Here is a 113,781-nt window from a genome sequence, read left to right on the forward strand (position 1 = left end):
CCATCGCGACACCGGCGCAGGTGATGACGATGGTGGTGACGAGCACTCGAACTGCTTCGGCGATCATCCTGCCCAGCAGACCGGCGGCACGATGCGTCGGTGTCGTCCAGAACCGGGACAACAGACCAGACTTACGTTCGCCCTTGAGGCCGACCGCACTGACGATCGATCCGAACATCGCTCCGACGAGAGCGATCATCGGCACCTGGCCGTAGATCGCCGGCGCTCCGGTGGCCGCGGAGATCGAGTTTCCGAGCACGACACGGAACATGACCAGCATCAAGGCGGGGTACAGCAACGCCTGAATCATCGTCGACGGATCGCGCATCCATCGCATCAACAGTCGCTTGGCCTGGATCAGACTGTGGGTCCAGAGGGCACGGACAGACCTTTCGCCCAGGACCATGTTGGGTTCGGGGAAGGTCAAGCTGGACACGCGGGTCGTGTTCACCGACGCTTCGGACATCGTCATGTCGGACTCTTCACTCTGGCCTGGAGCTCGCCCAGATGGCGAGCGGTACGAAGAACAGGATCAAGCCGGTCACCCACGCGAGCGACGGCCACAACACCTGGAAGGTGACTCCGCCTTCGGCCATATCGCGCATTGCGAAGGAGAACTGCGAGATCGGCTGGTTGCGTACGAACGGTCGGATGAGTTCCGGGAAACCACTTTCCGGAACGAACCCGCACGACGCCATACCGAGAATGAGCTGGGGGAGGGTCAATACCTGGCTGGTTGCTTCGGGACTCTTCGACAGAGTGCCGATCGCATCGGCCCCGATCGACAACGTGGTGCTGATCAGCATGGCGAGTGCGCAGAACAGCAGGGCCTGACCGAACCCTGCCGTGAAGCGAAAGCCGATGACATAACCGAAACCGAGGGCGGATACGAGCGAGACCAACGAGCGGACGACACCGCTCGAGATTCGTGCCACGAGGGGCACACCCCGCACGACGGGCATGGTCTTCAACCGCGAGTTGAGGCCGCTCATCGCCTCGGCCGAGGCGCGCTGTGCCGCCGAGATCGCGGTGAACGCCATGGCCTGCAACACGATGATCGGCATCAGGAACTGGGCGTAGTCGATGCCCTGCAAACCCATGACGAACTTGAGAGGGAGGTAGAAGCCGACGGTGAAGATGAGCGGGGCGATGACCGCGACCAACAACTCACCCTTGGTCAACATCGTCCACAGTGCACGCCCGGTGAGTGCCTGCCACTGCACGAATCCCGACGGTTTCGTCCTCGACCGCCGCTTCGGCTGCCGCGCCGTCGAACCGACATCGGTCCGTTGCACGGTCCTGGCCTGCGAATCGGCTACGCCTCGCGTCGTGGCCGTCATGGCGTGGTGCTCGTCTGCGAGTGCCCGGTGAGAGTGAGGAACACGTCGTCGAGCGACGGACGGCGGAGCGCGATGTCGGCGAGCACGATTCCCACCGCATCGATGCGGCGCAGAATCTCCGACAGAGTGGCTGCGCCGTCGGGTGCGGGAACGGAGAGCCGGTCCGAGGCAGCAGTGATCTCGGCGTGGACCGCAGCGGGGACCATGTCGCCCAGGGCCTCGGCGGCTGCACGGAGCTGGCCGGGATCGAGTGGAACGACCTCGCAGTAACTGCCGCCGGTCATGGCCTTGAGATGGTCCGAGGTGCCCTCTGCGATGACCGTGCCCTTGTCGATGACGATGATGTTGTCGCTCAGAACGTCTGCTTCTTCGAGATACTGCGTCGTCAACAGCACGGTGATGCCCTGCGCCTTGAGTGCTTCGACCAACGACCAGACGCCCTGCCTGCTGCGTGGGTCGAGTCCGGTTGTCGGCTCGTCCAGGAACACGACCTCCGGTCGCACGACGAGGCCGCAGGCGATGTCGATGCGGCGGCGCATACCGCCCGAGTAGCCACGCACGGGGCGCTTGCCGGTGTCGGAGAGGTCGAACTCGTCGAGCAGCGCCTTGGCTCGGGCCTTCGCGGCCTTCTTGTCCAGACCCATCAGACGACCGAAGAGCTCGATGTTCTCGCGGCCGGACAGGGTGTCGTCGAGGGCCGCGTACTGCCCGGTCATCATGATCGAGCGACGTACTGCCGGCGCGTCGGCCGCGACATCGTGACCCGCGACGAACGCTCTGCCACTGTCGGGTGCGATCAGGGTGGAGAGCACTTTCACGGTCGTCGTCTTGCCTGCGCCGTTCGGGCCGAGGATGCCCAGTACGGTTCCCCGCTCTGCGGAGAAGCTGATGCCGCGCAACGCCTGCACATCGCCGAAGGACTTGTGTACGTCCTCCACGTGTACGGCTGCGTGTTGTGCTGACGACATCGAATCTCCGAGCTGTCGGGGGGAGTGGTGGGACCGGACCCCGTGGAGTCGAGGGCCACTACTTGATAGCGAAATTCGCCGTGGATGTTACTTGTGGGTCGTCGCTGCGGGACCTTCGCAGTCAGTCCCAGTCGATATCGATACTGTTCTCGACGTCGAGTTTTCGGCACAGAGACCGCAACCCGCTGTAGTCCTGAACCAATGCGCGTCGGCTCTTGTCCTGCTCGACGTCGGCGAGCATCGCGTCGCCGCCGCGGACGCCCTCGAGTTCGAGAATGCGTGCCCAGGTGGAGAAATCGCTGCTCGAGAACGCGTCCATACCGTCGACCAGGCCGTCCAGGAACTTCTGCCGGTCGCCGGTAGCGAGTCGGTCGAAGACGATCGCAGCCATGTCGTCGGCGATCGATGCATGGCAGTACTCGTCGCGGTTGTGCAGTTTGACGGTTGCCCGGTTGATGGGCTGAATCACGTCGTCGTCCTCGATCAGGTCCAGGTACGAGGTGATGGAGATCTCCGCAACCGTCATGAACGCGAGCGAGCTGATCGCGGCAGACCAGGGGTCGTCACTGGTCGCCTGCGCCGCCCGCTGCCGGCGCACGGTGGAGCTGAACGGCAGTGAGCGTTCCGACAGAGCCCAGCCGCGTCCGCGCCTGGTGGCTGCGCTCGCGTTGAGGTGCATCAGGGTGTGGTACTGCTCGTCCACCATGGCCTGGGTCACCGCCACCGCGAGGGTGTCACCCATTCCGGTCTCGAAGACGTCTTGCGCCAACAGGGCGAAACCGGGATGAACGACATGCTGCTCGACGTCCATCACGTTCTTGTTGAACGCGATCCAGCCCCACGCCCGAAGTCGATCCTGCTGCTCGGGAGTGGCACCGGTGAAGGTGTCGTGCTCACCGAAGGGGATCAGAGCGTCGGGGAAATCCTGCTTGGACGCGTCGAACAGGTCGTCCAGCTCGGGTTCGGGCTTCTTGACCGTCGCGCGTTGCGACCAGTTCTTCGCCAACCGTGCGACGACTGCGCTCTCGACGACATCGTCGGAGTCGAATTCCGGCAACGACGGTTGCTCCAACATCGCGTGCCTCTGCTTCCGCACTCGTCCTACCGCGGCTATCGGCGATCACCGCTACCTCGAACGATACCGAACATCTCCGCACACAGAGCTCGATAGCGATCTCCGTTCCCGCCCAGAGCGGCCTCGGCCTGCACCAACAGGCGAGCGAAGTCGGCCTCGGAACCGGAATCGACGGTCTCGCTCACCGTCTGCGTGGCTCGGCGCAGCGCAGCCCTGGCATCGGCGGCGTGCGGATTGCCTGCCTGGACGTCCCAGTAGACCTCGGGCTCACCGCCGGTGATCCGAGCCAGCACCGCGAGCATCGTTGCGTTCGGGGGAGGCGCAACGGCGTCGATGTCGACGAACGGAAGGTCCAGTTCGGCCAGAGCCAGGCCGAACGCCAGCACACTGGCGTGCGTGAGCGCCTGCGTCGCCGCGGCGAGGCGATCGTGGCGTGCTGCGTCGAGCAGGACCACTCGACCGCCCCACCGCGCGATGCTCTCCAGGAAGGCATCCACCGGCGGACCTGGTCGGTGCACGACGGCGGCGACGGGGCGTCCGGTCATTCCGAGCGACGGGGCGAACATGGGATTGATTCCCACCGCGGCTCCGATCGGACGTGCGTCCTGCACACGGTCGGAGAAGCCGGACTTCACCGACAGAGTTTCCACCAGCAGCGCGTCGGGGTGCACCGCGGACAGGTCGGCCCGCAGTGCCACGGATTCGGGCACCGCCAGAATCACGGTGGCAGCCTTTTCCAGCACCGATTCGACCCGGCCGTCGGGGGCGGTGACATCGCCGGCGATCACCGCCGAACTACCGGGTACCGAGCCGCCGTGCACGTCCACGATGGTCACCGGCACGCCGTCCGCGATCAGGAGGCCGACCATCAAGCGGCCGACCGCTCCCGAGCCTCCGACCACGATCACGGAGTCGTCGGGCTTCGACCGTGTCCTCGAATTCATCGTTCGAGTATGTCAACGCGATGCGGCGGAGACCCAGATCGTGATGTCCGCGTGCACGACCTCGATGCCCGCGGTGTCTCGGATCGCCACGGGCACGACGATGTCGATGCCGTCGGTGATGGTCCCGAAGTCGGGGACCTCGTCCAGTTCGGCGACCGCGCGCAGTGATGTGGTGGCCTTCGTCAGGTACTGCACGGTCATGGATTTTGGAATCCACCGGTGCGAGGTGGGGACGGTCGCCTCGGCGAGCATGCCCATGGCGACCTCGGCGAGATTGCAGGCGGCGATGGCGTGGAACGTGCCCAGGTGGTTACGAATGCCGAACCACTTGGGTGCAGTCACCTCGCAGCGTCCCGGCTCGAGCGCGACGACACGGGGCAGTACGGATGCGAAGTACGGAACCCGCAGGCACATGCCGACGGAGAAGAGAGTGGAGCCGATAGTGTTGTTCGGTAGCTTCGACCAGGCGCGATAGGTCGCGCCGGTAGTGTTCTCGACGGTGGTCATGGCGCTACCTTACTGCTCGGTAAGGTAACGCGGCGGCAATCGATCGGGCCCGAGTTGATCTGGTGCCCGGTCTGCGGCATACTGGTCGGGTTGCCTGGACACGGGACGTGCATGCGTGCGGCCTGAAACAGGTGAGTCGGCCGAAAAGCCGACTGAGCAAGAACATGAGACCAGCGCTCCACGTGAGCGCGTCCGGAACACCAGCTCGATCGGTGCGGATTTCGTTCGATTCGGATGGTTGAGGCGAAAGTTTCAGCGCAGAAGAATGAGCGGAATCGCGACACGCCCGACCGCGTGGACCGGAGAACCATGACAGATGAAGAGCGGCAACGGAATCAGGTCACGCCTGGTCGTCAACGTTTTTCACTGTCGTGTGTGCACGAAGGCAGTTCGAGTCGGTGGGTTTCCCACGGCTCGGGGACTGTGCAGACGAGGTGGAGCAGGCCGAACGGCCCGTTCTACGACCAAGCGGCAAGAAAAGGACACTAAGCGTGGCGGGACAAAAGATCCGCATCAGGCTCAAGGCCTACGACCATGAGGCGATCGACGCGTCAGCGCGCAAGATCGTCGAAACGGTCACCCGTACGGGTGCCCGCGTCGTCGGACCGGTGCCGTTGCCGACAGAAAAGAACGTGTACTGCGTCATCCGTTCGCCGCACAAGTACAAGGACTCGCGCGAACACTTCGAGATGCGTACTCACAAGCGGCTCATTGACATCCTCGACCCGACACCGAAGACGGTGGACGCGCTCATGCGCATCGACCTCCCGGCCAGTGTCGACGTCAACATCCAGTGAGCGCGGAGACAACGATGACTGATAACAAGAACCGGCCTGCAACAGGAATTCTGGGCACCAAGCTCGGAATGACCCAGGTCTTCGACGAGAACAACCGCGTCGTTCCGGTGACCGTGATCAAGGCAGGCCCCAACGTGGTCACCCAGATCCGCACCCAGGAACGTGACGGCTACAGCGCCGTCCAGGTCGCATTCGGTGCGATCGACCCGCGCAAGGTGAACAAGCCCACCACCGGCCAGTTCGAGAAGGCAGGTGTCACGCCGCGTCGCCACATCGTGGAGATTCGCGTAGCCGACGCCTCGCAGTTCGAGGTCGGCCAGGAGCTCACCGCTGCAGTGTTCGAGGACGGCGCATACGTCGACGTCACCGGCACCAGCAAGGGCAAGGGCTTCGCCGGAACCATGAAGCGTCACGGCTTCAAGGGTCAGGGCGCGAGCCACGGCGCACAGGCCGTGCACCGTCGCCCCGGATCCATCGGTGGCTGCGCAACACCCGGTCGCGTCTTCAAGGGAATGCGCATGTCCGGACGTATGGGTGGCGACCGCGTCACGACGCAGAACCTCTCGGTCCACAAGGTGGACAGCGAGAACGGTCTTCTGCTGATCAAGGGAGCGATCCCGGGCCGTCGCGGCAACGTCGTGATCGTCAAGTCTGCATTGAAGGGTGGTGCACGGGCATGACCAGCCTCGAGAAGAACATCGAGACCAAGCTGACGCTCGATGTCAAGGAAGCCGGCGGCAAGACCAACGGCACCGTCGATCTCCCCGCGGAGATCTTCGACGCTCCGGCGAACATCGCGCTGCTGCACCAGGTCGTCATCGCACAGCTGGCAGCTGCTCGTCAGGGAACCCACTCCACGAAGACTCGTGGCGAGGTTCGCGGCGGTGGCAAGAAGCCGTACCGGCAGAAGGGCACCGGCCGCGCCCGTCAGGGCTCGACCCGCGCTCCTCAGTTCGTCGGCGGTGGCACGGTCCACGGACCGCAGCCGCGCGACTACAGCCAGCGGACCCCCAAGAAGATGAAGGCCGCCGCATTGCGCGGAGCCCTCTCCGATCGGGCCCGCAGCGAGCGTCTGCACGTCATCACCGAACTGGTTGCCGGACAGGTTCCGTCCACCAAGGGTGCGAAGACGTTCCTCGCCGAGATCTCGGACCGCAAGAAGGTCCTGCTCGTCGTCGGCCGCGAGGACATCGCAGCCTGGAAGAGCGTTCAGAACCTGGACGGCGTGCACCCCATTGCACCCGACCAGCTCAACACCTACGACGTGCTCAACGCCGATGATGTCGTTTTCAGCGTGGAAGCGCTGAACACCTTCATCGCTGGGCCTGCAAAGAACGAGGAGGCAAGCAAGTGACCACGATCGCCGATCCCCGCGACATCTTGCTGGCACCGGTCATCTCCGAGAAGTCCTACGGACTGATCGAAGAGGGCACCTACACGTTCCTGGTGCACCCGGACTCGAACAAGACGCAGATCAAGATTGCCGTCGAGAAGATCTTCGACGTCACCGTGACCAGCGTCAACACGATGAACCGTCAGGGCAAGCGTAAGCGGACCCGGTTCGGTTACGGCAAGCGCAAGGACACCAAGCGCGCGCTCGTAACGCTCTCCGCCGACAGCAAGCCCATCGAGATCTTCGGAGGTCCGGTCGCGTAAGCGACTGGGACTCTTCGGATATAGAGGACGAGAAGACTCATGGCAATCCGTAAATACAAGCCGACAACCCCGGGCCGTCGTGGCTCCAGCGTTTCCGATTTCGCTGAGATCACGCGTTCGACCCCCGAGAAGTCGCTGATCCGCCCGCTGCACGGTCGCGGTGGACGTAACGCACACGGTCGTATCACCACCCGGCACAAGGGTGGCGGTCACAAGCGTGCGTACCGTCTCATCGATTTCCGTCGTAACGACAAGGACGGCGTGCCGGCCAAGGTCGCTCACATCGAGTACGACCCCAACCGCACCGCGAACATCGCACTGCTGCACTTCGCAGACGGCGAGAAGCGCTACATCGTCGCACCCAAGGGCATCGCCCAGGGCTCGCCGATCGAGCAGGGTGCCAACGCCGACATCAAGCCCGGCAACAACCTGCCCCTGCGCAACATCCCGACGGGTACGACCATCCACGCGGTCGAACTCCGTCCGGGTGGTGGCGCGAAGATGGCCCGCTCCGCCGGAGCGAGCATTCAGCTCCTCGGTAAGGAAGGCCCCTACGCCACGCTGCGTATGCCGTCCGGTGAAATCCGTCGCGTCGACGTGCGCTGCCGCGCAACCGTCGGCGAGGTCGGCAACGCCGAGCAGTCGAACATCAACTGGGGCAAGGCTGGCCGCATGCGCTGGAAGGGCAAGCGCCCGACAGTTCGTGGTGTCGTGATGAACCCGGTCGACCACCCGCACGGTGGCGGCGAGGGCAAGACCTCCGGTGGACGCCACCCGGTCAGCCCCTGGGGACAGCCGGAAGGCCGTACCCGCAAGAACAAGGCGAGCGACAAGCTGATTGTCCGTCGTCGTCGTACCGGCAAGAACAAGCGCTAGGAGGGAGTTCAGAATGCCACGCAGCCTGAAGAAAGGCCCGTTCGTAGACGATCACCTCCTCGCGAAGGTTGACGTCCAGAACGACAAGGGAACCAAGCAGGTCATCAAGACCTGGTCCCGTCGATCGACAATTTTGCCCGACTTCATCGGTCACACTTTCGCCGTCCACGACGGTCGCAAGCACGTACCGGTGTTCGTGTCCGACTCCATGGTCGGCCACAAGCTCGGGGAATTCGCACCGACCCGCACGTTCAAGGGTCACATCAAGGACGACCGGAAGGCGAAGAGGCGATGACCAACTTCACCCCCACCGCCAATCCGACTGCCAAGGCCGTAGCGAAGCACGTTCGCGTCACGCCGATGAAGGCACGTCGCGTCGTGGATCTGGTTCGCGGGCGCTCCGTCGAGGACGCGCTCAACATCCTCAAGTTCGCGCCGCAGGCAGCGAGCGAGCCGGTCGCCAAGGTGATCGCCTCCGCAGCGGCCAACGCCGAGAACAACCTGGATCTCGATCCCAGCACGCTGATCGTCGCCACTGCATTCGTCGACGAGGGTGCAACCCTCAAGCGATTCCAGCCGCGCGCTCAGGGCCGGGCATTCCGGATCCGCAAGCGCACCAGCCACATCACGGTGATCGTCGAAAGCCTGCCCAAGACCGGCGGAACGTCTCGCAACCGTCGTAAGGGCCAGGCGTCCAAGGAAGGGGCTCAGTAGTGGGTCAGAAAATCAACCCGCACGGCTTCCGCTTGGGTATCACCACTGACTGGAAGTCGCGCTGGTACGCAGACAAGCAGTACTCGGAGTACGTCAAGGAAGACGTCGAGATCCGCAAGCTTCTTGCCACCGGCATGGAGCGCGCAGGAATCGCGAAGGTCGAGATCGAACGCACCCGTGACCGTGTTCGCGTGGACATCCACACGGCACGTCCGGGCATCGTCATCGGTCGTCGTGGCGCCGAGGCCGACCGCATCCGCGGAGCTCTCGAGAAGCTGACCGGCAAGCAGGTTCAGCTCAACATCCTCGAGGTCAAGAACGCCGAGTCCGAGGCTCAGCTCGTGGCCCAGGGTGTTGCCGAGCAGCTCAGCAACCGCGTCGCATTCCGTCGCGCGATGCGTAAGGCCATCCAGTCGGCCATGCGTCAGCCGAACGTCAAGGGCATTCGTGTTCAGTGCTCCGGCCGTCTCGGTGGTGCCGAAATGTCTCGCTCGGAGTTCTACCGCGAGGGACGCGTTCCCCTGCACACGCTCCGTGCCGACATCGACTACGGGCTGTACGAGGCCAAGACCACCTTCGGCCGCATCGGCGTGAAGGTCTGGATCTACAAGGGCGACATCGTCGGTGGACGGCGTGAACTCGCTGCCGCTGCGGCTCCGGCCGCCGGTGCAGACCGTCCCCGTCGTGAGCGTCCCACTCGTCCGCGTCGCAGCGGTGCCTCGGGCACCACGGCGACCAGCACCGAGGCCGGCCGCGCGGCATCCGCAACCGAGGCTCCGGCCTCGACCGAACCCACTCAGGAGGGCTGACGCATGTTGATCCCCCGCCGGGTCAAGCACCGCAAGCAGCACCACCCGAAGCGTTCGGGTGCCGCCAAGGGCGGAACTCAGGTGACATTCGGTGACTACGGCATCCAGGCTCTCGAGCCCGCCTACATCACCAACCGTCAGATCGAGTCCGCTCGTATCGCGATCACTCGCCACATCAAGCGTGGCGGCAAGGTCTGGATCAACATCTTCCCGGACCGCCCGCTCACCAAGAAGCCTGCCGAGACCCGCATGGGTTCCGGTAAGGGTTCGCCCGAGTGGTGGATCGCCAACGTCAAGCCGGGTCGCGTGCTCTTCGAGCTGTCGTACCCCGACGAGACCATCGCGCGTGAGGCACTGACTCGCGCCATCCACAAGCTGCCCATCAAGGCACGCATCATCACCAGGGAGGAGCAGTTCTGATGGCTACCGGAACCCCAGCCGCAGAGCTCCGCGAGCTCACCGGTGAAGAGCTGGTCACCAAGCTGCGTGAGTCGAAGGAAGAGCTGTTCAACCTTCGTTTCCAGATGGCTACCGGCCAGCTGGACAACAACCGTCGACTGCGCACCGTCCGTCACGAGATCGCGCGCATCTACACCGTCCTGCGCGAGCGTGAGCTCGGCTTGGCATCTGGTCCTTCCGAGGACACTGCAGGTGACGCGGCATGAGCGAGGAAAAGACTGTGACTGAAGAGCGCAACAACCGTAAGGTTCGGATCGGCTACGTCGTATCCGACAAGATGGAGAAGACGATCGTGGTCGAGCTCGAGGACAGGGTCAAGCACCCCCTCTACAGCAAGATCATCCGTCGCACCACCAAGGTCAAGGCACATGACGAGAAGGGCGACGCCGGCGTAGGCGATCGCGTTCAGCTCATGGAGACCCGCCCGCTGTCCGCCACGAAGCACTGGCGACTGGTCGAGGTTCTCGAAAAGGCCAAGTAGTACCTGCACCACAAATGCCCGCTCCCTTCCTGGGAGCGGGCATTTTGTGTTTCGGCCGCGCGGCCTATCTGCCCAGCAAGCCGCCGAGCGCCCCGCCGACACCTGCCTGTTCACCGCTACCGCTGCCGCCGACCAGTCCGCCCGGCGGTTGCTCCGACGGCTGAACCACGACGAATCCCTGACCCGCGAACTCGAGGGTGAATCTTTCTCCTGTGGTGCGCCCGATGAGTGTGCCGAGGCCGAACGAATCGTTCTTCTTGACTCTCGTCTGCAAGGAAGACGACCATGCGACCGCAGCCTGCGGATCGGCGAAGGTGGGCTGGTCGACGTTCAGCACCACCGGAATCCCGTCGGTCGTGATGGCGATCCGACCGCGCCCGGAGAAGACACAGTTGAAGAAGCCCGCGTTACCGCCCGCTGCAGCTCCCTGTACACGTTTGATGTCGTAACTCAGTGAACTCTCGAAGGCGAGAACGTTGGCACCGTTGATGGTCAACCCGTCGGTACCGTCCAGATCGATGAGGTGCACGTCCTGTGCGGCATTGGCGAGGAAGAGGTCGCCCTGACCCGTGACTTTCATCAGAGGGACACCCTCGCCCGAGAGCGCCTGCTTGAGCGCCCGGCCGATGCCACCGGAGCCCTTGGCCTCGAACTGCAGATTGCCCTGATACGCGACCATCGAACCGGCCCGGGCCATCACGTCGCCGTTCATCCCGATGCGGCACATCTTGCTGCCCTGCTTCTGAATACCCGAACCGGGAACCTCGGCGTGGGCGGGCGTGAACAGTTCGCTTCTCATGGCCAGAACTCCTGGATGGACGGGTGAATGCACGGGTGGCGAGGTGGTGGTCGGTGATGGCTCGTGCGGGGTGTCGGGCGTCGGCTCGTCGTGCTCGACACTGATACCGAACGCCGTGGCCAACCCCGCGAGTCCATCGGCGTATCCCTGGCCGACGGCGCGGATCTTCCACTGCTCGCCGCGCCGGTAGAACTCGAGACACACCAGCGCGCTCTCGTCTCCGAGCGCATCGGCGGTGAATCCGATCAGCGCGGTGCCCGACGCATCGGACACCGTCACCGCCGTCGGGCCTGCAGCGGCGAACGTCGCGGGTCCGGTTCCGTCGAGGGACGCCGCCACGGCGACGGTATCGACGCCGGCCGGGACGGCGGTGGCGTCGAACATCAGTTGGTGCCCGGTCGGTACGCGGCGGTACTCGACGCCGGGGGCGGTGGGCTGGTTGTAGAACACCAGGTCCGCGTCAGAACGCACCCGGCCGTCCGGCCCCAGCAGCAGCGCGGAGACGTCGACCGAGGTCGACGCCGCGAGCGTCACCGTCAGGGGGCCGGCCGGAGCGGGGCAGTTCTCCCCGCGAGCGAGGGTCTTCATCGAACCCAGTGTGCCACTGTCACGGCGTCAGGACTGCCGAGCCAACTCGATGACTTCTTCTTCGGTCGGCGGGCTCTTCGGGTGGTAGGACAGGCACAGGGGAGTGGCCGTGCGTCGGAATTCCGCGCCCTCCACCGCCGCGTAGAACTGGCCGGCGGGCAGGCGTCCGACGTCGGGAACCGAGCCACCTTTCACCCGCGCCATCTCTTTGGCTGCCTCGACCTGCGATGGGCTGTTGAGCAGGCCGTAGAACTGAGTGGACGCATTGCCCGCGATGCGGTTGTGCAGGCCCTTCGGGGATTGCGTGGCGAACACCAGGCCCAGTCCGTACTTGCGTGCCTGTGACGCCAGGGCCAGGGTGCTGTGGGTGGCCGCGGTGCTCCGGTCGGACGGCGCGAAGTTCTGCGCCTCGTCCATGACGAACAGTCCACCGAGGGGCCGGTCGCCGGCGGGGTTCTTCTTGATCCAGGCGAACAGCCCCATCTGGAGTTGGTTGACGAAGCTCTGCTTCTGCTCGTCGGTGGTCAGGCCCGCGAGGTTGATCACCGATACCCGGGCTTTCTTACCCTCGGCCGGAGTCAGCAGAACAGCAGGATCGACCGGCGTGCCCGCGCCGGCGAACATCGGATCGTTCGCGGCGGCGGCCTTGAGGTTCTCGGCCAGACCGGCAGCGATGCGGACCGCGTCGCGCATCTCGCTCGCGTCCTCGGGGAACTCTTCCAACAGGTCGATGAAGTCGGACAGATCCCCGCCCTGCGGACGACGACCGAACTGATCGAGGGCCGACTTCAGTACTGCTCGACCATGTTTGGCCTTCTGCGACGTGCCGAGTACACCTGCGGCCGGTTCGAGCGAGGCCAAGGCGGACTCGACCGAGGCCTCGAACTCGTCCGCGTCACCCACGACACTGGCGAAGTCGGGAAGGGGCTGGAAGCTGAGCGGACGACCGGCGGACTTGCGCGGCGTCCACACCACGACGTCGGTGTCGCGCAGGTACGCCGTTGCCTTGGCCTCGTCACCCGGTGGCCAGGTCCTCTCGTCCTCGGGCCATGCGGTGCCGAGCCGAGCGAGGTCGTTGTTGACGTCCAGCACGATCGCCGAAACACCCTGCAGGGCGCACTCTTCCACCAATCGGCGGATCAGAACCGTCTTGCCCGAGCCGGACCCCGCGAAGATCGCCGTGTGCTTGCGCAGCGCTTCGAGTGGAATGGCGACGTCCGCGCCGGTGCTCAGTTCGGCACCGACCACGATGGACGGTCGCCGCGCCGCGGCGGGCTGCGCGGCAACGCTCGGAATCTCGGGTTCGATGAGGGCGGTGTCGTCGTCGACGACACTCACAGCGGGAAGAACAGCCCCGAAGAGTTCGACATCGTGTGCCGGCTTACGTGCAAGCAGCCAGGACGTGAGCGCGGGGGAGTTCTCGGCCAACAGGATCGACAACGCCGCCAGCGCCCTGCGGTCCTCGTCGCCGAAGGGCACCACGATGCCTCCGGCGCGGCGCAAGGCCGCGATCGTCTGCTCGGTCTTCGCGCCGTTCGGCCACGGCTCGTTTCTGATCAGGATCAACCGTCGCCTCGGCATGTCGATGCGTAGGCCCGCCGTTGTCACTGCTCGCTCGACTCGTGCCAGCGCGGCGCGGGCGTTGCCGGACGTGACCGCGCGGAAGCACCAGTGCTCCTCGTCGTCGGTATCGGTGTCGACTGTGTGGCGCAGGCGGGCGTGCAGCGCGGGCTTGCCGCTCGGCGGTGGGTCCTGGGCCAGGCTGTCGTCGGACGACTGATGCTCGTGAATCCACGCGGTCAATCCCGCCGACAGTAGTGCCGGAACGATCGAGTCCTCGCTGTCGGGTCGCAGTGGAACCGAGACGTCGACCTGCTCGCGCAGTTGCTTGTAGCGATCGTCGAGGATGTCGAGTTCGTCGACCCGTGCCTGGGGTAGGTCCGGCGCATCGGTCGGACCCGACCTGTCGGTGAAGCTCTCCAACTCCGACGCGACGCCGGTGTCGAGGCAGTGCCTGATGTGCCGGTCGACGGCGATGAGAAGCTGGCGCGGAGTGAAGTCCGGAGCCTGCTCGAACGCGTCGGGCGCGACCGGCCACGTGGGGTGAGGAGGGACGAACCCGGCTTCGAGGAAGCATGCTGCCAGACGTCGTCCGAGAAGCAGGCGTCCGATGTCCGACGAGGGAATCGGCTTGAGCGACTGAGTGACTCGGAAACGGTCACGCATCGGCGCGACTCCGCGCGCGGCGATCAGTTCCCAGGCGCTCGACAGCGCGGAGAGCACCGAGGCTGTGCGAGGGAGGGTCTCGCGCAGCGACATCAAACCGTGCGCGAGCTGTTCGACGACCTTGTCTTCCTGCGCGTCGGCGAACTCCTGATCCGATCCGGTACGAGACTGCGCCACGAGCGTGTCGATCTGGTCGATCGCGAGAATCGTCGGACCGGTGATGGCGAGCAGGCGCGAGATGTTCTCGGCGATGCCCTGATGGCCGAGCTCGGCCCGGCGAATGCCCCAGGCCGAGAACTCGTCGGGATCGACGTCGTCGATCGACTGCAGGTACGCGTCACCGAGATCCTGAACGGCCGAGTCGGGGGCGATGGACAGCACGAGCGCGCGCAACGTGTGCTGCGACGTCCGTCGATGGCGGGGGTGGACCTTGTAGACCGCAGTGACGAAGTCGTTCAACGTGTCCGCGTCGATCATGTTCTCGCCCATGATCTTTGCGCGCTGATCGTCGGGGATCTCGCCGATCTCGCACAGGCGTCGGAGGAGTAGTGCGAGCTGGCTGTCCGATCCGCGGCCGGACGGACGCATCAGGTCGTCGAGCATCCCCATCAGCGTCGAGCGCCAGAATCCAGCGGCGTCGAGCAACCTGATCAGGAAGAAGTAGCCGCCCTTGAGCTGCACTTCTTCTCGTACCTGGCCGAGCAGGTGCGTCTTGCCCGAACCGGCCGGGCCGCGCACGACGACGCCCAGCGGACTGGCGTCGTCGGAGGCGTCCGCGTCGTCGTAGGCATTCATCACCTCGAGGAACACACGTTCGTGCATTCCCGGCACGTGCACGTTCGACTGCGAACGCCACACGTCGTCGGGTGTCGGTGCCCAGCTCAACCGCACCGATTCGAGAGCTCGGATCTGCTCGTTGTCCGTCATCGTCGACTCAACGCCCATCATGGTTCGATCGAGAGAAGGTGGTTCTGCTGGTTACCGACGACGACGGCCGCAGCGCGCTCTTCGTCGGTCAGAGTCTTCTGATTCTCTTCGGGAATCAACGCCACGTCCGCAGCGCGGCGCAGGCGCGCCAGTGCGTCGTCCAGATCGGTTCTGGGTATGTCCCGCAACTCGTTTCGCAGCCTGGAGAGTCGGACAGTGCTGCCGGGTTCGCGCGCGAGCCGTGCGTAGGCCGCGCGAATCGAGGCTTCGATGTCGACGGTCTCGTCGGACTTCTCGGATGTGTCGGCGGGTGCGGGCGCGTCCTCGCGGGGCGAGAACACATCCGCCGGACGGCTGTCGGTGCGATCGAGCCATCGACGCAGCCCGGCCAATACGGTGAACATCGCCTTGCCTGCGCCGGTCGATCGAGCCGGAGGTTCACCGCCGATGAGGTCGCCGCAGGTGCGCCACCCCTTGTCGGTGAGTTCGAGTGTCATCGGGCGCACAGATGAATTCACTTCGATCAGACCGGCGTTCTTCAGCTTGTCGCGGGACGGCTTCGCGAGCTCGGGGCCCATCGCTCTGAGTTCGGAATTCTTGACCGGACTTGCCTCGGCCATCAGGACGAGCAGCACAGCCGCTTCGGTCCCGTTCAGGTCTTCGGTACTCATCGAGGATCCCCCTTCGATCGTCTTCTCGATACTGCCTCGCGGATGGTAGCGACTGCACGTTGCGGATCGTCGATCACCTGAGCGTTGGTGAAGCGCAGCACCATGTAGCCGTGTGTCTGCAGCTCGTTGTCACGGACGCGGTCCTCGGCGAAACGTTCGGGTGCGCGGTGTTCGCTGCCGTCGATTTCCACGACGATCTTCTCGGTGCGCCACAGTACGTCGACGGTGAACGGTCTGCTGAGCTCGCCGAGCCGAATCGAGCGATTGTGCTCCCTTCCGGTGGCCCACTCGTGCACGTCCAGCGCTCGGTACAAGCGCTTCTCCGGATCACTGGCCGGGTGCGGATGTCCGGCGATCGGTGGATAGCTCAGTGGGCGAAAGCGATCGAGAACCGTGCTGACGCCGGTGGGCACTGCGGGTGCACGCACCGACACCGACGGGAACCGATCCATGCCCGACGCTCCGTCTCCGATGACCCACACCGCCATCTCGGCGTGCGTGCACAACCATTCCGCTGCTGCGGCGACGACTCCGGCGTCCGTTCCGAAGGGCACGACCGACACGAGGGCAGCAGTGCTTCGCTGCTGAGCGGAGGCGAGTACTCGAGCCGACCCTGCGGCTCTGGTCTCGACGGTGAATGCGGTTCGACGCGGCGACCGCCCCGCGACTGCGGCGTCGGCGAGGGCCCCGACGTACGGACCGAAGTGCGCTGTGCCGCCGGCGAACCGTACGGCAGCGACGCGTGCAGCGCGCCGATCCAACGTCGACGAGCCTTCGTGGTGGTCGAATTCCGTGAGCAACAGCGGAACCGAGTCGACTGCCGCCTTCTCGAGTTCTGCGACCACCACGTCGACGAGATCGACGGCACGGTTCGCCGTCGCGGGATCGACCGCGAAGAACACGATCGAGGGCGCGTCCGACGGCAGAGGGTTCACGGACTCGGCGAGTTCCCGCTCGGTGGCACCGTGCAGTCGGACGACCCGATCCAGTGGCAGACTCGACCACCAACCGTTGTCGCCCGTCGACGTCATCGCCGCGCCCCGCTGATCCGAAGATGTCCCATCTCCGAAACCGTACCGAGAGTTCTGTGTTCGCAGGCGACGGCCGGTGCTCGAACGATGGCGATTTGGATCCTGAAGGCCTGTTCCCCTACACTTGACCGGTTGCCTGTGGCAGCGGTGTGCCTTCGTGCGCTCGCTCCCGGCAGCCGACCGCGCGTGTCGGGACGGAAATCCGGCACGTACGTACATCCAGGTCAAGGAGAAGTTAGTGATTCAGCAGGAGTCGCGAGTACGCGTCGCTGATAACACGGGCGCGAAGGAAATCCTTTGCATCCGCGTTCTCGGTGGTTCGTCACGTCGCTACGCCGGAATCGGCGACATCATCGTAGCTACGGTGAAGGACGCCATTCCCGGTGGAAACATCAAGAAGGGTGAGGTCGTCAAGGCCGTCATCGTCCGCACCATCAAGGAGCGTCGCCGTCCGGATGGCTCGTACATCCGTTTCGACGAGAACGCTGCGGTGCTGATCAAGCCCGACAACGATCCCCGTGGAACTCGTATCTTCGGCCCGGTCGGCCGTGAGCTGCGTGAGAAGAAGTTCATGAAGATCGTCTCGCTCGCCCCGGAGGTGCTGTAAATGAAGGTGCACAAGGGCGACACCGTTCTCGTGATCGCAGGCAAGGACAAGGGTGCCAAGGGCAAGGTCATTCAGGCCTACCCCGCTGACTCCAAGGTTCTGGTCGAGGGTGTGAACCGCATCAAGAAGCACACCGCGGTCTCCGCCAACCAGCGCGGCGCATCCTCGGGTGGCATCGTCACTCAGGAAGCCCCGATCCACGTATCGAACGTCGCAGTGGTCGACTCGGACGGAAACCCCACTCGCGTGGGCTACCGGACCGATGAGGAATCCGGCAAGCGCGTTCGTGTTTCCCGCAAGAACGGGAAGGACATCTGAGATGACTACCACCGAAAACATCGCGGGCGAACAGCCCCGCCTCAAGGCGCGCTACCGCGCCGAGATCAAAGACGCCCTGAACACCGAATTTGCATACGAGAACGTCATGCAGATCCCCGGCATCGTCAAGGTCGTCGTCAACATGGGTGTCGGCGACGCCGCCCGTGACGCCAAGCTGATCAACGGTGCAGTTGCCGACCTCGCTGCCATCACCGGCCAGAAGCCGGAGATCCGCAAGGCTCGCAAGTCCATCGCACAGTTCAAGCTGCGCGAAGGAATGCCCATCGGCGCACGCGTCACCCTCCGTGGCGACCGCATGTGGGAGTTCCTCGACCGTCTGGTCTCCATTGCCCTTCCCCGAATCAGGGACTTCCGCGGCCTCTCGGGCACGCAGTTCGACGGCAACGGAAACTACACGTTCGGCCTCAACGAGCAGTCGATGTTCCACGAGATCGACGTGGACAAGATCGACCGTCCGCGCGGCATGGACATCACCGTAGTAACCACCGCAACCAACAACGAAGAAGGCCGCGCGCTGCTCAAGCACCTCGGCTTCCCGTTCAAGGAGAACTGAGTCCATGGCGAAGAAGGCATTGGTCAACAAGGCCAACAAGAAGCCGAAGTTCGCGGTGCGTGCATACACTCGCTGCAACCGCTGCGGCCGTCCCCATTCCGTGTTCCGCAAGTTCGGCCTCTGCCGTATCTGCGTGCGCGAGATGGCACACGCCGGAGAGCTTCCCGGAGTTCGCAAGAGCTCCTGGTGATCTGAGGCCTCCGGGCTTCACCACACCACGCTGATGGGCGTGGGTTCCGACAGGAACCCACGCCCATTTCGTGTTTCTCAGGGCTCCCGACTCATACCGACCACAGGTCGTGTCGTAGCTCCAGCGAGCGGACCAGACCTACCGCCGCATGATGAACCTCGTTGTCGACGATCAGCAGCAGACCACGCTCGGACATCGCCGACGCGAAGGCGTCGGCGGAGACGGTCCTACATCCGGGCGGCATATCCGAGTCGCCGAGTTCCCGATAGGTGTCGGCAATCGCTACTACGTCCGCGACCGGATCGAAGCCCCAGACGGTCACGAAATGTCCTACGCTCCAATCGAATTCGGTCAGTTCGGCGGTGTGTACATTCGCCACCAGGCCGAATCGGAAGGGCGCGTCGGCAAGGCGAGCAAGTAACAGGCGCAATCCCTCGGCACCGGGCCCCATGATCGGAACGACAGCAACGCGGTGATCGGTCGCCGTCTCGATGCCCGCCGCGAGACCTGCCGCTGTGGTTCCGGCCGTATCGGTCGATACGGCCCTCGGCAACACATCCCACCCATCGGTGAGCCGGGGCGTTCCGGGAGGACGGGCCGACTCGATCTCGCCCGGCCAGATCGCGGATCCCGATGCGATCGCAAGTGCGGTGACGTCCGGTGCGTCGTCGCCGATGACGGCTGTCAGCGCTACCGATGCCGAGAACGGTCCGCAGAGTTGATCCGGTTGCGGCAGAACACGATCGAGTGCAGAGACGATCGCACCTGCGCCGGGGAACCGTCGCAGCATGTCAGTAGATCCAGCGCAACGATTCGAGCAGTTCGTCCTCCGTGTGACTGTCCGCCCACGCTGCATCGGCGTCCCGGCACGCAACGAACGCGCCCAGAAGATCCTCGCCCAACACGTTCGCGATCAGTTCGGACGACAGCAGGTTCTCCCGCTGCTGAGCATGGGTCGTCGCGAGTGGGGAGATGCCAGCGGCGTCGCGTCGGGGATCATCCCAGCTGCCCACATCTTCCTGAACCGGTGGCGGCAACTGCGCGCCATCTGCCACACCCGACAGGCCGGCCGCGATCGTGACGGCCAGCGCCAGATACGGATTGGCGGACGCGTCGCACGCCTTCAACTCGACGTTGGTGTGTTCCGGGCCGAGAAGGGGAGTGGCAGGCACGAGTCGCACTGCAGCCTCCCGGTTTTCGACGCCCCAGAATCCGAAGGCACCGGCCCAATAGCCGGGTCGACGGCGCAGCAAGGACCCCGAACTCGGTGCCGTGATGGCCGTGAGTCCCGAGAGTTCTCGAACCAGGCCAGCGATGTACGACCGCCCGGTCTCGGACAATCCGTGCTCTCCGTCCCCGGTCAACGCGTTGTGACCGTTGCGGACCAGCGACGTGTGCAGATGCCAACCATTCCCTGCACTGCTCGACGACGGCAGGGGAGCGAAGCCTGCCCGCAGGCCCTGAGCTTTCGCCGCTGAGTGGATGGTCTGCCGCGCGAGTACTTGCGCGTCGGCCGCAGCAAGTGGGTCGAGTGGACTCAATGCGATCTCCAGCTGCGAGCCGCCGTACTCGGCATGAATCTGACCGATGTCGAGGCCATTCGCAGACAGCGCCTGGAGCAACAGAACGACGAATTCGTCGACATCGCGTACTGCGTTCGCCGAGTAGGCAGGTCCCCGATGAGCGGACAGGCCGTCCGATTCGCGAGTCAGCGCGAACTCGATCTCGAATCCGGCCCGCACCTCGAAACCGGCATCGGCCGCCAGTTGCACCTGCCGCTCGAGAACAGCGCGTTGATCGTAGGGCCAGGGAGTGCCGTCCGCCGAGAGCTGCCGGCCGTGCACCCAGGCCAAGCCTGGTTGGCCGGCCAGTGCGACCACGCTCGACGCGTTGTCGATCACCGGAATCAACCGCACATCGCCGGACGGCGTCGACAGTCCATCGTGGGCGAACGTGATCCCGTCGTGCGAATCGAACACCGCGAACACCGCGGTGACTCCTACTCCGCGTCGCGCGACTGCCGTCAATTCTGCGGTGGGCACGGTGCGTGATCGGACGATGCCGTTGTTGTCGACCCAGCCGATGGTGACCCCGACGATGTTGCGGTCGCGCAGAGTGTGGGTGAGGTGGTCGATGTCGACAGCCTTCGAGTCCGTCATGGTCCGACGTTAGCGAAGAAGTGCTCGTCGGGGTGTCCAACTGGGCCTGCGGGTTGCGAAAAGGCTTGGCTACGCGGAAACTGAGCGGTTGCCCGCGCTTCATCGTCTCTGCGGTTGAGCCCAGGGCGGCGTCGACGCGGCGGTGAGTCTCACGGACGACATTGGAAGAGGTTGAAGCGTGCCCGAGGCCTGCATCTGAACCTCCGGACCGTGTCAGGGCGCGTTGTGATGTCAGGTGCCGAATGACAGTTACTGGTTGTCGACAGTCATGCTCCCGAGCACGTGAATTTCGGGCCGGTTTTCAGTCGCGTTACAGCTGGCCTCCAGGTGCCAGACTGCCCTTCCTCAGTCGGTGAACAGGCCGATGAAGTACTCATTATCGGAGCTGATCCTGAAATCGCCCTCGATGTACTTGGCGAACTTCGGCACGTCGGCCAATGGGACTGGGTACGGTCCCATTTCTAGTGGAAGTTCACTTTCATCGACGTCAATCAGTTCTCTGATTTCGTCTCCGGTGATAGCAGTCAGGGGATAGCTGTCCGCGATCAAATCGGTTTGGTTATCGTATGATTCCAAGTACCACATTGTCCTCTCCTTGTTGGTAGTAGTCAGACCGTGCTGCCTTATTCTCGAGCGGTCGTGAACCGGCGTCGTCTCCGGTTCGAGTTACCAAGATGTCGGGCCTCGGTTGGTCATCGACCAGGCTTTCTAGTGGAATCTGGGGGCTTGGTTTGTGCTCCGGTATTCGGATCGAATTCGCCTAAGTGCTTGCCGTTCTTGCTGTATTTCTCGACTGCGCCGTGTTGGCTATCCCATTCGTAGATGTTCCCTTTGTCGTCAGTCCACCGCGTTCTGCGGTTGAGCGGTTTTCCTCGTGTGGCGTTTGGAAAGCCTGGCAGACCGCCCCGGGGCGCGGGATGGTAGTGCCAATTTCCCCCACCAGTGTTTGCGTTGAAGGTCGTCGGACTTGCTTGTAGGAGCGGTTGCACGTCCATCGCAATTCCGATGGCCGCCGCCCCGGTTGCCACGGTGACACCGACGGCAATTGCGGACGCCGCTTCCACTCCGGTGAGGACGGCGATGACACTTCCGGCGATTACGCTGCCCGTCGCGCCGGTAACGGCGACCGTTCCCACACCGAGGGTGAAGAAGCCGGCAACTGCACCGGCGATCGTGCCGGCAACGATGGCTGTTCCCACGATATCGATGACGCTCTGGTGAGCGTCCTGAATGGTCGAGGCCCATTCGCCGCAAGCGCTCGCGAGAGTGTCGAACTGGTCGGCGACGTTGTGCGCAGCGCTGTAGACACCGTCCATTTGGGCGAGGGCCTGCGGCACTTCGTCGGAGGCAAGTTCCTCCATGTCGGTCCACGCGGAGTTCGTGGCGTCGCTCGCTCGTCTCAGCTCTTCGGCGGCGGTGCGCCACGCGCTTCCGAGACCCCGCAACTTCTCCGGATCACCGTTGGGCCACATGTGGCCCTGAAGCCATCGCGTGATCAGCCCCCACCCCATCGGGGCGTCGGTGTCGCCGCCGTAGGAACCGTTGAACCGCGGTGTACTCGTATGAGGAAGTTGTGGGGGAGCGGGCAGCGGCGGGGTCGGCGGAACAGTGTTCGCATTCTCTGCGTTGGCGTGGTTGACGCCGGTTGTTGCAAGCAGGTCGTGGAGCTTGCCGAACGCATTCGCGATGTCGGTCCCCGCGGTGACTGCGTCGAATGCCGCGGAGTCGTAGCTGTCTGCCCAAGACTTTCCGGCGTTGTCGGTGCCTGCGCAGCCCCAGTTCCGGTGGAGTTCCGCGGCGAGTTCCGCTATCGCGCCGCTCGAGATGGTCTTGGCGCTGCTGTACTGGGAGGCCGCATCGGCAAGGATGTGCGGGTCGACGCTGATCGGGGCCATCAGGGCCACATTCGCTTGTTGTGGTCGACGGCTGCGCGGTAGCGATCATGGGCGCCTCGCGCCAGCGTGCCGAGTTGCGCCAGCGCGGTTCGCATATCGTTCAATTCCTGCCGGAGCAGCTCGTGCTTCGAGCGGTGAGCCTCAGCCGCTTCGCCCTCCCATTCGATGCCGAGATCGTTCACCTCGCGCTCCACATCGGCGATAGCCGATTCGATCGTGGCTCCAACTATGTGTGCGCGATCGACAAGAGCGAGAATCTGCTCGACGTCGGCGACGTAGCGCGCCGTCAACGGTCCAACCGAAGGCCGGAATCCACCACGTGTTCATCGATCACGTTGTCCGATGCGGCATATTCGGTCGCAATGCCATCGAGCAGCCACGCGTCCTCGGTGAGCGCGCCGCATATCTTCCGAGCCGAATCGACCCACTCCGCCCACAGAACTGCATGGGAATCGGCCGCAGCGCCTGTCCAGGAGGTCTCCAGCAATTCCTCTGCGGCGAGACGGACGATATCGATGTCATCCCACAACACGTCGGCGAGGCCGGACATCCGAGCAGAGGCACGGCGGATCCGATCGGGATCGGCTTTCACAGGGTCGTGCGGGACGAACCCGGCCATGGTGGGACGTCGACCGTCCTGGCAACAGAATCGGTTGTGCGCATCGAACCCCCCGGAGCGATGAAATGATGTCGGAAGACTACTGCACCGAACCGACTGGCTCGGCCGTACCCGCCCCGTCCTTCCGGCATGGTGTTCGTCGAGCGCTACCACGCCCGATTTTGAGAACGGCACCCGGTTCCCTACACTAGAGCGGTTGCCCGGGCTTCGTCGTGCCTGCACGCGAGTCCTTGCAATAGAAACGCAACCTCGAGTTCTCCGTACGTCAGCATCGAAATGCGGAAGCTCGAAACACCTGGCAGTGCAGCGATGCATTGCTTGGAGCGCAACCCCTGACCGGCAACAGTCGGTCAGGACATGTTCACTTCGTTGTAGGCCCACGATGTGACGAGCCAGGCCCGCCGGGTTCTCGAGAATCCAGGGGCACCAGCTCGCGCATGCTGCATGGGAACCGCTGCGAGAAAGGTGCACAGGTCACACCATGACGATGACCGATCCAATTGCAGACTTCTTGACCCGTCTGCGTAACGCCAATTCGGCGTACCACGACGAGGTGAAGCTTCCCCACTCGAAGCTCAAGGCGAACATCGCCGAGATCCTCAAGCGCGAGGGCTACATCTCCGACTACCGCACGGAAGACGCCGAGGTGGGCAAGACCCTCATCGTCGATCTGAAGTACGGCCCGAGCCGTGAGCGCAGCCTCGCCGGCGTGCGACGCGTCTCCAAGCCCGGTCTCCGGGTGTACGCAAAATCCACCAATCTGCCCAAGGTTCTCGGCGGCCTGGGCGTGGCGATCATCTCCACGTCCACAGGTCTGCTCACGGAGCGTCAGGCGGCCAAGCAGGGTGTGGGCGGAGAAGTCCTCGCCTACGTCTGGTAGGGGAGGCCACCACCATGTCACGTATTGGAAAATTGCCGGTACCGGTCCCCGCTGGAGTCGATATCACCATCGACGGCCAGAACGTTGCGGTCAAGGGCCCCAAGGGTGCCCTGAGCCTGACGGTCGCCGAGCCCATCCAGATCGCTCGCGCCGACGACGGCACCATCGCCGTCACCCGGCCCGATGACGAGCGCAAGAGCCGTGCACTGCACGGACTTTCGCGCACTCTCGTCGCGAACCTCATCACCGGTGTCACCAACGGTTACACCAACAAGATGGAGATTCACGGCGTCGGTTACCGCGTCGTACTCAAGGGCAAGGACCTCGAGTTCGCACTCGGTTACAGCCATCCCGTGCTGATCGAAGCACCCGAGGGCATCACGTTCACGGTCGAGTCGCCCACGCGATTCACCGTTGTCGGCATCGACAAGCAGAAGGTCGGTCAGATCTCTGCCAACATTCGTCGTCTGCGGCGTCCGGACCCGTACAAGGGCAAGGGCATCCGCTACGAGGGTGAAGTGATCCGCCGCAAGGTCGGAAAGACGGGTAAGTGATATGAGCCAGCAAACAGCAGACAAGGCGAACGTCGTCAAGCGCACTCCGCGTGGCACCGACGTCTCGACGAAGCGTCGCCTGTCGAAGGCACGTCGTCACTTCCGCCTTCGCAAGAAGATCTCCGGCACGCCCGAGCGTCCCCGCTTGGTCGTCAACCGGTCCTCGCGTCACATCCACGTGCAGTTGATCGACGACCTCGCCGGCCACACGCTGGCCAGCGCGTCGAGCATCGAAGCCGATGTGCGCGCCCTCGAGGGCGACAAGAAGGCCGTCAGCGCGAAGGTCGGCGAGCTCATCGCCAGCCGCGCGAAGGCAGCCGGCGTCGAGGCAGTCGTGTTCGACCGCGGCGGCAACAACTACAGCGGCCGCATCGCGGCACTCGCAGACGCAGCCCGTGAAGGCGGGTTGACGTTCTGATGATGACAATGACTGACAACGGAAGGACAGCCTGATGCCGGGACGTCAACGGCGTGACGGCGGAAGCGGCCCCGCCGGACAGAACAGTGGCCCCAACGCAGGTGGCGACAACAACCAGCGCGGCGACAACCGCGGTGGCGGTCGTGACCGTCGTGACAACGGCCGTGGCGGCAACGCTGCGGACAAGTCGAACTTCATCGAGAAGGTCGTCACGATCAACCGCGTCTCCAAGGTGGTCAAGGGTGGTCGACGCTTCAGCTTCACCGCCCTGGTCATCGTCGGTGACGGCAACGGACTGGTCGGCGTCGGCTACGGCAAGGCCAAGGAAGTTCCCGCGGCCATCCAGAAGGGTGTCGAGGAGGCTCGCAAGAGCTTCTTCCGCGTCCCGATGATCGCCGGCACCATCACGCACCCCATTCAGGGCGAAGCCGCAGCCGGCGTCGTCATGTTGCGTCCGGCCAGCGCCGGTACCGGCGTCATCGCCGGTGGCGCTGTGCGTGCCGTGCTGGAGTGCGCCGGTGTCCACGACGTGCTGTCGAAGTCGCTCGGTAGCGACAACGCCATCAACGTCGTGCACGCGACCGTCGCAGCCCTCAAGGGTCTGCAGCGTCCCGAGGAAGTTGCGGCTCGCCGCGGCCTGACCCTCGAAGAGGTTGCACCCGCCGGAATGCTGCGCGCACGCGCACAGGCAGGAGCGGTGAAGTAATGGCTCAGCTGAAGGTCACCCAGATCAAGAGCACCATCGGCCAGAAGGCGAACCAGCGTGACAGCCTGCGTACTCTCGGGCTCAAGGGCATCCGCCAGACGGTCGTCCGCGAGGACAACCCGCAGAACCGCGGACTGGTCAACACGGTGCGCCACCTCGTAACTGTTGAGGAGGTCTAACCATGACCATCAAACTGCACCACCTGCGCCCCGCAGCCGGATCCAAGTCGACGAAGATTCGCGTCGGCCGTGGTGAAGGTGGCAAGCGCGGCAAGACCGCAGGTCGCGGTACCAAGGGAACCGGCGCACGCAAGAACGTGCCGGCACGCTTCGAGGGTGGCCAGATGCCCCTCCACATGCGGCTCCCGAAGCTCAAGGGCTTCACCAACCGCAACCGTGTCGTGTTCCAGGTCGTGAACCTGCGCGACATCGAGCGTTTGTTCCCCGAGGGCGGTCAGATCGGTATCCCCGAGCTCATCGCCAAGGGCGCCGTTCGCAAGAACGAGCCCGTCAAGGTTCTCGGCGACGGAAACCTGACCGTGAAGGTCGAGATCTCGGCCAACAAGTTCACGGGCTCCGCCAAGGAAAAGATCGCCGCTGCCGGCGGTTCTGCAACCGAGGTATGAGCATCGGTTCGATGTGCTGAGTAGTAGCGCATCGACCAGCAGTTCGTGACGATGGCCGCAGCCACAGCTCTCGCAGCTGAGCTGCGGCCATCGTTGCCTCGGCACCACGTGCCGAGGTCGACCGAACGGACAGGGTCCAACACTGACCGTCGGGCGGTTCGATACGCACTGTTAGAGTTCTAGAGTTCACAGAAGTTCGTTTCGATGCGGGCGACGCATGTCGCTTGCAGTCCATGCTCGTGAGGCTCACGGGAGCAGCAGTTGCGCTCCCGACGATGCACTCGCAGCGTCAATGCAGTCGTGCCAGGAGGATCTTTGCTTTCCGCCTTCGTGTCGGCCCTCAGGACTCCTGACCTGAGACGGAAGATCCTCTTCACGCTCGGTCTGGTCGCCCTGTATCGCTTCGGTGCAACACTGCCGTCGCCGGGTGTCGACTACGCCAATGTCCGAGCATGCATCGACCAGGTCTCCGGTGGAGACTCGGCGGGCATCTACTCGTTGATCAACTTGTTCTCCGGTGGAGCGCTCCTACAGCTCTCGGTGTTCGCGATCGGCATCATGCCGTACATCACCGCCAGCATCATCGTGCAGCTGCTCACCGTCGTCATCCCGAAGTTCGAGGAACTCCGCAAGGAGGGGCAGTCGGGGCAGGCCAAGATGACGCAGTACACGCGTTATCTGTCGATCGCGCTGGCCATCCTGCAGGCGACCGGCCTGGTGGCCCTCGCTTCGCGTGGGCAGCTCCTTCAGGGATGCCAGCAGGACATCATCGCCGACCAGTCCATCTTCGGCCTCGTCATCATCGTGCTCGTCATGACCGCAGGTGCAGCCGTCGTCATGTGGTTCGGTGAGGTCATCACCGAGCGCGGCGTCGGTAACGGCATGTCGCTGCTCATCTTCGCCGGAATCGCCTCGCGTATCCCGTCCGAGGGCAACTCGATCCTCGAGAGCCGCGGCGGGTTGGTGTTCGGATTCGTCTGTTTCGCAGCGTTCCTGATCATCACCGGCGTGGTCTTCGTGGAGCAGGGTCAGCGTCGAATTCCCGTCCAGTACGCCAAGCGCATGGTCGGTCGAAAGATGTACGGCGGCTCGTCCACGTACCTTCCGCTCAAGGTCAACCAGGCCGGCGTCATCCCGGTGATCTTCGCGTCCTCGCTGCTGTACCTGCCGAACCTCATCGCCCAGCTCACCTCGGCGAGCACCGCGGTCGATCCGAGTTGGTGGCAGCGCATCATCAACGAGTACCTGGTGAACCCCGCGAACCCGGTCTACATCGCGATCTTCTTCGGTCTGATCGTCTTCTTCACGTACTTCTACGTGGCGATCACGTTCAACCCCGAAGAGCGCGCCGACGAAATGAAGAAGTTCGGCGGCTTCATCCCGGGCATCCGTCCGGGCAAGCCGACCGCCGACTATCTGAACTACGTCCTCAGTCGCATCACGTTGCCGGGCGCGGTCTACCTGGGCACCATTGCCGTGCTCCCGAACCTGTTCCTCGACATCGGTAGTTCGGGTGGAGGACAGAACCTCCCCTTCGGTGGCACCGCCGTGCTGATCATGGTCAGCGTCGGCCTGGACACCGTGAAGCAAATCGAAAGCCAGCTGATGCAGCGTAACTACGAAGGGTTCCTCAAGTGAGACTTGTTCTGCTCGGTCCCCCCGGTGCCGGCAAAGGCACCCAAGCCGTTCTCCTGTCCGAGAAGCTGGGCGTTCCGCACATCTCCACCGGCGACCTGTTTCGCGCGAACATCGGTGAGAAGACGGCCCTCGGACTCGAAGCGAAGAAGTACCTCGATGCCGGCGATCTGGTTCCCAGTGAGCTGACCATCGACATGGTCCGCAGCCGCCTCTCCGAGCCGGACGCCGTCAACGGCTTCCTGCTCGACGGCTTCCCTCGTTCGGTGGGTCAGGCCGAGGCACTGGTCGGCATCCTGGCGGATCTGAACGCGAGGCTCGACGCCGTACTGTCCTTCGTCGTCGACGAGGACGTCGTCGTCGAACGCATGCTCTCGCGTGGACGCGAGGACGACAAGGAAGACGTCATCCGGAACCGGCTCAAGGTGTACCGGGACGAGACCGCGCCGCTGCTCGACTACTACGAGGGTCAACTCGTCACGGTCGACGCGATCGGTGAGGTGGACGAGGTCAACGCTCGCGCGCTGAAGTCCATCGAGGACCACGGCAAGTAATGGCGTTCGGCCGTAAACGCAAGGTCGTGCCGTTCCGCAGTGCCGGCGAACTCGACGCCATGGCTGCGGCCGGCGCGGTCGTCGGCGCTGCTCTGGTTGCCGTCCGGGCAGCGGCGGTACCCGGTGTCTCGACACTCGAGCTCGACCGAGTGGCCGAGGCGGTCATTCGTGACGCCGGTGCCGTGCCGTCGTTCCTCGGTTACCACGGCTTCACCGGCAGTATCTGCTCGTCGGTGAACGACCGTGTGGTGCACGGCATTCCGTCGGCAGACGAGCTCTTGGTCGCGGGCGATCTGGTGTCCATCGACTGTGGGGCGGTTCTCGACGGTTGGCACGGAGACTCTGCATGGACATTCGGTGTCGGCGACATCATCGAGGCCGACGCCATGCTCAGTGAGGCGACGAGGCTGTCGATGGAAGCCGGCATCGCCGCGATGCTTCCCGGCAACCGGCTCACCGACGTCTCGCACGCCATCGAATCCGGAACCCATGCGGCCGAGCAGGCGCACGGACGCAAGTACGGAATCGTCGACGGATACGGCGGTCATGGAATCGGCCGTGAAATGCACATGGACCCGTTCCTCGCGAACGAGGGTGCCCCCGGCAAGGGACCGGAGCTGGTCGTCGGATCCACCCTCGCGATCGAGCCCATGTTGACTCTCGGTACGTACGACACCGACATCCTCGACGACGGGTGGACGGTCGTGACGACCGACGGATCCCGGTCCGCGCACTGGGAACACACCGTTGCCGTCACCGAGGACGGGCCCCGCATTCTGACCCTGCGACCCAGCTAGGTCCGACCCGGCCAGGTCACCAGGCCAACGATCCGTAGCGTCGACCGCCGCGGACCAGGCCGAGGTGCGCAGCCACCAGACGGAGCCAGAGCCGAGTGGGCATCTTGGTCACCGCAGTCGGAAGCAGTGGGTTCCGTACGCCGAGCATCAGCAGGGCGACGGAGATCGATCGGGCCCGGAAGGGCGGGCAGCCCTGTGCTCGGTAGAGGCCGCGCACGTGAGCCGATCCGTACCCCAGAGCGCCTGCTTGTTTCCAGTTCTCCCGGTGGCCGGTGCGCAGTCGGTACGAGACCAGCGGTTCGGCGATGAAGTGCAATCGACAGCCGGCGTGCTGTGCGCGCCACGAGAACTCCATGTCCTCGCTCGCGTGTACGTGCTCGAGCATGCCGCCGAGCTCACGGTAGGTCGATCTGCGGCACGCCATGCTGGCACCGATGGCGAACGGGAGGAACGTCGACTTGCCTTGGTCCGACGGCGGTGCGAAGGGGGTCGATGCTCGCGTGGCAACGGAGTTCAGTGTCTCCGTCTCCAAACCGGTACCCACCAGGCCGTACTCGTCGAGGCCTGCAACGATGCGTCGGAGCCAGGTCGGATGCACCGCGTCGTCCGCGTCGCAGAATGCGAGCAGTTCGGTGCGGGCGGCGTCTGCGCCCCTGTTACGAGCGAACGATGCGCCCGGTTTTCCTTCGGCATCGACGTACTTCAGGTCCAGGGCACCACGGAGGCAATGGTTCTCGATGTGTTCGCGAAGGCCGTCGGTCGACCCGTTGTCGCTGATGATCACCGTGAACGGATGCTCGTAGTCCTGTCGAGCGAGAGCTCGTAGTTGATCGTCGAGAACATCCTTGGCGTTGTGGACTGGGATGATGACGGATACGACCGGGTTTCCGGCGCGCGTGTCTGATTTCAAGAGGGGTGCCTTGTAGTCGTCGTCGCGGAGACGGCCGCCGCTGCGAGCGCAGGCGGGACGGCCCGAAGTTGTGCGGCTGTGATGCAGCCCGGCAGAACGGTAGTCCAGGAAATCGACGAGGGGCAAACGATGACCTGGAGCATGGACGCGGGACGCATTTGGCCAGACGTGCTTTACCCGGTAACATGGATCGACGGTGCGCCCTGCGTACCGGATGTTCGCGTGCCCTGGTGGGCTGCGAACCGTTCCGGTGACACATCGTCCCGTTCATTCGGGTCGGTCAGTGGGCATCACGGTAACGGAAACAGATGCAATCAACCAGGTGTGAGAGCCAGGATCGCGGAGGATATGGCCAAGAAAGACGGTGCTATCGAGGTAGAGGGCCGAGTTGTCGAACCGCTGCCCAATGCGATGTTTCGCATTGAGCTCGAAAACGGCCACAAGGTACTCGCTCACATCAGCGGAAAGATGCGTCAGCACTACATTCGCATCCTTCCCGAGGATCGCGTCGTTGTGGAGCTTTCGCCCTACGACCTCACGCGTGGACGCATCGTTTACCGCTACAAGTAACAGCTTCCCCGGCCACGTCCGGTCGGGGAGAACCATGCTCGGGGCCACTGCATGCAGCGGGGCCGAGCTACACACAGGAGATCAACGACGTGAAGGTTCAGCCGAGCGTCAAGAAGATCTGCGAAAAGTGCAAGGTGATTCGTCGTAACGGACGCGTCATGGTGATCTGCGACAACCTGCGTCACAAGCAGCGTCAGGGATAACCACCGAGCATTTCGCACGTCGGCTTGGCAACAGCTAGAAGATGACCTCCCAGCACCAACCGCGACACACGCGTCGCGGCATACCCCCGGCACGGAGGCCGGGGCCCCACTGAGTTTGTTGAAAGACGCTTCACACCCCAGCGGTGAGAAGGACACAGGGGACGGACTGGGAGCAGACCTCCGGACAAGAAAAGGAAATGCCACATGGCACGTCTCGCAGGTGTGGATCTGCCGCGCGAAAAGCGCATGGAGATCGCACTGACTTACATCTACGGCGTCGGCCGTACCCGCTCCAAGGAAATCCTCACAGCGACGGGCGTCAGCCCCGACCTGCGAAGCAAGGATCTCGGCGACGACGATCTGCGCAAGCTCAGCGATTACATCAACGAGTCCCTCAAGGTCGAGGGCGACCTGCGCCGCGAGGTGCAGGCCGACATCCGTCGCAAGATCGAAATCGGCTGCTACCAGGGTCTTCGCCACCGTCGTGGTCTGCCCGTCCGTGGACAGCGCACCAAGACCAATGCGCGTACCCGTAAGGGACCCAAGCGCACCATTGCCGGCAAGAAGAAGGCGAAGTAATGCCCCCCAAAGCACGCGGTACCGGTCCGAAGAAGGCGCAGAAGACGCGTCGCAGGGACAAGAAGAACGTCCCGCACGGATCTGCGCACATCAAGAGCACGTTCAACAACACGATCGTGTCGATCACCGACCCCGCCGGAAACGTCATCTCGTGGGCGTCCTCGGGACACGTGGGCTTCAAGGGCTCGCGCAAGTCGACTCCGTTCGCCGCACAGCTCGCAGCCGAGAACGCTGCGCGCAAGGCACAGGAGCACGGCGTCAAGAAGGTCGACGTCTTCGTCAAGGGTCCCGGCTCCGGCCGTGAGACCGCGATCCGCTCGCTTCAGGCCGCTGGCCTCGAGGTCGGCACCATCTCCGATGTCACCCCTCAGCCGCACAACGGCTGCCGTCCGCCCAAGCGGCGTCGGGTCTAGCGGGAAGGAAAGGTTTAGAAAATGGCACGTTATACCGGTCCTATCACCCGCAAGTCGCGTCGTCTGCGCGTCGACCTCGTCGGAGGCGACCAAGCGTTCGAGCGTCGTCCCTACCCGCCCGGCCAGCACGGCCGCGCGCGGATCAAGGAGAGCGAGTACCTGCTCCAGCTGCAGGAGAAGCAGAAGGCTCGCTTCACCTACGGCGTCATGGAGAAGCAGTTCCGTCTGTACTACAAGGAAGCCAACAGGACCGTCGGCAAGACCGGCGAGAACCTGCTGACCATCCTCGAGAGTCGTCTCGACAACGTCGTCTACCGTGCCGGACTGGCACGTACGCGTCGTCAGGCCCGTCAGCTGGTCACGCACGGTCACTTCCTGGTGAACAACAAGCGCGTCGACATCCCCAGCTACCGCGTCTCGCAGTACGACATCATCGATGTCCGTGAGAAGTCAGCACAGACGCTGCCGATCCAGATCGCCCGCGAAAGCTACGGCGACCGTCCCGTCGCCCCGTGGCTGCAGGTCGTTCCCAACCGTCTTCGCATCCTGGTGCACAGGTTGCCGGAGCGCGCACAGATCGATGTGCCGCTCCAGGAGCAGCTCATCGTCGAGTACTACTCGAAGTAAGGCGCAGCACGCATGTGAGTCTCCCCGCGAGGCTCACATGCGTCTTCGCCTCCACACGTGGGCGTCAAATAGCGGACGCCCGTACAGGAGGAACACACAATGCTCATTTCACAGCGCCCGACGCTGACCGAAGAGGTCATCGCCGACAACCGCTCGAAATTCGTCATCGAGCCGCTCGAGCCCGGCTTCGGTTACACACTCGGCAACTCGCTCCGCCGCACCCTGCTGTCGTCGATCCCCGGCGCTGCTGTCACCAGCATCCGTATCGACGGCGTCCTCCACGAATTCACCACCGTCCCCGGAGTCAAGGAAGATGTCACCGACATCATCCTGAACCTCAAGGGCCTCGTGGTGAGCTCCGAAGAAGACGAACCGGTCACCATGTACGTCCGCAAGCAGGGCCCCGGCGCTGTGACCGCAGGCGACATCGTGCCTCCGGCCGGCGTCACGGTGAACAACCCCGATCTGCACATCGCGACCCTGAACGACAAGGGCAAGTTGGAGATCGAGCTCGTCGTCGAGCGCGGTCGCGGCTACGTCCCCGCCGTTCAGAACAAGGCATCGGGTGCCGAGATCGGCCGTATTCCGGTCGACTCGATCTACTCACCCGTGCTCAAGGTCACCTACAAGGTGGAGGCCACCCGCGTCGAACAGCGCACCGACTTCGATCGGCTCGTTCTCGACGTGGAGACCAAGAATTCCATCACCGCGCGGGACGCGCTCGCTTCGGCGGGCAAGACCCTGGTTGAGCTCTTCGGCCTCGCCCGTGAGCTGAACGTCGAAGCAGAAGGCATCGAGATCGGACCCTCGCCCGCCGAGGCCGATCACATTGCTTCCTTCGGACTCCCCATCGAGGATCTGGACCTCACCGTCCGGTCCTACAACTGCCTCAAGCGCGAGGGTGTTCACACCGTCGGCGAGTTGGTTGGTCGTACCGAGTCCGATCTGCTCGACATCCGTAACTTCGGGCAGAAGTCCATCGACGAGGTGAAGGTCAAGCTGCATTCGCTCGGCCTCTCCCTCAAGGACAGCCCCGCGTCGTTCGATCCGAGCACCGTGCCTGGCTACGACGCCACCACGGGCACGTGGAGTGACACCGACGCCGGCTCCTTCAGCGACACCGAAGGTGCCGAGCAGGACTACGCCGAGACAGAACAGCTGTAATCAGCTCGCTGGAGCTCTTACTAGGAGATTCATCATGCCCAAGCCCACCAAGGGCCGCCGTCTCGGCGGGTCGGCGTCGCACCAGAAGGCCATCCTGGCCAACCTGGCGACGTCACTCTTCGAGCACGGCCGCATCACCACCACCGAGTCGAAGGCCAAGCGCCTTCGTCCCCACGCCGAGAAGCTCGTCACCCATGCGAAAAAGGGTGATCTGGCGCATCGTCGTGAGGTTCTCAAGACGATCAACAACAAAGATGTCGTGCACAAGCTGTTCGCCGAGATCGGGCCTTTCTTCGCCGATCGCGACGGTGGCTACACGCGCATCATCAAGACCGTCCCCCGCAAGGGTGACAACTCGCCGATGGCCATCATCGAGCTCGTCAACGAGCAGACGGTGTCCAACGAAGCCGATCGCGCTCGCCGCGTGAAGGCTTCGCAGGCTGCTCCCGCCGCAACCGAGGCTCCGGCCGAGGACGCGACCGACGAGAACGTCGTCGAGGTTGTCGAAGCCGACGCGACCGACGCCGAGGTTGCCAACGCCGACGCAGTCATCGACGGCATCGAGGACAACGACGCACACGCGTCGGACGCCCCCGAGGCCGAGGAAGCAAAGAAGGACTAGTCCTTTTGAGCTCCGAGCACGATCGAAGCGGGCCCGCCATTCCCTCCGGGGAGGGCGGGCCCGCTTTTTCGGTACCCACCAGATTTCGGCTCGACATCTCGTACGACGGCACGAGCTTCTCCGGGTGGGCGCGCCAACCGGGCATTCGCACCGTGTGCGGAGTGCTCGAAGAAGCTTTCTCCACGGTGCTGCGGCAACCGATAGAGCTGACCGTGGCGGGGCGAACCGACGCGGGAGTCCACGCAGCGGGACAGGTGGCGCACTTCGACGCCGTCGACGTTCCGGACGATCTCGACCGACTGGTCCGCCGAATGGCACGGTTTCTGCCCACCGACGTTCGCGTGCGTGCCATCAGCGCCGTCTCCGGTGATTTCGACGCGCGATTCTCGGCGTACCGCAGGCATTACGAATATCGTTTCGGCACTGCGCTCTACGGCGTCGACCCCCTCGATGTCGCCGGTGTCGTCTCCTGGCCCAGGCCTATCGATCTGGACGCGATGCGCGAGGCATCCGCGGGATTGATCGGCCTGCACGATTTCGCCGCGTTCTGCAAGCGACGTGACGGTGCCACCACCGTTCGGGAACTGCAGCGCTTCGACTGGGAGCGCGACGGCGACCGTCTCACCGCGTACGTCAGCGCCGACGCGTTCTGCTGGTCGATGGTCCGTAGCCTCGTCGGTGCCATGCAGGCCGTGGGGGAAGGGCGCCGAACTCCCGACTGGGCGCGGTCGCTGTTGACTCGCCGGGAGAGGGCGAGCGAGGTGGCGGTGGCTCCGGCGCACGGCCTGTCCTTGGTTCGAGTCGACTACCCGCCGGCCGACGAGCTGGCTGCCAGGAACGCGTCCACCCGAGAAGTGCGCACGGCGATCCCCGATGACAGTTGCTGTGGGGGAGAGGGCTGACCGAGCGTCACCGGGTCTAGTGTCGGAGCGATGCAGCCGATACAGCTCGCCGTCGTCGTCGGTAGTGTGCGTGCCGGTCGAGTGGGACCGACCGTCGCGGCCTGGGTTCGAGGTGTTGCAGCCGAACGCACCACCGTCGAGGTGGTCGACGTCGACTTGGCCGATTTCGAGTTGCCCAACTCCCTGGCTCCGTGCGAGGACTCCGAACGCTTCACCGGAATCATCGGTGCCGCCGACGCCTTCGTGTTCGTCACCCCCGAGTACAACCACGGCGTACCCGGTGCGTTGAAGACTGCGCTCGACACGGTGAAGTACGAGTGGCGCGGCAAGCCGGTGGGGTTCGTCTCGTACGGCGGGCTCGGCGGGGGAGTTCGAGCCACCGAACAGTTGCGGCAGATCACCGCCGAACTGCACATGGTCTCCGTTCGAGACGCGGTGTCGCTGCATCGGGTGCGCAAGCGGTTCGACGAATCGGGAGGCATCGACGATGCAGCCGCCGTCGACGCTCTCGGGCGTCTTCTCGACCAACTGGAGTGGTGGGCCGACGCGGTGGCCGGCGCTCGTGGGCGTGCCGACTACCCCGGCTGAGAATCGGTCATGCTCGAACCGCGGGGCGCAGACTTCTGGGCCGTCCGATGAAGGCCGTTTCCTGCGGAATGGTGACCAGAGTCAACTCGACGTCGAGTGGACCGGACCGGACTCGAATTCGATCACCCGACGCGTGGGGTTGGACGATCGTCAGATCCGCCTCCGAGCGCTGCATGCTTCGCTCCTGTTCGGGGCGGCCGGTCCGCGGTAGGTGCTCGGACAACGAGATCACGGTGACGCCCGACGGTCCCTGTTGCGCAGGCGGTGCCGAACCGTCGGCGAAGTCGATGAGGATCACGTCGTACGAGGGACGGGATCGGGATGTGGTGCCGTCGACCAGTAGTCGATCGGGATCCCCGATGGCGTCGAGGAGTGCGCGCCAGGCGTGGGGGCGATCGGTGCGGACGAGGACCCTGGCACCGGTGGCGATGGCGCGGAACAGCAGTTGCTGAGCGAGGTAGAGCTCTCCGACGATGCGCACTCGCGTCAGTCCAGGCCCGAACAGCCGCACCGCGACACCGTGTCCGCGGGCGTCGGATCCCAGCAGCTGGCCGCAGCCACTCACCGGGAGCATCAACTCGTTCACCGTCGAGACATCGAGGATTCGGCTGGGAGACAACGATTTCGGTGCAGGTACGGCCAGTGGAAGCTGGGCGAGAATACCGTCGCGTTGACTTCCGCTCATCGAGGTCAACGCGCGTACGCGAGGCTTCGTGATCGGTGTCCGGGCGGCGAATCTGCACGACGCACGGACGCGCACCTTTCCTGGGTCGCGGGTGGGCTGCAGGTGGAAGGACATCGTCGTTCCGAGGGACGGTGTTGCCCACAGGGTGGCGATGTCCTCGGCAGTGATTGCGCTGCAATCGATTCCGAACCCCGTACTCGACGCACCCGGCATGGGTGCCGTCGACCATGTCTGAGTCAGGTCGTCGGTGCTCACTCCCCGGCAGAGCTGCGACACGGCCGACCGAAGTTCGGAGCTCGTCAACAGTCGCGAGGACAGACCGTGCGCGTGCAGAGCGCGGAGGACACGCGTGGTCGCGACGACAGCGGTGCGGGCTGCGCCGGCTCTGCCTCCGCCTCTGACCTCGATCGCCCGAGCATTCGCGCGCAGGTCGAGAGTGACTGCCACCCAGACGGTTCGCACCGCTACGGCCGGTAGCGGACCGATGAGTCCCTCGTACACCTCGGTGGCGACAGAACCTGCCGAGCTGCGGAAACCGAGGGCGACGACGTCGATCGAGCAGACCTCGATGTCGTGCTGGGTCAGACACGACGCCAACGCGTCGACAGGAAGCGCGTACTGCGTCTCGGCGCTCGCCCTGCCGAGGACCGTGGTGGCGTGCTCGGGCGGGACGATCTCGATGGTGCAGGTGACGGTGTCGCGCTGCCAGTGGACCCCGACCGGGCCGCCTGCGGTGTCGGTGTATTCCGTGGTCACGCCTACATCGGGGGCGCGATCGGCGAGAAACCTCCAGATGGCCCGGACCCAGTCGACGACCGGTCTACGCCGAACGGCCACGAACGGAACGAGCGCTACTGCCACAGCGGCGAGCAGAGCCCATCCGGTCCGCACCTGTGCCGCATACAAAGCCAGACTGATCGCCACGGCTGCGGTCTCGGCCACGATCACCCGCCGGACCGTGGGCGCGACGAAGGGGACGGCGGCGCGCCCACGCTCTGCCCAACCGATACGCGTCATCGAAACCCTCCCCCCGAAGGTCGCAGTGCCCCATCGATGACCGCCAACGCGGTCGCCGAGGTGTGCGGAGGAACTGTACTGTGACGCGTGACCCGAATGGGGATCGGGTCGTCTGCACAATCCTGGGGAGGAATCATGGCGTCGACGCCGACAACCAAGTGGCAGGTCGGCGGTTACCGCTTTCTCGTCCGCAGAATGGAACACGCACTGATCAGACGCGACGTTCGGATGCTGCACGATCCGATGAAGTCGCAGTCGCGGGCACTGCTGGTGGGTGTCGTCATCGCCTGCATCGGTTTGGCGGGATGCGCTGCGCTGGCACTGTTTCGGCCACAGGACAAGATCGGCGACGCGTCGATCGTGGTCGGTAAGGACTCGGCCGCGATGTTCGTGAAAGTGGACGACGTGTTTCATCCGGTGCTCAATCTCGCGTCGGCTCGCTTGATCGTCGGCAAGCCCGACAACCCGCTGACGGTCAAGGAATCCGAATTGTCGTCGCGACCCCGCGGCGCGCTGGTGGGTATTCCCGGTGCTCCGTCTGCGCTGCCGTACGACGGTGACGGCAGCGCGGAAACGTGGACCGTCTGCGACACCGTCGACCCGATCGCAGGAGTGACCTCGACAACGGTTGTGGTGGGCGATCCTCGATACGGTGAAAGCACGGCTGCGCTCGCCGACTCCGAGGCGTTCCTCTGGACATCCGACGGCACTGCGTATCTCGTGCACAACGGCACCAAATCGCCGGTCGATCTGAACAACAGGGCAGTGGTCCGCGCACTCGGACTCGAGGATGCGACACCGTCCCCGGTCAGTGCGGGTCTGCTCAATTCCGTGCCCGAATCGCCGCCGGTCGCAGCACCGTTCGTTCCCCGAGCGGGTGAGGCTCCTGCGTTCCCGTTCGACGGCCGGACGATCGGTTCGGTCGTGCAGGTCGCCGGTCGCGACGTTCGGTACTACGTGGTTCTCGAGGACGGAATCCAGGCGATCAACGAAACTGCGGCACTGCTGATCAAATTCACCGATTCGCAGGGCAGTCCGGATATTGCCGCCGTCAATCCCGACCTGCTCGCGAACGCTCCCAAAACCTCTTCAGGACTGGAGGTTTCGACGTTTCCGGCGACCACTCCTGCGATCGTCGATACCGGTGAGCGCCCTGTCGGGTGCTTGACGTGGGAGCCACTCGGAGCTGCCGACGGCGGACCGTCGGCTCGACTGATCGAGTCCGCCGGTCGCGGATTGCCGCTCGAGACCGGTTCCCAACCGGTTGCGTTGGCTCAGGCAGATGGCGGCGGCGACGCCGTCGACCAGGTCTATCTGGCACCCGGTAGCGGCGGGTTCGTGCGCAGTACCGGAATCTCCACGTCGAGTACACGTCAGGGCAGTGTCTTCTTCGTGGCCGACACCGGAGTGCGCTACGGCGTCGACGGTGCCGAGGCCGCGTCGGCGCTGGGGTTCGGACCGCCGGCACCCGCGCCCTGGCAGATACTCCAATTGCTCGGCAGTGGGCCCACTCTGGGGCGCGGCCAGGCCCTGACGATGCACGACGGTGTCGCTCCCGACCCGCAGGCCGCGGCACTTCCGACGAAGTAGCGTCCGGCTCAGTCGAGTCTGCCGCGTCGGCGCAGAGGCACCGACAGTGCCAGCCCGAGTGCCAGGATCACCGCCACCAGCACCGAACCGGTGACCGCTGTGGTCCGCGGGCGATGATCCGGAGTGGGCGGCGGCAACGGCGCACTCATCGCAACACTGTCCGCAGGGACCGGGAGGGGAGCAGGCGTCACCGAATCGGTCACCGCTGCAAGCGGATCGACGATGCCGTGGCCGACGAGGGGATTCCACCCTTCGGCCGGCGCATGCGCCGTTCGTTCGATCCGGTCCACCACCTCCAGCGCCGACAGCTCGGGCCGGTGAGCGCGCACCAGCGCCGCCACCGCCGCAACCAGCGGTGCCGCAAAACTCGTTCCCGTCATGGGAAGCACGCCATCGGTGCCGAGGGTGCCGTTCGCCAGTCCGCTGCCAGTCGGCGACAGCGAGGTCATATTCGAGCCCGGAGCGGCGACGTCGACCCACGGACCGGCCAGGCCGAACGGAGACGGTGTGCCATCCGACTCGACCGAACCGACAGTCAATACGTCGTCGAACCACGCCGGAGTGGCGATGGTCGCGAAGGATGCCCACGGGTCGGCACCGGGCCGAAGCGGGTCGGTCATCGGGTTCTGTGCCTGGCAGGCAGCGCTGCCGAGATTGCCGGCTGCTGCGACGACGACGACATTTCTTTCTCGGACGGCGTAGTGCACGGCCGCACCGAGCGGACCGTCGGCCACACCGCCTCCCGCAGGCACACAGGCGACCTCGGAGATGTTGATGACCGAGGCACCGGAGTCCACCGCGGTGCGGATGGCCATCGCCATCGTGCGTACGTTGCCGTAGCCCGCGGCATTCTCCGGTTCGGCCCCCTGCTCCTCCTCCGGCCTGTTGTCGACGATCTGAAAGACATTGCTGGACTGACGAATCGACAGTATGCGTGCGTCGGGTGCGCCCCCGGCGAATCCGCTGCCCGGCGCGGTCTGCGCGGCGATCAGGCCGGCGACCATCGTTCCGTGCGCGTCGCAGTCGAACAACCCGTCGCCTGCGCTGACGTAGTCACCGCCGGCGATCAAGCCCGGTAGGCGCGGATGAGCGGTGACTCCGGTGTCGATGACGGCAACCACTTGACCTGCCCCACGGGTGATGGGCCAGACCGATGCGAAGTCGAGTGCCTTCTGCGCGGTCGGGACGTCCTGGGCATCGGCGGTCGAGGACGGAAGGGCGCAGGCATTCTTCTGTTCGGTGGGTTCGAGTGGGCCGGGAGGACTCGGTGCAGGCAGCTGGAACGGGTCGATCAGCGGACGTTCGGCGAGTGCCGGATACACGCCGATGACGGCGTTCGACGACAGGGCAAGAGCAGTGAACGCCGCGATGACGATCGTTCGCTGTTTGCGCGGCGTCACAGCCCGCGGACGACGCTGTACAGACCGCACACCCACACTGCGATCGGAATGACCAGGGCGATGGTGGCATATTCGAGCAGCTCGGCCGATCGCCGCATCACCGGCGAGTACGTGCGGGTGGGCACGAAGGCCCCGAAGGTCGATGCCGTCACCGCGCCTGCCAGTGCCACACCGAACAAGGCGAGAGCGTATTCGGGTGATGCAACGACCGCACCGGCGAATAGCGCCAGCAGAATCGCCGTTCCGCCTGCGACCAGCGGAACTGCGTGCGTCACAACGGCATACGTGCGTCCGCGCAGCAGCAGGACAAGCGCACACAGCGCTGCGAGCGCGACCGCAGGCCACCGGACACCACCGTCGGAATCGGCTGCCGCCGAGACGAGCACGCCCGCCACCACCGCGACGGTGAACGCCGACAGCAGACCGGTCAGGTAGCTACGCGCTCCGGCCGCGGCGATCTGCAGATCGGCAAACGAGATCGCGTCGAGTTCGGCTTCCTCCACAGTGTCCAACGGTGCGCCTGCAGTGGGAACCGGGGGAAGCGGCAACTTGGCCTGCATCATCGACACTCTGGCAGAGAGCGCAATTCCGGCCAGGCCGGTGAGCGCAGCGGCAGTGCCGATCGCCGGTTGCGGGATGGTGGTGAACAGTGCGCACACCGCGGCACCGAACGTCAGAAGTGACAGCACTATCGCAGCGGTGAACAGTGCGAACCCGGTCCCGCCGATACGAAGGGACAGGAGGGCGATCGCGCCTGCCATGGCCGAACCCAGCATCAGCTGAGCCGCACCGAACTGCCCTGGTACCAGCACAGTTCCGCCGGTGAACATCAGCGCGACGGCACACCCACCGAAGAGGACAGCGACGGAGTGCTGGCGATAGACCCGCCCCAGAATCACCCCCGCGATCGCGAAGAGAATCGACGCGGTGACCGCAGCGAGTCCCTCGACAAGACTGCCGACGTACTCGGCTCCCGCCCGGATCGGCCCGCGCAACACGACCGCGCAAGCCGACAACACCAGGACTCCGGTGACGACCGAACCCACCGTGCGCGCCGTACGCGCAGTCCAGTGCGCAACATCGTCACTACCCGATCGCGCAACGGAATACATGAGGTCGTCGAACAGCGGAACCGGCGCGGGCCGCTCGGCCACACCCAACACGAGCAACTCCCCGTCGCGCACCGACAACTCGGCCAACGTCGCAGTCTGCGACAACGGTGGACACCCGATCCGCGCAAGCGTCCATGCCACGGGCAACCCGTCCGACGAGGGATCCTCGTCGCCGGGATCTCCCGCTCTCCCAGGTCGTTCCGCAGGCTCCACTCCCGCCGCAATCATGTCGACGATCCCCGGAACGAGAAGCGAAACCGGAACGTCGACCGGCAGCGCCATGTCCACCTGTGTGGACCTGGCCAACACCGTCACCCGGCAGACTTCCTGGGCAAAGACGGACTGCGCGCCCGATGCTCGCCTACTCGCGTCCGCTGCACTCGGTGACTGTGTCGGATCGGCAGGTGCCGTGCGTGACGGCACAATGCCGGCCGATGGACGGCTGTCGGCGCGTGTCATGAAGATCCCCCCGGATACGTTCGATTCGCGTTCCGATGCCCGCCCCAGTGGGCATCGGTGTCCAAACCTTACGACATCGCGGCGACAAGCCATTGCTCGTCGGGATCTGCCGGCGGAGTGCGCAGCTCTCAGGCAGGAACCAGGTCACTCACCTGTGCGAGCAACTCGAACGAGCGAAGCCACGATGCGCGGTCGGACACACCGGACGCGACGATCAGCTCGTCCGCCCCGGTGCGTTCGGCGAATCGATCCAGGTAGTCCTTCACCATGTCCGGCGTACCGACGGCCGAGTACTTGGTCATCTTCGCGATCTGTTGGCCCGCAGGCGCTTCGAGGACCATGTCGGCTTCCTCGTCGGTGAAGGTCCGGCCGCGGCCGAGCAGTAGGCTGACGCGACTGCGCTTGGTGCGGAGGAACTGCGCCTGTGCATCGGCGAGCGAATCGGCCGCGATCACGTTGACACCCACGATCAGGTGCGGCTCCGACAATTGCGCTGACGGTCGGAAGTCACGCCGATAGATCTCGACGGCCTGCTCGAGGGCGTCGGGTGCGAAGTGCGAGGCGAAAGCATAGGGCAGGCCGAGTGCAGCGGCGAGCTGCGCGCCGAAGAGCGACGACCCCAAGATGTACAGCGGTACTTCGGTACCTGCGCCGGGAGTCGCGCTCACTCCGGGGACCAGGGACTCCGTCGACAGGTAGCCCTGCAGTTCCTGGACATCCTGGGGAAAGCGATCGGCCGACGCGGGATCGCGCCGCATCGCCCGCATCGTGACCTGGTCGCTGCCGGGGGCGCGGCCAAGACCCAGATCGATTCGTCCCGGGTGCAGCGTCGCCAAGGTGCCGAACTGCTCGGCGATGGTCAACGGCGCGTGATTGGGAAGCATGATCCCGCCGGATCCGAGCCGGATTCGCTCGGTGTTGGCGGCGACGTGGCCGATGAGAACCGATGTGGCCGACGACGCGATCGTCTTCATGTTGTGGTGCTCGGCGTACCAAATGCGTCGGTATCCCCAGTTCTCGGCATGCTGAGCGAGTGTGACGCTTGCATCGAAGCTGTCGCGGACTGTTTCGCCCTCGCCCACATGAGCGAGATCGAGGATGGACAAGGGTACGGACACGGTGGGGCCAGCCTTTCGTTCGTCGAGCGCGCGGCGAGGAGCCGCATTCAGGTGCAACGGCGTCGGGCAGCGTTCTATTTCTCGTCGGACGGACCGGTGGTCCCGTCGGTCCGTCCTACGAGACGGCAGCTGTGGACCGCCCGGTCTTCGATGCGTTAGCCTGTCGACCTGCGGCCTCGGGGGGAGGCTGCCGCGATGCAGTTCTGGGGGCGTTGCCGTGGGGGCGGATCGATGAGTACCGTGCGCTTCGTTCGCGGTGCCCGACGCGAAGTACCTCGATCTCCGGGCGGTGAAGTCACGCTGCAGCCGCCGCCCGAAATTCCGCGCGCGGTGCCGGGCAATCTACTGATGAAGCTGATGCCGCTGGTGATGGTCGCCGCGATGGTCGGGATGGTCGCGCTGATGTTCACCTCCGGGGCAGCTGCGAACCCGATGATGCTGATGTTCCCGGCCATGATGTTGATGTCCATGGTGGGGATGTTGGCCGGCGGCGGGAAGTCCGGCGGAGCGCGCACGGCCGAGGCGAACGAGGACCGCAAGGATTACCTCCGCTATCTGGATCAGCTCCGCCGCGACGTCGCCGAGACCGAGCGAGCGCAACGCCGAGCCCTCGAATGGAGTCACCCGGCCCCCGACACGTTGTGGTCGATCGCCGGAACCGAGCGCATGTGGGAACGGCGACTGTCGGATCCGGATTTCGCACACGTACGAGTCGGCCGTGGGGATCAGCGGCTTGCCACTCGACTGGTTCCGCCGGAAACGGGGCCGGTGGAAGAACTCGAACCCGTCTCGGCCGTGTCTCTACGTCGATTCGTGCGGGCGCATTCGGTGGTGGCCGCGCTGCCGACTGCGGTGTCGCTGAGGGGATTTGCGGCGTTGTCCGTAGCGGGCGGCCGCGACGAAGCCCGCGCGATGGTGCGCGCGATGTTGGCCTCGTTGTGCAGCTTTCACGGACCCGATCACGTCGCTGTCGCGATCGTCTGCGGTCCGGACACCGTGCAGCAGTGGGAGTGGGCCAAGTGGCTGCCGCACACTCAGCACGACGCTCTGCGCGACGGGGCCGGGTCCGCTCGGATGATCTTCGGCAGCTTTCTCGAACTCGAAAGCGCGCTGGGCGACGTGCTGTCGATGCGAAATCGCTTCGCGCGCGGAGCTGTGCCGGTTGCAGGCGTCGTGCAGTTGGTGATCGTGGTGGACGGCGGGCTTCTCGACAACCGATCGACCGACCTCACCGACACGGGCCTCGATTCCGTCACGATCATCGATCTGTCCGGCATGTGCCCAGGACTCGCCGCGTCGCGTGGACTCCGATTGTTCGCCGAGAACGGATCGATAGGCGCGGTCAGCGGAACCACGGTCGAGGTGTTCGCCGTCGCGGATTCGATGAGCACCACCCAAGCGCACGCCGTCGCTCGACGCCTGTCGCCGTATCGTGTGCCGTCGTCCTCGTCGGTCGTCGATGTGGTCGACGACGACGGAGTCCGGATCTCGGGATGGAACAGCCTGGTCGGTATCGCCGATGTCGGCGCACTCGACACGGATCGAGCGTGGACGATGCGGCGCGGACGCGAGAGGCTGCGGGTACCGATCGGTGTCGCCCCCGACGGCAGCGCCGTCGAGATCGACCTGAAGGAATCCGCCGAGAACGGCATGGGACCTCACGGATTGTGTATCGGAGCAACAGGTTCCGGAAAATCGGAGTTCCTCCGCACACTCGTGCTCGGCTTGGTGTCGACTCACTCGCCGGAACAGCTGAACCTGGTGCTCGTCGACTTCAAGGGCGGCGCGACGTTCGCGGGCCTGGAATCGGCACCGCACGTGGCCGCGGTCATCACCAACCTGTCCGAGGACTTGGCCTTGGTGGATCGAATGCGCGATGCGTTGGCCGGTGAAATGAACCGACGGCAGGAGTCGCTGCGCTCGGCCGGCAACTTCGCGAACGTCTCCGACTACGAGAGGGCGCGAGCCGCGGGAGCGGATCTGGCACCGATGCCCGCGCTGTTCGTGGTGGTCGACGAGTTCTCGGAATTGCTCAGCCAGCAACCGGAATTCGCCGAGCTGTTCGTCGCGATCGGCAGGCTCGGACGTTCGCTGCACATGCACCTGCTGCTCGCCAGCCAGCGCCTCGAAGAAGGGAAATTGCGCGGTCTCGACAGTCACCTGTCGTACCGCATAGGCCTGAAAACGTTCTCCGCGAACGAGTCTCGATCGGTGCTCGGAGTTCCCGACGCCTATCACCTTCCCGCGCAGCCGGGTGCGGGCTACCTCAAGTGCGATTCGGCCGAGATCGTCAGGTTCGCTGCGGCATACGTCTCCGGTCCGTACTCGCCGCCGCGGTCCGGTCCCGGCGCTCGGCCCTCGCTCGGGGGCGACATCAGGCCGAAACCCTTCACCGCGTACACGGTACCGCTCGACTCCATCGATCTCGGCCGCATCGAGGCTGCCGGTGCGCCGGAGGCCGAACCGGATCCGGTCGACTCCGACAGCACCGGTGCGACGGTGCTCGACGTGGTCGTCGGACGAATTCGGGGTCGCGGAATGCCGGCCCACGAGGTGTGGCTGCCACCGTTGGACACCTCACCCACGTTGAACCGGTTGCTGCCCGGGTCGGTTCCGACCGAGCGCATCGGTCCGCTCAGCACACTGCGGGCCCCGATCGGCATCATCGACCGGCCTTTCGATCAGCGCCGCGATCTGCTGACCGTCGATCTGTCCGGTGCTGCGGGCCACGTCGCCATCGTCGGAGCCCCACAATCGGGTAAGTCGACGGCGCTTCGGTCGTTGATCCTGGCTCTCGCGATGACGCATTCGCCGGCACAGGTCCAGTTCTACTGCTTGGATTTCGGCGGCGGAACGTTGGCCGGGCTGGCCGATCTGCCACATGTCGGATCGGTGGCCAACCGCCTCGATGTCGATCGGGTTCGGCGGACCGTGGCCGAGGTCGCCGGTGTCGTTCGGCAGCGAGAGAGGACATTTCGTGATCGCGGGATCGACTCGATGGCCGAGTTCCGACGGCGACGTGCAACGCAACCCGTCGACCCCGAGGATCGGTTCGGCGACGTCTTTCTCGTCATCGACGGTTGGCCGTCCATCAGGTCCGATTTCGAGAGTCTCGAACAGCAGATCGCCACCTTGACGACTCAGGGCCTCGCTTTCGGTCTGCATCTGATCCTCACCGCGTCGCGGTGGGCGGAAGTTCGGCCTGCGACCAAGGACCTGATCGGTACCCGATTGGAACTGCGGCTCGGCGACCCGTCGGATTCGGACATGGGGCGCGCCAAAGCGGCGAGCGTTCCCGAGGGCCGGCCGGGCCGGGGCATGACCAGGGACGGTCTGCATCTGTTGATCGCACTTCCACGGGTGGACGACGTCTGCTCCGTCGACGATCTGTCTCGCGCAGTCGGTCGGTCGGTCGCCGCGATCGCGGCGGCATCTGCGGGAACCCAAGCGCCGCCGGTGCGGATGCTGCCGGAGCTGCTCGAGAGATCCGCGGTACTCGATCAGCTCGGTGATGCGTGGCCACGAACCCGTGGCGATATCCCTGAGCTCGGAGTTCCCATCGGCATCGACGAGGCCGAGTTGGCGCCCGTGGTGGTCGACTTCGCGGAGAATCCACACTTCGTCGTGTTCGGCGACAGCGAGTGCGGCAAGACTTCTCTGTTGCGCGGAATCTGTCGATCGCTCGTCGAGGCGAACTCGTCCGACAGCGTCAAACTCATCGTCGCGGACTACCGCCGAACTCTCCTGGGCGCAGTCGATTCCGAGCATCTGGCCGGGTATGCGGCTTCGCAGGCGACGCTGACGGCCATGCTCGTCGACCTCGCCGGCCGCATGGCCGATCGCATGCCGGGTGCAGACGTGACCCAGCAGCAGCTTCGTGAGCGGTCGTGGTGGAACGGCCCCGAGGTGTTCGTCGTCGTCGACGATTACGACCTGGTCGCCACGTCGTCGGGAAATCCGTTGGCCCCGTTGGTGGAACACCTTCCCCATGCCCGGGACATCGGGCTGCACGTCATCGTGGCGCGTCGTTCGGGCGGGGCAGGTCGGGCGCTGTTCGACCCGGTGATCGGGCGGTTGCGTGATCTGGTGACTCCGGGACTGGTCATGAGCGGAAGCCGCGACGAGGGGAACCTGCTCGGGACGGTACGTCCGAGTGCCATGCCGCCCGGACGTGGAGTGTTCGTCGACCGCTCCGGCCAGTCACTCGTTCAGCTCGGACATTCGAGTTGACGGGCACCTCGTGGCGTTATGCCGCAGTGCATCTGGGCTACACGGAGATTTCCGTCGTTGCCACGGGCGGAGTATTCGAGGGCCCGAGAGAGAGCGTCGGATCGGCGTTCGCCACGGTGGAGGGTGGCCGTCTGGTGTTCGGCCGGGGCCCGGCCGAAGACGAGATTCCGCCCCTGCTCTGTATCGACGATGCGTCGATCCCGGTGGGGGCCACGGTGTGGGACCGGGAGGCGGTACTCCACGGAATCGTGTGGTCGGCCCTGCAGAGCGCCGGAGTGCACGACCGACTCGACGTGCTCGAGATCGCGTATCCGTCTACCTGGGGCGAGCAACGCTCGGGCATCGTTCGGGCACTGTTTGCGACCTCGGCGAACGAGGTGGTGCTCGTGGAGACGGCCGAGGCCGCCCTGTCGTGGTCGGGTGAACGAGCGCCGTCCGCCGCGGTGGTCGTCGAAGTCGGAGCTCTCGACACGACCGTCGTCGTCCTCGACGAGTCGGGGGCGCACGGCGGAGACACCGGCGCGATACTTCCGTTCGGTACGGGTGACGACGACGCGTGGCGACGAGCGGTCGGCGACTACGTTCGGTCGTCGGTCACGCGCTGCCCCGACGAGGTGTACGTGGTGGCGGCGACCAGCGCCGGGGCGGATCCCGTCGTCGATCACCCCACACAGTGGTTGACCGGCCTCGACATCGCCAGGTCGCTGTACCGGCGAGCCGGGGCGGATCTCGTTCCGGCACCGTCGGTCCGTGCCGCGACGACGCGATCGGCGGCATGGCTCGACGACGTCACAGCACCGCCGCGGTCCCGGCAGAGGCGGCGTCCCCCGATGCTCGCGGCCGTGGGTGTCGTGGCAGCGGTTGTCGTATTCGGTTGCGCAGCAGTGTATTTCGCCGGACAGTCTTCGGGTGGTTCCGATGTCGTTGCGGCACCACCCTTTTCGCCTGTCGCGGCCCCGAACACTACGTCGTCGTCCGTCGTCGAACCGCCACCGACCACGATCGCCGACGCGCCGACGCCGGTCGAGACGGTGACGTTCGTGTCCGGGCGCGTCTCGATGCGGTTGCCCGGTACCTGGACGAAGGTGGACGACCCGGATCGCATGGTGCTGATTCCGCCGAACCCGCCCGAGCGTCGGATCGTCGTCACCGTGGCAGAGCTGTTGCCGGGTACGGCACAGGAGCAGGTCGCCGACGAGCTGCGGTCGGCCATCGATGCTCGTGGGCCGGATTCCACCATCGGATCTTTCGAATCCACACGCGATTTCGGCGGCCGCGTCGGAATCGCTTACACCGAGAGGCCGGTCGACGACTCGACGGTGCTCTGGCGTGTGTTCGTCGAGTCCGACCTACAGGTCAGCATCGGTTGCCAGTTCGAGGGAGGCGACGTGTCGGTGATCGACGCCGAATGCGGGCAGGCAACGCAGACGTTGGAGATCGTCCCGGCGTCGTGAGAGCCGCCCACAGTTTTTCGCGCACGGCCGGAACCGAATCGAGGGGTCGTTGCGTCAAAGGAGATGTAGGGGAGTGAGCGGGCCGACAGCGGCCTCTCGGTCGAGCAGCACGTGTGCCGCGGGTGCACGTGAATCGAGTATCGAAGACAAGGAGTCGAAGTGGGATATCCAGGGGGACCGGAAGCTACGGGTTCGTCGAACGGCGTCACGGTCACACCGCAGGAGCTCGTCGCTGCCGGAGCGACGATCGAAGGCCTGAGCGTGTCGATCAACGCGTCCAATTCGGCCGTTCGATCGATCGTCGAGCAGACCGCCGAGGCGTGGGTCGGTAAGGCGGGCAAGTCGTTTCAGGACGTCATGGCCCAGTGGGACACCAGTGCGCAGAAGATGCGGAGTGCGCTCGAGCAGATCTCCGCGGACATCAAGACCAACGGCCACGGTTACTCGGACGCCGACGACGACAACGTGTCGGCCGTGAACCAGGTGGCCGGATCCCTGAACTCGGGACTGTCCTCGTTCACGTGACGCCGCATCCGGTGACCACACGACCATCCACACGACCATGCTCGACCAAGGAGACCGATCCGACATGAAATACGACTTCGCGCAGATCGCGGCGCTGACCGAGGCGATGAACAAGCAGGCGAACGTGACCAAGGACCTTCTCGGGGACGTGGACAGCACCGCGAAGCGGCTCTACCAGTCGTGGGAGGGCGACGCGATGACGTCCTACTACGAGCTGCAGCGTCAGTGGAACTCCGCATCCGACGAGCTCAACCTCATTCTGTCGAGCCTCGTCGCGGCCGCCCGCACCGGTGGCGAGACGATGCACGGCGTCGAGATGGCCAACAAGGCGCGGATGGCTCGCTGACCCATCGTCACGAAAGCGGATGCCCCGACCGAGACATCGGTCGGGGCATCCGCTGCGTCTGGGGCCCTGCGTCCTGTTCACGATGCCGGCCGGGGTGTCTACTGGTCCGGTGACGGACTTCGCAGCGGTACTGGGGGCCGAACGGTCTCGTGCCGAGCATCGACTGGTGTCCCTGCGAGCAGAACTGGCGTCGGTGATCGAAGGATCGCGGTTCACGACCGACGACGACGAGCACGATCCCGAGGGGTCGACGATCGCATTCGAGCGAGCGAAGATCGCGGCGCTCATCACCGACACCGAATCCGAGATACGCGAGATCGACGCGGCGGTGTCACGGCTCTCGGCCGGGACGTACGGTACCTGCGAGCGGTGCGGCGGCGAGATCCCGGCGATCAGGCTCGAGGCGCTGCCCGCTGCCCGTCGGTGCATGCAGTGTGTGCGCCTGCGCTGACGACGTCGACGAGTTCAGGCCCCGACGAGCGGAGGCGTTTTGACCTGGGCGTCCGCTCCCGGTATCGTTCCCCGTTGGCGTGTATGGGCTCGCCGCGCACTCCTGTGCGTATCGAGCTCTTGTCCTCGGGTCTCAACTGGCCGCCGAGGGCATCCACTCGTCTTGGCCAGCAGCGACATCATGAAGACAGGAATTTTCTGTGTCTACTTACGCCCCGAAGGCCGGGGACACCACCCGGACGTGGCATGTGATCGACGCCACGGACGTCGTGCTCGGACGCCTCGCCGTCCAGGCCGCGACTCTGCTCCGCGGTAAGCACAAGCCCACCTACGCACCCAACGTCGATGGCGGCGACTTCGTCGTCATCATCAACGCCGAGAAGGTTGCCATCAGCGGCAACAAGCTCGACGGCAAGTTCCACCACCACCACTCCGGCCATCCGGGCGGTCTGAAGTCGCGCTCGACCCGTCAGGTCCTCGAGAGCAACCCCGATCGTCTCGTGGAGAAGGCCGTCGTCGGCATGATCCCCAAGAACAAGCTCGGTAGTGCCATCGCGAGCAAGCTGAAGGTCTACGCGGGACCGAATCACCCGCATGCCGCTCAGCAGCCCGTTCCGTTCGAGATCAAGCAGGTGTCCCAGTGACGGCGCCGGAGGGAAATGACGTGACGTCGCAGGAGAACATCGAAGAGATCGCCGCCGACGAGTTCGTGGCAGTCGAAGATCCCGAGGTCGTCTCGGACATCGAAGCTGCAGCCGCTCCGGCCCCGATCGTGTTCGATCGCCCGATCCAGACCGTCGGACGCCGTAAGGAAGCCGTCGCTCGTGTTCGGTTGTCCTCGGGCACCGGCGGATTCAAGCTCAACGGCCGCACCCTCGAGGATTACTTCCCGAACAAGGTGCACCAGCAGCTGATCAAGGCTCCTCTCGTTCTGGTCGACCGCGCGGAGTCCTTCGACATCGTCGCGCTGCTGCACGGTGGCGGACCGTCGGGACAGGCAGGCGCATTGCGTCTGGCCATCTCGCGTGCGCTGATCGAACTCGCACCCGACGATCGCCCGCCGCTCAAGGCCGCGGGCTACCTCACGCGTGACGCGCGTGCAGTCGAGCGCAAGAAGTACGGCCTGAAGAAGGCCCGTAAGGCGTCGCAGTACTCCAAGCGCTGACGCGTCTTACCCGCTTCATCCTCGAGGGCAGGCATCCAGCAGTATCGGACGCCTGCCCTCGAGGCATTTCACACCACATTCTCTCCGCTCGAAGGGGTTCTTGGTTCATGGCGCGATTGTTCGGCACCGACGGAGTTCGGGGACTGGCGGGCGGGGTTCTGACCGCTGAGCTGGCGTTGAGAATCGCGCGCGCCGCAGCCGCCGTGTTGGCACCGAATGTCGACGGCGTCAGGCGTGTGGCAGTGGTCGGTCGTGATCCGCGTGTCAGTGGCGCGATGCTCAGCGCAGCCGTGTCCGCCGGACTCACCGCATCGGGTGTCGACGTGATCGATGTCGGCGTGCTGCCCACACCCGCAGTCGCCTTCCTCACCGCCGAATACGACGCGGCGCTCGGTGTGATGATCTCGGCATCGCACAATGCGATGCCCGACAACGGAATCAAGATCTTCGCCGCAGGCGGGCACAAGCTGGACGACGACGTCGAAGACCGGATAGAAGCTGCCCTCGATCCCGAGGGGCGCTCCCGGAACGGCGCACAGCCCTACGACGCCACCGGTGCCGCGATCGGCCGTATCGGCGTCGCACAGGACGCGGCAGCCCGCTACACCGAGCATCTCGCCGGATCGGTGTCACATCGACTCGACGGCGTGACCGTCGTGGTGGATTGCTCGCACGGTGCCGCCTCGGTCGTCGGGCCCGAGATCTACCGACGTGCCGGTGCGACGGTCGTGGCGATCAATGCAGAACCCGACGGCATCAACATCAACGACGGTTGCGGGTCGACGCACCTGGAGGGGTTGCAGAAGGCCGTCGTGGAGCACGGTGCGGACCTCGGTATCGCGCACGACGGAGACGCCGACCGATGTCTCGCCGTCGACGCGGCGGGTTCGGTGGTGGACGGTGACGCGATCATGACGGTGCTGGCCATCGCGATGCACGACGCGGGCCACCTGACCGACGACACGTTGGTCGCCACGGTGATGAGCAACCTCGGTCTGCACATTGCGATGCGCGAGGCCGGAATCACGTTGCGCACCACCGCCGTCGGAGATCGCTACGTGCTCGAGGAGCTCCGCCGCGGCGGCTTCGCACTCGGGGGTGAACAGAGTGGACACGTTGTGCTGCCCGCAGTCGGAACAACCGGAGACGGGATCGCCACTGCACTGCGACTGATGGAGCGGATGGCGCAGACCGGGCGTTCCCTCGCGGATCTGGCGTCGGCCATGCGGACGCTGCCGCAGGTGCTGATCAATGTCCGTGTGTCGGACAAAGCGGCGGTGGCGTCGGCGCCGTCGGTATCGGACGCCGTGGCGTCGGCCGAGCGGGAACTCGGGGAATCGGGTCGAGTTCTGTTGCGCCCCAGCGGTACCGAACAGTTGGTGCGAGTGATGGTCGAAGCGTCGGAACTCGACGTCGCGACCCGACTCGCCGAAGAGCTGGCGGGCCGGGTCGCGTCGGTCTGACGTCTCAGGCGGTCAGTTCGCGCAGTGCGGTCAGCTGCGCGACGCGGCCTGCGGTGTTCTCGGCCAGCGGCGCGACATTGAGAGTGGTGACACCCGCTTCGGCGAAGGCTGCGACCCGCTCCTTGACGAAGCTCTCCGGGCCGATGAGGTTGACCGCGCGAGCGAGCTCGTCGGGAACCGCCGCAGCGGCCTCCTCCTTCTTTCCGGCCAGGTACAGGTCCTGGATCTTCTCGGCCTCGGCCTCGTACCCGTATCGCTGAGCCAGGGAGTTGTAGAAGTTCTTGCCCTTGGCTCCCATGCCGCCGATGTACAGCGCCAGGTGCGGCTTGACCCAGGGGAGGTACTTCTCGGCATCCTCGCCGATCGCCAGCGTGGGACTTGCGAACACCTGGAGTTCGCCGAGCGACGGATCACGCTTGGCCTTGCCTGCCGCGAGAGAGTCGCCCCAGACGTCGGCGGCCTTCTCCGGGAAGTAGAAGATGGGCTGCCAGCCCTCGGCGATCTCGGCGGTCAGCTCTACGTTCTTCGGGCCCAGAGCGGCAATGACGACCGGAATGCGATCGCGCACAGGGTGATTGATCAGCTTGAGCGGCTTGCCAAGGCCCGTTCCCTGGTCGGCCGGCAGCGGGATCTGATAGTGCTTGCCCTGATACTGCACCTTTTCACGACGCCAGACCTGGCGGCAGATCTCGATGACCTCGCGGGTTCTGGCGATGGGTGCGTCGTACTTGACGCCGTGGAAACCTTCGACGACCTGCGGTCCCGATGCGCCGAGCCCGAGTACGAATCGACCCTCGGAGACGTAGTCGAGACCGGCCGCGGTCATGGCGGTCAGTGACGGTGTCCTGGTGTAGATCTGGAAGATGCCGGACGCGATCTTGATCGTGCTCGTCTTGGCTGCGAGGAATCCGAGTTGGCTGACGGCGTCGAACGAGTAGGCCTCGGGCACGAAAATGATGTCGAGACCTGCCTTCTCGAGCTCGGCGACCTCGGCAACGGTCTCGTTGAAACCACCGCTGTAATTCAGCATCGTTCCGATGTGCATGGGACTCCTCGTTCGGTGAGCAGCTGGTGCAGCCACTTCAGGTACCTGTTACGGACATTTCACATCGGGACGTTACCGCTCCCTGGGGAACCGATGTGAGTCGGCGCACGTCATAGTGAGATAGGGGCACTTCGAGGGGGGAACGGGAACGTATGAGCGACGGAGTTCGGGTGGACGCGGACCGAGTTCGCGGGGTGGCAGATGCATTGGCGTCGTCGGCGGAGGCGCTCGGTGATGCCGCCGATTCGGTCGCCGACGCGGGCTTCGGCGCAGCCGGGGCCGGACGGAACTACGGCGACCTGGGCGCTGCCTATTCCCAGGCGCACCTCGGGCTCGGGCGTGCAGTCGGGGCATGGAGATCCTCGGTCGAGGACATTGCCGGTGCCCTCACCACCGCGATGAACGAGTACGAGCAACAGGACGACGCCACCGCATACGCGATCGAGACACCCCGGTGACACTTCCTTCGGCCTCGTCCGGTGACGGGGCGTCGATCGACGAGATTCTCGATGCGAACGCAGAAGGACTGCTGTTCTTCGAGCGTTTCCTGCCGCTGGTCGGCCGTGTCCCGGGCGTCGAAGTTCCGCAGTATCAGGACATGTGCGCCAGGTACGACGAGCAGCGCGGACTGAACCTGGGTGCGCTCGGTAACGATGCCGACGCCGTCGGGGCGGTGTCCGCAGTACTCGCCGATCAACTCGAGGAACAGATTCAACTTCGCCGAGTTCTGCAGTTGCGCTGGCACGGTGACGCAGGGGAGGCAGTGCAGACCTATCTTTCGGCCGAACAGGAGAAGGCGTCCCAGTTCCTCGCGTCGATCGAAGATTCCCATCAGACGATGTGTGCGGCCGTCGACGTTCTCCGTGACGCAGTGACCGACAAGGCAGAGCTCGTCGGCGGCCTCGACATCGACCTGGTGGACGGCAAAGACATGGACCGGATCGATGCGATTCTGCTCGCGTCGGGAATCGAGTGCCTGCCGGTGGATCGAGAGTCGGTGTTCCCACGATTGGCGTCTGCGTTCGAGGATCTGAACGACGGGGCGAGCAGCGTCGATGTCTCCGACGAGTTCGCCGCCGAGGTGACCGAACTCTGCAGGCGCTGGATCGACACCGAGTTCGTTCCGCGGGTGCAGGGTACGTGCGAGGCAGTCCTGGCAGCGTGCACCGCTACGGATATCGCCGTCAGAAACTGTCTGGCGTTGGTGGTGGACGTTCTGGGCAGCGTCCACGAGCCGTCGTTCGGTGAACTCGACGAGCGCGGTTGGGCAATGGAACCCGGTGCAGCAGCGATGTGGCCGGGGCCCGACGGCTCTTGCTCAGACCCGGATCCTGCCGGGATCGGTTCCACGCCTTCCGCTTTCGGAGCCGCACCGGCGGCTGTCGCACCGGCGGCTGTCGGGCCCGCAGCGACCGGACCGGTGGCGACACTGCCCGGCGAGAACGCACTCGTCGGAGCAGACAGCGTGGATCCGGCCGGATCTCTCACCGTCGACGGTGGTGTGGGTGAGGAGCTGGGGGATTCTCTCGACGGGCTCGTGGATCGAGTGGTCGCCGAGATCATCGACCGAGTCGACAACGCGTTGACCGAGACGATCGACGGCGGAGATCTCGAAAGCTCCGGTGACACTGCCGTCGACAGTCGGGCAGGTGACGGCAACCCCGAGGAGGCTTCTCCGGACGGGAGTGGCGACCAGCGACCCGAACCGACTCCGTTGCCGCAGCCCGAGCAGTCGTGGACCGCGGCCACCGACGAGCGCGGCCATCTCGAGGCCGAGCTCGACGGGCATCGGGCCCGCATCGCGCTCGAACACGACGGCACGGTGTCCCTCGAACTCGAGACTCCTGGACTCGGAACGCGCTCGTTCGAGCTCGGAATCGGACCGTTCGGCCTACCCGAGATCGTCGAAGTTCCCGGCATCGCCGACGCGGTGGACGTACCGGCCTCGGCTGCACCGTTGCCGACCGAACCGGTGCCCGCGGCCGAATCCGCGGCGGCAGAGGAACCCGTGCCGCCTACCGAACCCGTGCCGCCTGCCGAACCCGTGCCGCCTGCCGAACCGGAGCCTGCCTCCGGGCCGGTTCCTGCGGTCGAACCTGAGCCTGCGACCGAACCTGTGTCGCCGTCCGAATCCGTTTCGGATGCACAGGCGCAGTGCTCACCCGACACCGAGCAGCCTGCTGTGCAGCATCCGGTAGTTGCGGATCGACCGGTCACCGATCCGCAACCCGCCGACACGGGTAGCGGTGCAGGCCTGAGTGAAGCAGGGGAGCTGTGAGCACCGACAGTGCGTGGCGTCGGGAGTTGCATCGAATACGCGATGAGCACCGGATCGCGATGGCGCGGGCGGCCGAAGAGTTGAGTCGGGCACAGGCCCCGGCAGTGGACCGAGGCGGACGGATTTCAGCGACGGCGAGCGGAGCGGACTCCGACGTCGAGTCGATGTCGGGTTCGGTGCTGCAACCGGCTCACCTGGACCGGCGAGCACCCACACCGCACGTCGAGACCGATCCCGACGAACGGCCGAGGTCCTGGCTGGTGTGACACCGGTCGGTGACGAACGGGACTAGCCCCGGCCGAGCAGGGCCTTGATCGACGCGGACGCCTTGGGCTTGGGCTGCGCGTCGAGCGGCGCGTGCGGATCGACCGCTCTGGTTCCGTCGATCTCACCTGCCGATCCGGCCAACTCCTCGTAGTCGGAGTCACCTGTCAGGTGGAACAGCAGAAACGCGGTGAGTACGGCACGGGTGCGTTGTTGGGTCTTGCGGTCGGGCTTGTTGATGCCCAGTGCGCCGAGGATCCGCCTGCCTTCGACGAATCCGTCTGCCGTCGAGCCGTCGATTCGTCGGAGCACGGACGGTCCACGCCAGGACTGGGCGAGAGCGAGTGAGTTGTCGGTGAGCGAATCGGCGTTCGAGTTGTCGCCCACGACGAGCCCGGGGATGGCAAGTCCGGCGGCTGCCTCCTCGGACGACGGTGCCGTCGGTGCCGGGAACAGTGCGGCTACGGCCTTGATGTCCGCTCGCCGAGAGGCTGCGAGAACAGCGGTCCCGGCACCCATCGCGTGGCCTGCTGTGGCGAGTTTGTCCGGATGCACGCTGATGTTGCCGGGGCCGAGACGCACGCCGGTCATGATGTCGAGCACAGTGCCCAGGTCGGTCGCGAGTCCGCGGTGCGAGGGTACGAGGCCGCGTTCGGTGTCCGGTGCCGCAACCACGATGCCCCAGGACGCCAAGTGCTTCAGAGTGTCGGTGTAATGGCTGGGACGCAGCATCCAGCCGTGTGCGAAGGCCACGCCGGGCAGGCCGAAGCCCTCGGCGGGGGTGTAGACGACACCGGGTTGCCCGGCGAGGGCCAGGTCGCCTCGGAGCACCTTGTGCGGGCCGCGCTTGGAGAGAGCAGATGCCAGCTTCTTCGGTTTCGCCACGAGAGATGACGCTACCGAACTGCGGCGCGTCAGGGGGACACCGGACACGTCAACCCGAGCGAATGGGTCGTGCGCGCCCCGCCGAGTACCCTGATTGTCCATGTGCGGAATCGTGGGTTACGTCGGCCACCGCCCAGCGCTGGGTGTGGTGGTCGAGGCGCTTCGGCGTATGGAATATCGGGGTTACGACTCGGCGGGGATCGCCATTCTCGACGGCGCGGGAGCGACGGCGGTCGAGCGCAAGGCCGGTCGCCTGGCGAATCTCGAAGCCGAATTGGACGACATCGGCACCGACACGTTCGTCGGCACCACCGGCATGGGTCACACCCGGTGGGCGACGCACGGCCGTCCGACCGACCGCAACGCTCACCCCCACCGCGATGCGTCGGGCACCGTCGCCGTGGTGCACAACGGCATCATCGAGAACTTCGGACCGCTGAGGGCCGAGTTGGAAGCCGTCGGGATCGAGTTCCTGTCCGATACCGACACCGAGGTCGCAGTGCACCTCGTCTCGCGTGCCTACGCCGAGGGTCCGACCGCGGGCGACTTCGTGGCCAGCGCCAAAGCTGTTCTGCGTCGTCTCGAGGGTGCGTTCACTCTGGTGTTCACCCATTCCGATCACGCGGACACGATCGTCGCGGCTCGTCGCTCCACGCCCCTGGTACTCGGTGTCGGCGAGGGCGAAATGTTCCTCGGGTCGGACGTGGCTGCCTTCATCGAGCACACGCGCGACGCCGTCGAGCTCGGCCAGGACCAGGTCGTCGTCATCACCGCCGACGGCTACGACATCAGCGATTTCGAGGGCAACGAGGCGCAGGGGCGTCCGTTCCGAATCGACTGGGATCTGGCAGCCGCCGAGAAGGGCGGCCACGACTACTTCATGCTCAAGGAGATCCAGGAGCAGCCAGCCGCTGTGGCGGACACGTTGCTCGGTCACTTCGACAACGGTCGAATCGTGCTCGACGAGCAGCGACTGTCCGATCAGGAGTTGCGCGACGTCGACAAGGTGTTCGTCGTGGCCTGCGGTAGCGCGTACCACTCGGGCCTGCTTGCCAAATATGCGATCGAGCACTGGACTCGGTTGCCGGTCGAGGTGGAACTGGCCAGCGAATTCCGTTACCGCGACCCGGTTCTCGATCGTTCGACCCTCGTCGTGGCCATCTCGCAGTCCGGCGAGACCGCGGACACCCTCGAAGCCGTTCGGCACGCCAAGGATCAGAAGGCGCGTGTTCTCGCGGTCTGCAACACCAACGGCTCGCAGATTCCGCGGGAGGCCGACGCCGTCCTCTACACGCGGGCCGGTCCGGAGATCGGCGTTGCGTCGACCAAGGCCTTTCTCGCCCAGGTGACCGCGAACTATCTGGTCGGGCTGGCGTTGGCGCAGGCTCGCGGCACCAAGTATCCCGACGAGGTCGCCCGTGAATTCGCCGAACTCGAAGCGATGCCCGAGTTGGTGCAACGGGTGCTCGAGACTGTCGAGCCGGTTAGGGCGCTCGCGCGAGAGCTCTCGACGGCCACGACGATTCTGTTCCTCGGCCGACACGTCGGCTATCCGGTTGCTCTCGAAGGTGCGCTCAAGCTCAAGGAGCTGGCGTACATGCACGCGGAGGGCTTCGCGGCCGGCGAGCTCAAGCACGGTCCGATCGCGCTCATCGAGGACGGTGTGCCGGTGATCATCGTGATGCCCTCGCCCAAGGGTCGGGCGGTGTTGCACTCGAAGATGCTGAGCAACATTCGCGAGATCCAGGCGCGTGGTGCGCGAACGGTCGTCATCGCCGAAGAGGGCGACGAGGCAGTGCGGCCTTTCGCGGACAACTTGATCGAGATCCCGGCTGCGTCGACGCTGCTGCAGCCGTTGTTGTCGACGATCCCACTGCAGGTGTTCGCCGCCGAGGTGGCTCAGGCGCGCGGCTACGACGTGGACAAGCCACGCAACCTGGCCAAGTCCGTCACCGTCGAATAGCGCTCGGCATGCGCGGCTACTACACACCCGAGCAGATTCGGAATGCGGAAGCGCCGCTACTGAATTCCCTGCCGAACGGCGTTCTCATGCGTCGCGCCGCCTATGGTTTGGCCGCTGTGGTGGCAGCCGAGCTCACGGCGCGCACGGGCGGCGTCGCGGGACGCCGCGTGACGATTCTGGTGGGCACGGGAGACAACGGCGGCGACGGTCTGTGGGCGGGGGCGTATCTGCGTCGACGCGGTGTTTCGGTGTCGGCTCTGCTGCTCGATCCGACGCGGGTGCACGCCGAGGGTCTCGCGGCCCTGCGATCGTCGGGCGGGCGCGTGGTGACTCGGTGCGGACCCGCCGACATCGTGGTCGACGCCATCGTGGGGATTTCCGGCAAGGGCCCGCTGCGGCCCGATGCTGCTGCGGTGGTCGAGCGGATCACCGCACCGATCGTGGCCGTGGACGTTCCCAGTGGAGTCGATGCGGAGACCGGTGCCGCACCGGGGCCGGCGGTGACTGCCGAGGTGACGGTGACGTTCGGTGCCCGTAAGCCGGTTCACGTGCTGGCCGTACCTCGGTGTGGCCGAATCGAACTCGTGGACATCGGCCTGGATCTGCCGGCGCCTGCGATGGCGTCGTTCGAGCCGTCCGACGTCGGACGGGTGTGGCCGATCCCGTCGGCCTCGGACGACAAGTACTCGCAGGGCGTGGTGGGTGTCCTGGCCGGTAGTGCCACGTTCCCCGGTGCCGCACTGCTCTGTGTCGGTGCGGCGGTCGCGGCCACCTCCGGAATGGTCCGCTACGTGGGAAGCGCAGGGGCAGAAGTCGTTTCGCACTGTCCGGAGGTCGTTGCCGCCCCGGACCTCGACGCGGCGGGAAAGGTGCAGGCGTGGGTGGTCGGTCCCGGTTTCGGCACCGACGAGGATTCGGCGGAGATCGTGCGTCGAGTGCTGGAGACGGATCTGCCGGTCGTCGTCGACGCGGATGCGCTCACGATCCTCGCACGCAACGAACGCTGGGTCGCCGGACGCACCGCACCGACTCTGCTGACCCCGCATGCCGGGGAATTCGCCCGCCTGACCGGATCCGACCCCGCACCCGACCGAGTGGGATCGGTTCGAGATCTCGCCGCGCGTTGGGGCTTCACCGTTCTCCTCAAGGGGCGAGCGACGATCGTCGCCGATGCGGACGGCACCACGTTCGTCAGCGATGCCGGGGGATCGGCTGCATCGACCGCCGGTTCGGGCGACGTACTGTCGGGCATTCTCGGGGCGCTGCTCGCGTCGGGAATGGCACCGTCCACTGCGGCTGCCTGCGGCGCGAAGGTTCACGCACTGGCCGCGGCCCGTGCGGCTCACGGATCGGACGGAGAGTTCGCAGCGCCCATTTCTGCGAGTCCACTGTGTGAGTCCATCCCCGACGCCATCCGGACCGTGCGCTCGCTCACAGTCTGACCGTGGTCGTGCGTGGCCCACGTCCGATGCCGGGTGTGTCACGAGTTGTGGCACCCTGATCCGTCGTATCGGCGGCTCGGATGGCACTATCGAATGTTGTGAGTATCGGCTGCGGCGACGAGAGGACCGATCCTCGGACGGGTTCGGGTGCTGTGGCGTCCGTGGACCTCGACGCGGTGGCTCACAACGTCCGCGTGTTGCAGCAGTTCGCCGGGGACGCCGCCGTGATGGCGGTCCTCAAGGCAGACGGATACAACCACGGTGCCGTCGAGGTCGCACACGCCGCAGTGGCAGCCGGTGCACAGGAGCTCGGCGTCACCACCATCGGTGAGGCCCTCGAACTCCGCGCTGCGGGTGTGACGGTCCCGGTGTTGGCGTGGTTGCACCGAACGGACTCCGATTTCGCTGCGGCGATCACCGGGCAGGTAGGGATCGGGGTGTCCACGGCTGCCCAGCTCGACGCTGTGGTCGAAGCGGCACGCCGAGTCGGTTCCACCGCTGATCTCTCGCTCAAGATCGACACCGGACTCAATCGCAACGGGGTCCCGGAATCGGATCTCGATGCAGTCCTGGACGGTACGGCGGCCGCCGTCGCGGAGGGAACTGTGCGGTTGACGGGAATGTTCTCGCATCTGGCCTGCTCCGACGAACCGGGGCACCCCGCCAACGACGCCCAGGCCGAGCGGCTCCGCGACGCGGTGCGGCGCGCGACCCGGCGCGGAACGCCTCCCGCCGTCGTGCACCTGTCCAACTCTGCAGCCACGCTGACCAGACCCGATCTCGGTTTCGACATGGTCCGCCCGGGTATTGCTCTGTACGGCTTGTCGCCGGTGCCCGAGCTGGGAACGTTCGGGTTGCGCCCGGTCATGACGCTGTCGGCGCAGGTGGCGAACATCAAGAAGGTGAGCGAAGGTGAATCTGTGTCCTACGGCTACACCTGGACCGCTCCTGCCGACACCGTGGTCGCACTCGTCGCTCTCGGATACGCCGACGGGGTCGTTCGCCGCCTCAGCGGGCGGTTCGAGGTGACCATCGCAGGTCGTCGCTACCCCTCGGTGGGGCGAGTGTGCATGGACCAGTTCGTCGTCGATCTCGGTGGTGACCGCTCGGGTGTCGCGGTCGGCGACGAGGCGCTACTGTTCGGATCAGGGGACAGGGGAGAGGCGCACGCTCAGGATTGGGCGGATGCGCTCGACACGATCAGCTACGAAGTCGTCACCGGCGTTCGTGGACGCGTCCGACGACGGTTCGTCGGCGCTCGCGTAGGGGAGGCGACGGTCTAGATCATGCTCGGATTGCTGGAGAGTATTGCGATTGTGGTGCGGGAGACGGCGTTTCGGTCCAACAAGGATCCGTTGGCCACCGAGAACCTCGACCTGATGGATGCCGATCGCGGCAGTATCGTCACCGCGGACGACGGTGTACCGCTTGCGGTCCGCGAAGTGGGTCCGTGTGACGCCGAGACCACCGTGATCTTCGTGCACGGCTACTGCCTGCGCATGTCGTCGTGGCATTTTCAGCGCCGCGCGCTCGAACAGCAGTGGGGTTCGACGGTACGCATGGTCTTCTACGACCAGCGCGGTCACGGACGTTCGGGAGTGCCGAGCCCGGAGAGCTGCACCATCGGTCAACTCGGCCTCGATCTCGACGCGGTGATTCGCTCGGTGGTACCCAAGGGCCGCATCGTTCTGGTCGGGCACTCGATGGGCGGGATGTCGATCCTGTCCATGGCGCGGCAACGATCGGACGTGTTGCGCCAGCGGGTCATCGGCGCAGTTCTGATCTCGACGACTGCGGCCGGTCTCGCGCAGTCCGGGGTGGGTCGTAGTCTGCAGAATCCGGCGGTCGACGCGTTCCGGCTCGCGGTGCGGACCTCGCCCGGTTTCGTGCAGTTCGGTCGCGGTGCCGTGCGTGCGCTCATTTCACCGATACTGCGGGCGGCGTCCTACGGCACCAGGGTCTCCCCGCGGCTGGTGGCGTTCTCTCAGTCGATGATCGACGACACCTCCGTCGTCACGATCGTCAACTTCCTCGAGACTCTCGAGTTGCACGACGAGTCCGAGGCCCTGCTGGAATTCGAGAACATCCCGGTGTCGGTAGTGTGTGGCGACGAGGACTGGATCATTCCGTTCGCCAGCTCGGAGGCTCTGGCTCGGGCCCTGCCGCGTTCGGAGACGGTACGTGTGCGCCAGGGTGGGCACCTGGTCCAACTCGAATTTCCCGAACAGGTCAACGGCGCGATTCAGCGGCTCGTGGCACGGGCGACGGAGGCCGCAGGCAAGAAGCGACGGTGGGGCGTTGTCTGACGAGCCGCTGACCTTGCCGGTGCACGTCGAATTGGTCACTGCCGCAGACACTGCCGAGTTCGGTGCACGGCTCGCCGACGTTCTGGTCGCCGGCGATCTGGTGATTCTCGACGGCCCGCTCGGGGCCGGAAAGACAGCGATGACCAAGGGGATTGCGGCCGGACTCGGTGTCCAGGGCCGCGTCACCTCGCCGACGTTCGTCATCGCCCGCGAGCACCGGGCCGGGTCACGGCCCGGTGGACTACCGCCGGTTGCGCTGGTCCACGTCGATGCCTATCGGCTCGGCATGACGGGGCAGTCGGCGGTCGACGAACTCGATGCCCTCGACCTCGATACCGACCTCACCGACGCCGTCGTTGTGGTCGAGTGGGGCGAGGGATTGGTGGAGAAGCTGACGGACGGCCATGTGTCGGTGCGTCTGACGCGTGATCCGGATTCCGATGTTCGGCGCGTGACGGCGGGTCGGGTGAACAGCAGAGCGGATCACCGAGAACGACGCTGACCGGGTACCGGGTGCGCGGTCGTATCCCTGAAGACGGGTAATCTGAAACATCGTGCTTGTACTTGCCGTCGACACCTCGACCCCCGCCGTCACCGCAGGTGTGGTGAGCCTGACCGAGCCCGGCGCCGATGCAGTGGCCACGACCCTCGCCACACGGGTTCGGGTGGACGCGCGATCTCATGCAGAAATCTTGACGCCCAACATTCTCGAGTGCTTGGCCGAGGCCGGAATCACCGCGGCCGAGTTGGGAGCCGTCGTCGTCGGCGTCGGTCCCGGCCCGTACACCGGGTTGCGGGTGGGCATGGCGACAGCTGCGGCATTCGGTGACGCGCTCGGTCTTCCCGTGTACGGCGTCTGCAGTCTCGACGCCATCGCCGCAGATGTCTCCGAGCCCGGGTCTCTGTTGGTGGTGACCGACGCGCGCCGGCGCGAAATCTACTGGGCGCGTTACGAAGCCGGGGTTCGGGTTGCAGGGCCCGACGTTGTCGCCCCGGCCGAACTGGATCGTGTCGGAGTCGACGCGGTCGCCGGATCGGCACCGCATGCTGCGGCATTCGAGCTTCCGATTCGTGATGTGCAGGCACCGTCTCCGGCCGGATTGGTCGCCGTTGCCGCTGCGGACATCGGCAGCGGGATCGTCCCGGGCCCGCTCGTCCCGTTGTACCTGCGTCGTCCCGACGCCAAGACGCTCGACGAGCGCGCCGCAGCGAAGGCTTCGAAGTGACGGTGTCGATCGAGTCGATGACGACGGCGGACGCTGCTCGGTGCGCGTATCTCGAGACCGTGCTGTTCCCGGGTGACGACCCGTGGGCGGAGGATGCCTTCATCGCGGAACTGGCGGCGCCACACAATCATTACGTCACGGCGCGAGAGAACGGCGAGGTCGTCGGCTACGCAGGCATCTCCCTGCTGGGGCAGCCCAGTCGCGGCGCGTTCGTCGTCGGTGAGTCCGAGGTGCACACCATCGGTGTCGATCCGTCGCATCACCGCCGAGGAATCGGCGGGCGACTGCTCGACGAATTGCTCCGAGTGGCCGACGAGCACGGTGGGCCGGTCTTCCTCGAGGTACGTACCGACAACGAGCCCGCCATCGAGTTGTACCGACGCGAAGGGTTCGAGATCGTCGGTACCAGGGTCGGGTACTACCAGCCGAGCGGGGCCGACGCCTTCACCATGCGTCGGTCCGAGAAGACGGAAGGATCAGCCCGATGATCGTCATGGGTATCGAAAGTTCTTGCGACGAAACAGGAGTCGGGATCGTCCGGTGGGGCGGGGCGGGGACGTGCGAGCTGATGGCCGACGAGGTGGCCTCCAGCGTCGACGAACACGCGCGGTACGGCGGAGTGGTGCCCGAGGTGGCGTCGCGCGCGCATCTGGAAGCCATCGTGCCGACCATGCGGCGGGCTCTGGCGACCGCTGACATCGAGCGTCCCGACGCCGTCGCGGTGACGATCGGGCCGGGGCTGGCCGGGGCGTTGCTGGTCGGGGTTGCCGCTGCGAAGGCGTACGCCGCGGCCTGGGGCGTGCCGTTCTACGCGGTCAACCATCTCGGTGGCCACGTCGCGGTCGACACGCTCGAGCACGGCCCGATGCCGTCGTGCGTGGCGCTGCTGGTCTCCGGAGGTCACACTCATCTGCTGCACGTCGACGATCTGTCCCGGCCGATCGCCGAGCTCGGGACCACGGTCGACGATGCGGCCGGTGAGGCCTTCGACAAGGTTGCGCGGCTCCTCGGATTGGGCTATCCCGGTGGCCCGGCCCTCGATGATGCTGCGCGCGAGGGTGATCCGGCCGCGATCGCGTTTCCCCGGGGAATGACCGGTCCGCGCGATGCCCGTTACGATTTTTCGTTCTCCGGGGTCAAGACGGCCGTCGCTCGGTTCGTCGAGGCCAGGCACCGTGCCGGAGATCCGATTCCTGTTGCGGACATCGCCGCGTCGTTCCAGGAATCCGTCGCCGATGTACTGACGATGAAGGCCGTCCGTGCGGCAACCGATGTCGACGTCGATACGATCGTTCTGGGTGGGGGCGCCACCGCCAACTCTCGCATTCGTTCGCTGATCGAAAGTCGTTGCGCAGAGCAGGGTTTGACGCTGAGAATTCCGAAGCCGCGACTGTGCACCGACAACGGGGTGATGATCGCCGCACTGGGCGCTCACCTCGTGGCAGGCGGAGCCGAGCCCTCGGCGTTGACCGCCGTGACCGATCCCGGCCTCTCGGTCGCGACCAGTCAGGTGCCCGGCTGAGCGTTCTGCGTTGCCGCGGTGGTCGAGGACGAACGCGGAGCCGACGGCTCGGCTGCCGACAGTGGGTCCGTCGTGGATTCGGACACCTCGGGAGCTGCAACCGGCGGTGACCATACCGTCGGTGGTGCCGTCAGTTCCGGCGTGGGCTGCGAACCGCTCACATCGGTGGTCGGCACAGTGATCGATTCGGTCGGTACCGGAGTGAACTCGGGTGTGACCTCGGGCGTCGGACTCGGGACGATCTCGGTCGTATCGCTCGGGTCCGAGGGCTCGATCGGTTCGGAAGGCCGAACCGGAGTCGTGGTGACCGAGGTCGGCGGTTCCACCGGGATTGCGGTGGTGACGCCGGGTGACACAGGATTCGACGTGGGGTCGACCGGCCAGTCGATCCGCGGGAGGTCGGGTGCAGGCCGCAGCGTCGGGGTACTGGTCGGCGGAGCGGTGGTCGTGAACCGCGTCGACGATCCGGTGGCGTCGACCGACGTTGCCGTCGGGTCGGATCGATCGCCAGAAGTGAGCCCGGCCGTGGGTGGGGTCTCGTCGGGGGAGTAGCCCTCGGTGACCGGTGTACCGGAATCGTTCGACGCGGTCGCGGATCGGGCGGCACTTCCGGCCGGTGAGACGTCGGCATCGTCGGCAGGCGTCATCGTCTGCACACCGTAGGCCAGTACCAGTCCACCTGCGACGACGGCGGCCGCGATCGCGCTGGAGTATCGGCTCATTCGGCTTGCGGTGTTGCGCGTGGCCGAGACGAGTTGGTAGTCGCTGCCGACGGCCGATGCGGCGACGGCAGCAGCGCCGACGGCGAGAACGGCATCGGGTTCGGACAGTCGAACGACCGGGGCGTGGAACACGTCGGTGAGCGTTGCGGCGAGCAGGGGAATGTGTGCCCCACCGCCGATCAGCACGATGGTCTCGGGTTCGTGGGTGCTCTCGTCGAACACCCCGCGGACGAACTGCGCGGCGGTGTCGAAGATCGGGCTCACGGCGGCATCGAACGCGTCACGGGTGACCGTCAGCGGGATTCCGCTGTACCGCTCGATGCGGACCTCGTCCTCGCGGGAGAGCTGTTCCTTGATCGATCGGTACCGTGCAGACCCGATTCCGCGGTCGTCGCGGATGTCGTCCCGAAGGTTGTCGCGGGTCATGTCCTGCACGAGGTTCTTGACGAGCACGTCGAGTGCGTCGCCGCCGACGGCGTCCGATCGGCCGTGCGCCAGTACCTTGTCGGTGGTCCGATCGGTGACGGTGACCGACATGCCCGAGGCACCGAGATCGACCAGCGCGATCGTGTCGTACCGATCGATCAGGCCGGTGGTCGCCAGGTGCGCGGACGCGGCTGCGGACTCGGGCACCAGTCGGACATCGCGGGTGGTGTGGGCCAGCGCTGCGCGAATACCCGCAGCGTGCTCCTCGGTGCGGTAGGTGACGGCGATCGCGTCGGGGGCCCGGTGGCCGGGGATGAGCGAGGCCATGAGTTCGATGGCCGAGGTGACCAGATCACCGATGTCGGTGTTCGCTTGGCGATCGGTCGAGACGGTGCGGTACTCCACCGTGCGACTACCGTCGGTGTCGACGGTGACGAGGGCTGCGCACACCACCTCGGATCCGGTGGATATGCCCACTCCTACCCGCATGCTGCACCTCCCGCCCCTGTGTGTCCGTCCGGAATCGACTGCTCTGTGTGCCGTGTCGCGGCACAGCTGTCGATCGTTATCGTTCGGACAGCTCCGTTATCGTAACGTTACTTCGCGGTCCGGCGCGAACGTAATAAGCCGCTCGGTCGGTTACTTCCTGAGTGTTCATGGCCTCTCACCAGTGCGTACGGCGGTGTCGCGGATGCCGGGAAAACGGCGAGAAAAGGCTCCGGTGTTCGGCGTTTCGGACCCGAATTCGCCCGTTTTCGGATCTCCGTGGTCGAGCAGGACGGTGCGTGATCACTCTTGTACGCACGCGCGCAACCACCGTGTCGCGAACCTGGCGAACCCAGCCCTTGAGTGCTGGCACTCTCGTGTATAGAGTGCTAGTTGGCACCGAGCGAAGTCCCGGCACCCGCGACGACGGGAACGAGTTCAGGCCGTGATTGTCAGAACCGCACGAGAAGTACTTACACACAGCTGTCCGGGGATCCGACCCCGGACGCGTACCCCATAACTTTGGAGGGCTCAACGTGGCGAGCGTGAAAATCAAGCCGCTCGAGGACAAGATCCTCGTCCAGGCCAACGAGGCCGAGACGACGACCGCCTCCGGTCTGGTCATCCCCGACACAGCCAAGGAGAAGCCCCAGGAGGGCACCGTCGTCGCCGTGGGCGAAGGCCGTGTCACCGAGAAGGGCAACCGCATCCCGGTCGACGTCAAAGAAGGTGACACCGTCATCTACAGCAAGTACGGCGGCACCGAGATCAAGTACGCCGGCGAGGAGTACCTGATTCTGTCGGCACGCGACGTGCTGGCTGTCATCGCCAAGTAGGCCACAACGCATCCCGCCCCGGTATCCGATTTTCGTGTCGGTCCCGGGGCGGTGTGCGTTCGATCGAGTTTCTTTACTCGAAGGAGTAACACCGAAACATGGCAAAGCAAATCCAATTCAACGAGGAAGCGCGCCGCGCACTCGAACGCGGCGTCGACAAGCTGGCCGACGCAGTCAAGGTGACGCTCGGGCCGCGGGGACGCCACGTCGTCCTGTCCAAGGCCTTCGGCGGTCCGACCGTCACGAACGACGGTGTCTCGATCGCTCGTGAGATCGACCTGGAAGATCCGTTCGAGAACCTCGGTGCGCAGCTGGTCAAGAGCGTCGCTACCAAGACCAACGACGTTGCAGGCGACGGAACCACCACCGCGACGGTCCTCGCGCAGGCGCTCGTGCGCGGCGGTCTGAAGAACATCGCCGCAGGTGCCAACCCGATCGCGCTCGGCACCGGCATCTCCAAGGCGGCCGACAAGGTCGCCGAGGCTCTGCTTGCCGCCGCAACCCCGGTCGAGGGCAAGCAGGCGATCGCTCAGGTCGCCACCGTGTCCTCGCGTGACCCCGAGATCGGCGAACTCGTCGGCGAGGCGCTCACTCGCGTCGGCGCGGACGGCGTCGTCACCGTCGAGGAGTCCTCGACGCTGCTCACCGAGCTCTCGGTCACCGAAGGCGTGCAGTTCGACAAGGGCTACCTCTCGCCGTACTTCGTCACCGACGTCGACGCACAGGAAGCAGTTCTCGAGGACGCGTACGTCCTGCTGTACCGCGAGAAGATCACCTCGCTTCCGGACTTTCTGCCTCTGCTGGAGAAGGTTGCCGAGAGCGGCAAGCCGTTGCTCATCATCGCCGAGGACACCGAGGGTGAAGTTCTCTCGACGCTGGTCGTCAACTCCATTCGCAAGACGATCAAGGCCGTGGCAGTCAAGGCACCGTTCTTCGGTGATCGCCGCAAGGCGTTCCTCGACGATCTCGCGGTCGTGACGGCCGGGCAGGTCATCACCGCCGATGTGGGTCTGAGTCTGAAGGAAGCCGGCCTCGAGCTGCTCGGTCGCGCTCGTCGCGTCGTCGTCACCAAGGACGACACGACCATCGTCGACGGTGCGGGCACGCAGGACGACATCGATGCGCGCGTCGGTCAGCTCCGCCGCGAGATCGAGAACACCGACTCCGAGTGGGATCGCGAGAAGCTCGAAGAGCGTCTGGCGAAGCTCTCGGGCGGCATCGCGGTCATCAAGGTCGGCGCTGCCACCGAGACCGAGCTCAAGGAACGCAAGTTCCGCGTCGACGACGCTGTGGCTGCGGCCAAGGCTGCCGTCGAAGAGGGAATCGTCCCCGGCGGCGGTTCGGCTCTGACTCAGGCAGCGTTGGCTCTGGCCGACGACCTCGGCCTGACCGGCGACGAAGCCACCGGTGTTGCCGTTGTGCGTACCGCGCTCAACGCACCGCTGTTCTGGATCGCCTCCAACGCCGGCATCGACGGTTCCGTCGTCGTCAGCAAGGTGGCAGAACTGCCGAAGGGTCACGGATTCAACGCCGCGACCTTGACGTACGGCGACCTGCTGGCCGACGGCGTCGTCGACCCGGTCAAGGTGACTCGCTCCGCCGTGGTCAACGCTGCGTCGGTTGCACGCATGATCCTGACGACCGAGAGCGCGATCGTGGAGAAGCCGGAAGAGGCCTCCGAGCCTGCTGCCGGTCACGGACACGCTCACTGACGTTCGGTGACACGAGAAAGCCCCCAACCCGAAAGGGTTGGGGGCTTTCTTGCGTGTTCGGGTGACTACACCGCGATGCGGCGGCGGTTGTGACGAGCGTGCAGTTCTCGCTCGGTCTCGGACATCCCGCCCCAGATCCCGTAGGGCTCGCTGACGTTGAGAGCGTGTGTACGGCACTGAGCGAGTACGGGGCAGCTGCGGCACATTTCCTTGGCTCGCATCTCGCGCTGTGCTCGTGCGCGGCCCCGCTCGCCGTCCGGGTGGAAGAACATGGACGAGTCGACGCCACGGCACAGGCCGTGCATCTGCCAATCCCAAATGTCGGCGTTCGGCCCAGGGAGGTGATTCGGCTGCGGCATGGAAACTCCTAGGGTGGTGTGGCTTCTCGGATTCGTGATCCGAATGCCGACAACGTTATGTGGATCGACGAAATCGAGTCAATAGTTCTCTGTCGTGGGCAAATACATAGTTATGGGGCAAAGAATTAACACGGGCGATATTTACTTCGACTCACCCGCATGCGTGTCCTTCCTGTTGAAGAATCCGTCGACACGCGAGACGATGGGGAGTGCACCGGCTTTCCGGCTGCAGATGCGGGGTGGCGGAACGGAGGGGACCGGCATCGGTCGACAGTGATGCCGTTCGATCCAACCGGGCCGCCGTGGTCGGCGTTTCCGCTGATCAGAGCAGTTGGCGTGATGTCGAAAACTGTTCGGTTCCGCGCGTCGGATTCGACGTCGGTGCATTCGGTCCAGGAGGCACGAGGTGCTCGACGCGATCGCGTCGATCGCCGGGCAACGGTCGAGCGGGCGCACGGACGGCAGGCGACGCCTCGGTGGCCGATTGTTCGATCGAGTGCGCTGATTAACCTATTCGCCACACAGCGTTCAGATTCTCGACTTCGAGTCGGCCCGAGTTCACATTGTTAATTCCTTGAAAACTGCATTCTGGGCGAGCGAAACGACGCGCTGATGCTCCTTTCGGACCGATAGTGAATTCGACCGTGCAATTGCGTCGCTTCGAATCGGTAGGACTCACGCGCAGTTCGTCATCGGAGAAGGCCCTACCCTTGCGTCCGTGCCAACAGAGCCGAGCTCGCTGTTCACCGCGACGCAGTCCGAACTCTCCGACGCGGCTTTCGGCGGCAACCCGGGCCGATTTCCGCTTCCCGCAGCCGCCGATCCGAGGGAGAGCTGGTTTCGCAGTGTCGCGTTGGCGGGCCAGGGGCGGTACAGCGCCGCCGTAACCGAGCTCCGGCGGCATCGACCCACCAGCCCGGAACTCCGGTCACTGCACGCGTCGACCAGAGCGTCGTGGTTGCGTCAGGTGGGCCGACACGAGCGGGCCCGGCGCTTCGACGGCATCGCAGTCTCTCTCGTCGGACTCGTGGGACCGCCGACGTCCAGGGACTCGGTGGAGGCCCGTAGCGATGCGCTGATCGGTCTCGCCGCGGATGCACTGGGAAGTGGACGTTTTCACCTCGCGGACACCCTGCTGGCCCGCAGTGCGGAGCAGCGTCAGGGCCCCGTCGGTCGGGGGCTGTGGCGTCCGGCACTGCGGGCGGCGTGGGTGGCAGCCGAGCTGGCGATGATGCGCGGCGACGGCCCCGAGGCGATCCGACACGCCGAGGCCGCTCGAGCTCTCGCCGACGATGCCGATTCGTTACGCCACATCGTCAAGACCGACCTGGTGGTTGCGGCGGCGCTGAGCTGCATCGGTGAGACCGACCGGGCGCGTGAGTCGGCCGTCCAGGTGGCCTGCGCTGCGGAGATGGCCGGTCTGCTGCCCCTGCGCTGGGCCGCCACGATGCTGTGCGAGGGAACAGGCGGCGTCGACGCCGGGATGGTGGCGTCGGCAGACCTGGCCGCCGACATCGATCGTCGGGGTGGTTCGACGGTCGGTTGACCAGGACCTGGGTCGAAGGCGGACCGAGTGGTTCGGTTGTGACTCGGTGGTGTCGCTATCCTTGGTCTCGTTCCACCACCACGTGGAAGCGCTCCCAGGCGGGTGCGTACCTGTAACGCGGGGAAAATTGTCGACGATGAACAGTGCGGGTGAGGAGTTGGACTCTTTCGTCGTTGCCGCAGCGCAAGGCGATCGACTGGCTCTGTCCCGGGTCCTGGAATTCATCCGACCACTCGTCGTTCGGTACTGCCGGGCACGGGTCGGTTCGGCTGAGCGCGGTCAGCTGTCGGCCGACGACGTGGCGCAGGAGGTCTGTTTGGCAGTCATGACCGCCTTGCCGCGATACCAGGATCAAGGTCGTCCGTTCATGGCATTCGTGTACGGCATCGCGGCTCACAAGGTCGCCGACGCCCATCGCAGCGCCTCGCGTAACAAATCGGACCCGGCCGCCGAAGTACCAGATGTCGTGTCGATGGAGCACGGACCGGAGCAACGCGCTCTCGAATCCGAGTCGAGTCGACAGATGACTGCACTGCTGGACACCTTGCCCGCCAAGCACCGCGAAATTCTGGTGCTCCGACTCATCGTCGGATTGTCGGCCGAGGAAACAGCAGCCGCCGTCGGCAGCACTGCAGGCGCTATCCGCGTGGCTCAGCACCGAGCTATCGCAAAACTGAAGAACGAAGTTGTGAGAGCAGGTGAAATGTATGGCTAGGGACAATGGTCACGGTGGCCCCGGTGAGACGCCGCGTCGCGGAATCTCGCGAATCGGTGGGCACGTGAACCCCACTGGACCGAAGCAGAACGATCCCTATGCCGACATCGGCGCAGACGGTGGTCCTGTGGACCTCGTCGCCGTACGTCGTGACGATGCGTTCATCGATGCGATCAGTGGTGACGGACCGATTGCCACCGATGACGCAGACGAGTACCAACTCGCCCTTCTGTTGGCCAATTGGCGAGCAGACGTGATGACCCCGGCGATGCCGGCCGGCCCCTCGCTCGATGTGGTCGTCGCCTCCGTCGAACGCGAGAAGCTCGCCGCCGACATGGCGCGCTCGAGCTCGGCCGACCGCGGTGGACGGATGCGTTTGCTGCGTCCCATCGCCGGTGCCGCAGCCGCGATCGCGGTCGTGATGGGTGGCCTGGTGGTCATCTCGTACAACTCGACACCGGACGATCCGCTGTGGAGCGTCAAGTCGGTCGTGTTCTCCGAACAGGCCGATTCGACCGTGGCGCAGATCGACACGACGTCCAAGCTGCAAGAGGCGGAGAATCTCCTGTCCTCAGGGAACACCACTGCCGCTCGCGCACTGCTCGACGGCGCGTCGAACAGCAGTTCCTCCGTGCTCGACGACGGGCAGCGCGCCGAGCTCGATCAGTGGCTGGCGCGTCTACTGCAGGAGCTGCAGGCTTTGACGCTGCCCGCGCCTGTTCCGCTCCCGGCCGAGGTCGTCCCGGCTCCGGTGCCCAGCTCCGAGGCCCTGTTACCGCCGGCTCCGGTGGATCCGGTCACGCCCGACACCACGGGTGCTCCGATCACGCCGGCTCCGACCACAACGACGCCAGAGGTGCCGCCCACGACGACGACTCCGAGTCCCTCGACGACGACGGACGTCACGCCGACGGTGCTTCAGGAGCCCGATCAGCCGACGGCGACCGCCGGTGGCAGCAGTTCGTCGGACAACCGCGACCGCATGTCGGTCCCATCCGGCGGCAGCTGACAGGGTTCTCCGGTCCCGCCCGAACAAGGAAGAAGCCCGACACGATGAACGTGTCGGGCTTCTTCGTACGAAGTGTCGGGAGTCAGCTGTCGAATCCGTCGCCGTGCAGCGCGTCGTTCATGGATGCGTCCGCGAAGCCGCGGCAGTAGTCCCAGGTCACGTAGGCGTCGGGTACGGGGTCGTAGGCGGGTTCGTGCGGCCGGACCGTTCCGTCGACGAGCAGCTGAAGCAGATTTGCGCGCAGCATGTCCCAGTCGTGGTAGTGGTCCTGCTGGCAGTCTTCGCAGCACACGACGAGGCCGCGGATGCCGCGGTGGCCCAGGAGCGCCTCGTAGACAGCCAGGTCCGCCAGGTCTTCTTCGACGGCCAGCCGCTCCTGAGGATCGAGGGGCTGGCCTGGCTCGATGGCGTCGAGGGCGGCCGACGGGTCGGCGGGGTCTCCGGCGAACGGATCCGGGGGTAGACCGGGAGGCAGTTGATCGCGCACGCCTCCACGGTACGCAGGACTGGTGGGTCTGCGCCAGCCGTTCGAATGCGACATGCCGGACGCGTTCGTCGCCGACGATGCTGCGGACCGGGATTTCGGTGCTCGACGGCCACCCACAGCGGGAGGCATTCGCACTGGTTGTGCCCTAGCCGATACCATGGTTCACGGCGCTGAACAGATGAGTGCAAGTGCCGAAACTCCATCCGTTCTCCAACACCGCACCGCGGTGCGCCTGCGAGCTCTCACCGGCCGCACGCTGCGCCGAGTTGCACACAGGCTCTAGGGAGGGCCAGATTCGCATGAGTAGTCCCGGAGCCCACGTCCGCACAGGCGGCGACGATCCCAACAAGGTCGCGATGCTCGGCCTCACGTTCGACGACGTCCTGCTGTTGCCGGCCGCTTCGGACCTGATTCCCAGCTCGGTCGACACGTCCAGTCAGATCACCCGCGAGATTCGCCTGCGGGTGCCGCTGGTCAGCTCCGCCATGGACACCGTCACCGAGGCCCGGATGGCCATCGCCATGGCCCGCGCGGGCGGTATGGGCGTGCTGCACCGCAACCTGTCACTGCAGGATCAGGCGTCCCAGGTCGAGACGGTCAAGCGCTCGGAGGCCGGGATGGTCACCGATCCCGTCACCTGCAAGCCCACCGACTCGTTGGCCGAGGTCGACGCCATGTGTGCGCGCTTCCGTATCTCCGGTCTTCCCGTCACCGACGAGACCGGCGCGCTGGTCGGCATCATCACCAACCGCGACATGCGGTTCGAGGTCGATCAGAACCGCCGCGTCGCCGACGTGATGACCAAGGCCCCGTTGATCACCGCACAGGAAGGCGTCACCGCGGAAGCGGCGCTCGGCCTGCTGCGTCGCCACAAGATCGAGAAGCTGCCGATCGTGGACGGCAAGGGCGCACTCACCGGCCTGATCACCGTGAAGGACTTCGTCAAGACCGAGCAGCACCCCGATGCCACCAAGGACCGTGACGGTCGTCTGCTGGTCGGTGCCGCTGTTGGCGTCGGGCAGGATGCCTGGGCTCGGTCCATGGCACTCACCGACGCCGGCGTGGACGTGATCATCGTCGACACCGCGCACGGTCACAATTCGCAGGTGCTCGAGATGGTCAGCAAGCTCAAGGCCGAGGTGGGCGATCGCGTACAGGTCGTCGGCGGCAACGTGGCCACCCGCGCGGGCGCACTCGCCCTCGTCGAGGCAGGTGCGGACGCGGTCAAGGTGGGCGTCGGACCGGGATCCATCTGCACCACCCGCGTGGTCGCAGGCGTCGGCGCTCCGCAGATCACCGCCATCCTCGAAGCCGTCGCCGCGTGCAAGCCGCACGGTGTGCCGGTCATCGCCGACGGAGGTCTGCAGTTCTCCGGTGACATCGCCAAAGCGCTCGCTGCCGGTGCCTCGACCGCCATGCTCGGATCGTTGCTGGCCGGAACCGCGGAGTCCCCGGGCGAGCTGATTCTGGTGGGCGGCAAGCAGTTCAAGAGCTACCGCGGCATGGGTTCGCTCGGCGCGATGCAGGGACGAGGGGGAGCGAAGTCGTTCTCCAAGGACCGCTATTTCCAGGACGATGTGCTGGCCGAGGACAAACTCGTCCCCGAGGGCATCGAAGGTCGCGTCCCGTACCGCGGACCGTTGAACCAGGTGATCCACCAGCTCACCGGTGGCCTGCGTGCTGCGATGGGCTACACCGGATCGACGTCGATCGAGGACCTGCAGAAGGCTCAGTTCGTGCAGATCACTGCGGCCGGGCTCAAGGAAAGCCACCCGCACGACATCACGATGACCGCTGAGGCCCCGAACTACACCACCCGATAGTCGCTTCGGCCGTTTCTCGGCCGATGCGATTCGCTCTCGAAGTAGAAAGGTGCGCGCGTGCGCGACCTCGTTGAAATCGGCATGGGCAGAGAAGCCCGCCGCACCTACCAGCTGGACGACATCGACATCGTGCCGTCCCGTCGGACTCGGTCGTCGAAGGAGGTGTCGACGGCATGGCAGCTCGACGCGTACCGCTTCGACATTCCCCTTCTCGCGCATCCGACCGATGCTCTGGTCTCGCCCGAGTTCGCGATCGAGCTGGGCCGACAGGGTGGGCTGGGGGTCATCAACGGTGAAGGACTGTGGGCGCGCCACTCGGACGTGCAGGCCAAGATCGATCAGCTGATCCACATCGCCGAGACCGATCTAGATCCCGACGCGCCGATCGCCTTCCTGCAGGAACTGCACGCCGCGCCGCTCCGGCCGGATCTGCTGGCCGCAGCGGTCGGTCAGGTCCGTGACTCCGGGGTGACCGTCGCCGTTCGAGTGAGCCCCCAGAACGCTCGCTCGCTCACGCCTGCCCTCGTTGCATCGGGCCTGGATCTGCTGGTCATCCAGGGCACGATCATCTCCGCTGAGCACGTTGCTCACGGCGAGGACGAGCCGCTCAACCTCAAGACCTTCATCGCGGAGCTCGATGTTCCCGTCATCGCGGGCGGCGTGAGCGATCACCGCACCGCGCTGCACCTGATGCGTACCGGCGCGGCAGGCGTCATCGTCGGTTACGGCTCGGTCGAAGGTGGCACGACCACCGGTGAGGTGCTCGGCATCGGCGTTCCGATGGCCACCGCCATCGCAGACGCGGCCGCGGCGCGCCGGGACTACCTGGACGAAACCGGCGGGCGCTACGTGCACGTCATCGCCGACGGCGACATCACCACCTCCGGTGCCCTGGCCAAGGCCATCGCCTGCGGGGCCGATGCTGCGGTTCTCGGTGCTCCGCTGGCCGTCGCCGCGGAAGCTCCCGGCGGAGGTTGGTACTGGCCGTCCGCCGCGGCGCACCCGTCCATGCCGCGCGGCGCGCTGCTGCCGATGTCTGCGGGGGACCGTCCGAGCCTGGATCAGGTGCTCAACGGACCGTCGCGCGAGTCGTACGGCTCGATCAACCTCGTCGGCGGACTGCGTCGATCGATGGCGAAGTCCGGGTACTCCGATCTCAAGGAATTCCAGAAAGTGGGCCTGAACGTCAGGGCCTGATCAAGTCTGCTCCAGCAGGGCGCGCACTCCTTTCACACCGGGGTGCGCGCCCTTTCTGTTGCGTGTCGTCCACGTAAGCCGACCCTGGGTTGGTGATACCTCTCGTAACAGCTAGAATCGGTTGTGGCGGTAGTCACATGGGGGTGTGCATACTGTTCGACAGCATCGGATGTAGCGGAGGTCACCATGGGTTCAGCTGTTCGCGCAACGGATTACGACGTCTTGATCGTCGGTTCGGGCTTCGGCGGAAGCGTCACCGCGCTTCGGTTGGTGGAGAAGGGATACCGCGTCGGCATCCTGGAAGCCGGACAACGCTTCGAGGACAAGGACTTCGCGAAGAACAGCTGGGATCTCAAGCGCTTCCTGTGGGCGCCCAAGCTCGGCCTGTACGGCATCCAGCGCGTGCACCTGCTGCGCGACTGCCTCATCCTCGCCGGTGCCGGAGTCGGCGGCGGCTCGCTGAACTACGCGAACACCCTCTACAAGCCCCAGGCACCGTTCTTCGAGGACAAGCAGTGGGCGCACATCACCGACTGGAGCAGTGAGCTCTCGCCGTTCTACGACCAGGCCACCCGCATGCTCGGTGTCGTGCGCAACCCGCACATGACCCCCGCCGACGAGGTGATGAAGTCGGTTGCCGAGGACATGGGCGTTGCCGACACCTTCATCCAGACCCCGGTGGGCGTGTTCTTCGGAGACGAGCCCGGCAAGACCGTCCCTGACCCGTACTTCGGCGGTGCAGGCCCCGAGCGCACCGGATGTATCGAATGCGGCGAGTGCATGACCGGTTGCCGCCACGGAGCCAAGAACACCCTGCTGAAGAACTACCTCGGCCTGGCCGAGCGCGCAGGAGCCGAGATCGTGCCGATGACGACCGTCACCGGTCTCGTTCCCCGATCCGACGGCACCTGGGACGTCGACACCGAACGCACCGGCGCTCGGCTGCGCAAGGGCAAGAAGACGTACAGCGCAGCCAATGTCGTGTTGGCGGCGGGCACTTGGGGCACCCAGAACCTGCTGCACAAGATGAAGGACACGGGCGCGCTGCCCGAATTGTCGGACACACTCGGCGAACTGACACGTACCAACTCCGAGTCGATCGTCGGAGCGGCCAAGCTGGCGGTCGATCCGAACATGGACCTCACCCGCGGAGTCGCGATCACGTCCTCGTTCCATCCCAGCCCCAACACCCACATCGAACCGTGCCGCTACGGCAAGGGCTCGAACGCGATGGGCATGCTGCAGACACTGATGACCGACGGCGGCGGGAAGATTCCGCGGTGGCTCAAGTTCGTGTTCGCGCTGATCGCACACCCGATCCAGTTCCTGCGCGTCGTCAACGTCCGGCACTGGAGCGAGCGCACGATCATCGCGCTGGTGATGCAGAACCTCGACAACTCGATCACCACGTTCACCAAGCGTGGCCCCTTCGGCCGCAAGATCTCCAGCAAGCAGGGGCACGGTGAGCCCAACCCGACGTGGATCCCCGAGGGCAACGACGCCACTCGACGCATCGCGAAGAAGATCGGCGGCGTCGCAGGCGGTACCTGGGGAGAATTGTTCAACATTCCGCTCACGGCCCATTTCCTCGGTGGCTGCGCGATCGCCTCGGATTCCGAGCACGGCGTCATCGATCCGTACCACCGCGTCCACGGCTACCCGACGCTCAGCGTCGTCGACGGGGCGGCCGTATCGGCCAACCTCGGTGTGAACCCGTCGCTGACCATCAGCGCGCAGGCCGAGCGTTCCGCCGCGCTGTGGCCGAACAAGGGCGAGCTGGATCTCCGCCCGGCACAGGGACTGCCGTACCAGCGTCTCGATCCGATCGCCCCGAACTCTCCGGTCGTCCCGGTGGATGCTCCGGGTGGTCTGCGACTGCCGATCGTCGAGATCAGGTCGGGCTCCTCGGCGAAGCCCGTCGCGCATTCGGGTGTTGCATGAGCGCAGCAGCAGTCCCATTAGACTGACCCGGTGACCGACTCCTCTGCACACGATCCCGCACACGCACGCCCGGTTCTCGTCGTCGATTTCGGCGCCCAGTACGCGCAGTTGATCGCCCGCCGTGTGCGCGAGGCCAATGTGTACTCCGAGGTGATCTCGCATACCGCGACCGCCGAGGAGATCGCGGCGAAGGACCCTGTCGCGCTTGTGCTTTCCGGCGGACCCTCCAGCGTCTACGCCGAGGGTGCGCCCGAGCTCGATTCCGCGCTCCTCGACCTCGGCATCCCCGTGTTCGGCATCTGCTACGGATTCCAGGCCATGGCCCAGGCCCTCGGCGGAACCGTCGAACACACCGGAACGCGGGAGTACGGTCGCACCCAACTCAGCGTGGACGGCGGCCGTCTGCACGACGGTCTGCCCGCCACACAGCCGGTCTGGATGAGTCACGGTGACGCCGTCACCGCGGCCCCGGACGGCTTCACCGTCACGGCCACCAGCGCTGGCGCGCCGGTCGCTGCCTTCGAGAACGAGGGCAAGCGCATGGCAGGCGTGCAGTATCACCCCGAGGTTCTGCACTCCCCGCACGGGCAGCAGGTGCTCAGCCGATTCCTGCACGAGACGGCGGGCATCGCCCCGGACTGGACTGCAGCGAACATCGCCGACGCTCTGGTCGACGCTGTGCAGGAACAGGTGGGCCCCACGGGCAAGGCCATCTGTGGCCTCTCGGGCGGTGTCGACTCCGCGGTGGCGGCGGCACTGGTGCAGCGGGCCATCGGTGACCGTCTGACCTGTGTCTTCGTCGACCATGGATTGTTGCGCGCCGGCGAGCGTGAGCAGGTGCAGCAGGATTTCGTCGCCGCGACGGGTGCCAAGCTGGTCACCGTCGATGCGGTCGACACCTTCCTCGGTGCGCTCGAGGGCGTCTCCGACCCGGAGGAGAAGCGCAAGATCATCGGCCGCGAGTTCATCCGGAGCTTCGAAGGTGCCGTGGCCGAGGTGCTGGGCGAGAACGCCGAGCACGGCGACGCGGTCGAGTTCCTGGTGCAGGGCACGTTGTACCCGGATGTCGTCGAGTCCGGCGGCGGTTCGGGTACCGCGAACATCAAGAGCCACCACAACGTCGGCGGCCTGCCGGACGATCTGCAGTTCGCCCTGGTCGAACCACTGCGTGCGCTGTTCAAGGACGAAGTGCGTGCGGTCGGACGCGAACTGGGATTGCCCGAGGACATCGTCGGCAGGCAGCCGTTCCCCGGACCGGGTCTGGCGATCCGTATCGTCGGTGAGATCACCCGCGACCGTCTGAACACGCTCCGCCATGCCGATTCGATTGTCCGAGAAGAACTTACGGTCGCCGGCTTGGATCAGCAGATCTGGCAGTGCCCGGTGGTGCTGTTGGCCGACGTGCGCAGTGTCGGGGTGCAGGGCGACGGCCGTACCTACGGGCACCCGATCGTGCTGCGTCCGGTCTCGAGCGAGGACGCGATGACGGCGGACTGGACCAGGCTGCCGTACGACGTGCTGGAAACGATCTCGACTCGGGTGACCAACGAGGTTCCGGAGGTCAACCGAGTCGTTCTCGACGTGACGAGCAAGCCGCCGGGCACCATCGAGTGGGAGTAGTGGCGTCAGCTCTTTCTGCTGGGGCCCAGCAGTAGCGCGAAGCCCACGACCACCGCGGCGACCACGAACACCCAGCGGAACTGGACGTCGCTCAGTGCCACGATCGCATCTCGACCGATGAGTGCTGCGACCGAGACGACCATGGCCGCCAGCCCGGCGAGAAGCAGTAGTGCCGAGGGACCGCGTCGGCTCGAGGTGCGAGCCTCGGTGTCGGAATCGCTGTCGCCGTAGTCGTGGCCGATGCGATCGGTCCTGTTCTTCTTCACGGGTTCCCTACTTTCAGCTCGCCGATTGCCACATCGCCCACGATCGTCAATGTCGGGGTATCGGTGCTCGTTCCCGGGCCGAACCGGGTATCGGTGGGGCACGACCCCACGGCCGACTCGCACTCCACGGTCACGTTCATCGAATCGGGCACGGTGACCGACGCGCTGCCCAGTGCCACATCGATCTCGACGGTGCGGTCCTCGGTGAGGTCGAGCCCCGTGAGGTCGAGGTCCAGTTCACCGAGGCCGACGTCGTAGGTGGGGGCGAGATCGGCAACGGTGAGCGGTGCGATGCGCTGCGTTCCCGACGCACCGTCCACGTCCATCGGACCGACCGCTGACGCCAGGACGACGAAGCCGGCCAGGGGTGCTGCGATCACCAACAGTCCGTAGCCCTTGCGCAGGAACGCGCCGAGTACGAGTCCCACGGAGATGACCGCGAGAGCGACGGCTCCGACGCGGCCGGCCGAGGCCCAGTCCCCTCCGGTTGCGGCACCTACCGCCGCGGTGATGCCGGCTGCGAGCAGCGCCAGACCGAGAAAGCTTGCGGTCCACCGTGATCGGCGTTTGCGTTCGATCGCCGCAGGCGGGAAGGTGCCTGCCGGTTCGGGAAGATCCCAGGCGAAGGGTGCCACACCGAGCGGGTCCCACGACGGGGGAGTCACGGTGGGAAGGTCGGCCGGCTTCTCGGCGGGTGCGGTCGACTTGCTCAGGTTCACGGTGTGCGCGTCTGCGTCGATTCCGGTGTGCTCGACGGGCTTCGGCGTCGGAACGTAGCTCTTCGGCAGGGTCGTGTACGGGGTGTAGCGCTCGTGCTGGAACTGGGGCGGACGGTATTGCGCAGCCGTCCACTGCTCGGCCGATGCGCTGGGAGAACCGAAAGGCATCGGGGCGTAGCGATTACGGGAGAACTCTGCCGTCCGCATGTACGGGGGCGGCTCCGGGCACCGTTGGTGCAGCAACCACAGTCCACCGAGCATCGCCACCAGAGAGATCAGCCCCGAACCGCCGAGTCCGACACCGACCGGACCGATGGTCGACACCGCGATGACCAGTGCCACCGCAACGACCACCATCTTGGTCGCCGAATCGGAGCTGTGTCCTCGCCCGACCAGCGACTCCGCGCCCGACGCCGTGTCGCCGGCGCGATTGAGCACCAGCCACGCCGCCAGATACAGCACGATGCCGGTGCCGCCGAACAAAGTGGAGACGACGAACGCGATCCGAATCAGAACGGGGTCGACGTCGTATCGATAGCCGATACCGGCCGCAACACCCGCCACATGCCCGCGTTGCGGCAAGCGGTGCGGACGGGTGCGCCACATCTGCTGAAGTTGATCCGAGACGGTCACGTTGCTCATGCCAACCATCGTGGCCGCCGCGACCACGAAACACATCAGGGATACCCCTGATCTTCATCCCCGAAATCGGGTTCACCTCGACAGACCCGCGAAACATCAGGGCGAACCCTGATGCGACACTCGCCCTGTCCGTGCCAGGATCGAGGCGTGCACCCTGTCGACAATCCACCCGTTGACGCCGCCCGCAACGCACCACCCGTAGCCGGCGACGCGCCGGTCACCCCTGCCATCCCTGTCACCTCGATTCCTTCGGCTCCTGCCTTTCCTGTTACTCCTGCACGCTCTGCTCCTGCGCCCTATCGACGACGCGGTGGCGGACGCATCGTCGGCGGCGTCGCCGGGGGTCTGGCCGACCATCTCGGCGTCGACGTGTTCAAGGTTCGGGTGGCCTTCGCGCTGCTCGCCGCCTCGGCCGGTGCCGGCATCGCCGCCTACGGATTGATCTGGATGTTCACGCCCGCCGGCGACGACACTGCGCATCCGAGTGCCGCCGAACGCCAGCGTGCGCTCGGGTTGGCTGCTATCGGTCTCGGCCTCGCCGTCGGGCTCGCCTGGCTGCTCAGCGGTACCGCTGCATCGGTCATCGTGCCGGTCATCGTCGTGGTGATCGGTGCGGCCCTGGTATGGCGCGAATTCGACTCCGAGGGACCGCGAACAGCTCTCGGGCTGCCCAAGCATCCGACCGTCTTGAGTTGGGCGAGGGTCGTCGGCGGAGCGACGTTGATCGTGCTCGGCCTCGCCGTGGTGGTGCTCGCCCGCGTCGATCTGGCCGCGCTCCGCTCGTCCCTGCTGGCGGTGGTGGTCACTCTCGTCGGCGTCGGCCTGTTGACGGTTCCCATCTGGTTGCGCACCTGGCGCGCGCTCGGTGCCGAGCGGTCTGCGCGTATCCGCAACGACGAACGCGAGGAAATCGCGTCGCACCTGCACGATTCGGTGCTCCAGACACTGGCCCTGATCCAGAAGCAGTCCGATCAGCCGCAGGAGGTGATGAGGTTGGCGCGCGGTCAGGAGCGGGAATTACGCAAATGGCTGTTCGACGGCGGAGACACCGACAACTCCAGCTTGGCCGACGCACTCAAGACCATCTCCGGTGAGGTCGAGGATCAGCACGGCGTGACGGTTCGACCCATCACTGTCGGCGACGTGCACCTGCTGCCCGACGACGTCGAGTCCGGCCTGTCCCGTGAGAGTTTCACCGCGCTGCTGGGTGCCACGCGAGAGGCTCTCGTCAACGCGGCCAAGCATTCCGGTGAGACCAATATCGATCTGTTCGCCGAGACCGAACCGGAACAGGTCAGCGTTTTCGTCCGCGACCGCGGTACCGGGTTCGACGAATCCGAGGTACCCGAGGATCGACAGGGCCTGGCGAAGTCCATTCGGGGACGCATCGAGCGCCGCGGTGGCACTGTGCAGGTACGGTCGACCGTCGGCAAGGGAACCGAAGTGCGAATCTTCATGCCCCGCAACGGCACCGCCATGACCACCGAACCATCCGAATCCAGCCAGCAGGAGCAGCCGACGTGACCGACCCTTTCCGCGTTTTCCTGGTCGACGACCACGCGGTGTTCCGTTCCGGTGTGCGAGCCGAACTCGCTCGCGAGGCGGACATCGACGTCGTCGGGGAAGCCGGAGGCGTCGCCGAGGCGGTCTCGGGCATCGAATCGACGAAGCCGGACGTGGTGTTGCTCGACGTGCACATGCCCGACGGCGGCGGTGTGGCCGTGTTGAACCGCATCTCCGAGGGGCCGGTATGTCTCGCCCTGAGTGTGTCCGACGCCGCCGAGGACGTCATCGCCGTCATCCGTGCCGGGGCGAGGGGGTACGTCACCAAGACGATCTCCGGCTCGGAGCTCGCCGACGGTGTTCGACGCGTCGCCGGGGGAGACGCGGTGTTCAGCCCCCGGCTGGCCGGATTCGTCCTCGATTCGTTCACCGGTCGCAGTGCCGCCCCGGAGCCCCCGTTGGATCCGGAACTCGATTCACTGACGCCCCGTGAACTCGAGGTGTTGCGGTTGCTCGCGCGCGGCTACACCTATCGCGAGATCGCCGAGGATCTGTTCATCTCGGTCAAGACCGTCGAGACGCATGCCTCGAACGTTCTCCGAAAGACTCAGCAGTCCAACCGGAATGCGCTCACCCGATGGGCGCACAAGCGTCGAATCGATTAGTCGTCGGGATCACGCTTGACCTTCGACCTACCCGAAGCCTCAGGATTTCACCATGACTGATTCGGACGAAGAATTCCTGACCATCGGTGCGTTCGCTCGCTCGAGCGGGCTGACCCCCAGCGCCCTACGGTTCTACGACGACTGTGCATTGCTGGTCCCGGCCCTCATCGACGCCAAGTCCGGTTATCGCTACTACACCCGAGCACAGGCGAAGCGGGCGAACATCATTCGACAACTGCGCGAGATCGGCATGCCTACCTTCATGGTCGTTCCTGCAGGCTCCACTCCTTGCTCGACAAGGTGGCCTCCGCCCTCGACGGTGCCGGAGCTGCAGCGGTCGAGATCGTGGATCGGCACGTCGACGAGCTCGCCGCACGAGCACGGGCGGCAGCCGAGGCTGCAGTCTCCATCCGCCGGTTGTTCGACGAAAAGTACTGCACAGCAACGGTGTCTGCCGCCGAGTTCGCGTCGGCGGTGAGACAGGTCGCGTCTGCGGCCGGAACGAGCGAGGAGTTTCCGGTGCTGCGGGGCGTGCTGATCGAGGTCGACGGCGGCACTGTCACCCTCACCGCAACGGATCGGTACCGACTCTCCACTCGCAGCCTCGTCGCACAGAGCTCGTCCGGTGCATCCTGGTCGCGTATTGCAGCGGTCGCCTCGCTCGGGGCTCTACCTACGTCGGGGAACTGTGTGCTGACGGCAACCGACGACGCGATGATGCTCGAGTCCGAAGGCGTACAGCACACTGTGGATCTCGTCGACGGCGACTATCCCGACTGGCGGACGATCATCGACGGTCTGGCTCCGACCGCGACGAGGGTTGTGGTGCAACGAGATTTCGTTCCCCTCGACAGCGGCACGCTGCGGATCGATGCAGGCCCGGACGGCCTGATGGTCGAGGGTGTCGCCGTTCCCGCACGGGTCACCGGTTCCGAGATAACGGTGTTCTTCGACGCGGCCGTCCTGCAGGCTGCCGTCGCGTCGGCCGTCGGACCGGACCTGATGCTCGATATCGCCGCGCCGGACCATCCGATGCTGGTGCGGTCGGCAGTCGACGGCGCGCTGACGACACTGGTGATGCCCGTTCTCGGCTGATCGATGGTCGACGGCACCCGAAAGTCGGTGGAGAAGTATCGACTTTCGATGACTGGGTACTTGCTCCCACACTCGATACCGTGGGGGTATGGACGACAAGATGCTCGGGCAGACCTCGCCGGCGGTGTTGTGGTTCTCCCGCGGCGATCGGCTCTTCCTGATCGCCGGTGCCGTGATCGTCGGGGGCCTGCTGGGGTTCGCGCTGCCCTATGTGGCGTCCTGGGGAGCGTCGCTCACCTGGATACCGTTTCAGGGTCCGCTGGAGTTGATCGCCTCGTGGTCGCAGTGGTGGGTGCGGTACGTGTGTATCGGGGTGGGAGTACTGCTCGGGCTGGCTCTGGTGGCGGCCGCGTTCTACGACACTGCACGGGTGGCGGTGTCGGAGGCACACGTACGCGTCACCGAGAAGGGCGAGACCCTCACGGTGTCCAGGTCGCAGGTCGGGACGGTCTTCGTCGACGGCAAGGAACTGGTTCTGCTCGACGGTGCCTCGCGTCAGTTGGTGCGGGTGCCGAGCGAGGAGAAGCGTGATGCCATCGAGGCGGCGTTCGAGGAGCGGGGTTACTCGGTTGCGCCCGGTGATCCGTACGACGATCTGTATCACCTGTGGGTGCCCGAAACTCCTGGTTTGGCACCGGAAGTGAACGCGGTGCTCAAAGCTCGGGACATGGCGCTGAAGAAGAAGGCGGGTTCCGACGCACGCGAATTGCGTTCGGAGCTGGACAGACTCGGCGTGGTGGTGCGCGACAGAAAGACCAGCCAATACTGGCGCCCCCTGGTTCGATCATGACGGCGCAGTCATGACGCTGCTGCGACGGCATCGAGAACGCGTATGGGATGTCGCCGCCATCGCGTTCGCACTGGTGTTGGTGTTGTCGGTGGCCGCAGGCACCGAGGGGATGACCACCACGCGCACGGTCGTGTCGATCGTCGTCGGTGTTCTCGGCTCCGTGTTGCTGTGGTGGCGGCGTCGATGGCCGATCGAGATCGCCGTAGCGCTGGCGGTGTGCACGATCCTGACCGATGCAGTGGGTGGTGCCGAGCTGGTCGCCATCTTCACGGTTGCGTCTCGACAGTCGTGGCGGGTCACCACCGCGGTGGTGGTTCTGCATCTCGCGGCGTCGATGATCTGGACGACTGTGTGGGCCGAACAGTCCGTCCTGTACATCGGGATCCTCAGTGTGGCTCTTCTCAGCATTCCCGCCGCGTGGGGCTCGGTCGTCAAGGCCCGCCGCGAGGTGATCGATTCTCTGCGTGAGCGGGCCGAGCGAGCGGAATCCGAATCGAATCTGCGTGCCGAGACCGTCCGGGGACTCGAACGGGAGCGGATCGCGCGCGAGATGCACGACGCTCTCGCACATCGGATTTCGTTGGTCAGCCTCCATGCCGGAGCGCTCGAGGTCCGGCCGGACGTCGGTGCGAACGAAGTCGAGGCAATCGCGTCGACCATCAGACTCAATGCACACGGTGCCCTCGAGGATCTGCGGGAGATATTGGGAGTGCTTCGATCGGGTGTCGCGGCCTCGGCGCGTCCACAACCGGGTGTGGTGGACATCGGCGAACTGATCGAGGATTCGGAGAAGGCCGGTACTCGGGTGACGTTCGTCGACGAGATGCCCTCGGACACAACGCTGACGCCCTCTGTTTCCCGCACCGTTCATCGGGTGATTCAGGAAGGTCTGACCAACGCCAGGAAACATGCGCCCGGCCTGCCGGTGCGCTGCGGAATTGCGCTGGTAGGTGGTGAAATTCGAGTGTGGCTCGAAAACGGTCTCGCTACAGAGGGTTTCGCGGCAGTACCCGGTTCACGATCGGGAATGATCGGTCTGAGCGAACGTATCGAGTTGGCCGGCGGACGAATCGAGTACGGAATCGCGCGTCGCGGCGACGGAGTGGTCTACCGTCTGGAAGCGTGGTTGCCGTGCCCGAAATAACCGATGGTCCCGATGCGCTCACAGTGGTGCTGGTCGACGACGACGCGTTGGTCCGCGCAGGCCTGTCGCTGATCCTGAGCTCGGATCCCGGAATCAGGGTGATCGGTGAGGCGTCCGACGGTCGCAGTGGGATCGAGGTAGTGCGTGCGTCGACTCCCGACGTGGTTCTGATGGACGTGCGGATGCCGGTCATGGATGGGCTCGCGGCCACCGAAATGCTTCGCGCAGACGGGTTCACGGCAGCCATCGTGGTATTGACCACCTTCGATACCGACGAGTATCTGCTGCGGGCACTGCGGGTGGGCGCAAACGGATTCCTGCTCAAGGACACACCGCCGCGGGACATCGTCGACGCGGTGCATCGCGTCGGAACCGGGGAATCGATGTTGTCGCCGACGGCGGTCGGACGCTTGGTTGCCCACTGGCGCGAGCAGGACGCTCGATCGCACGACTCCGCCACGGCGCGGGCACGAGCCCTGCTCGATTCTCTGACCGATCGCGAACGCGAGGTTGCGGGTGCCGTCGGGTCGGGGAAGTCCAATGCGGAGATCAGCGCCGAGTTGTACATGAGTGTGGCGACCGTGAAGACCTACGTCTCGCGAATCCTCACGAAACTGGAGTGCAGCAACAGAGTTCAGATCGCGATCATCGTGCACGAGTCGCGTTGAGGGCGCGACTACAGCAGAAGGGCGATCACCAGAACCAGAACGATCACGACGACGAGAACGAGGGCGGCAAGAATCGCGGTCGACGGAATCGACGTGCGGTCACCGATGACGTCCTCGATCCGCATCAGGACGTCGTCGATCGGGTTCTTCTTCTTTTTCGGCAGGTCGAACGGCGGTGGCGAGTACGTCGAAGGAACCGGATTGGCGTGGCTCTCACCGGGTTGCACGGCCGGTAGGCCCGCGATGGTTCTGCCGAACTCCCGAGACGGACGGCGAGATTCGGAGACCGGTGTCGAGCGCCTCGCCCATGCCGGGACCACGCCGTCCGCAGACGTCAGCGGTACCCCGCGCAGCTGAGCTATGGTGCCGCGCTTGCTGATCGCGGCGACGATGATCTCGTCGCGAGCCTGCGCCATGGTGGGGCGTCGGGCAGGGTCGGGCTCGAGCATGTGCAGCAACGGGCCCGTGAGATCGCCGCTGCGGGTGGGAGCGATGATCTGCCCCTTGGCAACTCGGTGCAGCAGTGCGATCGAATCGTGATCGATGTCGAACGGCGGTTTGCCTTCGATGGCCGTGTACAGCGTTGCGCCGAGGGAGAACACGTCGCTGGCTGCGGTGGGATCCTGTCCCCGTGCGACCTCGGGTGCGAAATATGCCGGGGTACCGGTGATCACGCTGTCGTCGGCTTCTTCGACGTCACCCTTGGCGCGGGAGATACCGAAGTCGCTGATCTTGACGATGCCCAGATCCTTGCCGCGATCGGCGATCAGAATGTTGCCCGGCTTGATGTCTCGGTGCACGATTCCGGCCTCGTGCGCCTCGGTCAGTGCATCGGCGATCTGTGCACCGATCTGTGCGACCTCGAACGGCGGTAGCGAATCGGTGGTGCCGAGTGCCTGCGCGAGACTGCGCGAGGACAGGTATTCCATGACCAACCACGGCTCACCGTCGACGAGGGCGACGTCGTGCATCGCGATGGCGTGGGGGCTGGAGAGTCGGGCAGCGATCCGACCTTCGCGCATGGCCCGGTTGCGTACTTCCACGGCCTGCTGTGGGCTCAACCGAGTGGTGGACGTGACCTGCTTGACGGCCACCTGACGGTGCAGAAGCGTGTCGGTGGCGAGCCATACCGCGCCCATGCCTCCACCGCCGAGTTTGCCGGCCAGGCGGTATCTGCCTGCCAAGAGGTAGTCGGGCCCGACGCCCCGTCCAACACGCTGCTGATCCGTCACGTCCACAGGTTAGTTGACGATGACGGGACGTGCCTGCAGCCGTGGAACGGAGGCATCTACCAGGGGCTTCGCCATCACCTTGACGAGTTGCCGTCCGAGCGGCTTTACTGAGTGCAGATCGAAATTGTGTTCGAATACGTCACTTCCCGCGTTCGTCGAACACCGATGTTTCGGCTCGATTTTCTACGCCGCGAAGGGGAGTGACATGACTGTATCGGGAGCTTCCGTCACGCCGGATGCGCTCGACGGGTTGTCGCTGCCAGAGCGCGTGGCGTTGCTGCGTAGCCGGATGGCTGCCGTGCCTTCCCGGGGCGAAACGGCCTCGGTGCGCATCGAGAATTCCGACCCCGTCGAGCCCGTGCACCCGGAACCGTCGACGCAGCGTCCAACCCGTCAGCGGCCCGTTCTTCCGGTGCCGTCTGCGCTGATCGAGGTGCTACCGCACGGTGGGCTGGTGCGTGGAACGGTGGCCTCGGTGTCCGGCGCAGGCTCGCTCCTGATCGGGTTGGTCGCTGCGGTGACCGGTGCCGGTGGCCATGTCGCCGTCATCGGGCAGCCTCGTTTCGGCATTCTGGCCGCGGTGGAGATGGGCGCACAGTTGAGCAAGCTGGCCCTGATTCCCGATCCCGGTCCCGACCCGGTGGAAGTGGCGGCCATTCTGCTCGACGGTGTCGACCTCGTCGTGCTCGGTCTCGGCGGTCTGTCGGTATCGCCCACTCGGGCCAGGGCCGTGGTGGCCAGAGCGCGTAGCAAGGGGTCGACGCTGCTGGTGACCGATGGGCACTGGGACGGCGCAGAGCTACGACTGGACGCATCGGTGCACGGATACGACGGCCTCGGCACGGGCCGGGAGCTCGGCCGCGGCCGACTGCGCGGCGTCCGGTTGTCGGTGTGCGCGCGCGGCAAGGCGATGCGGCCCCGCACCGTTCGACTCGACCTGCGTTCGGAGAACGGTCGCATCGAATGGCATGCCGAGAAGCTCGAACAGAATCCATTGTCGATCGCGGTCTCGACATGAGCATCGACCGTCCCAGCAGAGTTCTGGCGCTGTGGTGCCCCGATTGGCCTGCCGTTGCAGCCGCTGCCCAGGCCGATCTTCCTGCGACGCATCCGGTGGTCGTCACCTCCGCCAATCGGGTCGTCGCGTGCTCGGCGACGGCACGGGCATCGGGCATCAAGCGCGGCCTGCGCCGTCGGGAAGCGCAGGCGCGGTGCCCGGATGTGCATGTCGCTCTGGCCGATACCGATCGTGATGCGCGACTGTTCGAGCCCGTTGTCTCGGCCGTCGCCGCCATTGCACCGGGAGTCGAAGTGCTGCGCCCTGGCCTGCTGGTTCTCTCTGCCCGCGGCGTCGGACGGTATTTCGGTACCGAGCATCGGGCCGCGGAACGGTTGATCGACGAAGCGTCGGCTGCCGGTGTGGAATGTCAGATCGGTATCGCCGACGAGCTGTCCACTGCGGTCGTCGCCGCGCGGTATGCGCAGGTGGTGCCGCGCGGCGGGGGTGCAGGATTTCTCGCGCCGTTGCCGGTGGCAGAACTCTCGGCGGAACCGAGCATGTCCGCTGCCGATCGCGGTGAGCTGGTGGATCTGTTGCGCCGCTTGGGTTTACGAACCATCGGCGACTTCGCTGCACTGTCTCCGGGCGATGTCGCCTCGCGGTTCGGTACCGATGCGGTGTTGGCGCATCGCAGTGCCAGGGGCGAGCCCGAACGCCCGCCGTCGGCCAGGGCTCTGCCGCCGGACCTGGATGTGGAGTACCTGTGCGATCCGCCGATCGATCGGGTCGACGCAGCTGCGTTCGCCGGGCGCGGGTTGGCCGAGCAGTTGCACACCAAGCTCGCTGCCGCTGCCGTTGCGTGCACTCGTCTGCTGGTGCATGCCAGTACCGGTAACGGCGAGAATCTGTCGCGGATCTGGCGGTGCGCGGAGCCGTTGACTCCGGAGGGGACAGCCGACCGCGTGCGGTGGCAACTGGACGGCTGGATCACCGGGCGCAGCGAGAACAAGCCGACGTCCGCGATCACCGTTCTACGGCTCGAACCGATCGAAGTGGTGGCCGCAGGTGAGCTGCAACTGGGTTTGTGGGGCAGTGTCGGGGACGAGGACGAGAGGGCGCGTCGGGCGTTGGTGCGCGTGCAGGGTCTGCTCGGTGGGGAATCGGTGCTCGGTGGTGTGCTCAGCGGTGGCCGCGGGCCGGCCGAGCGGATCACGCTGCGTCCGCTGGGCGACGAATTGGTGCCGATGTCCGATCCGTCGGATCCCTGGCCGGGACGTCTACCGGAGCCTGCTCCGGCGGCAGTGATCGAGACCCGTCCGACGGTGACGCTGATGAATCGGGCGGGAACCGGAATCGGCGTCACCGATCGTGGGGTATTCGATGCTCCGCCGTCGCGATTGCGCTGGGGCACCAAGGAATGGGGACTGACGGGTCTGGCCGGACCGTGGCCGGTGGACGAGCGATGGTGGGACGGTGGCCATGCGTCGACGGGTCCGACGGCGCGAGCCCAGGTGGTGCTCGACGACGAAAGGGCCTTGCTGCTGGTCTTCGACGAGGGTCGGTGGCGGGTGGAAGGAATCTACGAATAGCGGCACCGCTACCGTCGAAGGAATGCAGATGATGTCGGAGACGGTCGACCTCGATGGCGTCGATATCGCGTATCGCTCGTTCACCCCGCTGGGGCACGCGAACTCGAATGCGGCACCGGTGATGCTGGTGCACGGCATGGGCGGTGACAGCACAACCTGGGATCGGTTCACCCGTGCACTCACCGCGCAGGGCAGCCGGGTGATCACCGTCGATCTGCGCGGACACGGCAAGAGCGCGCACACGTCCACGTACGAGTTCGATTCCTTCGGGGCAGACCTGCTGGCGCTGATCGACCACCTCGGGCTGAACGAAGTCGATCTCGTCGGACATTCCCTCGGCGGATACGCGGTCTCGCTCGTTGCTCAACGTCGCCCGCAGCTCGTTCGTCGTCTGGTACTCGAAGAGCTGCCGATACCGATTCGGCCGGGGGACGCTCCGCCGACCCTGACCGGCAAGATGCCGTCGGTCACCGAACTCTGGCACGCAGCGACCAGCGTCGTTCTGCATCCCCGCGCGGTACTCGCCTTCGATCGCTCGATGACCTCCACTGCTCTCGAACAGTTCCGTCGTCCGAATCCGAAGTGGTGGGCGTCGTTGGCCGACATCACTGCTCCGACGCTGGTGCTTCGGGGAGGTCCGGGCGGCATGGTCGATCCGGTTCGGCTCGACGCGATGGTCTCCGAGATTTCGACCTGTCGCGTCGAGGCGTTTCGCACCGGACACAGCATCCATCGCGACGGATACTCGGCGTTCGAGGCCGCAGTTCTCCCGTTCCTGACGCATTAGGGTTTCGGACATGACTATCGGTGCGCTCGATCGCAGAATGCTGGGCTGGTCGGCACTGTTCGTCGTATCCCAGGCCAACATTGCCCGACTTCTCGGCCCCGCAGCTCCGAAAGTGCTTGCCGTGCAGACGGCGTGGTCCGCCGAGCGTTATCGACAGATCCTGGCGAGCATGGACGAGACCGAGATCGCCAGGTTCCGCAGCCACTATCTGCCCGACTTCGTGCATCCGGCGATCTACGCCGTCGCACTGCGTGCAGGCGCACGCAGCCTGGCAGCGAAAACCCCGCTGAGCCCTGCGGCGACGACGGCATTGGCCGTCGCACCGGTGGCCTCCGCTGCCGGTGACTACATCGAGAACATCGTCGGACTGATACTGGTCGACAACCGCGAACAGATCACCGACACCGTCGTCCGCGCCACCACCGTGGTCAGCACCGTCAAATGGGTTCTGGCGATCGGCACCCTGACATACCTGAGTCAGGGATTCCTGCGAGTCTGGGGGAGAGCTCTGCTGCGGTGAATTCTGCCGGTCACCAGCTCGTGCCGGGTACCAATCTTCCGACGCGTCGGATCACCTTGCCGATGCGTGCGCTCGGAGTCTTCGGATCGTATCGGCGAACTCGGTAGGGCACTTTCCCGTCTTCGATCGTGATCGGTGTTTCACCCTTGGCTGCAGCGGATTCGGGGAATTTGCGGTAGTGCTGGTGCATCGTGCGGTCTTTGCCCTTGGGGGCGAACATGGCACCGAACTGCCCGAGTGTTCCCAGCGGAGTATCGATTCGCTTCGGCTTGTCGCTCAGTGCACGAATCACGATCGCGGCGGCCTTCTCCGGTGAGAAGACCGGGCCGACGTTCTTGTCGCCCGTCGGGGTGATCATCGGGGTGTCCACCAGGGGCATGTGGATGGTGGTGTAGGTGATTCCGTCCGAGAGTGTCTCTGCGGCAGCCACATCGGTGAAGCCGTCCAGCGCCGCCTTGCTGGCCACATAGGCGGAGAAACGGGGAGGGTGGCCCAGAACGGCAGCGCTGGAGAGGTTGACGACGTGTCCGAAGCTGCGTTCGCGCATGTGTGGCAACAGTGCGAGCACCAGTCGTATGGCCCCGAAGTAGTTGACGGCCATGGTGCGCTCGTAGTCGTGCAACCGATCGGTGGATCGATAGAGTGCGCGGCGGATGGATCGACCGGCACTGTTGACCAGCATATCGACGTGATCGTGTTCGCTCAGAACCGTTTTCACTGTCTGGTCGACCGATTCGCTGTCGGTGACGTCGCACGAGTAACCGTAGGCGGTGCCGCCCGACTCGCGGATGTGCTCGACCACCTCGTCGAGTTGGTCCTGACCGCGCGCGAGCAGAATGACCACCGCGCCCTTGCGGGCAGCTGCTTCTGCGCTGGCTCGGCCGATTCCGGACGAACCACCGGTGATGACGATGTGACGGCCGAACAGCGGACCGCGTGGGTCGTTTCGGCGGTTGCGCTTGGGATCGAAGTTCTCCCGCCAGTGCATCCACACGCGATCGGCGTAGGTCCGCAGTGGTGGTGGTGTGATCGAGCTGCCCTGCAACGCTTTCTGCGTCGATGCCGACTCGAACACGGTGGGCAGAGTCAGGTGTTCGAGCATCACCGGTGGCACACCGAAATCGCGGAGGGCGGCATCGCGCTGCTTGCGTACGGCTCTGGACTTGGGGGAGACGACCGGAGCGACCAGTGCCCCTGGCACGTCGACGATTCTGGCGCGAGATCCGGCCGCCGACGAGAACGCGGCGTAGACCTCTGCCATCGACTGAGGCTCCGGATTGACCAGATGGAACACGCTGCCGGGAGAGGTGTCTCTATGCACGAGCTCGACGATGGCGTCGGCGACGTAGTCGACCGGAACGAGGTTGGTAGCACCCATCTTCGGCACCGTGATGGGTAGGACGGACGGCAGCTTGGCAAGTTCCGCGAAGAACGGGAAGAAGTAGTACGGGCCGTCGACTTTGTCGATGGCACCGGTCTCCGAGTGGCCGATGATCGCGGCGGGCCGGTAGACCCGCCAGTCCGCAGCGCTGTCGCGCACCAGTTTCTCGGACTCGAATTTGGTGCGGTGGTAGGCAGTCGGGAAACCTTGTCCGAGGTCGAAGTCGTTCTCGGAGAACGTTCCTCGATAGTCGCCCGCAACGGCGATCGACGAGATGTGGTGCAGGCGGGCGCCGGTCTTCTCGGCGAGGCCGATCACCGAGGCGGTTCCGGCGACGTTGGTCGGGGTCTGCTCGTCACCTGCGGTCAGGTCGTAGACGGCTCCGAGGTGGAGGATGTGATCGACGTCGGCAGGCACCTCCCGGAGTCCGAGCTCCGGCTCGGTGAGGTCGCCGACCAGCGGGTGAATTCGGTCGCCGCCGTCGAGGTGCTGTGCGAGTCGCTCGAGGCGGGCCACCGAATGCGGACGCACCAGCACGTGGATCGCAGCGAGCGCATCACGTTCGAGCAATCGGGGCAGGACGTTCTTCCCGAGAAACCCGGTACCGCCGGTTACGATGTAGTTCGCCATGCGAGCCGACCTTACTCCGAAGTAAGTTCCGGTGCTAGTGCCCGATACCGGCTTTTTCGTGCACTTTCTTCATCCAGGCAGGTGCCCACCAGTTGGCCTCGCCCATGAGTTTGATCAAGGACGGAACCAGCAACATACGGATGATCGTCGCGTCGATGATCAGAGCCAGAATGACTCCGACGCCGAGGAACTTCATGATCGACAGACCCGAGATCGTGAAGGCTCCGGTGACGACGATCAGAATCAACGCCGCCGCAGTGACGATGCGTCCGGTGCGTTGAGCGCCGAAGATCACCGCTTCCTCGGTGCTCGCTCCAGCCGCGCGAGCCTCGACCATGCGCGACATCAGGAACACCTCGTAATCGGTCGACAAACCGAAGATGACCGCGAGAATGAGCACCACGAACGTCGACTCGAGCGGTCCGGGGGTGACGCCGAGCAGGTCGGCTCCGTGGCCTTCCTGGAACACCCACGTGAGTGCGCCGAAGGTGGCAGCCAGGCTCAGTCCGGCCATCAGGACCGCCTTGATCGGCAGCACGATCGATCCGAACGCGAGGAACAGCAACACCAGCGTCGAGACGACCATGATGGCGATCATCACCGGTAGCCACTTCGCGATCGCCGCATTGCCGTCGTCGACATTGGCTCGTCCGCCGCCCACGAGGATCTCGGTGCCGTCCGGGGGAGCGATCGAGCGCAGCGCCGCTACTGCGTCGGATTGGGATTCGGCCTCGCTCAGCCCATCGGTCGGTTCGCTGTAGGACGCCCGCAACGTCACGAAATCGTCCTTGGAGCCCAGGAACTCGGCTCGTGCGATACCGGGCGTGGATTCCACAGCGGAGGTGAGCGCTGCAATCGGTGCGCCCTGAGGCTTGACGCCGTCCAGGCCGCGCAGCACCACGGTTGCGCCCTCGCCGGTGGATTCGAAGTCGGAACCGAGAGTTTCGAATGCCATGCGCGCAGGGTTGTCCTTCGGCAGCGCCGTGTAGTCGACCTCTCCGAGTGAGACCTTCAGGATCGGGGTGGCGATGATCAGCAACCCGGCGACGATGACGGCAGCGACGATGCCCGGATGCTTCATGACGCGGGTGACGACGCCGCCCCAGAACTTGTGTGCGCGTGCATCACTGCGATCGGATGCAGTTCGTGACCATGTCCAGGAGTTGATGCGGGTGCCGAGAATGGCGAGCAGTGCCGGGACAGCGGTCAGTGACAGGACGGCCGCGCTCGCCACCGCAGCCATGGCTCCGAACCCGAGGGACCTGATCACCGCCTGCGGAAAGACGAGCATGCCGGCGAATGCGCAGATCAGCAGTAGTCCGGAGAAGACGACGGTCTTGCCCGCGGTGGATACCGTGCGGATGGTCGCGTCGATCGGCGTCAGTCCACCGCGCAATTCTTCGCGGAACCTACTGACGATGAACAGTCCGTAGTCGATGGCCAGGCCGAGTCCCAGCAACGACGCGACGTTGATGGAGAACGAGCTGACTTCGGTGAACTCGGTGAGCACCCGCAGGATCGCCAGCGAACTGAGCACGCTCAGAATGCCGACGAACACCGGAACCGCTGCAGCGACCACGCCGCCGAAGATGAAGATCAGTAGCAGCAACGTGATGGGAACAGCGATGATCTCGGAGCGGATCAGGTCGCGTTCGAGGGTTTCGCTGAGCGAGACTCCCACCACCGACGCGCCGGCGAACTGCGATTCGATGCCGGGCACTTCGAGCTGTGGAGGAAGTTCGCCGAAAGTATTGAACGTGACGCCCGAGTTCGCACCGAGAGACACCGTGGCCAACGCCTTGGTTCGGTCCTTGGAGACCAGGAATTCCTTGCTGACCGGGTCTGCGCTCCAGTACGAACTGACGTTGCCGAGGGTGTATCGACTGCTGAATTCGTCGAGCGTCGCCTGCACCTGCGGTCCGATGTCGTCGATCGTCCTGCCCTCGGGGGCGGTGTAGATCGCGACGATGTCGGGGGTCGGTTGGCCGATGCCCTGCACCAGTCGCGCGACCTCGGACGATTCACTGCCTGCGTCGGCGTAACCGCCCTCGCTCAGTTTCGAGAAGACGCCGAGTCCGAAGATCCCGCCGACGGCGACGACGGCGACGACAACAGCGAGTGCCCATCGTTTGTGCGATACGACGAACGATGCCCAACGCGTCACGTCTGTGCTCCGGCTCTGTGAAAGGGATTCGGTGAAAAGGGTCGATGGCGATTCGACTCTAGTTGATCCGTGTCGGACCCTCGTGTTCTCATTAGAACAAGTGTTCGATGAGACGGCAGTGTGAAGGTGGGTGGGCTCGATGGGATGGAACGACGGACCACCCACGTGGTCGGAGATGGAACGAGTTCTGTCCGGGCGTCCCAAGCCTGCGGCCGAGGGTGACGGTGGCGACAGCCCGGCCTGGTCCCGGAAACGAGAAGCCTACGAGGTGCCTCGCCACCGCGAGCCGGTGCGCCCGGCAACGCCGTATGCGGAATTGCATGCGCACTCGGCGTTCAGCTTTCTCGACGGTGCCTCGCAGCCCGAGGAGATGGTCGAGGAGGCGGTACGCCTTGGCCTCGAGTCCATCGCTATCACCGATCACGACGGTTTCTACGGAGTCGTGCGCTTTGCCGAGGCGGCCAGAGCTCTCGGCATCGGAACCGTGTTCGGTGCCGAACTCTCGCTGGACACACATCGATCCCGAGCCGGGGAGACCGATCCCGACGGCACTCATCTACTGGTGCTCGCTCGCGGCCAGGAGGGGTATCGCCGGCTCTCACGTCGGATCGCAGCTGCACACCTGGCAGGTGGGGTCAAAGGTAAGCCGCAGTACGACATCGACGAACTCACCGAATCGGCGGGCGGTCACTGGCAGATTCTCACCGGTTGCCGAAAGGGACATGTCCGGCAGGCGCTCTCGCGTGGTGGTCCGGAGGCGGCAGAGGCCGCGCTGCGCGCTCTCGTCGACCGGTTCGGATCCGATCGTGTCACCGTCGAACTCACCCGGCACGGCGTCGCGGACGACGACGAGCGCAACGACGCTCTCGCGACGCTGGCTCGGCGGTACGGCCTTCCGACGATCGCCACCACGGCCGCGCACTACGCCAGTCCTCGCAGCAGGAGATTGGCCATGGCGATGGCCGCTGTGCGCGCACGGAGCAGCTTGGACGAGGCTGCCGGTTGGTTGGCACCGACCGGCGGCGCACATCTACGTTCCGGGGCGGAGATGTCGGAGCTGTTCCAGCACTATCCGGGCGCGGTGCGCGGTGCCGTCGAGCTCGGTCGTGAGTGTTCGTTCGATCTGACGTTGATCGCGCCGCGCCTGCCGCCGTTCGATGTGCCCGACGGATACACCGAGATCAGCTATCTTCGTCGACTCACGTTCGAGGGGGCCGCACGCCGGTACGGCTCGCAGTCGGCGAACCCGGCGGCCTATTCGCAGCTCGAGTACGAGCTCGACATCATCGAGAGGCTCGAATTCCCCGGCTACTTCCTGGTGGTCCACGACATCGTCCACTTCTGCAAGACACACGACATCCTCTGTCAGGGAAGAGGTTCGGCGGCAAACTCGGCTGTTTGTTTCGCGATCGGCATCACCAACGTCGATCCGGTGGCGAACAAGCTGCTGTTCGAGCGGTTCCTCGCACCCGAACGCGACGGACCCCCCGACATCGACATCGACATCGAATCCGATCGACGCGAAGAAGCGATCCAGCACGTCTACGCCAAGTACGGCCGCACTCATGCCGCTCAGGTGGCCAACGTCATCACCTATCGCGGCAAGTCCTCGGTGCGAGACATGGCCCGTGCGCTCGGCTTTTCGCAGGGGCAGCAGGACGCATGGAGCAAGCAGATCACCCGCTGGTCGGGAATCGGAGATCAGGAGGGCGACGGTATTCCCGAGTCCGTTCTCGAACTCGCGCGCCAGATCGAGGGCTTCCCTCGCCACCTCGGTATTCACTCCGGTGGCATGGTGATCTGCGATCGGCCGATCGCCGACGTCTGCCCGGTGGAATGGGCGACGATGGAGAACCGCAGTGTGCTTCAGTGGGACAAGGACGATTGTGCCGCAGTGGGTTTGGTGAAGTTCGACATGCTCGGGCTCGGCATGCTCTCGGCGCTGCACTACATGATGGACCTGATCGCCGAGCACAAGGGCATCGATATCGAACTCGCCTCGATCGACCTGTCCGAGCCCGAGGTGTACGAGATGCTGCAGCGAGCCGATTCGGTGGGGGTGTTCCAGGTCGAGTCCCGCGCGCAGATGGCCACTCTGCCGCGGCTCAAGCCGCGGAACTTCTACGATCTGGTGGTCGAGGTGGCGCTGATCCGTCCCGGTCCGATCCAGGGTGGTTCGGTGCACCCGTACATCAAGCGCCGCAACGGACTCGAGCCGGTGATCTTCGAGCATCCGTCGCTCAAGAAGGCGCTCGATCGAACTCTGGGCGTTCCGCTGTTCCAGGAACAGCTGATGCAGATGGCCATCGACGTCGCCGGTTTCAGTGCCGCCGACGCCGATCAACTGCGCCGCGCCATGGGATCGAAACGGTCACCGGAGAAGATGGAACTGCTGCGGGGGCGGTTCTACGACGGGATGCGCGATCTTCACGGCATCACCGGCGCGGCGGCGGACCGAATCTACGAAAAGCTGTCGGCTTTCGCCAATTTCGGCTTCCCCGAGAGCCATTCGCAGAGCTTCGCCTCACTGGTGTTCTACTCGTCGTGGTTCAAGTTGCACCATCCGGCGGCGTTCTGTGCAGGTTTGCTGCGCGCCCAACCGATGGGTTTCTACTCACCGCAATCTTTGGTCGCCGATGCCAGGCGGCACGGTGTGCTCGTCCACGGTGCAGACGTGAACGCCAGTCTCGACCATGCGAATCTCGAGGGAGACGGCCTCGAGATTCGTATGGGGTTGGCGGATGTGAAGTTCATCGGGACCGCAGTGGCCCAGAAGATCGTCGATGCACGAGATGCACACGGGCCGTACACCTCGTTCCTGGACCTGACGGGACGCGTCGAACTGTCGGTTGCACAGGCGGAAGCACTGGCCACGGCAGGCGCACTCGGGTGCTTCGGTATCACTCGCCGGGAGGCGCTGTGGGCTGCGGGCGCTGCAGCGGGGGAGCGTCCGGGCCTGCTTCCTGGCATCGGAGCGTCGACGAAAGCGCCTGCGCTACCGGGAATGTCGGATCTCGATCTGGCCTCGGCCGACGTCTGGGCAACCGGTGTGTCACCGGATTCCTATCCCACGCAGTTCTTTCGCGATCGGCTCGATTCACTCGGCGTGATTCCCGCGAACCGGCTGCTGCAGATTCCGGATGGCGACCGAGTGCTCGTCGGCGGAGCGGTGACGCATCGCCAGCGGCCGGCCACTGCCGGAGGCGTCACGTTCATCAACCTCGAGGACGAGACCGGCATGGTCAACGTGGTGTGCTCGGTCGGATTGTGGGCCAAGTACCGCAAGTTGGCGATCACGGCTCCGGCGTTGCTGATTCGAGGCAAAGTACAGAACGCCGAGGGGGCGGTGACCGTGGTGGCCGATCATCTGCAACTGATGGATCTGCGAGTCGCGTCCAGATCGAGGGACTTCCGATGAGGCACGAAGTGCACAATCGAGGGGTGAAGCTACTGCTGATTGCCGACACTCATCTCCCGAAACGGGCTCGCGCATTGCCCGACGAGGTGTGGACGGCAGTGGACAACGCCGATGTGGTGATCCATGCAGGCGACTGGGTGAACCTGGCTGCGTACGAGGAACTTTCGCAGCGGTCACGTCGACTGGTCGCGTGCTGGGGCAACAACGACGGCGAGGAGCTGCGAGCTCTGATGCCCGAACGCGCCGACGTCGTACTCGGCGGGGTGCGGTTCACCGTGATCCATGAGACCGGTGCCGCGACGGGACGGGAACGACGTATGGCAGCGGCGTACCCGGACACGGACGTGCTCGTGTTCGGCCACAGTCACATACCGTGGGACACTGTCGCAGACAACGGTCTACGGCTGCTGAACCCGGGATCGCCGACGGATCGGCGTCGGCAACCGTTCTGTACGTACATGACGGCCACAGCCGAAGACGGTGCGCTCACTGACGTGGAGCTGCACCGCATCGCCCCTCGATAGTGGTGACCGAAGTACTCACATTCCGCCGGCCACCCTGATGACGGTTCCGGTCGCGTATCGCGCATCCTCGGACAACAACCACGACACCGCACCGGCGATCTCGTTCGGCACACCGGGACGGCCGAGGGGAATGCTCGACGCCATCTTCTGTGGCCGTTCACGATCGCGGTGGAAGTCGGTCTCGATGATCCCGGGTGCCACTGCATTGACGCGAATGTTCTGCGCAGCAACTTCTTTCGACAGTCCGACCGTCAGAGTATCGACAGCCGCCTTGGCCGCCGCGTAGTGGACGTACATTCCAGGACTGCCCAGGGTCGCGGCAGCGGAGGAGATGTTGACGATCGAGCCACCCGATCCGGTCATCGCCGCGATCGCGTACTTGCAGCAGGTGAGTACCCCGACGAGATTCACGTCGAGGTCCGCTCTGATGGTCTCGATGTCGTTGTCCACCAGCGCCCCCACAGCCCGTGCCGAACCGGCGTTGTTCACGAGACCGGTGACTGCGCCGATCTCGGCGGCTGCGGTGAAGAGATCGATCACCGCCTGCTCGTCGGTGGTGTCGGCGCGTACGGCGATCACCGTTCGGCCGTCGGTCGACAGTTCGGCGGCCAACGCTTCCGCGGCAGTGGCGTCGGAGCGATAGCCGATCACCACATCGTGCCCGTCGGACACCAACCGCCTGGACACCGCAGCACCGATTCCACGGCTTCCGCCGGTGACGACGGTCAGGGCAGGACTCATCTCTCGACAATAGCCACCGCGCAACAGGCACAATTCATGCAGGCGCGATGCGCACGCACGGGAAAGAGGGAACCGACGTGATCGATCGACCGGAATTGGCAGCGTTTCTACGGCAGCGACGGCAGTCGCTGCAGCCGGAGGACGTCGGGCTGCCACGGGGGCAGCGCAGACGCACACAGGGCCTCCGCCGTGAGGAGGTCGCAGAACTGTGCCACATGTCTACCGACTACTACGCACGACTCGAACGAGCTACCGGACCCGCCCCGTCGGCGCAGATGATCGCCTCCATCGCACAGGGATTGCATCTGTCGCTCGGCGAGCGTGATCACGTGTTCCGACTCGCCGGGCACAATCCTCCCGTCCGCGGGTCGTCGAGCGACCACATCAGCCCGGGAATGCTACGAATTCTGGACCGCCTGAACGACACACCCGCCGAGATCGTGTCCGAAATCGGAGAGACGCTCCGTCAGACACCTCTGGGTGCGGCACTGACCGGTGATGCCTCGCAGCGCACCGGCCCCCAGCGAAGTTTGGGGTATCGCTGGTTCACCGACCCCGAGGCCCGGCAGTCGTATCCGCCCGAAGAGCGTGCAGTGCTGTCTCGGGTGTACGCGTCGGGGCTACGCGAAATAGTCACTCTTCGCGGACCCGACTCGAGAGCTGCGCACCTGTCCACAGAGCTGCTCGAGGTCAGCGAGGAATTCCGAACCCTGTGGGCGAAGCGCGAAGTGGGGGTTCACCCACCCGAGTCCAAACGATTTCTGCACCCGACGGTCGGCCTGCTCCAACTGAACTGCCAGACCCTTCTCGACCCCGAACAAGAGCATCGTCTGCTGGTGTACACGGCCGTCCCCGGCAGTGAAAGCTACGCCAAGTTGGAGCTGCTCGCGGTGGTGGGAACTCAGGTTCTGTCCTGACACGATCCACGGTGTCGGCCGTATCAGTGGATCGGGAAGTCCTGGATGAGCTCGTGGTAATCATCGAACATGGGTTCTGCAGATCGAATCCGCAGATCGACACCAGCACAGGAGCTTGTCATGGGCCGCACAGCACACACATCCCTTCCCGATCTGACGGGGAAGATTGCCGTCGTCACGGGAGCAAGCGACGGGATCGGAACGGTCATCGCCACGCAGCTCGCTCGCTCCGGTGCCGAGGTCGTCATGCCGGTGCGCTCGGCCACCAAGGGGGAGCGGGCAGCCGAATCGATCCGAGTCGCGGTGCCGGGAGCGAAGGTCACCACTCGGGCGCTGGATCTGTCGTCCTTGGAATCCGTTTCCGCCCTGGTGGACGACTTGTCATCCGATGGCCGGGCGATCGACATACTCGTCAACAATGCAGGTGTCATGCAGCCACCTGCGCGTCAGGTCACCGAGGATGGATTCGAGCTGCAGTTCGGTACCAATCACCTCGGCCACTTCGCGCTCACCCTCGGTCTACTGCCGCTGCTGCGGAAAGGTACTGCGCGGGTCACCCATCAGACGAGCATTGCGGCACGGTCGGGGACCATCAATTGGGACGACCTCAACTGGGAGCGTTCCTACGACGTCATGAAGGCCTACAGTCAATCGAAGCTCGCGGTGGCGCTGTTCGCACGCGAACTCGAGGCTCGTAGTAGTGCAGGCGGCTGGGGAATCACCAGCAACATCGCTCACCCGGGAATTTCGCCGACCAACTTGCTTGCGGCACAACCGGGATTGGGGCGACCGAAGGATTCGGCCGGCAGACGATTGATCGGCGTTCTTGCCCGCGTCGGCATTGCGGGCACTGTGGACAGCGCAGCGCAGCCAGGACTGATTGCGGCCGCGGCTAGCGACGCGAGTGGGGATCAGTTCTTCGGTCCTAAGCGAATCATCGGCGGGCCACCGACCGAGGTCGGCATGTGGAAGCCGATGCGCAGGATGGACGATGCACATCGCTTGTGGGATGCCTCGGAACAACTGACCGGTGTGCGGCTCTCGTCCTGAACGGCACTGGTTCCGAACGGTTCTGGTCCTGAACGGTTCTCGGCCGTCACTGCGGGGTGGGCGCGGGCTCCCGGGCATGGTCGACCAGGTCGTGCACCAGCCCGTTGATGACGTCCATCTGAGTGATGACTTCGACGCGCAATCGGTCCTGCTCGTCCTCCGGCATGTCCGGGGTGTCCGGCCGGTCGAGGGACATCAATAGATCGATGTTGGTGCGCAATGCTGTCAGCGGCTCCATCAGTTCCGCGCCGGCATCGATGATCAGCTGACCCTGCCGTGCTCGCGAACGAGACAGGGAGGCCAACATCTCGTTGAAGCTGTTGGCCAGTGATGCCAGTTCGTCGTCTCCGTTGACGTCGATGGGCTCGAAATCTCCTGTGCGGGCGACGCGTTCGGTAGCGGCCCGCAGTCGCCTGACCGGTCGGAGTCCGGTGCGTGCGACGGCGGCACCGGCTACGCCTGCCAACGCGACGAGAAACGCCCCGACGAGGACCAGGGCGAGCGTGAGCTTGCCGAGAAGAGGTGACGCTCCGCTGAGAGCCTCGGCCACCAGGATCGTTTCGCCGGAATCGGTGCGCTTGGCGGAGATGTAATAGCCTCTTACCTCGCGCAAGGATTGATCGACGTCACCGTCGATGACCGATATTTCCGCATCGTCCAGAACGCCGTCGGAATTGGTGAACGGCTCGGAGCCGTTCGTGGACGTCACCAAAGTTCCGTCGCTCATCGCGAAGGCGACCTTCACCGCGGTTCCCTCGGTGTCTTCGATGCCGAAGCCGAAGATATCGGCCGGAACGCCTGATGCTGCGCTGGCAATGATGGCGTCGCTGTTGCGTTCGACGCGGTCGATGATCTGTGAGCGGAGGGCCTGCTCTGCGACGAGATAGATCGCAAGAGCGCTGACTGCGACGGCCAGGGCTGCCACGCTCATCGTCAACACTCGGATGCGGCCGTGCAACGACAGTGCTCGCGGGCGAGCGGTTGCACGTGAATTGCTCATTTCTCGAGTATGCCGGTCGACAAGTGACGACCATTCTGCAGGCCACGCGGACCGACGTGGACAGTCGGCGAAGGTCGACGAGCGCATCGAATTCACCCGCGACCACATTCAGCACCTGAGCTGACGGAGCGGGCAACTGAGATCCACGGCAGCATCGCCTAGAACGGCGGTGTTGACGTGTCGTCTGTCTCGGGCTGTCGGTTGTCGGGTGGGTCGGGGTAGGCGATGATGCCGGATCGTTTGGGTCGGGTGGGGATGTGTGGTGTGAGGTCGTTGCCGAGGATGGGTACGGCTGTGCCGTTGGTGGGCAGGGTGATTCGGGTGGTCTTGGAGGTGGAGGTCCAGAGGATGGCTCCGCCGGGGAGCATGGTGGTGGTCCAGTAGCCGGCGGTTTTGACACTGTGGTGGTATTCGCAGAGGCATTGGAGGTTGTTGATGGTGGTCCATCCTCCGCCGAGGGGGTTGGTGTGGTCGAAGGGGGTGATGTGGTCGAGTTGGCAGCGTGCGGCGGGTCGGTGGCAGCCGGGGAAGCGGCAGTGTTTGTCGCGTAGTCGGACGGCTGCGGTGGTGAGGGTGTCGGGTCGGTAGATCAGTGCTCGGTCGGTCAGCGGGTCGCGAGGTACTGATCGGGCAAGGGTGGGGTCTGCGGCGATCGCGGCTTCGAGTGCAGCGGCGAGCGATGCGTTGCCGAGGTAGATGCCACCGGCTGTACAGCCGGTGCGGTTGCCCGAACGACCGAGGCCCGACTGGTTCAGGGCGGCGTGGTTCAGGGCGGCGCGGTTCAGTATCGGGAGGTCGAGGGCAGAGCTGTGCCGTGTGCCCCGGCCGACGGGGGTGTGGGTGCAGAACAGGGCTGCGGCGGAGTTCAGCGATTGGGTCCGTCGTGGTCTGTCTTCGTTTCGGCGGAGGTCGGGTGGAGCTGGATCTGCCGCTGGATGGGCGGGGGTGTCCTCGGTCTGACCCTCCAGCGGAGCCTGTGAGGTTGTCGTCCCCGGCATCGGCGCTGGTGCTTGTGCTGGATCGGGTGTCGAACTCGATGTGTCGACCGGACCTCGGGCCGATGTTGCAGGCGATGATGCTGGACCGGAGCCGCGGTCGGGTTCTGTTTCCTGACGGGAAGCAGATGATCCTTCCGCTGCAGGCGCTGGCGCTGGAGTGGTGCTCGCATCGGTGTCGGTTGTCTCGGTCGTATTTGTCGACGAAGCCCTGTTCGGCGCCGATGGTGATGCTGCGGTCGACTTCGTTACTGACTTCGCGTCGGGCTTTGCTTCCGCCTTCGTAGTCGCTGTATCCGACTCCTGCTGCTGGTCTTTCGGTGTTCGTTCCCATTCCCCTGTCTCCGGGTTCTGGTGTGCGAGGCCGAGGGATTCGGCGAGGGTGACGGCTTCGGTGAGCAGGATCTGCCAGTGACTGTTGCGTGCCAGCTCCTGCGCGAGGTCGGGGTCGATGGAACCGTGCCCGGCGAGGTAGGCGGGGTTGGCGAGCAGTCCGATGAGGGTGGCGATGTCGACGGTGATCATCGTCAACGGCACCCGCCTATCCGGCAGCACTGCGTCTTTCTTCGGGCAATCCTCGCGGTGGCACAGGCATGCCAGTCGGGGTTCGCCGTGCATGCGGGCCATGAACGCATCGCACAGGCGCTCTTTCTTCCCGCGGGGATCTTTCGGGCAGAGCGTGTCGGCCATTTCCTCGAGGAGTTGCCATGCGGCGGCGGCTTCGGGTGCGGTCAACTCGGCTCGGATGCGGGCGAGTTCGCCGGCGGGACTGTAGGTGACGGTGCGGAATTTCTTCGCGAACTCCCGCAGTGCCGCTGCTTCCTCGGGTGCGACGCGCAGCAGGATGTCCCAGATCGCCTGCTCGAGCGGGCCCGGGGACGACCTCCGCGCCGCCTCGACCACCTCTTTCTCGACCGACGTCACGATGGCGTCGGAGAGGTTGTCGAGGATCCGGCATGCGGTCCGCACGCGGGGGAGGTCGATCTCCCCTGTCTCGAACGCTGCTCGTAGCAGTGGGAGTCGGGTGTGCAGGGCTACGCCGACGGATACATACGATTCGGCGACGGTCGCCGAGCAGCCCAACGCGACAGCCATTTCGGTGCGTCCGTATCGGCTGTAGTGCTTGTGCTTGGTGTCGCGGGTGATCCAGTCGCAGTGCACGGTGTAGCAGGCGGTGATCTTGCGGGCCGCGTGCCGATTCTCCTCACGCGCGGCAGCGGTCAACGCCTCCAGCGACACAGTCGGTAGTGCACCCATTTTTTCACCCCCCGGTGAGCCGAAACAAGAACGTGCGTTCGAACTGAAAGAAGACTAACCCGGGCCACCGACAAGAACGGAAAGGCACTTCGGGGGGACTGGCTCGGCTGGTCAGGGGTGGTGATCAGCCGCGGGTGTGCCCTCGTTTCATTGTTCCGTCCATAGCCGGAGCGGTTCGAGTGGCGGCTCCAACTCATCGCCAGTTCGGAGAGGCAATAGGTGCCGGCGAAGTCCAAGAGCAAACGGAGCGGGCGGCTCCCCGAGGGATGTGCGGAGCGGCCCAGGAAGTCCGGTCACACCGTGTGTGCAGGAGGAGCCGACTACCTCGACGAGTTCGTGTCGGGGTAGTCGGCTCCGTTGGATCAAATTTTTCTCTGCAACCGGGCGATCAGCTCCCGAGGACGCAGAACTGGCCGCTGGTGAGGTTCAGTGCCAGTGACAGGGGGCCGACGCAATCGACGCCCTGAGCCTCCGAGGTGGCACCGGATCCCCACCCGGCGACTGCGAGGGTCGTCTGTCCGGCGTCGGCCCACGAGTGAGCGATTCCGCCGCCGAGTGCCAGTGCGTAGGCCGTCCCTGCATTCTTGCTCGCTCCGAGGGCGACGCCGTATCCGTTGGCGTAGGTGGCCGTCGAGCCGGGGCCGTCGTTGACGCTGACTGCGGTGCCGCTGTCGGCAGCACCTGCGGTGGCCTGTCCGGTGCCGTTGGAGGTGGCTCCGCAGCTCGCGGTGTCGTCGACCTGGATGTCGTTGGCCGACGGCGGGGACACGCAGTTGACGGGGGCTGCAGACGCGGTGGCCGTGCCCGACAGGGCTGCGACCGTCAATCCCGAGCCCATGGCGAATATTGCTGCGGTGCGGGCAATTCGACTACCGAACCGACTGGACGTGCGCGCGGAGGAGGAGTTGGAGGACGAGCGACGGGGCAGGGAAACAGAGAACAAAAGAAAGCTCCTTCACGAGCGAAACGGGCCGGTGCGGCACACGGTACCCCGCCCCGCGAGTCCATGGCAGCAAGCCGGTCAGGTTTGTGTAACGGTGCCGCTGGCATCCGGGGATGAATCGTCGTAGAAGTCCGGTTTCGCGCACCCCGACTGCAGCGGTCGTGGTACCCGGATGCGCGTTCGGGTTGCTGTTGTGCTCTAGCGCCGATCCATCGAAATCGTTTCTGCCACTTGCTGGTTCGGTTTCTGCGCCAAGGTTGGTGATGGTGCTCGAGATGGCAGGCGGCTCCGCACGGCAGCACGCTCCGGCACCGGTCGAACGCAAGGAAATCGTTACCGGGTACCTCCCGACGATCCGGCCGCGGCCGCGTCGAACACTGCCGATCTCGTCGAGGTGGAATCGGCACTGCCGAGCCGGCAGGGCGAACTCGACAGTTCGGTGTCACAGAAGTACTACCTCTCGGACCGGATCGATTTGTCGACGCTCACAATCAGTTTCACCTCCTGCGTCGAAGACACGCCGGCGAACCCGGACAACTTCTGGGACGCGATCGTGTCCGGGCGGCACTGGCCGACCGGCTGTCTACGGACCCATCGGGCTTCGGCGAGGTCGAGAACCCGACCTCCCCATGTCACGGACCGGTGGCACCGCCGTACGTCGCGATCTTGTATTCGGTTGCCACGAGCGAGAGTTGCAGTTCTCGGATACGTCGTCGGACGGTATCTCGATGCTCGACGAGCATGTCGAGTCGTTCTGGAACGGTGTCTTCTCCGCCGTCGACGAGTTCGACATAGCGCTGCAGGTCGCGCATCGGCATCCCCGACAACCGCATACGGGTGAGGAACACGATCCGTCGGACGGCCGCGTCGTCGTACCGTCGATGGTCGAGTCCGTCACGAGCAACCTCGATCAGGCCGCACCGCTCGTAGTACCGCAGGGTGTGCGCGGAGATATCGAGGAGCTCGGCGACCTCGGCGATGCCGAGTGGTTCGGCGAGCTCTCCGGGTTCGACGAGATCGTGCACCAGTTCGACGGTCAGCGATGCCTCCGAATCTGCCACGGCCGCCAGAGCCCTGTTCATCAAATCCGTCGTCGCCATGAGTACAGAAGATAGTCCGGGCGGTGCCGTCAGACCGGGCGGACGGATTCGGGTACACCCGGGAAGTCCGCGCTCGAGGACAGTTCGGCGTGGGCCTCGAGTGAGGCCAGTTCGCGGCGGTACGACTCGCGCAGCCGTCGGACGGCCTCGCGACCGAGAGGAATGCGCAGGGGAGCGGACTCGGCCCCGACCAACTGACGGATGACGAGAGCGGCTCGGTGCGGGTCGCCTTCCTGTCGACCGTCGGCCGCGAGCATGTCGGCCCTGACATCGCCGAGGATGTCGGCGTACACATCCACGGGGGCTGCGCGTTCGAGTACGTCGGCGCTGTTGAAGCCGGTCCGAAATCTGCTGGGCTCGACGATCAGAACTCGGATACCGAACGATGCGACCTCGCCGGCAAGCGCTTCGGACCAGCCTTCCAGGGCGAATTTGCCGGCCGAGTAGGACCCTGCTCCCGGAAAGGAGATCCGGCCGCCCTGGCTGCTCATCTGCACGATCGTTCCGGTGCCCCGCGCCCGCATTCCCGGCAACACGGCGCGGGTGAGAGCGGCGGGACCGACCACATGCTGGTCGAGCATGTCTCGCAGCCGGGCATCGTCGATCTCCTCGGCGGAACCGATCTGCCCGACGCCACCGTTGTTGACGAGTACGTCGACGCGTCCGAACCGGTCGATCGCCGCCTCGACCACGGCGGGGGCCGACTCGGTGTCTCGAACATCGAAGGCGATCGGCAGCAGTGACTCTGCGTGCTCGTCGAGCAGGTCGTCGATGCGTTCGGGGCGACGCATAACCGCGACCACGGTGTCGCCCGCTGCCAAGGCGGTCTCGGTCAGAGCGCGCCCCAGACCGGAGGACGCCCCGGTGACGAACCACGTGCGTTGTGGAGTGATTGTTCGAGTCATGAAAGGCAAGCTAGGGCTTCGAGCGCGCTCGAACGCAAACCCGTCAGACGCTGCCTTCGTACCCGTGTTGGCGCCATGCCTCGTACATCGTCACTGCCGCCGCGTTCGCCAGATTCAACGATCGACGGCCCGGAATCATCGGGATTCGCAGTCGATCGGTCACGTGTGGGTCGTCCAGGACGTCGTCGGGCAATCCAGTCGGTTCCGGTCCGAACAGGAGGACGTCGCCCGGTTCGTACGCGACGTCGGCGTAGGACCGGTCCGCGTGGGCGGTGTAAGCGAACACGCGAGTCGGTGCCAGCGCAGCCCAGGCCGAGGGGAGATCGGTGTGCACCGTCACCGACGCCAGGTCGTGGTAGTCCAAGCCTGCCCGCTTGAGCTTCGGCTCGGACATGTCGAAGCCCAGCGGGCCCACCAGGTGCAGTTCGCAGCCGGTCCCGGCGACCAGGCGAATCGCGTTGCCGGTGTTCTGTGGGATGCGGGGTTCGAAGAACATGAGTCGAAACACCCGGTTCACTCTGCCATCACGAGCCCGGGAAGTATGGGGCAGGTGGACGACGAACGGACGATCGGTGAGGACTTTTCCGACACGCGACTGGACGGGCAGGAGTGGACCGGCAGGCAGTTCGTTCGGTGCACATTTCGCGACGCGGACATGAGCGGCGTCCGAACCGACTCGGTGGTGTTCACCGAATGCGACTTCACCGGCACCGACCTGACCGAATCGATTCACACGAACTCCGCATTTCGATCGTGCACCTTCACTCGGACCAATTTGCAGCACAGCACCTTTCGTCATTCGACCATGATGGGATCGACGTTCGTCGACAGTCGCATGCGTCCGGCGACGTACGACGAGGTCGACTTCACCCTCGCGTCACTGGGCAACGCGGACCTTCGCGGCCTCGATCTGACGGGGTGCCGGATGCGGGAAGCGAACCTCGTGTCCGCAGACTTCAGGAAGGCCACTGCGCGCTCGGTCGATTTCGCAGGTGCCCGTACCGTCGACGCCAAGTTCGACGAGGCGGATCTGCGCGGAGCCGTCGCCGACGCATCGCTGTGGGTCAGCGCGAGCGTGCGCGGCGCGAAGATCGAGCTGATGCAGGCCGTGGCGTACGCGGCAGCGCACGGGCTCGTCGTCGAGGGCTGACGGTGGGGATCGGACCGGTGCGCCGCTACTGACGCCGAACCTGGAACAATGACCGGGTGACTGCAACGATTCTCGATGGCAAAGCGACCCGTGACGAGATATTCGTCGATCTCACCGCCCGCGTGGCAACGCTGCGTGAGCAGGGCATCACCCCGGGTCTTGCGACCGTGTTGGTGGGCGACGATCCGGGTTCGGCCGCGTACGTCCGGGGCAAGCACAACGACTGCGCCAAAGTCGGCATCACCTCGATTCGTCGCGACCTCCCCGCGGACATCACCCAGGCGGATCTCGAGGCCGTCATCGACGAACTCAATGCCAACCCCGAATGCACCGGCTACATCGTTCAGTTGCCGTTGCCGAAGCATCTCGACGAGAACGCTGCGCTCGAGCGAATCGATCCGGACAAGGACGCCGACGGTCTGCACCCGATCAACCTCGGCCGTCTGGTGCTCGGCAAGGATGCCGCACTGCCGTGTACACCTCGCGGGATCGTGCACCTGCTGCGCCGCTACGACGTTGCTCTCGACGGTGCGCACGCGGTGGTCATCGGCCGCGGGGTGACGGTCGGGCGACCCATCGGTCTGCTGCTCACGAGGCGTTCGGAGAACTCGACAGTCACGTTGTGCCACACCGGAACTCGTGATCTGGCCGCCGAGGTCTCGCGCGCGGATATCGTCATCGCCGCTGCCGGAGTGCCCGGATTGATCACCGCGGACATGGTCAAGCCGGGTGCTGCTGTGCTCGACGTCGGGGTGACCCGCACCGAGGACGGACTGCGCGGCGATGTCGCCGACGGTGTGGCGGAGGTGGCCGGATTCCTCTCGCCCAACCCCGGCGGCGTCGGACCGCTGACGCGGGCCTTCCTGCTCACCAATGTTGTCGAGCGCGCCGAACGCGTCGCCGCCGAGAGCTGAGCGAACCGACGTGAACGATGCAGAGGATGCGCGAAGCGAGCCCGACGCGGGATTTCGCGCGGCAGTCGCGCGCAACCTACCGATCGTCGCAGTCTCGGTCGTCGTCCTCGCCGCGCTCGTTCTGGTGCTGGCCGATCGCTGGCGGCGCGGCGCGTTCATCTTCGGATGCGCAGCGCTGCTGGCGGCCGTCCTGCGGCTGTGCCTGCCCGAAACACGTGTCGGCACACTGCAAGTGCGCAGTCGCGTGTTCGATGTGCTGGCGCTGGGCTGCGTCGGCGGAGCAATCGTCTTTCTGTCGCTGTCGATCGATCCGCTGGGAACCGACTGACGTCAGGGCGCAAGAGCCCGGTCGACGAGAGCGGTGTCAGCGCCGACCGAGGCGGGCCAGCTCCATCGTTTCGGCGAGCAGTTTCGCCACCGAATCGGCCTCGGTCAGAAAGCCGTCGTGTCCGTCACGCGACTGGATCACTTCGAGTCCGCGGCACTGGGGGAGTTCGCGAGCGATCTCCTTCTGCAGTCGCAACGGATACAGGCGATCGGAGTCGACGCCGCCGACGATGGTCGGGACCTCTGTGGACGCAAGAGCTTCGGCCACTCCGCCGCGGCCACGGCCGATATCGTGACGGTTCATCGCTTCGCTGAGCAGGACGTACGTCGCCGCGTCGAACCGGTTGACGAGCTTCGCAGCCTGATGCTCCAGATAGCTCTGTGCGGAGTATCTACCACCGGCCCACGGGTCCTCGTCGTTCTGCGGTGAGTTTCCGAACCTGATGTCGAGTTCGCTCTCGGTCCGGTACGTCAGGTGCGCGATGCGCCGCGCGATGCCGAGTCCGGCCGTCGGCGAGGTGCCGGTGTCGTGATAGTTGCCGCCGAGCCATCCTGGATCGGCCTTGATCGCGGCGATCTGTGTTGTCTGGGTACCGATCTGGTCGGCAGTTGCTCTGGCACCGACCGCGAGGACCAACGCGGCCGCCACTCGGTCGGGATGGCCCACGATCCATTCGAGGGTGCGCATCCCGCCCATCGAACCGCCGACGACGGCAGCGAACCGCTCGATTCCGAGTACGTCGGCCACGGCCGCCTCGGCGGCGACCTGATCGCGGATGGAGATGTCGGGGAAGCGAGACCCGTAGGGCGTGCCGTCGGGAGAGAGGCTGCTCGGTCCCGTGGTCCCGCCGCAGCCGCCGAGCACGTTGGTCGCCACGACGCACCACTCGTCGGTGTCGATGGGGCAACCGGGACCGACCATTCCGTTCCACCAACCGGGCAGA

General features: G+C 65.3%; 118 protein-coding genes and 2 pseudogenes (2 of these 120 only partly in view). 81 read left to right on the top strand and 39 right to left on the bottom strand.

All coding sequences use genetic code 11. The features are described from left to right. From CH302_RS21320 to CH302_RS21345, 6 genes are all read right to left on the bottom strand, one after another. A protein-coding gene (locus CH302_RS21320; protein WP_052047376.1) for an ABC transporter permease crosses the window boundary here: on the bottom strand, positions 1–472 show its 5' portion. Its footprint begins 383 nt before the window's first position; the window shows 472 of its 855 coding nt (coding positions 1–472); the start codon lies at positions 470–472; the stop codon falls past the left edge of the window. Positions 473–482: 10 nt separating this feature from the next. Further along, positions 483–1,340 (bottom strand): ABC transporter permease, encoded by an 858-nt coding sequence (locus tag CH302_RS21325; RefSeq protein ID WP_037188330.1) that lies wholly within the window; start codon positions 1,338–1,340, stop codon positions 483–485. Next, positions 1,337–2,308 (bottom strand): daunorubicin resistance protein DrrA family ABC transporter ATP-binding protein, encoded by a 972-nt coding sequence (locus CH302_RS21330; RefSeq protein ID WP_037188328.1) that lies wholly within the window; start codon positions 2,306–2,308, stop codon positions 1,337–1,339. The genes CH302_RS21325 and CH302_RS21330 overlap by 4 nt, the downstream gene beginning before the upstream one ends. A 121-nt stretch (positions 2,309–2,429) precedes the next feature. After that, entirely contained in the window at positions 2,430–3,383 is a 954-nt protein-coding gene (locus tag CH302_RS21335) for an AurF N-oxygenase family protein (RefSeq protein WP_037189012.1), read from the bottom strand. Positions 3,384–3,418: 35 nt separating this feature from the next. Then, on the bottom strand, positions 3,419–4,327 hold the full coding sequence (locus tag CH302_RS21340; protein WP_037188325.1) for a prephenate dehydrogenase dimerization domain-containing protein: 909 nt from the start codon (positions 4,325–4,327) through the stop codon (positions 3,419–3,421). 12 nt (positions 4,328–4,339) lie between these two features. Further along, complete coding sequence (locus tag CH302_RS21345; protein ID WP_037188323.1) at positions 4,340–4,834, bottom strand: hotdog fold domain-containing protein; 495 nt, start codon at positions 4,832–4,834, stop codon at positions 4,340–4,342. Positions 4,835–5,325: 491 nt separating this feature from the next. Here CH302_RS21345 and rpsJ point away from each other — a divergent pair, with 491 nt between their 5' ends. Genes rpsJ through rpsQ form a run of 11 tightly spaced genes read left to right on the top strand, consistent with a single transcriptional unit; the run spans position 5,326 to position 10,626 of the window. Next, positions 5,326–5,631, top strand: a complete 306-nt coding sequence (rpsJ, locus tag CH302_RS21350) for a 30S ribosomal protein S10 (RefSeq protein WP_003938093.1) — start codon at positions 5,326–5,328, stop codon at positions 5,629–5,631. A gap of 14 nt (positions 5,632–5,645) precedes the next feature. Further along, a complete protein-coding gene (rplC, locus tag CH302_RS21355) occupies positions 5,646–6,311 on the top strand; it encodes a 50S ribosomal protein L3 (protein ID WP_027496309.1) in 666 nt (221 codons plus the stop codon). Further along, positions 6,308–6,985, top strand: a complete 678-nt coding sequence (gene rplD / locus CH302_RS21360) for a 50S ribosomal protein L4 (protein WP_037188321.1) — start codon at positions 6,308–6,310, stop codon at positions 6,983–6,985. Before rplC ends, rplD begins: the two co-directional genes overlap by 4 nt. Then, positions 6,982–7,287, top strand: coding sequence for a 50S ribosomal protein L23 (gene rplW / locus CH302_RS21365; RefSeq protein ID WP_027496310.1), 306 nt, complete (start codon positions 6,982–6,984; stop codon positions 7,285–7,287). The genes rplD and rplW overlap by 4 nt, the downstream gene beginning before the upstream one ends. Before the next feature lie 39 nt (positions 7,288–7,326). Next, positions 7,327–8,163, top strand: coding sequence for a 50S ribosomal protein L2 (rplB, locus tag CH302_RS21370; RefSeq protein WP_008718311.1), 837 nt, complete (start codon positions 7,327–7,329; stop codon positions 8,161–8,163). Positions 8,164–8,176: 13 nt separating this feature from the next. Further along, positions 8,177–8,458, top strand: coding sequence for a 30S ribosomal protein S19 (gene rpsS, locus CH302_RS21375; RefSeq protein ID WP_008718309.1), 282 nt, complete (start codon positions 8,177–8,179; stop codon positions 8,456–8,458). Then, the gene (gene rplV, locus CH302_RS21380) at positions 8,455–8,877 is read left to right on the top strand and encodes a 50S ribosomal protein L22 (protein WP_037188319.1); all 423 of its coding nucleotides are present in this window, start codon (positions 8,455–8,457) and stop codon (positions 8,875–8,877) included. Before rpsS ends, rplV begins: the two co-directional genes overlap by 4 nt. Beyond that, positions 8,877–9,686, top strand: coding sequence for a 30S ribosomal protein S3 (gene rpsC / locus CH302_RS21385; protein WP_027496312.1), 810 nt, complete (start codon positions 8,877–8,879; stop codon positions 9,684–9,686). The genes rplV and rpsC overlap by 1 nt, the downstream gene beginning before the upstream one ends. 3 nt (positions 9,687–9,689) lie before the next feature. Continuing rightward, complete coding sequence (gene rplP, locus CH302_RS21390; RefSeq protein ID WP_027496313.1) at positions 9,690–10,106, top strand: 50S ribosomal protein L16; 417 nt, start codon at positions 9,690–9,692, stop codon at positions 10,104–10,106. After that, the gene (gene rpmC / locus CH302_RS21395) at positions 10,106–10,351 is read left to right on the top strand and encodes a 50S ribosomal protein L29 (protein ID WP_027496314.1); all 246 of its coding nucleotides are present in this window, start codon (positions 10,106–10,108) and stop codon (positions 10,349–10,351) included. Before rplP ends, rpmC begins: the two co-directional genes overlap by 1 nt. Beyond that, on the top strand, positions 10,348–10,626 hold the full coding sequence (gene rpsQ / locus CH302_RS21400) for a 30S ribosomal protein S17 (protein WP_032397542.1): 279 nt from the start codon (positions 10,348–10,350) through the stop codon (positions 10,624–10,626). The genes rpmC and rpsQ overlap by 4 nt, the downstream gene beginning before the upstream one ends. Before the next feature lie 64 nt (positions 10,627–10,690). Here the strand turns inward: rpsQ and CH302_RS21405 are convergent, their stop codons facing one another. From CH302_RS21405 to CH302_RS21420, 4 genes are read right to left on the bottom strand one after another with little or no spacing between them, the layout of a single operon-like run. Then, positions 10,691–12,013, bottom strand: a complete 1,323-nt coding sequence (locus CH302_RS21405) for an AIM24 family protein (RefSeq protein ID WP_037188316.1) — start codon at positions 12,011–12,013, stop codon at positions 10,691–10,693. A gap of 27 nt (positions 12,014–12,040) precedes the next feature. Continuing rightward, positions 12,041–15,166 carry an ATP-binding protein gene (locus CH302_RS21410; protein WP_094650049.1) on the bottom strand — a complete coding sequence of 1,042 codons (3,126 nt, stop codon included), beginning with the start codon at positions 15,164–15,166 and terminating at the stop codon, positions 12,041–12,043. Positions 15,167–15,183: 17 nt separating this feature from the next. After that, positions 15,184–15,837: a hypothetical protein gene (locus tag CH302_RS21415; RefSeq protein WP_037188314.1), complete on the bottom strand. Its 654-nt coding sequence runs from the start codon at positions 15,835–15,837 to the stop codon at positions 15,184–15,186. Further along, positions 15,834–16,868 (bottom strand): endonuclease domain-containing protein, encoded by a 1,035-nt coding sequence (locus tag CH302_RS21420; RefSeq protein ID WP_037188312.1) that lies wholly within the window; start codon positions 16,866–16,868, stop codon positions 15,834–15,836. Before CH302_RS21420 ends, CH302_RS21415 begins: the two co-directional genes overlap by 4 nt. A gap of 238 nt (positions 16,869–17,106) precedes the next feature. Between CH302_RS21420 and rplN the strand changes: the two genes are divergently transcribed. Genes rplN through CH302_RS21440 form a run of 4 tightly spaced genes read left to right on the top strand, consistent with a single transcriptional unit; the run spans position 17,107 to position 18,557 of the window. Then, the gene (rplN, locus tag CH302_RS21425; protein ID WP_032397538.1) at positions 17,107–17,475 is read left to right on the top strand and encodes a 50S ribosomal protein L14; all 369 of its coding nucleotides are present in this window, start codon (positions 17,107–17,109) and stop codon (positions 17,473–17,475) included. Next, on the top strand, positions 17,476–17,793 hold the full coding sequence (rplX, locus tag CH302_RS21430) for a 50S ribosomal protein L24 (RefSeq protein WP_008718278.1): 318 nt from the start codon (positions 17,476–17,478) through the stop codon (positions 17,791–17,793). It begins immediately after the preceding gene. A gap of 1 nt (position 17,794) precedes the next feature. Further along, positions 17,795–18,367 carry a 50S ribosomal protein L5 gene (gene rplE / locus CH302_RS21435; RefSeq protein WP_008718275.1) on the top strand — a complete coding sequence of 191 codons (573 nt, stop codon included), beginning with the start codon at positions 17,795–17,797 and terminating at the stop codon, positions 18,365–18,367. A gap of 4 nt (positions 18,368–18,371) precedes the next feature. After that, complete coding sequence (locus CH302_RS21440; protein ID WP_008718273.1) at positions 18,372–18,557, top strand: type Z 30S ribosomal protein S14; 186 nt, start codon at positions 18,372–18,374, stop codon at positions 18,555–18,557. 91 nt (positions 18,558–18,648) lie between these two features. On the opposite strand, the gene CH302_RS21445 is transcribed toward CH302_RS21440, so the two are convergent. The 6 genes from CH302_RS21445 to CH302_RS30235 form a co-directional block, all read right to left on the bottom strand. Further along, positions 18,649–19,347, bottom strand: coding sequence for a DUF6885 family protein (locus tag CH302_RS21445; RefSeq protein ID WP_037188310.1), 699 nt, complete (start codon positions 19,345–19,347; stop codon positions 18,649–18,651). Between the two features lies 1 nt (position 19,348). Further along, positions 19,349–20,716 carry a glutamine synthetase family protein gene (locus CH302_RS21450; protein WP_052047375.1) on the bottom strand — a complete coding sequence of 456 codons (1,368 nt, stop codon included), beginning with the start codon at positions 20,714–20,716 and terminating at the stop codon, positions 19,349–19,351. Between the two features lie 345 nt (positions 20,717–21,061). Then, a complete protein-coding gene (locus tag CH302_RS21455; protein ID WP_037188308.1) occupies positions 21,062–21,301 on the bottom strand; it encodes a DUF7683 domain-containing protein in 240 nt (79 codons plus the stop codon). Between the two features lie 107 nt (positions 21,302–21,408). Continuing rightward, positions 21,409–22,611 carry a colicin E3/pyocin S6 family cytotoxin gene (locus tag CH302_RS21460; RefSeq protein WP_217903127.1) on the bottom strand — a complete coding sequence of 401 codons (1,203 nt, stop codon included), beginning with the start codon at positions 22,609–22,611 and terminating at the stop codon, positions 21,409–21,411. After that, a complete protein-coding gene (locus tag CH302_RS21465; RefSeq protein WP_037188306.1) occupies positions 22,611–22,901 on the bottom strand; it encodes a WXG100 family type VII secretion target in 291 nt (96 codons plus the stop codon). The genes CH302_RS21460 and CH302_RS21465 overlap by 1 nt, the downstream gene beginning before the upstream one ends. After that, the gene (locus tag CH302_RS30235; RefSeq protein ID WP_037188304.1) at positions 22,898–23,230 is read right to left on the bottom strand and encodes a WXG100 family type VII secretion target; all 333 of its coding nucleotides are present in this window, start codon (positions 23,228–23,230) and stop codon (positions 22,898–22,900) included. The genes CH302_RS21465 and CH302_RS30235 overlap by 4 nt, the downstream gene beginning before the upstream one ends. Before the next feature lie 481 nt (positions 23,231–23,711). On the opposite strand from CH302_RS30235, the gene rpsH reads away from it, so the two are divergent. The 9 genes from rpsH to map all read left to right on the top strand — a co-directional run bounded on the left by rpsH (position 23,712) and on the right by map (position 29,399). Next, positions 23,712–24,110 (top strand): 30S ribosomal protein S8, encoded by a 399-nt coding sequence (gene rpsH / locus CH302_RS21475; RefSeq protein ID WP_008718266.1) that lies wholly within the window; start codon positions 23,712–23,714, stop codon positions 24,108–24,110. Positions 24,111–24,124: 14 nt separating this feature from the next. After that, positions 24,125–24,664 carry a 50S ribosomal protein L6 gene (rplF, locus tag CH302_RS21480; RefSeq protein WP_032397535.1) on the top strand — a complete coding sequence of 180 codons (540 nt, stop codon included), beginning with the start codon at positions 24,125–24,127 and terminating at the stop codon, positions 24,662–24,664. Position 24,665: 1 nt separating this feature from the next. Then, entirely contained in the window at positions 24,666–25,082 is a 417-nt protein-coding gene (gene rplR / locus CH302_RS21485) for a 50S ribosomal protein L18 (RefSeq protein ID WP_032365631.1), read from the top strand. 34 nt (positions 25,083–25,116) lie between these two features. Continuing rightward, complete coding sequence (rpsE, locus tag CH302_RS21490; RefSeq protein ID WP_032397534.1) at positions 25,117–25,788, top strand: 30S ribosomal protein S5; 672 nt, start codon at positions 25,117–25,119, stop codon at positions 25,786–25,788. Beyond that, entirely contained in the window at positions 25,788–25,967 is a 180-nt protein-coding gene (rpmD, locus tag CH302_RS21495; protein WP_008718256.1) for a 50S ribosomal protein L30, read from the top strand. The genes rpsE and rpmD overlap by 1 nt, the downstream gene beginning before the upstream one ends. 2 nt (positions 25,968–25,969) lie before the next feature. Then, on the top strand, positions 25,970–26,413 hold the full coding sequence (gene rplO, locus CH302_RS21500; protein WP_032397532.1) for a 50S ribosomal protein L15: 444 nt from the start codon (positions 25,970–25,972) through the stop codon (positions 26,411–26,413). A 315-nt stretch (positions 26,414–26,728) separates the two neighbouring features. Continuing rightward, entirely contained in the window at positions 26,729–28,051 is a 1,323-nt protein-coding gene (secY, locus tag CH302_RS21505; RefSeq protein WP_032397531.1) for a preprotein translocase subunit SecY, read from the top strand. Beyond that, entirely contained in the window at positions 28,048–28,602 is a 555-nt protein-coding gene (locus CH302_RS21510) for an adenylate kinase (RefSeq protein ID WP_037188302.1), read from the top strand. The genes secY and CH302_RS21510 overlap by 4 nt, the downstream gene beginning before the upstream one ends. Continuing rightward, complete coding sequence (gene map / locus CH302_RS21515; RefSeq protein ID WP_032397529.1) at positions 28,602–29,399, top strand: type I methionyl aminopeptidase; 798 nt, start codon at positions 28,602–28,604, stop codon at positions 29,397–29,399. Before CH302_RS21510 ends, map begins: the two co-directional genes overlap by 1 nt. Before the next feature lie 16 nt (positions 29,400–29,415). Here the strand turns inward: map and CH302_RS21520 are convergent, their stop codons facing one another. Continuing rightward, complete coding sequence (locus CH302_RS21520) at positions 29,416–30,309, bottom strand: glycosyltransferase (RefSeq protein WP_176460746.1); 894 nt, start codon at positions 30,307–30,309, stop codon at positions 29,416–29,418. 348 nt (positions 30,310–30,657) lie between these two features. Here CH302_RS21520 and infA point away from each other — a divergent pair, with 348 nt between their 5' ends. The 9 genes from infA (at position 30,658) to CH302_RS21565 (ending at position 35,977) form a co-directional block, all read left to right on the top strand. Next, entirely contained in the window at positions 30,658–30,879 is a 222-nt protein-coding gene (gene infA / locus CH302_RS21525; RefSeq protein WP_005140011.1) for a translation initiation factor IF-1, read from the top strand. A gap of 89 nt (positions 30,880–30,968) precedes the next feature. After that, positions 30,969–31,082 (top strand): 50S ribosomal protein L36, encoded by a 114-nt coding sequence (rpmJ, locus tag CH302_RS21530; RefSeq protein WP_025347279.1) that lies wholly within the window; start codon positions 30,969–30,971, stop codon positions 31,080–31,082. Positions 31,083–31,286: 204 nt separating this feature from the next. Next, positions 31,287–31,661, top strand: coding sequence for a 30S ribosomal protein S13 (gene rpsM / locus CH302_RS21535; RefSeq protein WP_008718227.1), 375 nt, complete (start codon positions 31,287–31,289; stop codon positions 31,659–31,661). After that, positions 31,661–32,074: a 30S ribosomal protein S11 gene (gene rpsK / locus CH302_RS21540; RefSeq protein ID WP_027496331.1), complete on the top strand. Its 414-nt coding sequence runs from the start codon at positions 31,661–31,663 to the stop codon at positions 32,072–32,074. Before rpsM ends, rpsK begins: the two co-directional genes overlap by 1 nt. A gap of 21 nt (positions 32,075–32,095) precedes the next feature. Continuing rightward, a complete protein-coding gene (gene rpsD, locus CH302_RS21545; RefSeq protein ID WP_032397528.1) occupies positions 32,096–32,701 on the top strand; it encodes a 30S ribosomal protein S4 in 606 nt (201 codons plus the stop codon). Between the two features lie 99 nt (positions 32,702–32,800). After that, on the top strand, positions 32,801–33,865 hold the full coding sequence (locus tag CH302_RS21550; RefSeq protein ID WP_008718222.1) for a DNA-directed RNA polymerase subunit alpha: 1,065 nt from the start codon (positions 32,801–32,803) through the stop codon (positions 33,863–33,865). A gap of 34 nt (positions 33,866–33,899) precedes the next feature. Then, the gene (gene rplQ, locus CH302_RS21555) at positions 33,900–34,487 is read left to right on the top strand and encodes a 50S ribosomal protein L17 (protein ID WP_037188300.1); all 588 of its coding nucleotides are present in this window, start codon (positions 33,900–33,902) and stop codon (positions 34,485–34,487) included. Positions 34,488–34,492: 5 nt separating this feature from the next. Continuing rightward, positions 34,493–35,389 (top strand): tRNA pseudouridine(38-40) synthase TruA, encoded by an 897-nt coding sequence (gene truA / locus CH302_RS21560; protein WP_037188298.1) that lies wholly within the window; start codon positions 34,493–34,495, stop codon positions 35,387–35,389. Positions 35,390–35,419: 30 nt separating this feature from the next. Continuing rightward, complete coding sequence (locus CH302_RS21565) at positions 35,420–35,977, top strand: NADPH-dependent FMN reductase (RefSeq protein ID WP_037188296.1); 558 nt, start codon at positions 35,420–35,422, stop codon at positions 35,975–35,977. A 7-nt stretch (positions 35,978–35,984) separates the two neighbouring features. On the opposite strand, the gene eccE is transcribed toward CH302_RS21565, so the two are convergent. Continuing rightward, entirely contained in the window at positions 35,985–37,679 is a 1,695-nt protein-coding gene (eccE, locus tag CH302_RS21570) for a type VII secretion protein EccE (RefSeq protein WP_052047373.1), read from the bottom strand. 135 nt (positions 37,680–37,814) lie between these two features. Between eccE and eccB the strand changes: the two genes are divergently transcribed. Then, positions 37,815–39,269 carry a type VII secretion protein EccB gene (eccB, locus tag CH302_RS21575; RefSeq protein ID WP_037188294.1) on the top strand — a complete coding sequence of 485 codons (1,455 nt, stop codon included), beginning with the start codon at positions 37,815–37,817 and terminating at the stop codon, positions 39,267–39,269. An 8-nt stretch (positions 39,270–39,277) separates the two neighbouring features. Here eccB and mycP read toward each other — a convergent pair whose 3' ends face one another. The 3 genes from mycP to CH302_RS21590 form a co-directional block, all read right to left on the bottom strand. Continuing rightward, a complete protein-coding gene (gene mycP / locus CH302_RS21580; RefSeq protein WP_082323502.1) occupies positions 39,278–40,669 on the bottom strand; it encodes a type VII secretion-associated serine protease mycosin in 1,392 nt (463 codons plus the stop codon). Beyond that, entirely contained in the window at positions 40,666–42,240 is a 1,575-nt protein-coding gene (gene eccD, locus CH302_RS21585; protein WP_037188291.1) for a type VII secretion integral membrane protein EccD, read from the bottom strand. Before eccD ends, mycP begins: the two co-directional genes overlap by 4 nt. A 128-nt stretch (positions 42,241–42,368) precedes the next feature. Continuing rightward, complete coding sequence (locus CH302_RS21590) at positions 42,369–43,358, bottom strand: LLM class flavin-dependent oxidoreductase (protein WP_037188289.1); 990 nt, start codon at positions 43,356–43,358, stop codon at positions 42,369–42,371. Between the two features lie 231 nt (positions 43,359–43,589). On the opposite strand from CH302_RS21590, the gene CH302_RS21595 reads away from it, so the two are divergent. The 8 genes from CH302_RS21595 (at position 43,590) to glmM (ending at position 52,991) form a co-directional block, all read left to right on the top strand. Next, complete coding sequence (locus CH302_RS21595) at positions 43,590–47,588, top strand: type VII secretion protein EccC (RefSeq protein WP_037188999.1); 3,999 nt, start codon at positions 43,590–43,592, stop codon at positions 47,586–47,588. Continuing rightward, on the top strand, positions 47,585–49,042 hold the full coding sequence (locus CH302_RS21600) for a type VII secretion-associated protein (RefSeq protein WP_141216702.1): 1,458 nt from the start codon (positions 47,585–47,587) through the stop codon (positions 49,040–49,042). Before CH302_RS21595 ends, CH302_RS21600 begins: the two co-directional genes overlap by 4 nt. 159 nt (positions 49,043–49,201) lie before the next feature. Next, positions 49,202–49,567, top strand: a complete 366-nt coding sequence (locus CH302_RS21605; protein WP_037188286.1) for a WXG100 family type VII secretion target — start codon at positions 49,202–49,204, stop codon at positions 49,565–49,567. Positions 49,568–49,631: 64 nt separating this feature from the next. Continuing rightward, positions 49,632–49,913, top strand: a complete 282-nt coding sequence (locus tag CH302_RS21610) for a WXG100 family type VII secretion target (RefSeq protein ID WP_068051312.1) — start codon at positions 49,632–49,634, stop codon at positions 49,911–49,913. Positions 49,914–49,995: 82 nt separating this feature from the next. Then, positions 49,996–50,364, top strand: coding sequence for a TraR/DksA family transcriptional regulator (locus tag CH302_RS21615; protein WP_052047436.1), 369 nt, complete (start codon positions 49,996–49,998; stop codon positions 50,362–50,364). Positions 50,365–50,563: 199 nt separating this feature from the next. Further along, entirely contained in the window at positions 50,564–51,007 is a 444-nt protein-coding gene (rplM, locus tag CH302_RS21620) for a 50S ribosomal protein L13 (RefSeq protein WP_037188282.1), read from the top strand. Next, a complete protein-coding gene (gene rpsI, locus CH302_RS21625; RefSeq protein WP_032397516.1) occupies positions 51,004–51,528 on the top strand; it encodes a 30S ribosomal protein S9 in 525 nt (174 codons plus the stop codon). The genes rplM and rpsI overlap by 4 nt, the downstream gene beginning before the upstream one ends. Positions 51,529–51,635: 107 nt before the next feature. Continuing rightward, complete coding sequence (glmM, locus tag CH302_RS21630; RefSeq protein WP_037188280.1) at positions 51,636–52,991, top strand: phosphoglucosamine mutase; 1,356 nt, start codon at positions 51,636–51,638, stop codon at positions 52,989–52,991. A gap of 4 nt (positions 52,992–52,995) precedes the next feature. Here the strand turns inward: glmM and CH302_RS21635 are convergent, their stop codons facing one another. Next, the gene (locus CH302_RS21635; RefSeq protein ID WP_037188278.1) at positions 52,996–54,036 is read right to left on the bottom strand and encodes an LLM class F420-dependent oxidoreductase; all 1,041 of its coding nucleotides are present in this window, start codon (positions 54,034–54,036) and stop codon (positions 52,996–52,998) included. A gap of 152 nt (positions 54,037–54,188) precedes the next feature. On the opposite strand from CH302_RS21635, the gene CH302_RS21640 reads away from it, so the two are divergent. From CH302_RS21640 to CH302_RS21650, 3 genes are read left to right on the top strand one after another with little or no spacing between them, the layout of a single operon-like run. Then, positions 54,189–54,494, top strand: a complete 306-nt coding sequence (locus tag CH302_RS21640; protein WP_037188275.1) for a type VII secretion target — start codon at positions 54,189–54,191, stop codon at positions 54,492–54,494. Then, on the top strand, positions 54,491–56,314 hold the full coding sequence (locus tag CH302_RS21645) for a hypothetical protein (RefSeq protein WP_037188272.1): 1,824 nt from the start codon (positions 54,491–54,493) through the stop codon (positions 56,312–56,314). Before CH302_RS21640 ends, CH302_RS21645 begins: the two co-directional genes overlap by 4 nt. Beyond that, entirely contained in the window at positions 56,311–56,580 is a 270-nt protein-coding gene (locus tag CH302_RS21650) for a hypothetical protein (RefSeq protein WP_141216703.1), read from the top strand. Before CH302_RS21645 ends, CH302_RS21650 begins: the two co-directional genes overlap by 4 nt. A 22-nt stretch (positions 56,581–56,602) precedes the next feature. Here the strand turns inward: CH302_RS21650 and CH302_RS21655 are convergent, their stop codons facing one another. Then, positions 56,603–57,463 (bottom strand): dienelactone hydrolase family protein, encoded by an 861-nt coding sequence (locus tag CH302_RS21655; protein ID WP_037188269.1) that lies wholly within the window; start codon positions 57,461–57,463, stop codon positions 56,603–56,605. A 100-nt stretch (positions 57,464–57,563) separates the two neighbouring features. Here CH302_RS21655 and glmS point away from each other — a divergent pair, with 100 nt between their 5' ends. The 8 genes from glmS (at position 57,564) to tsaD (ending at position 65,922) form a co-directional block, all read left to right on the top strand. Next, a complete protein-coding gene (gene glmS / locus CH302_RS21660; protein WP_037188267.1) occupies positions 57,564–59,426 on the top strand; it encodes a glutamine--fructose-6-phosphate transaminase (isomerizing) in 1,863 nt (620 codons plus the stop codon). 8 nt (positions 59,427–59,434) lie between these two features. Then, complete coding sequence (locus tag CH302_RS21665) at positions 59,435–60,868, top strand: bifunctional ADP-dependent NAD(P)H-hydrate dehydratase/NAD(P)H-hydrate epimerase (protein WP_037188265.1); 1,434 nt, start codon at positions 59,435–59,437, stop codon at positions 60,866–60,868. Positions 60,869–60,948: 80 nt separating this feature from the next. Next, positions 60,949–62,151, top strand: a complete 1,203-nt coding sequence (alr, locus tag CH302_RS21670; protein WP_196250538.1) for an alanine racemase — start codon at positions 60,949–60,951, stop codon at positions 62,149–62,151. 3 nt (positions 62,152–62,154) lie between these two features. Continuing rightward, a complete protein-coding gene (locus CH302_RS21675; protein ID WP_037188263.1) occupies positions 62,155–63,174 on the top strand; it encodes an alpha/beta fold hydrolase in 1,020 nt (339 codons plus the stop codon). Then, positions 63,167–63,676 (top strand): tRNA (adenosine(37)-N6)-threonylcarbamoyltransferase complex ATPase subunit type 1 TsaE, encoded by a 510-nt coding sequence (gene tsaE / locus CH302_RS21680; protein ID WP_037188261.1) that lies wholly within the window; start codon positions 63,167–63,169, stop codon positions 63,674–63,676. Before CH302_RS21675 ends, tsaE begins: the two co-directional genes overlap by 8 nt. A 52-nt stretch (positions 63,677–63,728) precedes the next feature. After that, positions 63,729–64,400 (top strand): tRNA (adenosine(37)-N6)-threonylcarbamoyltransferase complex dimerization subunit type 1 TsaB, encoded by a 672-nt coding sequence (tsaB, locus tag CH302_RS21685; protein WP_037188259.1) that lies wholly within the window; start codon positions 63,729–63,731, stop codon positions 64,398–64,400. Next, on the top strand, positions 64,397–64,888 hold the full coding sequence (rimI, locus tag CH302_RS21690) for a ribosomal protein S18-alanine N-acetyltransferase (RefSeq protein WP_037188257.1): 492 nt from the start codon (positions 64,397–64,399) through the stop codon (positions 64,886–64,888). Before tsaB ends, rimI begins: the two co-directional genes overlap by 4 nt. Next, on the top strand, positions 64,885–65,922 hold the full coding sequence (gene tsaD / locus CH302_RS21695) for a tRNA (adenosine(37)-N6)-threonylcarbamoyltransferase complex transferase subunit TsaD (protein WP_037188255.1): 1,038 nt from the start codon (positions 64,885–64,887) through the stop codon (positions 65,920–65,922). Before rimI ends, tsaD begins: the two co-directional genes overlap by 4 nt. On the opposite strand, the gene CH302_RS21700 is transcribed toward tsaD, so the two are convergent. Further along, positions 65,907–67,559, bottom strand: coding sequence for an Hsp70 family protein (locus CH302_RS21700; protein WP_052047371.1), 1,653 nt, complete (start codon positions 67,557–67,559; stop codon positions 65,907–65,909). The two genes, tsaD and CH302_RS21700, sit on opposite strands and share 16 nt — an antisense overlap. A gap of 533 nt (positions 67,560–68,092) precedes the next feature. Here CH302_RS21700 and groES point away from each other — a divergent pair. Together groES and groL are read left to right on the top strand one after the other, a co-directional pair. Next, positions 68,093–68,392 (top strand): co-chaperone GroES, encoded by a 300-nt coding sequence (gene groES / locus CH302_RS21705; RefSeq protein WP_008718149.1) that lies wholly within the window; start codon positions 68,093–68,095, stop codon positions 68,390–68,392. A 98-nt stretch (positions 68,393–68,490) separates the two neighbouring features. Next, the gene (gene groL / locus CH302_RS21710) at positions 68,491–70,104 is read left to right on the top strand and encodes a chaperonin GroEL (protein WP_037188249.1); all 1,614 of its coding nucleotides are present in this window, start codon (positions 68,491–68,493) and stop codon (positions 70,102–70,104) included. A 65-nt stretch (positions 70,105–70,169) separates the two neighbouring features. Here the strand turns inward: groL and CH302_RS21715 are convergent, their stop codons facing one another. Beyond that, positions 70,170–70,463 carry a WhiB family transcriptional regulator gene (locus CH302_RS21715; RefSeq protein ID WP_027496361.1) on the bottom strand — a complete coding sequence of 98 codons (294 nt, stop codon included), beginning with the start codon at positions 70,461–70,463 and terminating at the stop codon, positions 70,170–70,172. A 718-nt stretch (positions 70,464–71,181) separates the two neighbouring features. On the opposite strand from CH302_RS21715, the gene CH302_RS21725 reads away from it, so the two are divergent. The 3 genes from CH302_RS21725 to CH302_RS21735 all read left to right on the top strand — a co-directional run bounded on the left by CH302_RS21725 (position 71,182) and on the right by CH302_RS21735 (position 73,733). After that, positions 71,182–72,009, top strand: coding sequence for a hypothetical protein (locus CH302_RS21725; RefSeq protein ID WP_052047370.1), 828 nt, complete (start codon positions 71,182–71,184; stop codon positions 72,007–72,009). 136 nt (positions 72,010–72,145) lie between these two features. Continuing rightward, positions 72,146–72,724, top strand: coding sequence for a sigma-70 family RNA polymerase sigma factor (locus tag CH302_RS21730; RefSeq protein ID WP_032397500.1), 579 nt, complete (start codon positions 72,146–72,148; stop codon positions 72,722–72,724). Next, positions 72,717–73,733 (top strand): anti-sigma-D factor RsdA, encoded by a 1,017-nt coding sequence (locus tag CH302_RS21735; protein WP_052047369.1) that lies wholly within the window; start codon positions 72,717–72,719, stop codon positions 73,731–73,733. The genes CH302_RS21730 and CH302_RS21735 overlap by 8 nt, the downstream gene beginning before the upstream one ends. An 82-nt stretch (positions 73,734–73,815) precedes the next feature. On the opposite strand, the gene CH302_RS21740 is transcribed toward CH302_RS21735, so the two are convergent. Next, complete coding sequence (locus CH302_RS21740; RefSeq protein WP_032378069.1) at positions 73,816–74,220, bottom strand: DUF5319 domain-containing protein; 405 nt, start codon at positions 74,218–74,220, stop codon at positions 73,816–73,818. 299 nt (positions 74,221–74,519) lie between these two features. Here CH302_RS21740 and guaB point away from each other — a divergent pair, with 299 nt between their 5' ends. From guaB to guaA, 4 genes are all read left to right on the top strand, one after another. Further along, positions 74,520–76,043 carry an IMP dehydrogenase gene (gene guaB, locus CH302_RS21750; protein WP_170945694.1) on the top strand — a complete coding sequence of 508 codons (1,524 nt, stop codon included), beginning with the start codon at positions 74,520–74,522 and terminating at the stop codon, positions 76,041–76,043. 57 nt (positions 76,044–76,100) lie between these two features. Beyond that, positions 76,101–77,240, top strand: coding sequence for a GuaB3 family IMP dehydrogenase-related protein (locus CH302_RS21755; RefSeq protein WP_037188243.1), 1,140 nt, complete (start codon positions 76,101–76,103; stop codon positions 77,238–77,240). 186 nt (positions 77,241–77,426) lie between these two features. Next, entirely contained in the window at positions 77,427–79,181 is a 1,755-nt protein-coding gene (locus CH302_RS21760) for an FAD-dependent oxidoreductase (protein WP_037188242.1), read from the top strand. Positions 79,182–79,211: 30 nt separating this feature from the next. Then, positions 79,212–80,801 carry a glutamine-hydrolyzing GMP synthase gene (gene guaA / locus CH302_RS21765; protein WP_037188240.1) on the top strand — a complete coding sequence of 530 codons (1,590 nt, stop codon included), beginning with the start codon at positions 79,212–79,214 and terminating at the stop codon, positions 80,799–80,801. Between the two features lie 5 nt (positions 80,802–80,806). On the opposite strand, the gene CH302_RS21770 is transcribed toward guaA, so the two are convergent. Both CH302_RS21770 and CH302_RS21775 read right to left on the bottom strand, forming a co-directional pair. Next, positions 80,807–81,067 carry a hypothetical protein gene (locus CH302_RS21770; RefSeq protein ID WP_230596161.1) on the bottom strand — a complete coding sequence of 87 codons (261 nt, stop codon included), beginning with the start codon at positions 81,065–81,067 and terminating at the stop codon, positions 80,807–80,809. Beyond that, positions 81,064–82,428, bottom strand: a complete 1,365-nt coding sequence (locus tag CH302_RS21775) for a PspC domain-containing protein (protein WP_037188983.1) — start codon at positions 82,426–82,428, stop codon at positions 81,064–81,066. The genes CH302_RS21770 and CH302_RS21775 overlap by 4 nt, the downstream gene beginning before the upstream one ends. Before the next feature lie 147 nt (positions 82,429–82,575). Here CH302_RS21775 and CH302_RS21780 point away from each other — a divergent pair, with 147 nt between their 5' ends. The 7 genes and pseudogenes from CH302_RS21780 to CH302_RS21805 all read left to right on the top strand — a co-directional run bounded on the left by CH302_RS21780 (position 82,576) and on the right by CH302_RS21805 (position 88,293). Then, the gene (locus CH302_RS21780; protein ID WP_037188237.1) at positions 82,576–83,952 is read left to right on the top strand and encodes a sensor histidine kinase; all 1,377 of its coding nucleotides are present in this window, start codon (positions 82,576–82,578) and stop codon (positions 83,950–83,952) included. Further along, positions 83,949–84,596, top strand: coding sequence for a response regulator (locus CH302_RS21785; protein ID WP_037188234.1), 648 nt, complete (start codon positions 83,949–83,951; stop codon positions 84,594–84,596). Before CH302_RS21780 ends, CH302_RS21785 begins: the two co-directional genes overlap by 4 nt. A 52-nt stretch (positions 84,597–84,648) precedes the next feature. After that, a pseudogene (locus CH302_RS30910) lies at positions 84,649–84,840 on the top strand (MerR family transcriptional regulator); the annotation flags it as partial. A gap of 44 nt (positions 84,841–84,884) precedes the next feature. Continuing rightward, positions 84,885–85,691 (top strand): hypothetical protein, encoded by an 807-nt coding sequence (locus CH302_RS21790; RefSeq protein ID WP_052047368.1) that lies wholly within the window; start codon positions 84,885–84,887, stop codon positions 85,689–85,691. 88 nt (positions 85,692–85,779) lie between these two features. Next, a complete protein-coding gene (locus CH302_RS21795; protein ID WP_037188231.1) occupies positions 85,780–86,481 on the top strand; it encodes a YqeB family protein in 702 nt (233 codons plus the stop codon). Between the two features lie 10 nt (positions 86,482–86,491). Next, positions 86,492–87,625 carry a sensor histidine kinase gene (locus CH302_RS21800; protein WP_037188228.1) on the top strand — a complete coding sequence of 378 codons (1,134 nt, stop codon included), beginning with the start codon at positions 86,492–86,494 and terminating at the stop codon, positions 87,623–87,625. Further along, the gene (locus CH302_RS21805) at positions 87,604–88,293 is read left to right on the top strand and encodes a response regulator (RefSeq protein ID WP_037188225.1); all 690 of its coding nucleotides are present in this window, start codon (positions 87,604–87,606) and stop codon (positions 88,291–88,293) included. Before CH302_RS21800 ends, CH302_RS21805 begins: the two co-directional genes overlap by 22 nt. 8 nt (positions 88,294–88,301) lie before the next feature. On the opposite strand, the gene CH302_RS21810 is transcribed toward CH302_RS21805, so the two are convergent. After that, positions 88,302–89,525 (bottom strand): serine/threonine-protein kinase, encoded by a 1,224-nt coding sequence (locus CH302_RS21810; protein ID WP_037188981.1) that lies wholly within the window; start codon positions 89,523–89,525, stop codon positions 88,302–88,304. Between the two features lie 205 nt (positions 89,526–89,730). Here CH302_RS21810 and CH302_RS21815 point away from each other — a divergent pair, with 205 nt between their 5' ends. From CH302_RS21815 to CH302_RS21830, 4 genes are read left to right on the top strand one after another with little or no spacing between them, the layout of a single operon-like run. Beyond that, positions 89,731–90,543: a hypothetical protein gene (locus tag CH302_RS21815; protein ID WP_170945693.1), complete on the top strand. Its 813-nt coding sequence runs from the start codon at positions 89,731–89,733 to the stop codon at positions 90,541–90,543. After that, positions 90,540–92,114 (top strand): DNA polymerase Y family protein, encoded by a 1,575-nt coding sequence (locus CH302_RS21820; RefSeq protein WP_037188222.1) that lies wholly within the window; start codon positions 90,540–90,542, stop codon positions 92,112–92,114. Before CH302_RS21815 ends, CH302_RS21820 begins: the two co-directional genes overlap by 4 nt. Positions 92,115–92,136: 22 nt before the next feature. Next, positions 92,137–92,901, top strand: a complete 765-nt coding sequence (locus CH302_RS21825) for an alpha/beta fold hydrolase (RefSeq protein WP_037188219.1) — start codon at positions 92,137–92,139, stop codon at positions 92,899–92,901. A gap of 10 nt (positions 92,902–92,911) precedes the next feature. After that, positions 92,912–93,421 carry a hypothetical protein gene (locus tag CH302_RS21830; protein WP_037188216.1) on the top strand — a complete coding sequence of 170 codons (510 nt, stop codon included), beginning with the start codon at positions 92,912–92,914 and terminating at the stop codon, positions 93,419–93,421. A 10-nt stretch (positions 93,422–93,431) separates the two neighbouring features. On the opposite strand, the gene CH302_RS21835 is transcribed toward CH302_RS21830, so the two are convergent. Beyond that, the gene (locus tag CH302_RS21835; protein WP_037188214.1) at positions 93,432–95,432 is read right to left on the bottom strand and encodes an SDR family oxidoreductase; all 2,001 of its coding nucleotides are present in this window, start codon (positions 95,430–95,432) and stop codon (positions 93,432–93,434) included. 34 nt (positions 95,433–95,466) lie between these two features. Next, a complete protein-coding gene (locus CH302_RS21840; protein ID WP_037188211.1) occupies positions 95,467–97,596 on the bottom strand; it encodes an MMPL family transporter in 2,130 nt (709 codons plus the stop codon). 139 nt (positions 97,597–97,735) lie between these two features. Here CH302_RS21840 and CH302_RS21845 point away from each other — a divergent pair, with 139 nt between their 5' ends. Together CH302_RS21845 and CH302_RS21850 are read left to right on the top strand one after the other, a co-directional pair. After that, entirely contained in the window at positions 97,736–101,014 is a 3,279-nt protein-coding gene (locus CH302_RS21845; protein WP_037188208.1) for an error-prone DNA polymerase, read from the top strand. Positions 101,015–101,037: 23 nt separating this feature from the next. Then, the gene (locus tag CH302_RS21850) at positions 101,038–101,538 is read left to right on the top strand and encodes a metallophosphoesterase family protein (RefSeq protein ID WP_037188979.1); all 501 of its coding nucleotides are present in this window, start codon (positions 101,038–101,040) and stop codon (positions 101,536–101,538) included. A gap of 15 nt (positions 101,539–101,553) precedes the next feature. Here the strand turns inward: CH302_RS21850 and CH302_RS21855 are convergent, their stop codons facing one another. Next, on the bottom strand, positions 101,554–102,279 hold the full coding sequence (locus CH302_RS21855; protein ID WP_037188205.1) for an SDR family NAD(P)-dependent oxidoreductase: 726 nt from the start codon (positions 102,277–102,279) through the stop codon (positions 101,554–101,556). Between the two features lie 77 nt (positions 102,280–102,356). Between CH302_RS21855 and CH302_RS21860 the strand changes: the two genes are divergently transcribed. Together CH302_RS21860 and CH302_RS21865 are read left to right on the top strand one after the other, a co-directional pair. Continuing rightward, a complete protein-coding gene (locus CH302_RS21860; RefSeq protein ID WP_037188977.1) occupies positions 102,357–103,196 on the top strand; it encodes a helix-turn-helix transcriptional regulator in 840 nt (279 codons plus the stop codon). 120 nt (positions 103,197–103,316) lie between these two features. After that, positions 103,317–104,246 carry an SDR family oxidoreductase gene (locus CH302_RS21865; protein WP_037188203.1) on the top strand — a complete coding sequence of 310 codons (930 nt, stop codon included), beginning with the start codon at positions 103,317–103,319 and terminating at the stop codon, positions 104,244–104,246. Between the two features lie 46 nt (positions 104,247–104,292). Here the strand turns inward: CH302_RS21865 and CH302_RS21870 are convergent, their stop codons facing one another. From CH302_RS21870 to CH302_RS21880, 3 genes are all read right to left on the bottom strand, one after another. Further along, positions 104,293–105,246, bottom strand: a complete 954-nt coding sequence (locus CH302_RS21870) for a HAMP domain-containing protein (RefSeq protein WP_037188198.1) — start codon at positions 105,244–105,246, stop codon at positions 104,293–104,295. A 158-nt stretch (positions 105,247–105,404) separates the two neighbouring features. After that, on the bottom strand, positions 105,405–107,498 hold the full coding sequence (locus tag CH302_RS21875; RefSeq protein WP_094650035.1) for an HNH endonuclease signature motif containing protein: 2,094 nt from the start codon (positions 107,496–107,498) through the stop codon (positions 105,405–105,407). Between the two features lie 388 nt (positions 107,499–107,886). Then, entirely contained in the window at positions 107,887–108,441 is a 555-nt protein-coding gene (locus tag CH302_RS21880; protein ID WP_037188193.1) for a DUF6764 family protein, read from the bottom strand. A gap of 217 nt (positions 108,442–108,658) precedes the next feature. Between CH302_RS21880 and CH302_RS31020 the strand changes: the two are divergent. After that, a pseudogene (locus CH302_RS31020) lies at positions 108,659–108,991 on the top strand (DUF4349 domain-containing protein); the annotation flags it as partial. A gap of 82 nt (positions 108,992–109,073) precedes the next feature. On the opposite strand, the gene CH302_RS21890 reads toward CH302_RS31020, so the two are convergent. The 3 genes from CH302_RS21890 to CH302_RS21900 are packed head-to-tail and all read right to left on the bottom strand — an operon-like array spanning position 109,074 to position 110,954. Beyond that, positions 109,074–109,541, bottom strand: coding sequence for a MerR family transcriptional regulator (locus CH302_RS21890; RefSeq protein WP_037188189.1), 468 nt, complete (start codon positions 109,539–109,541; stop codon positions 109,074–109,076). 29 nt (positions 109,542–109,570) lie between these two features. Further along, positions 109,571–110,446 carry an SDR family NAD(P)-dependent oxidoreductase gene (locus tag CH302_RS21895; protein ID WP_037188187.1) on the bottom strand — a complete coding sequence of 292 codons (876 nt, stop codon included), beginning with the start codon at positions 110,444–110,446 and terminating at the stop codon, positions 109,571–109,573. A gap of 43 nt (positions 110,447–110,489) precedes the next feature. Further along, on the bottom strand, positions 110,490–110,954 hold the full coding sequence (locus CH302_RS21900; protein ID WP_176460749.1) for a tRNA (cytidine(34)-2'-O)-methyltransferase: 465 nt from the start codon (positions 110,952–110,954) through the stop codon (positions 110,490–110,492). A gap of 33 nt (positions 110,955–110,987) precedes the next feature. Between CH302_RS21900 and CH302_RS21905 the strand changes: the two genes are divergently transcribed. From CH302_RS21905 to CH302_RS21915, 3 genes are read left to right on the top strand one after another with little or no spacing between them, the layout of a single operon-like run. Continuing rightward, positions 110,988–111,596 (top strand): pentapeptide repeat-containing protein, encoded by a 609-nt coding sequence (locus CH302_RS21905; RefSeq protein ID WP_037188182.1) that lies wholly within the window; start codon positions 110,988–110,990, stop codon positions 111,594–111,596. 56 nt (positions 111,597–111,652) lie between these two features. Then, positions 111,653–112,510: a bifunctional methylenetetrahydrofolate dehydrogenase/methenyltetrahydrofolate cyclohydrolase gene (locus CH302_RS21910; RefSeq protein ID WP_037188179.1), complete on the top strand. Its 858-nt coding sequence runs from the start codon at positions 111,653–111,655 to the stop codon at positions 112,508–112,510. 10 nt (positions 112,511–112,520) lie between these two features. Then, entirely contained in the window at positions 112,521–112,838 is a 318-nt protein-coding gene (locus CH302_RS21915) for a DUF3017 domain-containing protein (protein ID WP_052047433.1), read from the top strand. 36 nt (positions 112,839–112,874) lie between these two features. On the opposite strand, the gene metX is transcribed toward CH302_RS21915, so the two are convergent. Further along, positions 112,875–113,781: the 3' portion of a homoserine O-acetyltransferase MetX gene (metX, locus tag CH302_RS21920; protein WP_371828423.1), read on the bottom strand. It continues 242 nt past the right edge of the window; 907 of the gene's 1,149 nt are visible here — the last part of the coding sequence; its start codon lies beyond the right edge, outside the window; its stop codon occupies positions 112,875–112,877.

Origin of the sequence: Rhodococcus sp. 15-2388-1-1a, assembly GCF_002259145.1 — a bacterium.
Taxonomy (GTDB): Bacteria; Actinomycetota; Actinomycetes; order Mycobacteriales; family Mycobacteriaceae; genus Rhodococcoides.

Bases quoted from the DNA above. Each gene is read 5' to 3' on its own strand.
- CH302_RS21905 (WP_037188182.1), top strand. From the start codon at position 110,988: ATGGGGCAGGTGGACGACGAACGGACGATCGGTGAGGACTTTTCCGAC.
- guaB (WP_170945694.1), top strand. From the start codon at position 74,520: ATGAGTAGTCCCGGAGCCCACGTCCGCACAGGCGGCGACGATCCCAAC.
- CH302_RS21875 (WP_094650035.1), bottom strand. From the start codon at position 107,498: ATGGGTGCACTACCGACTGTGTCGCTGGAGGCGTTGACCGCTGCCGCG.
- rpsH (WP_008718266.1), top strand. From the start codon at position 23,712: ATGACGATGACCGATCCAATTGCAGACTTCTTGACCCGTCTGCGTAAC.
- rplP (WP_027496313.1), top strand. From the start codon at position 9,690: ATGTTGATCCCCCGCCGGGTCAAGCACCGCAAGCAGCACCACCCGAAG.
- CH302_RS21445 (WP_037188310.1), bottom strand. From the start codon at position 19,347: ATGCTGCGACGGTTCCCCGGCGCAGGTGCGATCGTCTCTGCACTCGAT.
- CH302_RS21760 (WP_037188242.1), top strand. From the start codon at position 77,427: ATGGGTTCAGCTGTTCGCGCAACGGATTACGACGTCTTGATCGTCGGT.
- CH302_RS21895 (WP_037188187.1), bottom strand. From the start codon at position 110,446: ATGACTCGAACAATCACTCCACAACGCACGTGGTTCGTCACCGGGGCG.
- eccD (WP_037188291.1), bottom strand. From the start codon at position 42,240: ATGACACGCGCCGACAGCCGTCCATCGGCCGGCATTGTGCCGTCACGC.
- rplV (WP_037188319.1), top strand. From the start codon at position 8,455: ATGACCAACTTCACCCCCACCGCCAATCCGACTGCCAAGGCCGTAGCG.
- rpmC (WP_027496314.1), top strand. From the start codon at position 10,106: ATGGCTACCGGAACCCCAGCCGCAGAGCTCCGCGAGCTCACCGGTGAA.
- map (WP_032397529.1), top strand. From the start codon at position 28,602: ATGGCGTTCGGCCGTAAACGCAAGGTCGTGCCGTTCCGCAGTGCCGGC.
- rplD (WP_037188321.1), top strand. From the start codon at position 6,308: ATGACCAGCCTCGAGAAGAACATCGAGACCAAGCTGACGCTCGATGTC.
- CH302_RS21595 (WP_037188999.1), top strand. From the start codon at position 43,590: ATGAGTACCGTGCGCTTCGTTCGCGGTGCCCGACGCGAAGTACCTCGA.
- CH302_RS30235 (WP_037188304.1), bottom strand. From the start codon at position 23,230: ATGGCCGGGTTCGTCCCGCACGACCCTGTGAAAGCCGATCCCGATCGG.
- CH302_RS21455 (WP_037188308.1), bottom strand. From the start codon at position 21,301: ATGTGGTACTTGGAATCATACGATAACCAAACCGATTTGATCGCGGAC.
- CH302_RS21800 (WP_037188228.1), top strand. From the start codon at position 86,492: ATGACGCTGCTGCGACGGCATCGAGAACGCGTATGGGATGTCGCCGCC.
- eccE (WP_052047373.1), bottom strand. From the start codon at position 37,679: ATGACGCGTATCGGTTGGGCAGAGCGTGGGCGCGCCGCCGTCCCCTTC.
- CH302_RS21815 (WP_170945693.1), top strand. From the start codon at position 89,731: ATGACTGTATCGGGAGCTTCCGTCACGCCGGATGCGCTCGACGGGTTG.
- CH302_RS21890 (WP_037188189.1), bottom strand. From the start codon at position 109,541: ATGGCGACGACGGATTTGATGAACAGGGCTCTGGCGGCCGTGGCAGAT.
- rplR (WP_032365631.1), top strand. From the start codon at position 24,666: ATGAGCCAGCAAACAGCAGACAAGGCGAACGTCGTCAAGCGCACTCCG.
- CH302_RS21820 (WP_037188222.1), top strand. From the start codon at position 90,540: ATGAGCATCGACCGTCCCAGCAGAGTTCTGGCGCTGTGGTGCCCCGAT.
- CH302_RS21835 (WP_037188214.1), bottom strand. From the start codon at position 95,432: ATGGCGAACTACATCGTAACCGGCGGTACCGGGTTTCTCGGGAAGAAC.
- CH302_RS21635 (WP_037188278.1), bottom strand. From the start codon at position 54,036: ATGCACATCGGAACGATGCTGAATTACAGCGGTGGTTTCAACGAGACC.
- rpsK (WP_027496331.1), top strand. From the start codon at position 31,661: ATGCCCCCCAAAGCACGCGGTACCGGTCCGAAGAAGGCGCAGAAGACG.
- infA (WP_005140011.1), top strand. From the start codon at position 30,658: ATGGCCAAGAAAGACGGTGCTATCGAGGTAGAGGGCCGAGTTGTCGAA.
- CH302_RS21405 (WP_037188316.1), bottom strand. From the start codon at position 12,013: ATGAAGACCCTCGCTCGCGGGGAGAACTGCCCCGCTCCGGCCGGCCCC.
- rplC (WP_027496309.1), top strand. From the start codon at position 5,646: ATGACTGATAACAAGAACCGGCCTGCAACAGGAATTCTGGGCACCAAG.
- CH302_RS21830 (WP_037188216.1), top strand. From the start codon at position 92,912: ATGACTATCGGTGCGCTCGATCGCAGAATGCTGGGCTGGTCGGCACTG.
- rpsM (WP_008718227.1), top strand. From the start codon at position 31,287: ATGGCACGTCTCGCAGGTGTGGATCTGCCGCGCGAAAAGCGCATGGAG.
- CH302_RS21410 (WP_094650049.1), bottom strand. From the start codon at position 15,166: ATGACGGACAACGAGCAGATCCGAGCTCTCGAATCGGTGCGGTTGAGC.
- alr (WP_196250538.1), top strand. From the start codon at position 60,949: ATGGCACTATCGAATGTTGTGAGTATCGGCTGCGGCGACGAGAGGACC.
- CH302_RS21845 (WP_037188208.1), top strand. From the start codon at position 97,736: ATGGGATGGAACGACGGACCACCCACGTGGTCGGAGATGGAACGAGTT.
- CH302_RS21715 (WP_027496361.1), bottom strand. From the start codon at position 70,463: ATGCCGCAGCCGAATCACCTCCCTGGGCCGAACGCCGACATTTGGGAT.
- glmS (WP_037188267.1), top strand. From the start codon at position 57,564: ATGTGCGGAATCGTGGGTTACGTCGGCCACCGCCCAGCGCTGGGTGTG.
- rpsS (WP_008718309.1), top strand. From the start codon at position 8,177: ATGCCACGCAGCCTGAAGAAAGGCCCGTTCGTAGACGATCACCTCCTC.
- CH302_RS21340 (WP_037188325.1), bottom strand. From the start codon at position 4,327: ATGAATTCGAGGACACGGTCGAAGCCCGACGACTCCGTGATCGTGGTC.
- CH302_RS21615 (WP_052047436.1), top strand. From the start codon at position 49,996: ATGCCGGCCGGGGTGTCTACTGGTCCGGTGACGGACTTCGCAGCGGTA.
- CH302_RS21865 (WP_037188203.1), top strand. From the start codon at position 103,317: ATGGGCCGCACAGCACACACATCCCTTCCCGATCTGACGGGGAAGATT.
- rplO (WP_032397532.1), top strand. From the start codon at position 25,970: ATGACCATCAAACTGCACCACCTGCGCCCCGCAGCCGGATCCAAGTCG.
- rpsE (WP_032397534.1), top strand. From the start codon at position 25,117: ATGCCGGGACGTCAACGGCGTGACGGCGGAAGCGGCCCCGCCGGACAG.
- CH302_RS21440 (WP_008718273.1), top strand. From the start codon at position 18,372: ATGGCGAAGAAGGCATTGGTCAACAAGGCCAACAAGAAGCCGAAGTTC.
- CH302_RS21775 (WP_037188983.1), bottom strand. From the start codon at position 82,428: ATGAGCAACGTGACCGTCTCGGATCAACTTCAGCAGATGTGGCGCACC.
- CH302_RS21550 (WP_008718222.1), top strand. From the start codon at position 32,801: ATGCTCATTTCACAGCGCCCGACGCTGACCGAAGAGGTCATCGCCGAC.
- CH302_RS21735 (WP_052047369.1), top strand. From the start codon at position 72,717: ATGGCTAGGGACAATGGTCACGGTGGCCCCGGTGAGACGCCGCGTCGC.
- CH302_RS21870 (WP_037188198.1), bottom strand. From the start codon at position 105,246: ATGAGCAATTCACGTGCAACCGCTCGCCCGCGAGCACTGTCGTTGCAC.
- CH302_RS21675 (WP_037188263.1), top strand. From the start codon at position 62,155: ATGCTCGGATTGCTGGAGAGTATTGCGATTGTGGTGCGGGAGACGGCG.
- CH302_RS21795 (WP_037188231.1), top strand. From the start codon at position 85,780: ATGGACGACAAGATGCTCGGGCAGACCTCGCCGGCGGTGTTGTGGTTC.
- groL (WP_037188249.1), top strand. From the start codon at position 68,491: ATGGCAAAGCAAATCCAATTCAACGAGGAAGCGCGCCGCGCACTCGAA.
- CH302_RS21730 (WP_032397500.1), top strand. From the start codon at position 72,146: ATGAACAGTGCGGGTGAGGAGTTGGACTCTTTCGTCGTTGCCGCAGCG.
- CH302_RS21565 (WP_037188296.1), top strand. From the start codon at position 35,420: ATGCAGCCGATACAGCTCGCCGTCGTCGTCGGTAGTGTGCGTGCCGGT.
- CH302_RS21855 (WP_037188205.1), bottom strand. From the start codon at position 102,279: ATGAGTCCTGCCCTGACCGTCGTCACCGGCGGAAGCCGTGGAATCGGT.
- rpsQ (WP_032397542.1), top strand. From the start codon at position 10,348: ATGAGCGAGGAAAAGACTGTGACTGAAGAGCGCAACAACCGTAAGGTT.
- CH302_RS21825 (WP_037188219.1), top strand. From the start codon at position 92,137: ATGCAGATGATGTCGGAGACGGTCGACCTCGATGGCGTCGATATCGCG.
- CH302_RS21345 (WP_037188323.1), bottom strand. From the start codon at position 4,834: ATGACCACCGTCGAGAACACTACCGGCGCGACCTATCGCGCCTGGTCG.
- CH302_RS21415 (WP_037188314.1), bottom strand. From the start codon at position 15,837: ATGAGTACCGAAGACCTGAACGGGACCGAAGCGGCTGTGCTGCTCGTC.
- CH302_RS21420 (WP_037188312.1), bottom strand. From the start codon at position 16,868: ATGACGTCGACGGGCGACAACGGTTGGTGGTCGAGTCTGCCACTGGAT.
- CH302_RS21640 (WP_037188275.1), top strand. From the start codon at position 54,189: ATGAGCGACGGAGTTCGGGTGGACGCGGACCGAGTTCGCGGGGTGGCA.
- rplF (WP_032397535.1), top strand. From the start codon at position 24,125: ATGTCACGTATTGGAAAATTGCCGGTACCGGTCCCCGCTGGAGTCGAT.
- rpsD (WP_032397528.1), top strand. From the start codon at position 32,096: ATGGCACGTTATACCGGTCCTATCACCCGCAAGTCGCGTCGTCTGCGC.
- CH302_RS21460 (WP_217903127.1), bottom strand. From the start codon at position 22,611: ATGGCCCCGATCAGCGTCGACCCGCACATCCTTGCCGATGCGGCCTCC.
- rpmD (WP_008718256.1), top strand. From the start codon at position 25,788: ATGGCTCAGCTGAAGGTCACCCAGATCAAGAGCACCATCGGCCAGAAG.
- tsaD (WP_037188255.1), top strand. From the start codon at position 64,885: ATGATCGTCATGGGTATCGAAAGTTCTTGCGACGAAACAGGAGTCGGG.
- CH302_RS21335 (WP_037189012.1), bottom strand. From the start codon at position 3,383: ATGTTGGAGCAACCGTCGTTGCCGGAATTCGACTCCGACGATGTCGTC.
- rplB (WP_008718311.1), top strand. From the start codon at position 7,327: ATGGCAATCCGTAAATACAAGCCGACAACCCCGGGCCGTCGTGGCTCC.
- CH302_RS21610 (WP_068051312.1), top strand. From the start codon at position 49,632: ATGAAATACGACTTCGCGCAGATCGCGGCGCTGACCGAGGCGATGAAC.
- rplE (WP_008718275.1), top strand. From the start codon at position 17,795: ATGACTACCACCGAAAACATCGCGGGCGAACAGCCCCGCCTCAAGGCG.
- CH302_RS21665 (WP_037188265.1), top strand. From the start codon at position 59,435: ATGCGCGGCTACTACACACCCGAGCAGATTCGGAATGCGGAAGCGCCG.
- rplX (WP_008718278.1), top strand. From the start codon at position 17,476: ATGAAGGTGCACAAGGGCGACACCGTTCTCGTGATCGCAGGCAAGGAC.
- CH302_RS21700 (WP_052047371.1), bottom strand. From the start codon at position 67,559: ATGCGGGTAGGAGTGGGCATATCCACCGGATCCGAGGTGGTGTGCGCA.
- CH302_RS21450 (WP_052047375.1), bottom strand. From the start codon at position 20,716: ATGACGGACTCGAAGGCTGTCGACATCGACCACCTCACCCACACTCTG.
- CH302_RS21330 (WP_037188328.1), bottom strand. From the start codon at position 2,308: ATGTCGTCAGCACAACACGCAGCCGTACACGTGGAGGACGTACACAAG.
- eccB (WP_037188294.1), top strand. From the start codon at position 37,815: ATGGCGTCGACGCCGACAACCAAGTGGCAGGTCGGCGGTTACCGCTTT.
- rplQ (WP_037188300.1), top strand. From the start codon at position 33,900: ATGCCCAAGCCCACCAAGGGCCGCCGTCTCGGCGGGTCGGCGTCGCAC.
- CH302_RS21325 (WP_037188330.1), bottom strand. From the start codon at position 1,340: ATGACGGCCACGACGCGAGGCGTAGCCGATTCGCAGGCCAGGACCGTG.
- glmM (WP_037188280.1), top strand. From the start codon at position 51,636: ATGGCGCGATTGTTCGGCACCGACGGAGTTCGGGGACTGGCGGGCGGG.